The organism is Thermotoga neapolitana DSM 4359 (assembly GCF_000018945.1).
GTDB lineage: Bacteria > Thermotogota > Thermotogae > Thermotogales > Thermotogaceae > Thermotoga > Thermotoga neapolitana.
Window position 1 is genome coordinate 115,344 of the sequence record NC_011978.1, and the last position, 115,343, is coordinate 230,686.

The 115,343-nt window shown below is 48.3% G+C and carries 107 protein-coding genes, 9 tRNA genes, 1 other RNA gene and 5 pseudogenes (2 of these 122 cut by a window edge); 66 read left to right on the forward strand and 56 right to left on the reverse strand.

What is annotated here, in order from left to right; genetic code table 11:
• The 5 genes in view from CTN_RS00570 to CTN_RS00590 are tightly spaced (at most 11 nt apart) and all read left to right on the forward strand, a layout consistent with a single transcriptional unit that may run on beyond the window.
• On the forward strand, positions 1 to 277 hold the 3' portion of the coding sequence (locus CTN_RS00570; protein ID WP_012645007.1) for an aspartate kinase. 1,895 nt of this gene lie to the left of the window's left edge; 277 of the gene's 2,172 nt are visible here — the last part of the coding sequence; its start codon lies off the left edge, out of view; the stop codon is at positions 275 to 277.
• Between the two features lie 5 nt (positions 278 to 282).
• Complete coding sequence (thrC, locus tag CTN_RS00575; RefSeq protein WP_038066304.1) at positions 283 to 1,323, forward strand: threonine synthase; 1,041 nt, start codon at positions 283 to 285, stop codon at positions 1,321 to 1,323.
• Complete coding sequence (locus tag CTN_RS00580) at positions 1,320 to 2,165, forward strand: homoserine kinase (protein ID WP_012645009.1); 846 nt, start codon at positions 1,320 to 1,322, stop codon at positions 2,163 to 2,165. Before thrC ends, CTN_RS00580 begins: the two co-directional genes overlap by 4 nt.
• 11 nt (positions 2,166 to 2,176) lie before the next feature.
• A complete protein-coding gene (locus CTN_RS00585; protein WP_012645010.1) occupies positions 2,177 to 2,911 on the forward strand; it encodes an ABC transporter ATP-binding protein in 735 nt (244 codons plus the stop codon).
• Entirely contained in the window at positions 2,893 to 4,119 is a 1,227-nt protein-coding gene (locus CTN_RS00590) for an ABC transporter permease (RefSeq protein ID WP_012645011.1), read from the forward strand. Before CTN_RS00585 ends, CTN_RS00590 begins: the two co-directional genes overlap by 19 nt.
• Here the strand turns inward: CTN_RS00590 and CTN_RS00595 are convergent.
• The 3 genes from CTN_RS00595 to CTN_RS00605 are packed head-to-tail and all read right to left on the reverse strand — an operon-like array spanning position 4,111 to position 6,548.
• On the reverse strand, positions 4,111 to 5,241 hold the full coding sequence (locus CTN_RS00595) for an NAD(P)-dependent malic enzyme (protein WP_038066307.1): 1,131 nt from the start codon (positions 5,239 to 5,241) through the stop codon (positions 4,111 to 4,113). The genes CTN_RS00590 and CTN_RS00595 overlap by 9 nt on opposite strands.
• Before the next feature lie 4 nt (positions 5,242 to 5,245).
• Positions 5,246 to 5,740 carry a FumA C-terminus/TtdB family hydratase beta subunit gene (locus CTN_RS00600; RefSeq protein WP_012645013.1) on the reverse strand — a complete coding sequence of 165 codons (495 nt, stop codon included), beginning with the start codon at positions 5,738 to 5,740 and terminating at the stop codon, positions 5,246 to 5,248.
• Positions 5,730 to 6,548 carry a fumarate hydratase gene (locus tag CTN_RS00605; protein ID WP_012645015.1) on the reverse strand — a complete coding sequence of 273 codons (819 nt, stop codon included), beginning with the start codon at positions 6,546 to 6,548 and terminating at the stop codon, positions 5,730 to 5,732. Before CTN_RS00605 ends, CTN_RS00600 begins: the two co-directional genes overlap by 11 nt.
• A gap of 45 nt (positions 6,549 to 6,593) precedes the next feature.
• Here CTN_RS00605 and CTN_RS00610 point away from each other — a divergent pair.
• From CTN_RS00610 to CTN_RS00625, 4 genes and pseudogenes are all read left to right on the forward strand, one after another.
• Positions 6,594 to 6,965, forward strand: a pseudogene (locus CTN_RS00610) (TrpB-like pyridoxal phosphate-dependent enzyme); the annotation flags it as partial.
• Positions 6,966 to 7,040: 75 nt separating this feature from the next.
• Positions 7,041 to 8,276: an RNA-guided endonuclease InsQ/TnpB family protein gene (locus tag CTN_RS00615; RefSeq protein WP_041437377.1), complete on the forward strand. Its 1,236-nt coding sequence runs from the start codon at positions 7,041 to 7,043 to the stop codon at positions 8,274 to 8,276.
• Between the two features lie 28 nt (positions 8,277 to 8,304).
• Positions 8,305 to 8,962 (forward strand): annotated as a pseudogene (locus CTN_RS00620) (TrpB-like pyridoxal phosphate-dependent enzyme); the annotation flags it as partial.
• Between the two features lie 13 nt (positions 8,963 to 8,975).
• Complete coding sequence (locus CTN_RS00625) at positions 8,976 to 9,830, forward strand: cation diffusion facilitator family transporter (protein ID WP_012645018.1); 855 nt, start codon at positions 8,976 to 8,978, stop codon at positions 9,828 to 9,830.
• Here the strand turns inward: CTN_RS00625 and CTN_RS00630 are convergent.
• The 18 genes from CTN_RS00630 to hslV all read right to left on the reverse strand — a co-directional run bounded on the left by CTN_RS00630 (position 9,827) and on the right by hslV (position 26,764).
• Positions 9,827 to 12,103: an ATP-binding protein gene (locus CTN_RS00630; RefSeq protein ID WP_012645019.1), complete on the reverse strand. Its 2,277-nt coding sequence runs from the start codon at positions 12,101 to 12,103 to the stop codon at positions 9,827 to 9,829. The genes CTN_RS00625 and CTN_RS00630 overlap by 4 nt on opposite strands.
• Positions 12,100 to 12,687 carry a hypothetical protein gene (locus CTN_RS00635; RefSeq protein ID WP_012645020.1) on the reverse strand — a complete coding sequence of 196 codons (588 nt, stop codon included), beginning with the start codon at positions 12,685 to 12,687 and terminating at the stop codon, positions 12,100 to 12,102. Before CTN_RS00635 ends, CTN_RS00630 begins: the two co-directional genes overlap by 4 nt.
• 179 nt (positions 12,688 to 12,866) lie before the next feature.
• Positions 12,867 to 13,484 carry a hypothetical protein gene (locus CTN_RS00640; protein ID WP_012645021.1) on the reverse strand — a complete coding sequence of 206 codons (618 nt, stop codon included), beginning with the start codon at positions 13,482 to 13,484 and terminating at the stop codon, positions 12,867 to 12,869.
• 4 nt (positions 13,485 to 13,488) lie between these two features.
• Positions 13,489 to 14,070 (reverse strand): sigma-70 family RNA polymerase sigma factor, encoded by a 582-nt coding sequence (locus CTN_RS00645; protein WP_012645022.1) that lies wholly within the window; start codon positions 14,068 to 14,070, stop codon positions 13,489 to 13,491.
• Between the two features lies 1 nt (position 14,071).
• The gene (locus tag CTN_RS00650) at positions 14,072 to 15,625 is read right to left on the reverse strand and encodes an ABC transporter permease (protein ID WP_012645023.1); all 1,554 of its coding nucleotides are present in this window, start codon (positions 15,623 to 15,625) and stop codon (positions 14,072 to 14,074) included.
• 13 nt (positions 15,626 to 15,638) lie between these two features.
• Positions 15,639 to 16,604 (reverse strand): ABC transporter permease, encoded by a 966-nt coding sequence (locus CTN_RS00655; protein WP_012645024.1) that lies wholly within the window; start codon positions 16,602 to 16,604, stop codon positions 15,639 to 15,641.
• A gap of 62 nt (positions 16,605 to 16,666) precedes the next feature.
• Entirely contained in the window at positions 16,667 to 18,406 is a 1,740-nt protein-coding gene (locus tag CTN_RS00660) for an ABC transporter substrate-binding protein (RefSeq protein WP_012645025.1), read from the reverse strand.
• A gap of 15 nt (positions 18,407 to 18,421) precedes the next feature.
• Positions 18,422 to 19,591, reverse strand: a complete 1,170-nt coding sequence (locus CTN_RS00665; RefSeq protein ID WP_038066327.1) for an ABC transporter ATP-binding protein — start codon at positions 19,589 to 19,591, stop codon at positions 18,422 to 18,424.
• Positions 19,592 to 19,607: 16 nt separating this feature from the next.
• Positions 19,608 to 19,820, reverse strand: coding sequence for a heavy-metal-associated domain-containing protein (locus CTN_RS00670; protein ID WP_012645027.1), 213 nt, complete (start codon positions 19,818 to 19,820; stop codon positions 19,608 to 19,610).
• Positions 19,817 to 20,758 (reverse strand): methionyl-tRNA formyltransferase, encoded by a 942-nt coding sequence (gene fmt, locus CTN_RS00675; protein ID WP_012645028.1) that lies wholly within the window; start codon positions 20,756 to 20,758, stop codon positions 19,817 to 19,819. Before fmt ends, CTN_RS00670 begins: the two co-directional genes overlap by 4 nt.
• Complete coding sequence (gene hflX, locus CTN_RS00680; RefSeq protein ID WP_144399151.1) at positions 20,755 to 21,975, reverse strand: GTPase HflX; 1,221 nt, start codon at positions 21,973 to 21,975, stop codon at positions 20,755 to 20,757. The genes fmt and hflX overlap by 4 nt, the downstream gene beginning before the upstream one ends.
• Before the next feature lie 13 nt (positions 21,976 to 21,988).
• A complete protein-coding gene (gene hfq / locus CTN_RS00685) occupies positions 21,989 to 22,261 on the reverse strand; it encodes an RNA chaperone Hfq (RefSeq protein WP_012310528.1) in 273 nt (90 codons plus the stop codon).
• Positions 22,262 to 22,298: 37 nt separating this feature from the next.
• Positions 22,299 to 23,216 (reverse strand): tRNA (adenosine(37)-N6)-dimethylallyltransferase MiaA, encoded by a 918-nt coding sequence (gene miaA / locus CTN_RS00690; RefSeq protein ID WP_012645031.1) that lies wholly within the window; start codon positions 23,214 to 23,216, stop codon positions 22,299 to 22,301.
• Complete coding sequence (locus CTN_RS00695; RefSeq protein ID WP_038066330.1) at positions 23,213 to 23,977, reverse strand: class I SAM-dependent methyltransferase; 765 nt, start codon at positions 23,975 to 23,977, stop codon at positions 23,213 to 23,215. The genes miaA and CTN_RS00695 overlap by 4 nt, the downstream gene beginning before the upstream one ends.
• A complete protein-coding gene (locus tag CTN_RS00700; RefSeq protein ID WP_012645033.1) occupies positions 23,904 to 24,161 on the reverse strand; it encodes a hypothetical protein in 258 nt (85 codons plus the stop codon). The genes CTN_RS00695 and CTN_RS00700 overlap by 74 nt, the downstream gene beginning before the upstream one ends.
• Positions 24,162 to 24,189: 28 nt before the next feature.
• Complete coding sequence (locus tag CTN_RS00705) at positions 24,190 to 24,819, reverse strand: hypothetical protein (RefSeq protein WP_038066337.1); 630 nt, start codon at positions 24,817 to 24,819, stop codon at positions 24,190 to 24,192.
• Between the two features lie 11 nt (positions 24,820 to 24,830).
• Entirely contained in the window at positions 24,831 to 26,222 is a 1,392-nt protein-coding gene (hslU, locus tag CTN_RS00710) for an ATP-dependent protease ATPase subunit HslU (protein ID WP_012645035.1), read from the reverse strand.
• An 11-nt stretch (positions 26,223 to 26,233) separates the two neighbouring features.
• Complete coding sequence (gene hslV, locus CTN_RS00715; protein WP_038066339.1) at positions 26,234 to 26,764, reverse strand: ATP-dependent protease subunit HslV; 531 nt, start codon at positions 26,762 to 26,764, stop codon at positions 26,234 to 26,236.
• Between the two features lie 80 nt (positions 26,765 to 26,844).
• Here hslV and mnmA point away from each other — a divergent pair, with 80 nt between their 5' ends.
• Positions 26,845 to 27,921: a tRNA 2-thiouridine(34) synthase MnmA gene (mnmA, locus tag CTN_RS00720; RefSeq protein ID WP_012645037.1), complete on the forward strand. Its 1,077-nt coding sequence runs from the start codon at positions 26,845 to 26,847 to the stop codon at positions 27,919 to 27,921.
• Positions 27,918 to 28,847 carry a GAF domain-containing protein gene (locus CTN_RS00725; RefSeq protein WP_012645038.1) on the forward strand — a complete coding sequence of 310 codons (930 nt, stop codon included), beginning with the start codon at positions 27,918 to 27,920 and terminating at the stop codon, positions 28,845 to 28,847. The genes mnmA and CTN_RS00725 overlap by 4 nt, the downstream gene beginning before the upstream one ends.
• 8 nt (positions 28,848 to 28,855) lie before the next feature.
• On the opposite strand, the gene CTN_RS00730 is transcribed toward CTN_RS00725, so the two are convergent.
• The 4 genes from CTN_RS00730 to mnmL are packed head-to-tail and all read right to left on the reverse strand — an operon-like array spanning position 28,856 to position 31,605.
• Positions 28,856 to 29,050 (reverse strand): DUF6485 family protein, encoded by a 195-nt coding sequence (locus tag CTN_RS00730; RefSeq protein ID WP_012645039.1) that lies wholly within the window; start codon positions 29,048 to 29,050, stop codon positions 28,856 to 28,858.
• Positions 29,047 to 29,652 (reverse strand): DUF4234 domain-containing protein, encoded by a 606-nt coding sequence (locus CTN_RS00735; RefSeq protein ID WP_231555953.1) that lies wholly within the window; start codon positions 29,650 to 29,652, stop codon positions 29,047 to 29,049. The genes CTN_RS00730 and CTN_RS00735 overlap by 4 nt, the downstream gene beginning before the upstream one ends.
• A gap of 5 nt (positions 29,653 to 29,657) precedes the next feature.
• Positions 29,658 to 30,635, reverse strand: a complete 978-nt coding sequence (locus CTN_RS00740; RefSeq protein WP_012645041.1) for a clostripain-related cysteine peptidase — start codon at positions 30,633 to 30,635, stop codon at positions 29,658 to 29,660.
• A 58-nt stretch (positions 30,636 to 30,693) separates the two neighbouring features.
• The gene (gene mnmL / locus CTN_RS00745) at positions 30,694 to 31,605 is read right to left on the reverse strand and encodes a tRNA modification radical SAM protein MnmL/YtqA (RefSeq protein WP_038066341.1); all 912 of its coding nucleotides are present in this window, start codon (positions 31,603 to 31,605) and stop codon (positions 30,694 to 30,696) included.
• A 70-nt stretch (positions 31,606 to 31,675) separates the two neighbouring features.
• Between mnmL and CTN_RS00750 the strand changes: the two genes are divergently transcribed.
• Positions 31,676 to 33,409 (forward strand): proline--tRNA ligase, encoded by a 1,734-nt coding sequence (locus tag CTN_RS00750; protein ID WP_012645043.1) that lies wholly within the window; start codon positions 31,676 to 31,678, stop codon positions 33,407 to 33,409.
• The gene (locus tag CTN_RS00755) at positions 33,406 to 34,911 is read left to right on the forward strand and encodes a YifB family Mg chelatase-like AAA ATPase (protein WP_012645044.1); all 1,506 of its coding nucleotides are present in this window, start codon (positions 33,406 to 33,408) and stop codon (positions 34,909 to 34,911) included. Before CTN_RS00750 ends, CTN_RS00755 begins: the two co-directional genes overlap by 4 nt.
• Here CTN_RS00755 and fliJ read toward each other — a convergent pair.
• Positions 34,908 to 35,339 (reverse strand): flagellar export protein FliJ, encoded by a 432-nt coding sequence (gene fliJ / locus CTN_RS00760; RefSeq protein WP_038066343.1) that lies wholly within the window; start codon positions 35,337 to 35,339, stop codon positions 34,908 to 34,910. The genes CTN_RS00755 and fliJ overlap by 4 nt on opposite strands.
• A gap of 110 nt (positions 35,340 to 35,449) precedes the next feature.
• Between fliJ and tmung the strand changes: the two genes are divergently transcribed.
• Genes tmung through CTN_RS00780 form a run of 4 tightly spaced genes read left to right on the forward strand, consistent with a single transcriptional unit; the run spans position 35,450 to position 39,244 of the window.
• Entirely contained in the window at positions 35,450 to 36,025 is a 576-nt protein-coding gene (gene tmung, locus CTN_RS00765) for a type-4 uracil-DNA glycosylase (protein ID WP_038066346.1), read from the forward strand.
• 4 nt (positions 36,026 to 36,029) lie between these two features.
• Positions 36,030 to 36,542: a metal-dependent transcriptional regulator gene (locus CTN_RS00770; RefSeq protein ID WP_012645047.1), complete on the forward strand. Its 513-nt coding sequence runs from the start codon at positions 36,030 to 36,032 to the stop codon at positions 36,540 to 36,542.
• A gap of 1 nt (position 36,543) precedes the next feature.
• Entirely contained in the window at positions 36,544 to 37,473 is a 930-nt protein-coding gene (locus CTN_RS00775; protein WP_012645048.1) for an SDR family oxidoreductase, read from the forward strand.
• Positions 37,466 to 39,244, forward strand: coding sequence for an AAA family ATPase (locus tag CTN_RS00780; protein ID WP_244857359.1), 1,779 nt, complete (start codon positions 37,466 to 37,468; stop codon positions 39,242 to 39,244). The genes CTN_RS00775 and CTN_RS00780 overlap by 8 nt, the downstream gene beginning before the upstream one ends.
• Positions 39,245 to 39,420: 176 nt before the next feature.
• Here the strand turns inward: CTN_RS00780 and groL are convergent.
• The 3 genes and pseudogenes from groL to ssrA all read right to left on the reverse strand — a co-directional run bounded on the left by groL (position 39,421) and on the right by ssrA (position 41,888).
• Positions 39,421 to 41,039: pseudogene (gene groL, locus CTN_RS00785) on the reverse strand (chaperonin GroEL).
• Between the two features lie 12 nt (positions 41,040 to 41,051).
• Positions 41,052 to 41,328: pseudogene (gene groES / locus CTN_RS00790) on the reverse strand (co-chaperone GroES).
• Between the two features lie 203 nt (positions 41,329 to 41,531).
• Positions 41,532 to 41,888, reverse strand: a transfer-messenger RNA (tmRNA) gene (ssrA, locus tag CTN_RS09680).
• Between the two features lie 116 nt (positions 41,889 to 42,004).
• Between ssrA and CTN_RS00795 the strand changes: the two genes are divergently transcribed.
• The 9 genes from CTN_RS00795 to CTN_RS00835 are packed head-to-tail and all read left to right on the forward strand — an operon-like array spanning position 42,005 to position 50,329.
• Positions 42,005 to 43,042 carry an ABC transporter permease gene (locus tag CTN_RS00795; protein WP_038066356.1) on the forward strand — a complete coding sequence of 346 codons (1,038 nt, stop codon included), beginning with the start codon at positions 42,005 to 42,007 and terminating at the stop codon, positions 43,040 to 43,042.
• Positions 43,043 to 43,055: 13 nt separating this feature from the next.
• On the forward strand, positions 43,056 to 43,997 hold the full coding sequence (locus CTN_RS00800) for an ABC transporter permease (protein WP_012645054.1): 942 nt from the start codon (positions 43,056 to 43,058) through the stop codon (positions 43,995 to 43,997).
• A 12-nt stretch (positions 43,998 to 44,009) separates the two neighbouring features.
• Positions 44,010 to 45,011 (forward strand): ABC transporter ATP-binding protein, encoded by a 1,002-nt coding sequence (locus tag CTN_RS00805; protein WP_012645055.1) that lies wholly within the window; start codon positions 44,010 to 44,012, stop codon positions 45,009 to 45,011.
• 3 nt (positions 45,012 to 45,014) lie between these two features.
• On the forward strand, positions 45,015 to 46,169 hold the full coding sequence (locus CTN_RS00810) for an ABC transporter ATP-binding protein (protein WP_012645056.1): 1,155 nt from the start codon (positions 45,015 to 45,017) through the stop codon (positions 46,167 to 46,169).
• A complete protein-coding gene (locus CTN_RS00815; RefSeq protein ID WP_012645058.1) occupies positions 46,166 to 46,657 on the forward strand; it encodes a hypothetical protein in 492 nt (163 codons plus the stop codon). Before CTN_RS00810 ends, CTN_RS00815 begins: the two co-directional genes overlap by 4 nt.
• 12 nt (positions 46,658 to 46,669) lie before the next feature.
• On the forward strand, positions 46,670 to 47,662 hold the full coding sequence (locus tag CTN_RS00820) for an ABC transporter ATP-binding protein (RefSeq protein WP_038066359.1): 993 nt from the start codon (positions 46,670 to 46,672) through the stop codon (positions 47,660 to 47,662).
• Positions 47,646 to 48,494 carry a VIT1/CCC1 transporter family protein gene (locus CTN_RS00825; RefSeq protein WP_012645060.1) on the forward strand — a complete coding sequence of 283 codons (849 nt, stop codon included), beginning with the start codon at positions 47,646 to 47,648 and terminating at the stop codon, positions 48,492 to 48,494. The genes CTN_RS00820 and CTN_RS00825 overlap by 17 nt, the downstream gene beginning before the upstream one ends.
• Before the next feature lie 13 nt (positions 48,495 to 48,507).
• Entirely contained in the window at positions 48,508 to 49,068 is a 561-nt protein-coding gene (locus CTN_RS00830; protein ID WP_012645061.1) for a 3'-5' exonuclease, read from the forward strand.
• 4 nt (positions 49,069 to 49,072) lie between these two features.
• On the forward strand, positions 49,073 to 50,329 hold the full coding sequence (locus tag CTN_RS00835; RefSeq protein WP_012645062.1) for a PhoH family protein: 1,257 nt from the start codon (positions 49,073 to 49,075) through the stop codon (positions 50,327 to 50,329).
• On the opposite strand, the gene scpB is transcribed toward CTN_RS00835, so the two are convergent.
• The 3 genes from scpB to trpS are packed head-to-tail and all read right to left on the reverse strand — an operon-like array spanning position 50,294 to position 52,460.
• On the reverse strand, positions 50,294 to 50,797 hold the full coding sequence (gene scpB, locus CTN_RS00840) for an SMC-Scp complex subunit ScpB (protein WP_012645063.1): 504 nt from the start codon (positions 50,795 to 50,797) through the stop codon (positions 50,294 to 50,296). The genes CTN_RS00835 and scpB overlap by 36 nt on opposite strands.
• Positions 50,787 to 51,464: a segregation and condensation protein A gene (locus CTN_RS00845; protein ID WP_012645064.1), complete on the reverse strand. Its 678-nt coding sequence runs from the start codon at positions 51,462 to 51,464 to the stop codon at positions 50,787 to 50,789. Before CTN_RS00845 ends, scpB begins: the two co-directional genes overlap by 11 nt.
• A 9-nt stretch (positions 51,465 to 51,473) precedes the next feature.
• Entirely contained in the window at positions 51,474 to 52,460 is a 987-nt protein-coding gene (gene trpS, locus CTN_RS00850) for a tryptophan--tRNA ligase (RefSeq protein ID WP_012645065.1), read from the reverse strand.
• 60 nt (positions 52,461 to 52,520) lie between these two features.
• On the opposite strand from trpS, the gene CTN_RS00855 reads away from it, so the two are divergent.
• From CTN_RS00855 to CTN_RS00865, 3 genes are read left to right on the forward strand one after another with little or no spacing between them, the layout of a single operon-like run.
• Positions 52,521 to 53,126 carry a DUF4897 domain-containing protein gene (locus CTN_RS00855; RefSeq protein WP_012895899.1) on the forward strand — a complete coding sequence of 202 codons (606 nt, stop codon included), beginning with the start codon at positions 52,521 to 52,523 and terminating at the stop codon, positions 53,124 to 53,126.
• Positions 53,098 to 53,832 (forward strand): NAD-dependent protein deacylase, encoded by a 735-nt coding sequence (locus tag CTN_RS00860; RefSeq protein WP_012645067.1) that lies wholly within the window; start codon positions 53,098 to 53,100, stop codon positions 53,830 to 53,832. Before CTN_RS00855 ends, CTN_RS00860 begins: the two co-directional genes overlap by 29 nt.
• Positions 53,829 to 54,326, forward strand: a complete 498-nt coding sequence (locus tag CTN_RS00865; RefSeq protein ID WP_012645068.1) for a DUF6115 domain-containing protein — start codon at positions 53,829 to 53,831, stop codon at positions 54,324 to 54,326. Before CTN_RS00860 ends, CTN_RS00865 begins: the two co-directional genes overlap by 4 nt.
• On the opposite strand, the gene prmC is transcribed toward CTN_RS00865, so the two are convergent.
• Entirely contained in the window at positions 54,307 to 55,155 is an 849-nt protein-coding gene (gene prmC / locus CTN_RS00870; RefSeq protein ID WP_038066362.1) for a peptide chain release factor N(5)-glutamine methyltransferase, read from the reverse strand. The genes CTN_RS00865 and prmC overlap by 20 nt on opposite strands.
• Positions 55,104 to 55,412, reverse strand: coding sequence for a metal-sulfur cluster assembly factor (locus tag CTN_RS00875; RefSeq protein ID WP_012895895.1), 309 nt, complete (start codon positions 55,410 to 55,412; stop codon positions 55,104 to 55,106). The genes prmC and CTN_RS00875 overlap by 52 nt, the downstream gene beginning before the upstream one ends.
• Before the next feature lie 70 nt (positions 55,413 to 55,482).
• Between CTN_RS00875 and CTN_RS00880 the strand changes: the two genes are divergently transcribed.
• From CTN_RS00880 to CTN_RS00895, 4 genes are read left to right on the forward strand one after another with little or no spacing between them, the layout of a single operon-like run.
• Positions 55,483 to 55,767, forward strand: a complete 285-nt coding sequence (locus CTN_RS00880) for a thiamine-binding protein (protein ID WP_012645071.1) — start codon at positions 55,483 to 55,485, stop codon at positions 55,765 to 55,767.
• Positions 55,739 to 56,491, forward strand: a complete 753-nt coding sequence (locus CTN_RS00885) for an ABC transporter permease (RefSeq protein WP_012645072.1) — start codon at positions 55,739 to 55,741, stop codon at positions 56,489 to 56,491. Before CTN_RS00880 ends, CTN_RS00885 begins: the two co-directional genes overlap by 29 nt.
• Positions 56,488 to 57,432: an ABC transporter substrate-binding protein gene (locus CTN_RS00890; protein WP_012645073.1), complete on the forward strand. Its 945-nt coding sequence runs from the start codon at positions 56,488 to 56,490 to the stop codon at positions 57,430 to 57,432. The genes CTN_RS00885 and CTN_RS00890 overlap by 4 nt, the downstream gene beginning before the upstream one ends.
• Positions 57,433 to 57,437: 5 nt before the next feature.
• Positions 57,438 to 58,136: an ABC transporter ATP-binding protein gene (locus tag CTN_RS00895; RefSeq protein WP_244857361.1), complete on the forward strand. Its 699-nt coding sequence runs from the start codon at positions 57,438 to 57,440 to the stop codon at positions 58,134 to 58,136.
• Here the strand turns inward: CTN_RS00895 and CTN_RS00900 are convergent.
• Positions 58,120 to 62,367, reverse strand: a complete 4,248-nt coding sequence (locus CTN_RS00900; RefSeq protein ID WP_038066458.1) for an acyl-CoA dehydratase activase — start codon at positions 62,365 to 62,367, stop codon at positions 58,120 to 58,122. The two genes, CTN_RS00895 and CTN_RS00900, sit on opposite strands and share 17 nt — an antisense overlap.
• Positions 62,368 to 62,467: 100 nt before the next feature.
• Here CTN_RS00900 and CTN_RS00905 point away from each other — a divergent pair.
• The 26 genes and pseudogenes from CTN_RS00905 to CTN_RS01025 all read left to right on the forward strand — a co-directional run bounded on the left by CTN_RS00905 (position 62,468) and on the right by CTN_RS01025 (position 86,152).
• Positions 62,468 to 62,543, forward strand: a tRNA-Lys gene (locus CTN_RS00905).
• Between the two features lie 5 nt (positions 62,544 to 62,548).
• Positions 62,549 to 62,635, forward strand: a tRNA-Leu gene (locus CTN_RS00910).
• An 11-nt stretch (positions 62,636 to 62,646) separates the two neighbouring features.
• A tRNA-Gly gene (locus CTN_RS00915) sits at positions 62,647 to 62,721 on the forward strand.
• Between the two features lie 49 nt (positions 62,722 to 62,770).
• Positions 62,771 to 63,925: a TIGR00529 family membrane protein gene (locus tag CTN_RS00920; protein ID WP_012645076.1), complete on the forward strand. Its 1,155-nt coding sequence runs from the start codon at positions 62,771 to 62,773 to the stop codon at positions 63,923 to 63,925.
• Entirely contained in the window at positions 63,922 to 66,672 is a 2,751-nt protein-coding gene (uvrA, locus tag CTN_RS00925) for an excinuclease ABC subunit UvrA (protein ID WP_012645077.1), read from the forward strand. The genes CTN_RS00920 and uvrA overlap by 4 nt, the downstream gene beginning before the upstream one ends.
• A gap of 20 nt (positions 66,673 to 66,692) precedes the next feature.
• A complete protein-coding gene (gene secG, locus CTN_RS00930; RefSeq protein WP_038066371.1) occupies positions 66,693 to 66,923 on the forward strand; it encodes a preprotein translocase subunit SecG in 231 nt (76 codons plus the stop codon).
• Positions 66,924 to 66,927: 4 nt separating this feature from the next.
• Positions 66,928 to 68,134: pseudogene (gene tyrS, locus CTN_RS00935) on the forward strand (tyrosine--tRNA ligase).
• 81 nt (positions 68,135 to 68,215) lie between these two features.
• Positions 68,216 to 69,418 carry an outer membrane anchor protein OmpA1 gene (gene ompA1, locus CTN_RS00940; RefSeq protein ID WP_038066374.1) on the forward strand — a complete coding sequence of 401 codons (1,203 nt, stop codon included), beginning with the start codon at positions 68,216 to 68,218 and terminating at the stop codon, positions 69,416 to 69,418.
• 34 nt (positions 69,419 to 69,452) lie between these two features.
• A complete protein-coding gene (gene ompB / locus CTN_RS00945) occupies positions 69,453 to 70,688 on the forward strand; it encodes an outer membrane porin OmpB (RefSeq protein WP_012645082.1) in 1,236 nt (411 codons plus the stop codon).
• 66 nt (positions 70,689 to 70,754) lie between these two features.
• Positions 70,755 to 70,843, forward strand: a tRNA-Ser gene (locus CTN_RS00950).
• A 38-nt stretch (positions 70,844 to 70,881) separates the two neighbouring features.
• On the forward strand, positions 70,882 to 71,406 hold the full coding sequence (locus tag CTN_RS00955; protein WP_012645084.1) for a cysteine hydrolase family protein: 525 nt from the start codon (positions 70,882 to 70,884) through the stop codon (positions 71,404 to 71,406).
• 10 nt (positions 71,407 to 71,416) lie between these two features.
• Positions 71,417 to 72,712 (forward strand): nicotinate phosphoribosyltransferase, encoded by a 1,296-nt coding sequence (locus CTN_RS00960; RefSeq protein WP_038066378.1) that lies wholly within the window; start codon positions 71,417 to 71,419, stop codon positions 72,710 to 72,712.
• 13 nt (positions 72,713 to 72,725) lie between these two features.
• Positions 72,726 to 73,607 (forward strand): pyridoxal 5'-phosphate synthase lyase subunit PdxS, encoded by an 882-nt coding sequence (gene pdxS / locus CTN_RS00965; RefSeq protein ID WP_038066381.1) that lies wholly within the window; start codon positions 72,726 to 72,728, stop codon positions 73,605 to 73,607.
• Positions 73,608 to 73,610: 3 nt separating this feature from the next.
• On the forward strand, positions 73,611 to 74,177 hold the full coding sequence (pdxT, locus tag CTN_RS00970; protein WP_012645087.1) for a pyridoxal 5'-phosphate synthase glutaminase subunit PdxT: 567 nt from the start codon (positions 73,611 to 73,613) through the stop codon (positions 74,175 to 74,177).
• A 1-nt stretch (position 74,178) separates the two neighbouring features.
• Complete coding sequence (locus CTN_RS00975) at positions 74,179 to 74,808, forward strand: diguanylate cyclase (RefSeq protein ID WP_012645088.1); 630 nt, start codon at positions 74,179 to 74,181, stop codon at positions 74,806 to 74,808.
• A complete protein-coding gene (locus CTN_RS00980) occupies positions 74,805 to 75,839 on the forward strand; it encodes a lysylphosphatidylglycerol synthase transmembrane domain-containing protein (protein ID WP_012645089.1) in 1,035 nt (344 codons plus the stop codon). The genes CTN_RS00975 and CTN_RS00980 overlap by 4 nt, the downstream gene beginning before the upstream one ends.
• Complete coding sequence (locus CTN_RS00985) at positions 75,836 to 76,453, forward strand: TIGR03936 family radical SAM-associated protein (protein WP_012645090.1); 618 nt, start codon at positions 75,836 to 75,838, stop codon at positions 76,451 to 76,453. The genes CTN_RS00980 and CTN_RS00985 overlap by 4 nt, the downstream gene beginning before the upstream one ends.
• A complete protein-coding gene (locus CTN_RS00990; RefSeq protein ID WP_012645091.1) occupies positions 76,428 to 76,796 on the forward strand; it encodes a response regulator in 369 nt (122 codons plus the stop codon). Before CTN_RS00985 ends, CTN_RS00990 begins: the two co-directional genes overlap by 26 nt.
• Positions 76,789 to 78,120: a PP2C family protein-serine/threonine phosphatase gene (locus CTN_RS00995; protein ID WP_012645092.1), complete on the forward strand. Its 1,332-nt coding sequence runs from the start codon at positions 76,789 to 76,791 to the stop codon at positions 78,118 to 78,120. The genes CTN_RS00990 and CTN_RS00995 overlap by 8 nt, the downstream gene beginning before the upstream one ends.
• Positions 78,120 to 78,881 (forward strand): YebC/PmpR family DNA-binding transcriptional regulator, encoded by a 762-nt coding sequence (locus CTN_RS01000; RefSeq protein ID WP_038066387.1) that lies wholly within the window; start codon positions 78,120 to 78,122, stop codon positions 78,879 to 78,881. Before CTN_RS00995 ends, CTN_RS01000 begins: the two co-directional genes overlap by 1 nt.
• A 56-nt stretch (positions 78,882 to 78,937) precedes the next feature.
• Positions 78,938 to 79,600, forward strand: coding sequence for a hypothetical protein (locus CTN_RS01005; protein ID WP_012645094.1), 663 nt, complete (start codon positions 78,938 to 78,940; stop codon positions 79,598 to 79,600).
• On the forward strand, positions 79,542 to 80,390 hold the full coding sequence (locus CTN_RS01010; RefSeq protein WP_038066393.1) for a CheR family methyltransferase: 849 nt from the start codon (positions 79,542 to 79,544) through the stop codon (positions 80,388 to 80,390). Before CTN_RS01005 ends, CTN_RS01010 begins: the two co-directional genes overlap by 59 nt.
• Entirely contained in the window at positions 80,391 to 80,951 is a 561-nt protein-coding gene (lspA, locus tag CTN_RS10020; protein ID WP_012645096.1) for a signal peptidase II, read from the forward strand.
• On the forward strand, positions 80,863 to 81,744 hold the full coding sequence (locus CTN_RS01015; RefSeq protein WP_231555955.1) for an RluA family pseudouridine synthase: 882 nt from the start codon (positions 80,863 to 80,865) through the stop codon (positions 81,742 to 81,744). The genes lspA and CTN_RS01015 overlap by 89 nt, the downstream gene beginning before the upstream one ends.
• Positions 81,741 to 84,236, forward strand: a complete 2,496-nt coding sequence (locus CTN_RS01020; protein ID WP_012645098.1) for a helix-hairpin-helix domain-containing protein — start codon at positions 81,741 to 81,743, stop codon at positions 84,234 to 84,236. Before CTN_RS01015 ends, CTN_RS01020 begins: the two co-directional genes overlap by 4 nt.
• Positions 84,237 to 84,307: 71 nt before the next feature.
• On the forward strand, positions 84,308 to 86,152 hold the full coding sequence (locus tag CTN_RS01025; RefSeq protein WP_041437400.1) for an ABC transporter substrate-binding protein: 1,845 nt from the start codon (positions 84,308 to 84,310) through the stop codon (positions 86,150 to 86,152).
• A gap of 48 nt (positions 86,153 to 86,200) precedes the next feature.
• Here CTN_RS01025 and rpoC read toward each other — a convergent pair whose 3' ends face one another.
• The 14 genes from rpoC to CTN_RS01090 all read right to left on the reverse strand — a co-directional run bounded on the left by rpoC (position 86,201) and on the right by CTN_RS01090 (position 99,578).
• The gene (rpoC, locus tag CTN_RS01030; protein ID WP_012645100.1) at positions 86,201 to 91,273 is read right to left on the reverse strand and encodes a DNA-directed RNA polymerase subunit beta'; all 5,073 of its coding nucleotides are present in this window, start codon (positions 91,271 to 91,273) and stop codon (positions 86,201 to 86,203) included.
• 16 nt (positions 91,274 to 91,289) lie between these two features.
• Positions 91,290 to 95,078 carry a DNA-directed RNA polymerase subunit beta gene (gene rpoB / locus CTN_RS01035; protein ID WP_041437851.1) on the reverse strand — a complete coding sequence of 1,263 codons (3,789 nt, stop codon included), beginning with the start codon at positions 95,076 to 95,078 and terminating at the stop codon, positions 91,290 to 91,292.
• 192 nt (positions 95,079 to 95,270) lie between these two features.
• Entirely contained in the window at positions 95,271 to 95,654 is a 384-nt protein-coding gene (gene rplL / locus CTN_RS01040; RefSeq protein ID WP_012645102.1) for a 50S ribosomal protein L7/L12, read from the reverse strand.
• A gap of 16 nt (positions 95,655 to 95,670) precedes the next feature.
• On the reverse strand, positions 95,671 to 96,210 hold the full coding sequence (gene rplJ / locus CTN_RS01045) for a 50S ribosomal protein L10 (RefSeq protein WP_012645103.1): 540 nt from the start codon (positions 96,208 to 96,210) through the stop codon (positions 95,671 to 95,673).
• Between the two features lie 148 nt (positions 96,211 to 96,358).
• A complete protein-coding gene (gene rplA, locus CTN_RS01050; protein WP_012645104.1) occupies positions 96,359 to 97,060 on the reverse strand; it encodes a 50S ribosomal protein L1 in 702 nt (233 codons plus the stop codon).
• Between the two features lie 23 nt (positions 97,061 to 97,083).
• Positions 97,084 to 97,509, reverse strand: a complete 426-nt coding sequence (rplK, locus tag CTN_RS01055; protein ID WP_012645105.1) for a 50S ribosomal protein L11 — start codon at positions 97,507 to 97,509, stop codon at positions 97,084 to 97,086.
• A gap of 51 nt (positions 97,510 to 97,560) precedes the next feature.
• On the reverse strand, positions 97,561 to 98,622 hold the full coding sequence (gene nusG / locus CTN_RS01060) for a transcription termination/antitermination protein NusG (protein WP_012645106.1): 1,062 nt from the start codon (positions 98,620 to 98,622) through the stop codon (positions 97,561 to 97,563).
• A gap of 11 nt (positions 98,623 to 98,633) precedes the next feature.
• On the reverse strand, positions 98,634 to 98,831 hold the full coding sequence (gene secE, locus CTN_RS01065; RefSeq protein WP_012645107.1) for a preprotein translocase subunit SecE: 198 nt from the start codon (positions 98,829 to 98,831) through the stop codon (positions 98,634 to 98,636).
• Between the two features lie 26 nt (positions 98,832 to 98,857).
• Positions 98,858 to 98,933, reverse strand: a tRNA-Trp gene (locus CTN_RS01070).
• 4 nt (positions 98,934 to 98,937) lie between these two features.
• A complete protein-coding gene (gene rpmG / locus CTN_RS09690; protein ID WP_081434630.1) occupies positions 98,938 to 99,087 on the reverse strand; it encodes a 50S ribosomal protein L33 in 150 nt (49 codons plus the stop codon).
• A gap of 27 nt (positions 99,088 to 99,114) precedes the next feature.
• A tRNA-Tyr gene (locus tag CTN_RS01075) sits at positions 99,115 to 99,201 on the reverse strand.
• A 14-nt stretch (positions 99,202 to 99,215) separates the two neighbouring features.
• Positions 99,216 to 99,291 (reverse strand) — tRNA-Thr (locus CTN_RS01080).
• Positions 99,292 to 99,313: 22 nt separating this feature from the next.
• Positions 99,314 to 99,386 (reverse strand) — tRNA-Met (locus CTN_RS01085).
• A gap of 116 nt (positions 99,387 to 99,502) precedes the next feature.
• A tRNA-Met gene (locus CTN_RS01090) sits at positions 99,503 to 99,578 on the reverse strand.
• A 55-nt stretch (positions 99,579 to 99,633) separates the two neighbouring features.
• Between CTN_RS01090 and CTN_RS09950 the strand changes: the two genes are divergently transcribed.
• The 7 genes from CTN_RS09950 to CTN_RS01120 all read left to right on the forward strand — a co-directional run bounded on the left by CTN_RS09950 (position 99,634) and on the right by CTN_RS01120 (position 107,012).
• Positions 99,634 to 99,786: a hypothetical protein gene (locus CTN_RS09950; RefSeq protein WP_015918734.1), complete on the forward strand. Its 153-nt coding sequence runs from the start codon at positions 99,634 to 99,636 to the stop codon at positions 99,784 to 99,786.
• Positions 99,787 to 99,849: 63 nt separating this feature from the next.
• Entirely contained in the window at positions 99,850 to 100,500 is a 651-nt protein-coding gene (gene thyX / locus CTN_RS01095) for an FAD-dependent thymidylate synthase (protein WP_015918735.1), read from the forward strand.
• Entirely contained in the window at positions 100,497 to 102,644 is a 2,148-nt protein-coding gene (locus tag CTN_RS01100; RefSeq protein ID WP_015918736.1) for a BamA/OMP85 family outer membrane protein, read from the forward strand. Before thyX ends, CTN_RS01100 begins: the two co-directional genes overlap by 4 nt.
• Before the next feature lie 12 nt (positions 102,645 to 102,656).
• Positions 102,657 to 103,799, forward strand: coding sequence for a 5-(carboxyamino)imidazole ribonucleotide synthase (gene purK / locus CTN_RS01105; RefSeq protein ID WP_015918737.1), 1,143 nt, complete (start codon positions 102,657 to 102,659; stop codon positions 103,797 to 103,799).
• Entirely contained in the window at positions 103,787 to 104,302 is a 516-nt protein-coding gene (gene purE, locus CTN_RS01110; RefSeq protein ID WP_015918738.1) for a 5-(carboxyamino)imidazole ribonucleotide mutase, read from the forward strand. Before purK ends, purE begins: the two co-directional genes overlap by 13 nt.
• 122 nt (positions 104,303 to 104,424) lie before the next feature.
• Positions 104,425 to 105,639: a [FeFe] hydrogenase H-cluster maturation GTPase HydF gene (hydF, locus tag CTN_RS01115; RefSeq protein ID WP_038066406.1), complete on the forward strand. Its 1,215-nt coding sequence runs from the start codon at positions 104,425 to 104,427 to the stop codon at positions 105,637 to 105,639.
• Positions 105,636 to 107,012: an aspartate ammonia-lyase gene (locus CTN_RS01120; RefSeq protein ID WP_015918740.1), complete on the forward strand. Its 1,377-nt coding sequence runs from the start codon at positions 105,636 to 105,638 to the stop codon at positions 107,010 to 107,012. The genes hydF and CTN_RS01120 overlap by 4 nt, the downstream gene beginning before the upstream one ends.
• Here CTN_RS01120 and CTN_RS01125 read toward each other — a convergent pair.
• The 7 genes from CTN_RS01125 to CTN_RS01155 all read right to left on the reverse strand — a co-directional run.
• The gene (locus CTN_RS01125; RefSeq protein WP_015918741.1) at positions 107,000 to 108,430 is read right to left on the reverse strand and encodes a gluconokinase; all 1,431 of its coding nucleotides are present in this window, start codon (positions 108,428 to 108,430) and stop codon (positions 107,000 to 107,002) included. The two genes, CTN_RS01120 and CTN_RS01125, sit on opposite strands and share 13 nt — an antisense overlap.
• Positions 108,427 to 109,710: a lactate racemase domain-containing protein gene (locus CTN_RS01130; RefSeq protein WP_015918742.1), complete on the reverse strand. Its 1,284-nt coding sequence runs from the start codon at positions 109,708 to 109,710 to the stop codon at positions 108,427 to 108,429. The genes CTN_RS01125 and CTN_RS01130 overlap by 4 nt, the downstream gene beginning before the upstream one ends.
• 12 nt (positions 109,711 to 109,722) lie before the next feature.
• A complete protein-coding gene (locus CTN_RS01135) occupies positions 109,723 to 110,481 on the reverse strand; it encodes an SDR family oxidoreductase (protein ID WP_004081525.1) in 759 nt (252 codons plus the stop codon).
• Between the two features lie 5 nt (positions 110,482 to 110,486).
• Positions 110,487 to 111,932 carry a D-tagaturonate epimerase UxaE gene (gene uxaE, locus CTN_RS01140; RefSeq protein ID WP_015918744.1) on the reverse strand — a complete coding sequence of 482 codons (1,446 nt, stop codon included), beginning with the start codon at positions 111,930 to 111,932 and terminating at the stop codon, positions 110,487 to 110,489.
• 6 nt (positions 111,933 to 111,938) lie between these two features.
• On the reverse strand, positions 111,939 to 112,583 hold the full coding sequence (locus tag CTN_RS01145) for a GntR family transcriptional regulator (protein ID WP_012310576.1): 645 nt from the start codon (positions 112,581 to 112,583) through the stop codon (positions 111,939 to 111,941).
• On the reverse strand, positions 112,580 to 113,989 hold the full coding sequence (gene gndA / locus CTN_RS01150) for an NADP-dependent phosphogluconate dehydrogenase (protein WP_038066411.1): 1,410 nt from the start codon (positions 113,987 to 113,989) through the stop codon (positions 112,580 to 112,582). The genes CTN_RS01145 and gndA overlap by 4 nt, the downstream gene beginning before the upstream one ends.
• Positions 113,990 to 114,052: 63 nt before the next feature.
• A protein-coding gene (locus CTN_RS01155) for a TRAP transporter large permease (protein ID WP_244261584.1) crosses the window boundary here: on the reverse strand, positions 114,053 to 115,343 show its 3' portion. Its footprint extends 77 nt past the window's final position; the window shows 1,291 of its 1,368 coding nt (coding positions 78-1,368); its start codon lies off the right edge, out of view; the stop codon is at positions 114,053 to 114,055.

Below are 115,343 nucleotides of genomic sequence, written 5' to 3' on the forward strand. Positions count from 1 at the left end.
CCAACTTGAGAAACTGGACCTTGACCTTCTGAAAACAAGAAGCGACGCCAGAGAGGTTATAATCGAAAAGGGCCTTGCGAAGGTTTCCATAGTCGGTGTGAATCTCACCTCTTCACCGGAGATCTCCGCAACCCTCTTTGAAACACTCGCCAACGAGGGCATCAACATCGACATGATCAGCGCTTCAAGCAGCAGGATCTCTGTGATCATAGACAGCAAATACGTGGAAGACGCCGTCAAGGCGATCCACAGTAGATTCGAACTGGACAGGGAGTGAGGAACTTGGGCATACTCGAAAGGTACAGAAAGTTTCTTCCGGTGACAGAAAAAACCCCCATGATATCACTCAACGAGGGGAACACTCCGCTCATTCCTCTTGTTAACATGAGCAGGGAACTTGGGATAAAGGTCTATGTGAAGTACGAAGGGGCGAATCCAACGGGATCCTTCAAAGACAGGGGAATGGTCGTTGCCGTTGCCAAAGCCCTTGAAGAAGGTGCCAGAGCCATCATGTGTGCCTCGACGGGAAACACTTCTGCTTCTGCCGCCGCTTACGCTGCAAGAACGGGGTTGAAGGCCATCGTTCTGATACCTGAGGGGAAGATCGCTCTGGGAAAACTCGCCCAGGCGATGATATACGGTGCCGTTGTGCTGCAGGTGAAGGGAAACTTCGACAAATGTCTGGAACTGGTGAAGGAGATCACTTCCAAATATCCCATCACACTCGTGAACAGCATCAACCCTTACAGACTCGAGGGACAGAAGACTGCCGCCTTCGAAATCGTCGATGAACTCGGTGATGCTCCGGATTATCACTTCATTCCCGTGGGAAACGCCGGAAACATCTCTGCCTACTGGATGGGTTACAAGGAGTACTACCAGCATGGCCTTTCTTCTAAGCTTCCCAGGATGATGGGATTTCAGGCAGAGGGGGCAGCCCCGATCGTTCGAGGGCATCCCATCGAAAATCCAGAAACGGTTGCCACAGCCATAAGGATAGGAAATCCTGCCAACTGGGAAAAGGCGATTCGAGCCCGTGATGAGTCGGGTGGAGAGATCGACATGGTGAGTGACGAGGAAATCCTCAAAGCCCAGAGACTTCTGGCTCAAAAGGAAGGAATCTTCTGCGAGCCTGCATCCGCTGCATCGATAGCGGGACTTTTGAAGAAACACCGTCAGGGACTCTTCAAAGGTGGAGAGACGGTGGTGTGCACCCTCACCGGAAACGGCCTCAAGGATCCAAACGTGGTCATTTCACAGTTGGAGCCACCGAGGACGATAGAGGGAAAGATAGATGAGATCCTGGAGGTACTGGATCTATGAGAATAATGGTTCCGGCAACGACCACCAATCTCGGTGCGGGTTTCGATGTGTTCGGTCTTGCCCTCGATCTCTTCAACGAGGTGTTTTTTTCTTTTGACACCGATAGAACCATCATTGAGAGCACAGGAAAGTACGCACCGGATCTTGAAAATCACGATCTGTTCTTTGAGGTCTTCGAGTTCTTCGAGAAAAAAACAGGTTACAGAGTGCCTCCCGTGAGGATAAGCCAGGTGTGCAACATACCGATCTCCAGTGGGCTCGGGTCCAGTGCTGCTGTGATCGTTTCTGCTCTTCACATAGCAAACGTGGGAACAAAGGCGAACCTTTCTCAGTGGGACCTCATGAAACTTGCCGCAGAGATCGAAGGACATCCTGACAACGTTGTTCCGGCTTTTGTGGGGGGACTGGTTGTCTGCTATCAGGATGGGGAAAACTTTGATTTTGAAAAGTTCGAACTGGATTTTGAGCTCACCTTCCTCGTGCCCAGCTTTTCTCTTTGCACAAACACCATGAGAAAGGTCCTCCCCAGGCAGGTTCTGTTTGAAGACGCCGTTTTCAACATCAAGAACTCCTGTCAATTCCTGGCAAAGATCGCCTCAGGTAAACTGAACGAGGCTTTCAAATACGTGGGAGACCGTCTTCATCAGAACTACAGGATAAACGGAAACGAAAAGATGAAGGAATTCGTTGAAGCCATTCTTTCGAAAAAACCGGGATACTGGTTTGTGAGTGGTTCGGGACCCTCTGTATGTACCGACCTGGAAGATTTCGAGGGAATACCTTATCTGAAGGAAGTTCTGAAGTTGAAGGTGAACAACAGGGGGTTGATAATCTCAGAATAGGGGGTGTTCTCATGGGGGTTGTGATCGTCGAGGACCTGAAGAAAAGCATCGGAAGAAGAGAAATCCTCAAGGGGATTTCGTTTGAGATCAAAGAGGGAGAAATCTTCGGTCTCATAGGTCCCAACGGAGCGGGAAAAACCACCACTCTCAGAATCCTCTCCACCCTCATAAAACCCTCCTCCGGGAAAGTTTCCATCTTCGGAAAGGATGTGACCAGAGAGCCACACGAGGTGAGAAAACTGATCAGTTATCTCCCGGAAGAGGCAGGAGCGTACAGAAACATGAGGGGAATCGAATATCTGAGATTCGTGGCGGGTTTCTACACGAAAAATTCCAGGGAAATGGAAGCCATGGTCGAGAAAGCCGTTGAAATCTCCGGACTCGGAGACAGAGTGAAGGACAGGATCTCCACCTACAGCAAGGGAATGGTGAGGAAACTCCTCATAGCAAGATCTCTGATGGTGAACCCACGTCTTGCCATACTGGATGAGCCCACCTCCGGACTCGACGTTCTCAACGCAAGAGAGGTGAGAAAGATTCTGAAACAGGCGGTTCGGGAAGGTCTCACCATACTGCTTTCATCCCACAACATGCTGGAAGTGGAATACCTCTGCGACCGGATCGCCCTGATCCACGACGGCAGGATCGTTGAATCCGGTACTGTGGAAGAACTCAAGGAAAGGTACGGTGCACAGAACGTAGAAGAGGTCTTCGAGGAGGTGGTAAAATGTTCGGAAAACTCCTGAAGAAAGAGATAAAAGAACTTCTCAATCTTGGGGCCATCGTTTCTGTGATTGTGATCGCCGTTCTGTACGGTTCTCTGGGGAGTGTCTTCGAAAGCACGATAGAAAAGTCCACACAGAAACCGAAGATAGCGGTGGTGATGGAAGACACCGGAGCGTTCTCTGAACTGATAAAACAGGAACTCGGCAACATGTCGGATCTCATCTACGTGGGAAACGATTTGAAGGAAGCAGAGAAAGCGGTGATGGAAAAGAAGGCCTCTGCGATTGTTCTGATACCGGATAGTTTCTCCAGAGATCTGACATCAGGAAAGAAAACTCACGTGGAGGTCATCTGGTATCTGAAGGGAACGGGTATATCCGACAGCATCTCCACAGGGATGGTTCTTTCCCTTCTTGAGCCGATCAGGGTGAAGATCGCTTCCCTGATACTCGGTGATCCGGAAAGGGCACAGTTTCTGTTTGATCCGTTCACGATCGTTCAGCACACGTACCTGAAAGGAAAGTTTTACGAAAACCGCTCGCCAGATGCGATCATGAACATCTTCTATTCCCAAAACATAATGATTCCCATACTGATCATGATGCTCATCATCATGTCGGGATCGTCTCTCATATCCTCCCTTGCCCTGGAGAAAGAAAACAAAACTCTGGAGACACTCCTCACGATGCCTGTGAAAAGGGAACACATAGTACTCGCAAAGATCCTGGGAAGCACGATCGTTGGCCTGATTCTTGCAGGAATATACATGGTGGGGTTTTACAACTACCTGAGATCGCTAACTCAGAACACGCAGGGAATAGGTATGAGTTTTAGTGCAACGGATCTTCTACTGATAGGAACCAGTCTGTTCCTTTCCATCCTTGCCGGCCTTTCACTCTGCATGTTCCTTGGCATGATGGCAAAGGATAACAGAAGCGCACAGATTCTCACCTTTCCCATATCGATCCTTGCTTTGATACCCATGATAGCGAACATGATCGTGGATTTTTCGAACCTTCCGGGTGCTCTTAAGGTGGTAATCTTTGCCATTCCGTTCTCTCATCCCATCATGGCTCCAAAACTGGTCTTTTATGGAGATTACCATCTCATCGTCTCGGGAATAATCTACCTTGCTGTTTTCTCCATCATCGTCATAAGTGCTGCCTTCAGGATGTTCAACTCGGACTATGTCGTTCTTGGATGGCAAATAAAAAGACGCTCACGATGAGTTTTTGACAGCGAAATAAACGCTTTGGTGCACTCTCATGTCGAACGCCTCGGGGATGATTCTGTCAGGATGGGGCTTGCACGAGTTTGCGATCGCATCCACAGCGGAAAAGAGCATGTTCTTTGTGATCTTTGATCTCTTTTCTACGGCCCCTTTCATGATGCCGGGAAAGGCAAGGAGGTTGTTCACCTGGTTTGGATAGTCCGACCTTCCCGTTGCAACGATGAATGCTCCCGCCTCTTTTGCAAGACGTGGATCTATTTCGGGAGTTGGATTTGCCAGTGCGAAGATAACGGGCTTTCTGTTCATCTTCCCTATCCACTCTGGTTTTACGATGTTTCCCTTCGAAACACCTATGAAGAAGTCCGCGCCTTCGAGTGCGGTTTCGAGACCACCTGAGAGTCCTTCTGGGTTGGTGATGCGGGCGATTTCGAGGTGGTACTCGTTCAGACAGGTTTCCGGGTGTTTCTCGTTGAGGATGCCGTTTCTATCCACCGCCACAACGTTCTTCACCCCAAGGTCAAGGAGGAATTTCACGATGTTGTATCCTGCAGCCCCTATCCCGTTCACCACCACTTTCACTTCTTCTATCTTTTTCCCCACAAGTTTCAGTGCGTTGAGAAAGGCTGCAGACACAACAACGGCCGTTCCTTGCTGATCGTCGTGGAAGACGGGGATGTTCATCTCCTCAGAAAGACGTTGAAGGATTCTGAAGCACTTCGGTGCCGCTATGTCTTCGAGGTTTATCCCCCCAAAGCTCGGCTCGAGACTCTTCACGATTTCAATGATCTTCTCCTCATCATCTTCAGAAAGGCAGATGGGAAAGGCATCAAGATCCGCGAAGGCCTTGAAAAGAAACGCCTTTCCCTCCATCACAGGAAGCGCTCCGTAAGGCCCTATGTTTCCAAGACCAAGTACGGCGCTTCCATCCGAAACGACGGCGATCGTGTTCCATCTGGACGTGTAGGTGTAGGTATTTTCTGGATTTTCGGCACAAACCCTGGCAACTTCAGCAACACCGGGGGTGTAGAGAAGAGAAAGGATCTCTTTGTCCACCCTCTCAACGGGGAGAGAGATCCTTATCTTTCCCTTCAGAAATCTATGAATCTTCAGAGGATCCATTCTCTCACTCCTTGAAGATTGTGTTTCCTTCACTGTCTATCGCCACAATGAGGGGGAACTCTTCCACCTCTATTTCGTATATGGCCTCAGGCCCTAGGTCTTCGAACGCGAGCACCCGGGCGCTCTTCACCCTTTTTGAAAGGGCAGCAGCCGTTCCACTTGGTGTTATGAAGTAGACCCTCTTCCACCTCTTACAGGCGTCGATCGCCTTTTTTGATCTTTTTCCCTTTCCCACCGTTGCGACGACACCCAGTCTGAAGAGCATCTCCAGATAATCATCCATCCTGGCACTCGTGGTGGGACCTATGGCACCTATCACTTTCCCCTGAGGCGTTCTGGCGGGCCCTGCGTAGAACACTATCTGCCCCTCAAGGTTCACGGGCAGCCTTTCTTCCTTTTCTAAAAGTTCTTTCAGTCTCTTCTGTGCCTGATCTCTCATGACGATGAGTTTCCCGGAGTAGCGTACCTCCTGGCCGGCTTTCAGTTCTTCAACCTTCAACGATCACTTTCCCCTTTCTGCAAAGATAGCAGTCCACCGAGATGGCAACGGGCAGGGTGGCGATGTGGGTTGGAAAATGCTCCACATGAACTGAATAAACGGTTTTTCCCCTTCCAAGCCCCTGAAATCCTATTCCAAGGAGGTTCAGTTCACTTTCAAGTTCTCTTTCGAGTTCGGCGTACCTTGGGTCTTCGTTTCTTTCTTTGAAGTCTCTTGTCAGAGCGAGTTTGGAAAGAAGAACTGCTTTGTCAGCCGTACCACCTATTCCGATACCCACATGAAGAGGAGGACAGGCCTTCGCTCCGTTTTCTCTGATGTGCTCAACGACGAACTCTTTGATTCTGTCCACCCCGGAGGTTGGATTCATCATGCGAAGAACTGAGAGGTTTTCGCTTCCACCACCCTTCACAAGAAATCTGATCTCAAGCCTCTTTCCCTCAACTTGAAAGAGATGAACAACGGCGGGGGTGTTGGTTTCCGTGTTGATTCTGTCGAATAGAGGATCGGAAACAACGGAGAACCTGAAAGGATATTCCCTGTAGACCTCTTCAACCGCTCTGTTCAGTGTCTGTTCGATGGGTTCTTCCAGTTCGATAGTGTGACCAAGAAAAACAAAGAACTCCACCATTCCCGTGTCCTGGCAGAGAGGAAGGTTTTCCTCTTTGGAAATACGATAGTTTTCCTTTATTATATCAGAAAAGGGGCCTTCGTATTCTTCGATGATCTCTCTGACTTCTTCGTTTATTCTTACGTTGGCCTCTACAATGGCTTTCTTCACTTTTTCAAGAACGGTGTGTGCTCTGATCAACTCTTTTCACCTCAATGGAGATTATATCATCGAAGGAGGGGGATTATGAGAGTTGTTGTGAATCTGAAACCTGAGGAAATTCCAAGGTACTGGTACAACGTTCTCGCAGATCTTCCCTTCAAACTCGATCCACCTCTTGACCCAGAAACAAAAAAACCGGTCTCACCAGAAAAGCTCTCTGTGATATTTCCGATGAGTCTGATCGAACAGGAAGTTTCGGAGGAGCGATTCATCGAGATACCAGAACCCGTCCTGAGGGAGTACGCAGTCTACAGACCTACCCCACTCATCAGAGCCACCTTCTTGGAAGAGTATCTTCAGACACCTGCAAGGATCTACTACAAGTACGAAGGAGTTAGCCCTACCGGCAGCCACAAGCCAAACACGGCCATCGCACAGGCCTATTACAGAAAACTTGCCAGAAAGCACAACCCATTTATGAGATCGTGATGAACGGCAAGAAGTGTTAATATAACACTAGAGGTGCTGAACATGGCAAAACACATGAAAACATACAAATTCCCTGCACCACCTGAGTACCACACAAAATGCAAAGAACTATCAAAACTTGCTGGACGAGTATACAGCAAGACAGTTTCTCTTGTCAGAAAAATCCACAAGAAAAAAGGCTTCTGGCTTTCTATGAACACGGTACAAAAGTACATCCTTCGATGGGCACAAAACATTCCCCTTCACTCTCAGACCAAACAAGCCCTGGTGCAAAGATACTTTGAAGCCCTCAAATCCTACTTCAAGGCAAGTAAAACAAACCAAGGCCTCAAACCACCCTTTAGAACACCAAAGTACACAAACGTTGTCTGGAAAAACCAGGCAGTAAAACTTCTTGAAGATGGAACCCTAAGACTTGCGATGGGAAATGGAAACGATCCTCTCTACATACCAACAACCCTCCCAAAGGAAGTGGACATAAGACGTGTCGAACTTGTCTACGACAAAAGACAAGACAAATACTTCTTCCATGTGACAGTTTCATTCGAAAGCCAGACGAACATTTCTGGTAGTAAAGTAGTCGGCGTCGACCTTGGCGTTGTGCACCCAATCGTTGCCTCAACAGAGGACAAGGCAGTTATCTACAACGGCGGAGTGCTCAACTCAAAGCTTCGCTACCGAAACAAAAAGCTCGCTGAGCTCCAAAAGAAGCTGGCAAAGAAGAAACCTGGCTCAAGACGCTACAGGAAACTTGTTCGGGCAAAAAGAAGGCTTCTTGCAAAGCTCTATAACCAGATCAAAGACATTCTCCACAAGTACACAACACACTTTGTCGGGTGGTGCCTGACAGAAGGAGTAGGCACCATCGCAATCGGAGACCTTCGAGGTATACGAGACAGGGTCGACTACAACTCTACTGCCAACCAGAAGATCCATCAGTGGCTGTTCAGAAAAATTTCTGATCTCATCAAGACCAAAGCAGAAGCACTCGGTATTGAAGTGGTCTTCGTTGACGAGTCCTACACATCACAGACGTGTCCTGTCTGTGGTGCAAAACACAAAACATCGACGAGGAACTTCAGGTGCTTGGGTTGTGGTTTTGAATGGCACAGGGATGCGGTAGGGGCATTGAACATCAGGAAAAAGTATACAGGCGAGAGCCTGGTAGTAGGGGCTTTGGCGTCCCCCGTGGGTGTGATGTACAACTCACACCTTCGTTGCCCGGTGGCCATGTGGTCACCGTGGAAGCCCACCTTCGAGTGGGTAAAAACCTCCTGATTTCCTTAGGGGATCGGGAGGACGTCAACAGCAAAAGCCTATGAGAAAGCACATGATGAATCTGTTCGGAGGAAAGGTAACTCCAAGCCCCAGTGAAGAAACGAACTTCGGAAAGAAGATCCTGAGTGAAGATCCAGACAATCCAGGTAGTCTTGGCATCGCCATCAGTGAGGCACTGGAAGTGGCCGTGTCTGATCCGAACACGAAGTACTCCCTCGGAAGCGTATTGAACCATGTTCTGCTCCACCAGACGGTTATAGGCCTCGAGATCAAGAAACAGCTCGAACTCATAGGTGAAAAACCAGACATCTTACTGGGATGTCACGGAGGAGGCTCGAATTTTGGAGGAACGATCCTTCCCTTCATACCGGAAAAACTTTCTGGAGAGAACATCAGATTCGTTGCCTGCGAACCGACCGCCTGTCCTTCACTGACCAGAGGAAAGTACGACTACGACTTCGGAGACACGGCCGGCCTCACACCCCTTCTCAAGATGTACACGCTCGGAAAAGACTTCATTCCACCGAAGATACACGCGGGTGGGCTCAGATACCATGGTTCTGCACCAATAATAGCAAGACTCGTGAAAGAGGGAAGCAAAGAAAGCGAAAGAAGAAGGAAAAGAACGTGTGATAGTATTCACTCTGAGCGGCCACGGTCTGCTCGATCTCACAGCGTACGTGTGAGGAGGTAAAACACGTGAAGAAGAAACTGCTGTTCTCCATATGGTTGAACGCCATCATAACGCTTTCTGAAGTGGCCGGCGGCTTGATATCTGGGAGTCTCGCCCTTCTGGGCGACTCCCTTCATAATTTTTCCGATACCATGAGTCTTCTTGGAAGTTTCATCGCGATGAAGATCAGCGAGAAACCGAAGAACAAAAAGTACACCTTCGGTTACAGAAGAAGCGAAATCATTGTGGCTTTCTTGAACTCCGTATCCATCTTCGTTGTTTCAACACTCGTTGTCATCGAAGCGGTGAAAAGATTGGGGAACCCCGCCACCGTTCACACGTCGGTGCTTCTCCTCGTCTCCTCGATAGGTCTCGCTGCCAACTTCTTTTCCGTCATCCTTCTTCACACCCACAGCAAAGAAAGTATGAACGTTCGATCCGCGTACCTGCATCTCATCGCGGACACCCTGTCCTCGATCCTTGTGGTTCTTGGGGCTGTTTTCATGAGGGTCTGGAAAATATACTGGCTCGACCCTGTTCTCGCCTTCGTTATAGCCTTATACATGTTCAAAGAGGCTTATGAAATAGTGAAAGAGTCCTTTGAGATCCTCATGGAAGCTTCACCGAACCTGGACTTTGAGAAAATAAAGGAGGAAATTGAAAAAATAGAAGGTGTGAGGAACGCCCACCATTTTCACGCCTGGAGGGTGGGAGAGAAAGAGATCCATTTCGAGTGCCATGTGGAAGTGGAGAACATGGAACTGAAAGACGCACAGAAGATCCTCGATGAAATTGAATCCAGACTGAAAAGGTTCGGTGTCACCCACGTGACCGTTCAGCTGGAATGCAACCGCTGCCACGGAGAGATGATCTGCAGTTAGAGGGTGAAGATGGGTTCTTCTCTGAGGAGCCTTCGATCACTTGTGAACAGTATCACCTGTCTTGTCCGGGCTGTCTCTTTCAGTTTTGACCAGAGAAGATCTATTTTGCCGTCGTCCAGGTCCACAAATGTGTTGTCTATCACAAGTGGGAGATCGATTTCGAGGACACGCGATACAAAATCCTTCGCATGAAGCGCCAGAACTTTCAGAGCGGACGTATTCAGGACTCTCATCACCGATTTTTCCTGAGGAACGTTGACGGCAACTGCCAGATGGGGAGAGACGTTGAAGACCATCGACTCACCGAAAAATTCCCTGTAAACCCTGCTCAGTTCTTTTGAAAACTCCTCGGTATAGCCCATCACAAATTCACTGTACTTTCTCTTTACCCTGTCTTTGAAGGCAGGAATGTTTTCGATGATTTTTTCCGTCAGAGCGAATTCCAGTCTCTTTTTTGTGAGCTGTTCCATCAAACCGTACGGTTCTTCGAGGGGTGGAATTTCCAGGGCTTCCAGTTCCCTTCCGATGCTGTTCACTCTTTCTTCGAGTTCTTTTATTCTCTGGCTCGATTTCATCGATTCAACGTTTTCTTTTTCTTCGAGGAGCTTCTTCATGGTATTTTGAAGATCTTTCTTTTCTCTCTCGAGTCTCAGGAGTTGTTCTTTCAGCTCCAGCTGTTTCAAGAGCTCTTCAACACTCTCTAAACCGACCTTTTCCAGCGCTTTTCTGAACTCTTCTTCCTGCTCTCTCATGTATTCTGTGAGCTCTTCCAGATTCTTCCTCTTTTCTGTAAGGGAAGAGGCCAGAGAGTCTTTCATCATGAGAAGCTCTCTTATCTGGTTTTCCACGTTTTCGAGGGCCTTCCTTGGATCACTCCCGTATTTTGCGAGAAATGGTGCGATTTCAAACATCCTTGAGTTCAACTGTTTTTCCAGCACGGTCTCGAACCCATCGATATCCTCAACACCCACCGCCTCCTTCAACCGTTTCAACACCTGATTCTTTTCCTCCATCAGTTCCCTCTTTTGAGAAGAGATAGTGACGAATTCGCTGTCCAGATTTTGGAGCTCTTCTTTCACTCTGAAGTAGTTCCATATGGAAAGCAGAGCCCCACCGGCACCAGCGAACGTCAGATAGATGAACGGATTCTTCGATGCCAGAAAGATGAAAACAGCGGATACCACAGAAAACGTCAGAAACACGCTGACAAGGACTTTGAACACAGAGAGTGTTCTGTCTGCTTTTTTCATTCTGTCTCCTATCTTTTCCAAACGTTCGTTTATGGTGTTCATCTGTCTTTCTATCTCTTCCAGAGGTCTTTTCAAACGACTCGAAATTTCGTTCATCCTTGCTCTGTGCTCGTTTTCGACAAGATTCATCTGAAGCCTCAGGTTTTCCAGTCTCAACTTCAACTCTTCAAAACTTCTGCAGGAAAAATCCTTAAGGATGTCTTCCATCTTTTCCCTTGTCTCGTTGTATTTTTTCTCCAGTTCCTTTATCTCCATTTCAAGCTGGCTTTGCCTTTCTTTCAGATAATTCAACTTCTGAAACAGCCCGTAGGCTTCCTCCAGGTCGTTCTTTGATGAGACGATCTGGCTTTCAAGTTCCTTCAACTCGGCTTCGACATCCAGGAGTTTCTTCTTGACCTCTTCGAGATGAAAATCAATCGACTGAAGTTGTCGTTTCTTTTCCTCTTCCAGTCGTCCTCTCTCTTCATCGAGAAGCCTTCTGCTTTTCAGTAACTCTTCCTCGAGGTTTTTCTTTTTTTTCATCAAAAGGAGCACCTTTTTTCTCTTTCCCTTCCACTCGTTGATCTTCATCTCAAGGTTTGATATCTCGTTTCTCAGCATCTTTTCCTTTTCCATCAGACTGGAAAAGTCTTCGTTCATCACACGTTCCATCTCTCTTGCAGGGAAAAGATTTCTGTAACTCTCCGAAACGAGGGAAGAGATCTTTTGAGATCCTTCGAGGGTATCATCCACATGCTCCGGTAAAAAAGAGGTGAAGAGGAAGACCTCAGGATCAACCGCTCCCGAACCAAAGAGCACTGTCCCTTCATCGGTTTCGAGATGACCACCGAACTTTTTCGAATACCAGGGTCTGTAGTCTTCAAGTTTCGCTAAATTTCCCGTGAGACAGTATCTGATGAAGTTTGCAAGGGTGGTTTTACCCGCTGCGTTTCCACCGAAGACGATGTTCAGTCCATCCTTAAGATTCAGAGAGAAATCTTCGAACTTTCCAAATCCTTCGATGTAAACTTGCCTGATCTTCATATCTCTTCCCTCACCCCTGCTTCTTCAAGAAGGAGAGAATCCAACTTCGACCAGTTTCGCCTGTTCAGCACCTTTCCTACAAATCTAACGTTCCTTCTGTTCTTTATCCCCTCGTACTCATGGTCCCACAGGATACCGCTCAAAACAATCAGAGAATCTTCAGGAAGAAAGGGCAGGTCCTCGTAAACTTCTACTTTCAGAAACTTCACTTTGAAACGTGAAAGATCGAAGCGCTCAAAATTTTCGCCATTGTACAGAAGACATTCACATTTTTCGCTGAGAGGTGAGGAGGAAAAATCGGGAAAAGAAACAGAAAAATCCCGTTTCACAGGCACATTCAGGTACTCCACTATTTCATCGAGCACGATGGACTCCGGTGGAATGAACTCCTTTATGAATTTCTCCGCCAGGAAGGGATCCACGCTGTCGCCGAACAGATTTATGAAAACGAACCTTTTCCCCCTGAAGAGTCTGGTCACATAGTTCAGGAGTTCCATCCTGGCTTTATCCAGCTCTTCCCTGAAAAAAATCGTTTCACTTGGGTAATCAAAAAATCTCAAATCTTTGATCAAAACGTGTTCCATATTCTTCCCCCTTCAAGGGTTTTTCAAGAAGATTTAAGAAGTTCTTCCATGGTGATTCAATTCAGTGTTACAGGGGTAAGTTAAATTTTGAATTGCGTGTCCCTCATCCCCCCGATCCCCCCTGGACCCGATTAAGACAAAAAGAAGCATGGGAGGGACGATCGTCCCTCCTTTGTTTTTTACCTCGGTATGTAGAGGTTCAGATCTCTCGCTATGTTCTCAAGGCGCGTTTGAGTGACCTGAACGATCTTCGTGGGATGATGAGAAGTTCCTACACCGAATACAAGCAAAAAGACCCTGTTTGGAACACCGACGATCAACGTTGCGTTTCTGGGGATCACGATATCGTAATCTGTAGCGATCTTTGGCTCCTTGTAATAGAAGAACCTGTAAGGAGAAAGTCCTGGCTTTATGTCCCTTGAGAAGATGATCTTTTCTCCATTCTTGATGGTGATCCACACAGGGTCGTTCCCCACAACGAAGATGCGTATATAGCCGGTGGTTGGGTCGTCCTCTATCTCGGAAAAGATCTTCTCAAAATCTATCCTGGATTTCTCAAAGTACTCGTAGGCGGTGATGTAACGACTGACGATGGAGTTCGGTTTCAACAACTCTTCAAGCGTTTTCAGGCGGTCTTCGTAACCGTTCAATTTCGATTGAAGCGTTCTTTCCAGTTCTGAGACTCTTGCATCGAGCTTTTTGAGAAAAAAGAAGTTGAAGACCGAAAGAACGAAGAAGAGCAAAATGGCCACCACTATCAGTGAAGCAAAAAAAGAAACAAGAAAATCTCTCTTCATCGTATCACCCTAATTCGGAAATCATTCTCTTTACCTTCTGAACCGTGTTGTCCACCTTCTTTGAAGACACACGAAACTCCTCCGCTATCTCTTTGTACGAGTATCCATCCAGCCATCTGAGGAATATATTCTTTTCCAGTTCATTCAAATTCTCCAGAACCTTCTCTAGAATTATATCAGAAAGAGCGCTCTGGGCGATGTCTCGGCTGGCATCCGGCATCTCGAAAGGTGAATCGTCCTCTTCTTTTTCCATCGACTCCACCTTCACGGCATCGGAGAGCATCCTGTTCTTTTTCCTGTTCATGTAGGTGAGAAAGGATTTTATTTCAGATTCCACACTTCTCCAGGCAAAAGATGTGAAGGAGCTCTTGGAACTGTCGTAATAGAAAATGGCCTTTATGAGTCCCACCAGTCCGTTCTGTATCACATCCTCCTGCTCCGCCCAGCTGGCAAAATAGCGGGAGGAAATTTTCACAACCATGGGATAGTACTTTTCGATGATGAGATCTATCGCTTCCTTGAAACCTGCCTGTGCGTATTCCACCAGCTCCTCCACCCTTTTTCCCCTCAACCTGTACTTCAGCATCCTATCCGAGAGACCTCGGGTCCAGAGCGTCTCTCAAGGCGTCTCCAACGAAGTTGAACGAGAGCACCGTGATGAAGATGAACAGCCCCGGTATGAGAAGCCATGGATACTTTGTCATGTAGGCTACGTTCTGTGCCTGAGCGAGCATCAATCCCCAGCTCGCATCGGGTTCTCTTATACCGAGTCCCAGAAAACTGAGACTCGCTTCTCCCAGGATGTATCCGGGTATTGCAAGAGTGGCGGCAACTATCAGATAGCTCGTTGTGTTTGGAAGAACATGGCGAAAGAGGATCTTCGTGTCTGGAAAGCCAAGCGCCTTTGCTGCCTCCACGAACTCCCGTTGCTTTATGGAAAGCACCATTCCCCTTATCACCCTGGCTCTGCCCGCCCATCCGATGAAAGAGAGTATGAAGACAAGCAAGATGTACACCTGTGTGGATGGAATGTCCAGGGGAAGCAACGACCTCAAAAGGATCAGAAGGTAGAATCCCGGAAGCGACATGATGATCTCAGAGAACCTCATCATGAACTCGTCCACAAGCCCACCGTAGTATCCGGAGATTCCGCCAAAGATCAGAGAAAGCGCAAAAGTGATGAACATTCCTATGAAACCAATGGAAAGGGAGATCCTCGAAGCAAACACGAGCCTGCTCCAGATGTCTCTACCGTACTGATCCGCACCCATTATGTAGAATCTCACGTATTCGTTGTTGTCATAATTGTCCACACCGAAGAGGTGGTACCTGAAGGGTATGAGCCAAAAAAGATAACCGAGTCTGTGCTTTCTGTCACCACCCCAAGATTTGATGAACCATTTTACCGGATACGTTTTGTAATCGTAATCGACCACCTTTCCTGTGATCATCTCGATGTCCTCACCTTTTTTCACCAGGATCATGTTGAGTTTCTCCTTCAGGATTACCTTTTTGATATCATCGGGAGAGTTGAGCCCCAGTCTGAAACCGTACTTTCCAAAGTACGTATCCTTTGCAACGGGCGAAGTGGTTTCTATCTCCGCTTCACCCTTCGCCAGGACGTCGTCGTCGTATCCGAACAGGAAGTAGTCCACCACCCTGGTGGTGGAGCCGGCGTACTTTCTGGTGCCGTCCTTCAGAACAAGGTAGTACTCTTCGTCCACCATGAAGGAAAAACCGGTGACCCCTTCTTTTCCTATCTCGTAACTGATCTGTGATCCAAAGACATCCAGAACGAGTCTTTTTGGAAAGAGCATCTCGTAGAATTTTCTCTCAAAAGTGGCTTTGTCCACGTAACTCACAGTTGGAAGAACATACGCTCCAACGCGTTTTCCCTTGTATTCTCTGTGCACTCTGGTCGGTGGGGCGAAGGAATGTTTCAGTGACTGTTCGTAGGGATGGTAAGGCGAGAGAAAATCGGCAAAAAGAGCCATGAGATAGAGAACTATGAGGACATAGAGCCCAAACATACCGAGCCTGTTTCTTCTGAAAGCCCTCCAGATGAGCTCTCTTCTGGAGAGAACCTTTTCCTTGAACTCTATCTCACCGTTCTCAACGTGGATCGCTTTTTCCTCAGCCATGACGACTCCTCCTTCACTCGAATCTCACTCTTGGATCCACAGCGGCAAGGAGTATATCAGCGATGAGGTTACCCACCACCAGCATGATAGCACTGATCACAGCAGACGCCATGACTATGTAGATATCCTGCTGAAGGAGAGCCTGATAGATGAGTCTGCCCATACCGGGCCATGCGAAGATGTTCTCTATGATAACCGCACCACCGAGAACGTTGGAAATACTGAACCCAAGGAAGGTGATCATTGGATTGATGGCATTCCTCAAGGCGTGCTTGTATATGACCACACGTTCTGGCATTCCTTTCGCACGGGCAAATTCCACGTAATCTTCATTAAGAACATCGAGAAGACTACCCCTCATGTACCTCATCAGGGACGCAAAACCACCAAAACCGAGGGCGATCGTGGGTAGTACCAGGTGCGATGCGATGTCTTTGAATCTTTCCCACGTTGTCATGTCGTTGTGGTTCACCGAGACCATACCGGCGATCGGGAACCAGCCTGTTTTCGCAGCCACAAACAGAAGGAGTATGGCCAGGAAAAATCCTGGAAGCGCAATACCACTGAAGGCAACAACCGTGAGGATCTTGTCCCAGATGGAGTACTTTTTCAAAGCAGAGAAAACCCCCACTATTATCCCCAACACCCACTGAAAAGCAAGTGAAGAAACAGATAGAATCACCGTGGCGAATACCCTCTCCCATATGAGAGTGGAAACGGGTCTTCTGTAGTAGAAAGAGTATCCGAAGTCACCCTTTAAAACGTTCTTCAACCATATCCCGTACTGAACGATCCAGGGCCTGTCCAGGCCAAGTTCTTTTTCCATCTTCTCAAGAAACTGCTGCGATACAGAAGGATCCAGGCGATACATATCCAGGAAATTTCCCGGTGCCGCCTGCATGATGATAAAGACGAGGAAGGATATGATCAGAAGCTCCGGTATCATGATGACCAGTCTGCGGGCGATGTACTTGAGCAAACAGGATCACCTCTTCATCAGAAGTTTGGAAAGGAGGGGGGAAGTTCCCCCTCCGAAACACTTCACTGCTCTTTCCAGACACAATCCTGATTCCAGCCCCACATTCCACCGAACGCGGTGGGTTCGAGGTTGTGGAGTTTGTTGCTGTACGCGTACAGGTAAAGCTGCTGGGTGGTGTAGATGAGTGGCAGGTGTTCAGAGACCAGTCTCTGGAACTCTCTGAACATGTCCACCACTTTTTGCTGATCGAGGATCTTCACGTTCTCTTCGAAGATTCTATCGATCTCTTTTTCCCAGTCAGGCAAGTAATAGTCGTTCGGATCAACGAAGTCTTTGACCTCAGGATGATAATTCCAGAAGTGGAGAGCACCTTTTATTCTCCACACGTTCGCTCCACCCTGTGGTTCGTCGGATCCCGTGAGCCCTATTATGACAGCCTCCCAATCACCGTTCACGACGAGTTTCTGAACGAGTGTGTTGAAGTCTATAGGAGCAAACGTCACGTCCATTCCGAGCTTTTTGAGCGACTCCGTTATGATGTTACCCATTCCTTCGCGGATCTCGTTTCCGGCGTTAGTCATGATGATGAACTTCACCGGGTTTCCTTCGCTGTCGAGGAGCTGGCCGTTTTCATCCCATTTGAAACCACCGAGCTTGAGCATCGTTCTGGCAAGATCGAGGTTGTACGGGTATTTTCTGAGAACGGATTCATCGTAATAAACGGTCGCAGCCTGACTGATGGGGCCCCACTGTTCAACCGCGAGGCCGTTGTAGAGTGTATCGATCATCGACTGCTTGTCGATGGCGTACGCCACTGCCCTTCTGAAGAAATCGTTCCTGAACCACTTCCGCTTCACAGGATCGGGAGCGTTCCAGTTGAAACTGATGAAAGTGGTTCCAAAGTTCGGGCCTCCGATACCCACAACCCAGCCTTTTTCTCTTGCCATGGCTTTGAGTTCTGCGTACTCTGTTCCGCGAGGTCCGTACACATCGACTTCTCCGTTTTCAAACGCGAGCCTCTGGGCGTCCTGTGTCGGAATGATCTTGAAGATGATACCGTCGAGATAAGGAAGCTGCTTTCCTTCTTTGTCGTACTTCCAGTAGTAGGGGTTCTTCACGAATCTCACGTACTGATCGGGAACGTATTCGACGGGGATGAACGGACCGAGTCCAACGATCTCTCCCTTGTTTATGGAATCAACCGTCCAGAACTCTTTGAATTTTCCTTCCTTCACATACGGTTCCGCGAGGTGTTTTGGGAAGATGGGAATACCTCCAATGTACCTTACCGCAAGTCTGTACGTTTCTTTGAGGGTTGTCTTCACCGTGTAATCGTCGAGCTTTTCGGCTACTGGCCAGTTGTCTGCAAAGAGATCCTGCATATCGTTCGGTATGTCAGGGTTGAAATAGACATCGTTAATTGTGAAGACCACATCGTCTGCTGTGAACGGTGTTCCGTCACTCCATTTGACACCCTTCCTCAGGTGCCAAACGATTTCCATGCTTCCGTCCTCGTTTTGGATGAGTTCCCAGCTTTCTGCGAGAGCGGGATGGATCCTTGCGTAATTGTCGAGCTCGATCATGGAAGCCATGAACCTCGCTATAACATCTCTAGAGCTCGTCTCCTGAGCCACGACATTGTTACACGTTCTGGGACCAGAAAGCGTCGGTACTACGAGCACTCCCCCGTACTGTCCTGTGAACTCTGCTCCGATGTACGTTTCGAACTGAGCGAACGGTGAAAGTTCTGCGAAAAGTGCAACGGCTGCAATCATAAGGAAAATACCAAGAAACCTACGCATAACATCACACCTCCTCTATGACGAATGTAAATGACACGCCACCCAGTGACCTGGGGAAATTTCCTTCATCACCGGATACTCTTTCTCACACACGGGCATCTTGTAAGGACACCTCGGATGGAAGAAGCAGCCAGTCGGCCTGTTGATCGGGCTTGGAACCCCACCCCTGAGAATGATACGCTTTCTTGTGCGCTCAACCTTCGGATCCGGCACGGGAACAGCAGAAAGCAGGGCTTGGGTGTACGGATGAAGGGGATTGTCGAATATCTCATCGGTGTTTCCCATCTCCACGATCCTGCCGAGGTACATGATGCCGACCTCGTGGCTTATAAATCTCACAAGTCCAAGGTCGTGCGAGATGAAGAGATACGTAAAACCTTTCTCTTCCTGCAGTTTGAGAAACAGGTTTATAACCTGTGCCTGAACGGAAACGTCCAGTGAAGCCGTGGGTTCGTCGAGGATCACTATTTCCGGGTTTATGGAGATGGCCCTCGCGATGGCAATCCTCTGTCTCTGCCCTCCACTGAACTGGTGAGGATACCTCTCCAGGTGGTAATCCTTGAGCCCAACGCTACGAAGGAGTTCCCTTGCCATGTCGATGGCCTCTTCACGGGTTTTTGCAAGTCCATGAAAGAGGATGGGCTCCGTCAATATGTCTCCAACAGTCATTCTTGGATTCAGAGAGCTCATCGGATCCTGAAAGACGATCTGTATCTTCCTTCTGAATTTCATTCTCTTCTCTTCTATGTTTTCAAGCAGAGTTCGATAGAATCTTTCCTCGTTTTCTTCTACCTTTTTGAAAAAGACCTCCGCGTACTTTTTGTCGACACCATCCAGGGTGTTTATTATCTCATCGGGTGAGAGGGAGGTCTTCATCTTGCGGAATATATCCACGTAGGTCGTCTTCAGGTAAGAAATAGCCTCCTTCGTTTTCATGAAATAGTAAGTGGTATCGTCACCATCGACGATGACACGACCGGCAGTCGGATTTGTGAGACGGAGCACCGTCTTTGCGGTGGTTGTCTTTCCACAGCCAGACTCACCAACGAGAGCGAAGGTCTTTCCTTTCTCCACGGCAAAAGAGATATCGTCAACCGCTTTCACATAATCGACGATCTTTTTCACAAGGAAACCCTTTCTGATTGGAAAGTACTTCTTCAGGCTCAACACTTCCAGTGTTTTCACCTTGAACAACTCCTTTTCATACGATGAGTGTGTAACCCAGACTGTCAACCACCGCTTTTATCTGCTCTTTGGAAATCGTTTCATCGTCGTAGTCCACACCAACAACTTCGGCTGCCATTTCGTAATCCACCTTGAACACACCATCGAGTTTCTCGATTGCGCTCTTCACCTTTTTGTAGTCTTCCTCGGTCTTTGCTCCTTTCAGCATGAAGTAGTTCAACCTTCTCAACTCTCATACCTCCCTTCCAGCTTCATTCCTTCTTCTATCAGTCTTCCGTTCCTGAGTTCCCAGAAAGTGAGTTTCTTTTTCCCGGGAAGTTGCAGGTATTTCACCTTCACCATTCCTTTACCGGTTCCTATCCAGGCACCCTCTCTATCTATATAGTGTATCAAACCTGGTTCATCGTTCGAACTATCTACAGCCATTGCTCCGAACAATTTTACCTCTTTCCCGTTCAAAAAAGCCCTTGCACCGGGCCTTGAGTCGTACGCCCTGATCTTGTTCTTCACCGTCTCCGCGCCCTTCGAAAAATCAACGAACAGGTCTTCTTTCTTTATGAGAGGAGCATAAGTTGCCCGGGTATGATCCTGCTCTCTCAGATGTATTTCACCATTTTCCAACTTCTCAAGAAACTCAATCACCATTTCCTTCGAAAGCTCTATCAACCTTTTCTCCAGCTGATCGAACGTTTCGAAAGGGTCTATGTTCACTTCTCTCTGAAGGGCAATGGGACCTGCGTCGAGTTCTTTCACCATTCTGTAGATGGTAACCCCCGTTTTCTTCTCCCCATTTTCAAGGGCCCTCTGTATAGGAGAAGCACCTCTGTACTTCGGAAGAAGAGAAGGATGGATGTTGTAACAACCATGCTTTGGAAGTGAAAGCACCTTTTCACCCAGTATCTTACCGTAGGAAGCAACTATCAGAACATCCGGATTCACCGAATGCAAAAACTCCAGAGCCTCTTTCCTGTTTATCGATTCCGGTTGAATACAGGGAAGGCCTTTTTCCTCTGCAACGACCTTAACAGGAGTGGGGAGCGTTTTCCTACCACGGCCTTTCGGTTTGTCCGGTTGTGTCACAACACCGACGATGTTGATTCCTTTTTTCACCATGTAGCGCAGAATCTCTGCTGCAAACTCAGGAGTTCCGACAAAGACCACTCTCAAGATGCCACCTTCCCCTTCAACAGCTCTACGGTATCTTTATCAGCCTTCACTGTGACAAGAACATAACTGTCTCGATACTCCTCGTTCAGTATCTCCAACCTGTCCTTCATTGCGTAAACCAGCCCTATCTTCTCTATGGGAACTTCAATGGTTTCTTGAACATCCCTTTGGCTCAGGACCTCTTCCAGTTTTTCCAGAAGGCGATCGAGTCCTATCTTCTTTTCTGCCGAAATGAACAGAGCCTCAGGATACTTCCATTTCAACGCCTCTATTCTGTCCTCAGGACAAAGGTCGATCTTGTTGAAGACAAGGATCCTCGGGATTCTGTCTGCTCCGATCTCTTCCAGCACCTTCTCCGAAGCCCTCATCTTTTCTTCAGCATACGGATCGGATGCATCCACAAGATGTATCAAAACATCCGAATACTTCACCTCTTCCAGGGTTGCTTTGAATGCACTCACGATCGTGTGGGGAAGTTTTCTTATGAATCCAACGGTGTCACTCACCAGGATGATTTTCCCGCTTTTCAGTTTCAAGCGTCTTGTCACCGGTTCAAGCGTGGCAAAGAGCTTGTCTGCAATATAAACATCACTCTCTGTGAGTGATTTGAGAAGAGTGGACTTTCCTGCGTTGGTGTAACCCACAATGGACACATGGGGTATCTTCTTTTCCAGTCTCTGCTTTCTCTGAACTTCTCTTTCTTTCTCTATCTCCTTCAGCCTTTTTCTGAGCTGTGAAATGCGGTTTTTGATATGTCTTCTCAAAACCTCAAGCAGGGGTTCACCGGGACCCCTCGTTCCAATACCACCACCGAGTCTTGAGAGCTCCTCTCCCCTTCCAACCAACCTCGGCAATTCGTAAAGGAGACTCGCCATTTCCACCTGGAGTTTTCCTTCTTCGCTGGTTGCATGGCGTGCAAAGATTTCAAGGATCACCTGAGTCCTATCCAGCACTTCCGTTTCCAGGTACTCTCTCATGTTTTTCGACTGAACCGGGGTGATCTCATCGTCCACCACGACAAGGTCTGCTTCACAGAATTCCACTATTTCTTTGAGTTTCTGAAGTTTTCCTCTCCCAAGGTAGGTAGCAGGATCGGGTTTTGATCTTTTCTGCCAGAGCCATTCAACAACATCAACGCCCAGGGTTTTGCACAACCCCTTCATTTCTTCAAGGGACTCTTTTATCTTCTCTTCATCCTTTCCAACGGCAACAACGATCGCCTTTTTCCCTTCAAGATCCCTGGTCTTCAGGAGTTTCATCCTCCTTTTCTGGCTCCTGTTTTCTGGGCATCAACATAACGTACGAAGAGGGTATGATGGTGCTGATGGCATGTTTGTAGATGAGACTTTGCTGATTTCCACTCTCCAGAAGGACGGTGTAACTGTCGAAAGATCTGATGAACCCCTTAGTTTGAAAACCGTTCACCAGGTACACTTTCACCTCGATCTTGTTGACCCTGAGGTGGTTCAGAAATCTGTCCTGAAGGTTGAACTTTTCTGCCAAGGTGAACTCCCCCCTCAACGTGAGATTCAAATATAGATTATACCGAAAAATTCTTCACTATGAGTTCCTTCAAAGTCTTCTTCAACTCCTCTTTGCTCACGAAAGTTAAATTGTACCATATGGCGTTCTCGTACCTCTTGAACCATATGATCTGTCTTCTTGCAAAGTGCCTTGTGTTTCTCTTTATGAGATGAACCATCTTTTCGAAGTCGTACTTTCCTTCCAGGTATTCGATCACTTCTTTGTATCCTATCGTCTTCATTGAGTTCAGGTCTTTTGAATATCCCATACTCAAAAGTCTCTTTACCTCGTCCACAAGACCCATCTCTACCATCCTGTCGACCCTTCTGTTTATCCTGTCGTAGAGATCGTACCTTTCCCTCGTCAGCACTATTATGAAGAACCTGTCGTCTCCTTTTGTTTCCTTCTGAAGTTCTGATATCCTCCTTCCCGTCTTCATATAAACTTCGAGTGCTCTGATGGTTCTTTTAAGGTCGTTCGGATGAATACGTGTTGCCGCCTCTGGATCGAATTCTTCGAGCATTTTCCTCAGGATCCCTGGTTCCCTTCTTTCGAGTTCTCTCAATTCCTTTCTTATGTTCTCATCTGCGGGCACTCCCTCGAATATACCCCTCACAAGAGCATCCGCATAGAGCCCCGTTCCACCCACGTATACGGGTATCTTCCCACGCTTGAGAATGTCCTCCACTGCCTTCAGTGAATCTTTCCTGTAAAGAAAGGCGTTGTAATATTCGTCAGGATCCAGTATGTCGATCATGTGGTGAGGTACCCTTTTTCTCTGCTCCGGTGTTGGTTTGGCCGTTCCTATATCCATGTAGCGATAGATCTGTCTTGAGTCCATCGATACGATCTCTGCGTTTATCTCCTCACATACTTCCACCATGAGGTCTGTTTTCCCAACGGCGGTGGGACCCCCAACTATGGCCATCTTCATCGCTTGTAGATCACCCCGTACATCACCCCGCTTTTTCTGGAACCCTTCAGCTCATCCACTCTGATCCTTTTGAAGAGTGAGTCCTTGATGTGGCTTTTCAGTATGACCTTCTTTCTGGCGATTCTGAGCATCTCCTTCACGTCGTCCTCGTTCACCGTGTCGTACACCGCAAAGGGTCTTAACGGGTTCATGGCGGAAGACTCGTACACCGGATTTTCGAACATAGGATCGCAGTAGACCACATCGAAGGAGTTATCGGGTTGCTTTCTGATGTATTCTTTGAAATCCGCGTGATAGAGTTCGATCCTTTTCAAGGCCTCTTTCAGCCATTTTATATCCGTTTCGAAATTCTCCATACCGTGTTTCACCACGGTGTATATATGAATCGACCCCTCAAGGCCAATTACCTTTCCCTCGGGAAGGAAGGCTGCCATGAGAATGGCCTCACTTCCAAGTCCGAAGGTCGTGTCCAGAACCACTTCGTTCCCCTCTGGCTGGAGGGTCTCTATCAGATAGTCTCTTTGTCCACTCCTTATGTTCCTCATGCGAAGAATGGCAGAAGAAGGATGAAAGAAGAACTCCCCACCAGGCCATTTTATCGAAATCTTGTTCTTTTCCACCACATAATAGAAGTCCACCTCTACTTCCTTCAAACGTTTTCTTGGAACGTAGATCGTTCCGAGTTTTTCAGCGAGTTCCCTGGCCTTCATCACCTGTTCTCTGTCCGGTTTGTGGGACGTTGTAACCACGAATCGCTTCACTCTCTATCACCTCTAAGAGTCTTTCGTTCAGCCTTTTCTGCTCTTCGATCTTCTCTTTCAGCGCATCGTACTCCTTCAGAAGCTGGTTGTGCCGTGCTTCCGCCATCTGGTAGTTGTGATAGCTCACAAAGAAGACAAACAGCATGAAAAACAAAAGTGTTAAAAGTCCCACGTTCAACTTCAAAACTCTCTTTCTTCTTCGAGGCCTTATCTTAGAACGTGACCTCGTACTCGTCCCTCCCCTCCTCTAAGGTGAGAGAGGTTGACATATCGTCGAAAGAAACGTCCACATCGTATCTTTCGAACGGTCTTGGCAGGTAGAAGAGAAACTCTCCGTTGTAGACAGGAACCTTCATCTCGTAGCCCTCGAAGCTTAAAGTCACAACGCTTCCTTCTTGACTGATTCCTCCAGACACCCTCACAGGCTCTTCGACGGCAAAGACCCTTTCCTTTTCAAGATCAAGAAGAAGATAGGCGTTGTCATCAAGGATCGTAGATGTTTCAAATCCAGTGATGTCGTGAAACAGCACAACTGGCCTTGCACTGAAAGACGCCGTCACCGTCTGCTCTTCTGTCACAATCGTTGCGTTCACGGTGAGTAGAAGATCTGTCGTGTCAAAAGGTATGTCCACGGTGGTCAGATAGAATCCCTTCTCCCTCAGAACGTATTCGAGACTGTGTTCTTCTCCGTTCACCGACAGAGAACTTTCTTTCAGATCAACGGTGGCATCATCAAGAACACCGATGTTGAACAGATAAACGTACAGATCCGCCCTGTCTGGACCTGTCAGCGTACAGGCTGCAGCAAGAAGAAAAAGGAATGAGAGAAAAAACACCCTCATAACGGCACTCCTCACAGTATGTATGCACTCAGGTCTTCGTCCTGGACGATTCTTTCGAGTCTTTTTCTCACGTACTCTGCGTCTATCACCACTTTCTTTTCTGGAATATCCGGTGCTTCGAAGGAGATCTCCTCAAGGACCTTCTCTGCCACCGTGTAGAGTCTTCTTGCACCGATATTTTCCAGTCTCTGATTGAGCTGGTAGGCAATGCGCGCCATCTCTCTGATACCGTCTTCGGTGAAGACGAGTTCTACACCTTCCGTTGAAAGCAGCGCCTGGTACTGTTTTATGATAGCGTTTTCGGGTTCTTTCAGTATTCTCACGAAATCTTCTTCGGTCAGTGGTGAAAGCTCCACACGTATCGGGAAGCGTCCTTGAAGTTCTGGAATGAGATCGGATGGCCTTGAAACGTGAAAGGCCCCTGCCGCTATGAAGAGTATGTAGTCCGTCCTCACGGGTCCGTACTTCGTCATGATCGTGGTGCCTTCCACGATCGGAAGCAGATCTCTCTGAACACCCTGCCTGGAAACGTCTGGACCCGAAGCGCTTTCCTTCCCTGCTATCTTGTCTATTTCGTCTATGAATATGATACCCCTGTTCTGAGCTCTGTCGAGGGCCTCCTGTATCACCTTATCCATGTCAATGAGTTTTTCTGCTTCCATGGGAAGGAGAACCTTTCTCGCCTCTGAAACCTTCATTTTTCTCTTCTTTTTTCTCTTTGGAAGCATTCCGCTGAACATGTTCGATATCTCTATTCCCAGATCCTCCATGCCCGGTCCGAATATCCCCATGAAGGGAGAAGCCGTTTCTTCGATTTCCACTTCTATCTCTTCGTCTTCCAGTTCTCCCCTTCTGAGTCTTTCTCGCATCTCTTCTCTTTTCGCCCTGAACCTTCGCCTGTCCTCCGGTGTGTACTGTTGCTGCTGGCCTCCCGTGATCAGGTTTATGAAAGGATTCGTGATCGCTGGAACGGCCCTGGATTCCGGGACGAGGGCATCGAGAATCCTTTCTTCCACCAGTTCTTTCGCCCGTTCTTCTACTTCTTTCATCTTCTCCTGTTTCACCATGTTGACACTGATCTCAACGAGGTCTCTTATCATGGAATCCACGTTTTTTCCCACGTACCCAACTTCTGTGAATCTCGTTGCTTCAACCTTCAAGAATGGAGAACCTGAGAGTTGAGCCAGTCTTCGAGCGATCTCCGTTTTTCCCACACCGGTGGGCCCGATCATCAGAATGTTCTTTGGAAGGACTTCTTTTCTCCATTCTTCAGGGAGTTTCTGCCTTCTTATTCTGTTTCGAACAGCAATCGCAACCGCTTTCTTTGCTTCCGTCTGGCCAACGATGTATTTATCGAGTTCCCGAACGATTTCTTTCGGTGTCATCTCATCAAAACTCTTCATAAGAACACCTCCTAGACTTCTTCTATCACGAGGTTCTGGTTCGTGTAGATACATATTTCCCCGGCTATCATCATGGCCTTCTCCACGATCTCCCTTGCGGAAAGATCGGTGTTTCTGAGCAGAGCCTTTGCGGCGGCAAGAGCGTAAGGACCCCCTGAACCGATGGCGGCTGCGTCGTCGTCGGGCTGAATGACCTCACCGTTTCCGGAGATGATGAAGATGTTCTCTCTATCGGCCACCAGAAGCAGAGCCTCCAGTCTCCTCAAGATCCTGTCCGTTCTCCAGTCCTTTGCGAGTTCAACCGCTGCTTTTGTGAGGTTTCCTCCCCATTCCCTCAGCTTTGCCTCGAATCTATCGAAGAGCGTCATAGCGTCCGCCACAGATCCCGCAAATCCGGCAAGCACCCTTCCCTCGCCGAGTTTTCTCACCTTCCTTGCGTTTCCTTTCAACACGGTGGAACCGAAAGTGACCTGTCCGTCCCCACCCATCACGGTTTTCCCATCTCTTCTCACCACGAGAATCGTCGTGCCGTGGAATTTCATGTTCTGCACCTCCTCAAGTTATTTTAACTCAATTTCTCGAATAAAGGAAATGGTATCATCTTAAATGAGGAGGTGCGAACTTGAAAGTAGGTGTGGCTCTGAGTGGCGGCGTGGACAGTGCTGTTGCCCTGTATCTTCTTCTCAAAGAAGGACACGAGGTGAAGGCATTCCACATGAAAACAAAAGAAGACGAGTTCTTCCTGAAAAAAGAGATAAAAAAGAAGGTCTGTTGCAGTCCCTCTGACACAGCCGATGCGATAAGGATCGCTCGCTCTCTGGGCGTGGAAATAGAGATCGTCGATGTGAGAGAAGTCTTCAGAGAAAAGGTCATAGAACCTTTCAAGAGGGATCTGCTCAGAGGACTCACTCCCAATCCCTGCGTCCATTGCAACAGGTATGTGAAGTTTGGATACTTCATGGACTACGTACTTTCGCAAGGATTCGACGCTTTCGCAAGCGGGCATTATGCGCGTGTTGAGTTCAGTGGCAAATACGGAAAAAAGGTAATAAAGAAGGGCGTGGACGGAAAAAAAGATCAATCGTATTTCCTTGCCAGGATAGAACCCTGGAGGATAGAGAAACTTCTCTTTCCAAACGGCATCTACACGAAGGAAGAGATCAGGAGAATCGCAGAAGAGGCCGGTATACACGTGGCAAAGAAACAGGAAAGCCAGGACGTGTGTTTCATACCGGATGGAAGCATCGAAAACTTTCTGAAAGATGAAGGAATAACCCTTTCAGAAGGAAAGGTGATCACAGAAAAAGGCGAAGTCGTCGGACACCACAGAGGTTATCCACTCTACACGGTCGGCCAGAGGAAAGGACTGAAGATAGAAAAGTTCGGTGAAAGACTTTACGTGAGAGAGAAGATACCAGAAAGCAACGTCGTTGTGGTCTCTGGTCTGGAAGGTGTTTTCTTCTCTGGACTGATCGCCGTCGATCCCGTATGGCACGTCGATCTTCCGGAAGAGTTCAGATGTGTCTGCAGGGTGAGAAAGAAAGCAGAGGAGGCACCGGCGATCGTCAGGGTGAAAAATTCTGAAGTGGAAGTTCGATTTGAAAAGAAGATATTTGCAGTGACACCAGGTCAGATCGCTGCCTTCTACGACGAAGACACACTCCTTGGAGGAGCGATCATAAAGGAGGGAATCCCATGAGGAGCATCGTGCAGAACAAAACTGAAGAGTGCCTTGAAATTCTGAGATGGGACAAAACAAAGTGGATAGACTTCTGGAAAGAACTCAGAAAGAAGTTCGGTCCGATAATACCGAACTACGAGAAAAAACTCGAACTGGACGAGGAAAAGATAAAGGAGATCCTCTGGAACACGGAAAGAAGAGAACTCGACCGGTTCAAATGGGAATGGCTGGACATCTCAAGAAACAAGAAGGTGGAGTGTGCTGAAGCACTTTCTGAAAGAGAAGAGTTTCTTGATTTGAAAAGAGAAGACTTCTCCGTGTTTCTCATGTCACTTCTTGGTATCTCAGACTGGGTCGTCGTGGACGGTGAGAGAGAAAAGATCGTGATCGTGGACGTTTTCTCCCTCTGGAGGAAGGGCCTTCTCAAAGAACTTTCACTCGCCACCCTTCAGGCGGTGATAGAGTTTCGAAAAGGCAAAGAGAAAGGAAATTACCCGCGAAAGAAAGAGTACTTCGATTCACTGATGAAGGAGATCGAGAAAATCCTGGAAAGAGGAAAAGACGCCCTTGGAGATCTCTGTGGATTTTTGAGAAACCACGTTTCTTACTACGACTGGGTTGGTTTTTACTTCGTCGAAGACGGAAAACTGAAACTCGGTCCTTTTGTGGGAGAGCCCACAGAACACGTTGAGATACCCTTCGGTGTTGGAATCTGTGGCCAGGCCGCCGAAAGAGAAAAGACCTTCGTTGTCCAGGATGTCAGCAAAGAGACGAACTACCTCTCCTGCAGCCCGAAAACGAAGGCAGAAATCGTCGTTCCCATATTCAAAGACGGAAGGATCATCGGAGAACTCGATATAGATTCACACAGCTTTTCTCCGTTTTCCGAGGAAGACAGGAGGTTCCTTGAAAAGGTGTGTGAACTTGTTTCAAAGGTGGTGTGAGGAAAACCTCACACCACCTTTTTGAAATGCTCGATGGACCTGTCCCAGGTTCTTTCCGCGTCGTTCGGGAAATAGCACGCCGGAAGTTCTCCGTGCTGTCTGTGGTAGTGCATACACTCACAGCAGATACCCTTCCTCGGACAGCCAGGATATGAACAGTTGCAGTAGGAGAGGTTCCTTTCCTTGTTCGGACAGGCCTTCACGGTTTCACCTCCAGATTCTTCATGGTTCTCTCGTCGGCATCGAGAAATTCGTTGATTTCCTTTGAAAGTTCAACGATCAGATACAGCCAGTACACGCCGAATGTGATCAAAGTGAGCAGAAGAACAGTTAGAACGTTTCTTTCCTTTATGATGGGCCGAAACTCTACATCGAACAGCACACGGTAAAGACGTACTTTTTCCTCCTGAAGGTGCCTGGCTGCTTCGAAAAGAAAGTGCAGAAAGGTTACAAAGAACACCACCTGAAGAAGCGAAAACAGCCACACCTCCGGAAAAAGAAAGGAAAGAAACCAGAAAAGAACGAAGGTGAAATACGTCCAGTTTGGAACCAGCAGTACTCCTTTCAGATCAAAACCGTGGCTTTCCGCCAGCCTTTGCGTTTTCAAAGCGTTTTCGTTCAGCAAGACCGTCCACTGCCTGTAGACAACAAAAAGAGAAAGAGAAGAAATCATCGAGAGAAAAAGTGCCGTGAGACCGAAGACGTGAACTTGCCTTCCGGCGAGGATTTCCCCGTAATATTTTACCAGCAGCACGGTGCTTGCGATCGAAAAGATCACACCTATCCAGGCAAGGTTCGTGCTCACCCTCTTCAATCTCTATCCCTCCAGTACGAAATGAGATCGTCCCAAAAACTGTCTGTTATGAAGTCACTCAGTGCGGAAAAATCATCCCAGTACTCAGGGTTTTTCATGTTCTCCGGCAGATAGATGAGAAGATCTCTGTAGCCTTCCGGTGTTCCGTAGATTCTGGCAGAAACGATGGCACCATGAAGCTTTTCCCCATAATATCTGAGGGTATCGTCTGAAGACCCGTAGAGTGCTTCTGCAAAACTTCCAAGTTCTATGAGTTCGGTGAAAACACCTTCTGCTTTTCTTCTTTCAACGGTGAAACTCCACGGCGAGATCTCCTTTTCCATCATGTACTGAGAAACTCTGTTCAGCCAGTACATGATTTCATCCAGCCTCGAGGTGTCCCAGACGCTCAAAGAAAAATCTTCCCCGTAACCCTCGTAATATTTTTGAACGACTCTGGAAAGAAGCGAAGGAAGATCTGTTACCCCCCTCAATGCGGTGTAGTCCCAGCCCTCTTCTGGAATCTCCTTGGAGGAGGTCACAATGTACTCTGCACAGTCTTTGAATTCCCACAGGATCTCGAAAGTTCCCATCAGACAGGCATCAAAGCCAAGTATCGTGACAGGAGAGTTTTTTAAAACGTTCTTTATCTCTTTCACCGAGAGAAAATCTGAGTTTTTTACATCGTAAGCCACACCCTTCGTCTTCACCTGGGCTTCACCACGCCACCAGTCACCGTGATTCCAGATCACAAGGAAGGAAAGATCGTTTCCCCGGTACTCTTTCAGAAAGGAAGAAAGAGCCTCTGGATCACCGGAATCTATCTCGTTGAACGTTTCCAGAGGTACCAGATCACTTTCCACACGGTACAGGGTATCAGAAGCGGACGCATAATCGACCATAGCGAAAACTTCTATCCAAGATGGGTTTTCTTTCATCTCCTCCAGGTCCTGAGATACGTATTTTTCCAGATCGTTGTCTGCGGCTATCCACACGAGGAAAGAGAGTGTGTGCCTTGGAACAAAAAAGCAGCCGGAGAGCAGAAGAAACAGACTACCTGTTAAGATAATCGAACCTTTTGCCTTGATAAGTATCTCTCCTTTCGAGTTCCTTTTCTATCATGTTGATGATCTCTATCTTGCTCTTTCCCCAGTTTGCAAATATCGTGCCTTCTTTCGGTGGATCGGCGACCAGTCTGTGAACGACCACCTTCGGTGACAGGTACTCCAAGAAGGTGATCACCCTTTCTATGTACTCTTCGAGACTGCAGATCTCTATCTCTCCCTTCCGGTACATCTCAGCGAGTTTGGTTCCCTCTACCACGTAAAGGGAGTGAAGTTTCACACCGTCAACATCGAGAGCCGAAAGAAGTTTCGCCGTTTCCACCACATCTTCCATGTCGTCCCACGGCAGGTTCAGTATCACGTGGACCACAAGTTCCATTCCCCTTCTCTTCACCCTGACAGCAGCATCCACGAACTCTGCGAGTGTGTGTCCCCTGTTGATCTTTCTGAGGGTCCTGTAATTTGCCGTCTGAAGGCCCAGTTCAACGGAAACGTCCACTTTCCTTTTGAACTCCTCCAGAAGATCCAGCACTTCTTCGGGAACAAGATCGGGCCTTGTGGAGACGGAGAGCTGAACTATGCTGTCATCCACCAGGGCTTCCTCGTACTTTTTTCTGAGTTCATCGATGGAAGCGTACGTGTTGCTGAACGCCTGAAAGTAAGCGATGAACTTTCTGATTCCCCTCTTTTCATACCTTTCCTTCATTCTGAGCACCTGTTCTCTGATGGGTAGTTTCATGAGTGTGGTGAAACCGCTTCCCGTGGCATCACAGTAGATACACCCTCCCGTTCCCTTCGTTCCATCCCTGTTGGGGCAGGAAAATCCCCCGAAGATGACTATTCTCTGAACCCTCTCGCCATACCTTTCCTTCAGATGATCGCTGAGTTTTCTGTAGCGCACCATATTCCCTCCTTCAGTCCTTATGATACAATAGTTTCAAAAGAACTCGTAATCGAGGAGGAGATCGGCCTTGCGAATGAAACAGCTGTACGCCCCAACGCTCAAGGAAACTCCTTCTGACGTGGAAACGGTGAGCCATGAGTACCTTCTGCGCGGTGGATTCATAAGAAAGGTGGCCGCCGGGATATACACCTACCTGCCACTGGGAAGAAGGGTTCTTCTCAAGATAGAGAACATCGTACGCGAAGAAATGAACAGAATAGGTGCACAGGAGATCCTCATGCCCATTCTCCAGCCCGCCGAGTTATGGAAGAGGTCCGGCAGATGGGACGACTACGGTCCTGAGATGATGAAACTCAAGGACAGACACGAAAGAGACTTCACACTCGGACCCACACACGAAGAGATCGTGACAGACCTTGTGAAGAACGAACTTCGCTCCTACAGACAGCTTCCCCTCGTTGTCTATCAAGTAGCGAACAAGTACAGGGATGAGATCAGGCCCAGGTTTGGCCTTCTCAGAGCAAGAGAGTTCATAATGAAAGACGCCTACAGTTTCCACTCCAGCTGGGAATCGCTGGACGAGACCTACGAATTGTTCAAAGAGGCTTACTCGAGGATAATGGAAAGACTCGGTGTGAAGTACATGGTCATAGAGGCAGAAACGGGTGCCATCGGCGGAAACGCTTCTCATGAGTTCGTCGTTCCCGCAAAGATCGGAGAGACGAACGTGCTCTACTGCGAAAAATGTGGTTACCAGGCAAGCGATGAAAAAGCCGAGTACAGGGGAGAATACCCCGTCGAGGAAGAGGAAGAAAAACCCCTGGAAAAGGTTCCTACCCCCGGAGTGAGGACGATAGAAGAAGTTTCACAGTTCCTTGGAGTTCCTCCATCGAAGATAGTGAAGTCCCTTCTGTTCGTGGGAAGAGATGGGTACGTGATGGCTCTCATAAGAGGTGATCTGGAGCTGAACGAGGCAAAGCTCAAATCCCACCTGAAAGACCAGTCTTTGAGGCTTGCCACTCCTGAGGAGGTCCTGAAAGACTTCGGTGTTCCCATCGGATTCATCGGCCCCATCGGCACGAACGTGAAGAAGGTGGCAGATCACAGCATCAAAGGTCTGAAGAACTTCGTCGTGGGTGGTATGGAAAAAGACACACACTACGTCAATGCAAACCACCCGAGGGACTTCAAAGTTGATGAGTGGTGCGATCTGAGAACCGTTGTGGAGGGTGATCCCTGCCCCGTGTGCGGTGAACCCCTCAGAGCCACAAAAGGAATAGAACTCGGCCACATCTTCAAACTTGGAACGAAATACTCTGAAGCGATGGAAGCCTACTTCATGGACGAAAACGGTGAGATGAAACCCTTCATCATGGGATGCTACGGCTGGGGTGTTTCCAGAACGATGGCGGCGGTTGTGGAACACTTCCACGACGAAAACGGTATGATCTGGCCCCTGTCCATAGCACCGTACACGGTCATCGTCGATATCCTGAACATGAACGATCCAGATCAAAAGCGTGTCGGAGAGGAGATCTACAGGGCTCTTCTGGAAAAGGGTGAAGAGGTTGTCCTCGACGACCGCGAGGTTTCACCGGGATTCAAATTCAAGGACGCGGATCTCATCGGTTTTCCCATAAGGATAAACGTGGGAAGATCCCTGAAAGACGGTGTGATCGAGTTGAAGAAGCGCTACTCAAAAGAGCTCGTAAAAGTGAGCATTCAAAATGGTCTTGGCTCGCTTTTTGAGGCTCTGAACAGAATGAAGGCAGAATACGATCCTAGGGAGGCTATCGAGTGAATTACTCTCGACTCTCTTCTGCCACTCTTCAAGGCATAGAAGCGATGAAGATAGACGTGGAAGTTGATTTCGACAACAGGAGCGTTTTCAACGATATAGATGTGGTGGGGCTCGGAGACACCGCCGTGAAGGAAAGCAGGAAAAGGGTGAAGAGTGCTATTCTGAACAGCGGGTTTTCTCTTCCCCATGGAAAGTTCGTGGTGAACCTTGCACCGGGAGATGTGAAAAAAGAAGGCTCCATGCTCGACCTTCCGATAGCCCTGTGTATCCTTGCTTCAACGGGCATTGTTCAGGTGAGCGAAAACATCCTCGCCGTTGGAGAACTTTCGCTGAACGGTGAAGTGAAAAGGGTAAGTGGCATTCTACCCGTTCTTCTGGCCCTTTCTGGGAACTTCAGAGGAACCGTCATAATTCCAAAAGAAAACGAAGAAGAGGCAACGTGTGTGAAGGACCTTCACGTCTACACGGTGGAATCCCTCAGAGAGTGCGTGGAGTTTCTGAGGGGAGACAGGGTGTTGGAAGAAGTTGAATACGTTGGGATAAAAGAAGCTGTGCTGGATCGATCCGTTGACTTTTCGGACGTTCGGGACCACGAGATGGTGAAAAGGGCCGTCGAGATAGCGGTAGCGGGGTTTCACAACATTCTCATGGTGGGAAATCCAGGCTCTGGAAAGACGATGATAGCAAAGAGAATCCCCACCATCTTCCCTCCGATGACGGAAGAGGAGATCATCGAAACGAGCAAGGTGTACAGTGCAGCGGGTTATCCCGGTCTTGTCCGAATCAGACCGTTTCGCTCACCGCACCATACAGCCTCCACCGTTTCCATCATCGGCGGTGGCACAACACCGAAACCCGGAGAGATTTCCCTTGCACACAACGGTGTGCTCTTTCTCGACGAACTACCAGAGTTCAAGAGGGACGTGCTCGAGGCTCTGAGGCAGCCCCTTGAGGAACATTGCGTCACCGTTTCAAGGGCAAAGTTCACCGTCACTTACCCTGCCCGTTTCATGTTGGTTGGTGCGATGAATCCCTGTCCCTGTGGAAACTTCGGAGATCCAAAACAACCCTGTGTCTGCTCTCCAAGGGACATTCTGAGATACAGGAAGAAGATATCGGGTCCACTTCTGGACAGAATAGACATCGTCGTGAACGTGCCGAAGCTTTCTTTCGAGGAGATGATGAGAAAACCCGAAGGAGAAAAGAGTGCATCCATAAGGGATCGAATCATGAAAGCAAGAGAAATCCAAAAACGACGTTTTCAAGACACATCCATCTCCTACAACTCTCAGATGACACACAGGATGTTGAGAGAACACGTAAAACTCGACGATAAAAGCGAGAACCTGCTCAAAAGGTACGTGGAAAGGTACGGGCTTTCCGGCAGGAGAATCGATAAGGTGTTGAGGCTCTCAAGAACGATAGCCGATCTCGATGGCAGAGAAAGGGTGGAAATGAAGCATCTGGCGGAGGCGTTGCAGTACAGATTCAGGGATGACTAGCTCCACCAGAATTTCCTTTCTGCAACTTCGTCCATTCTCTTTCTCTCTTTCAGGTTTTCCTCTGCCTGGTACTCTTTGAGTTTTCTTTCTCTCAGTTTCTCAAGCATCTTTCTTTCTTTCATCTTCTCCAGAAGACTTTTTCTGATACTTTCCTGCTCTTTCAGCAATTCCTGTAGCTCTTTCTGATACTTCTCTATCTCCATTTCATAAAAGCGTATCCCACGTTCGAGTTCGAGTAGATCTTTCTTCGAAAGCAGACCTTTCCGAAGAAAGTTGTTTTCTATTTTTTTCTTTTCGATGGTCAATTGTTGTATAATGCTTCTGAGATTTTCGATCTTTTCAGAGATCTTTGAGAGATCATTTTTCAAAGTTTCTTCTTCCTTTCTTCGAACCGCGTATATTCTCTGGAGTCTAAACTTAAAAGCCACAGCAATCACCCCGGTCAGGGAATTTGCGAAAACCGTATGCAAGGTGATAGAATTATGTAAGGTTCCATTAATTTCTGATAATATTTTACCTGATTCTGGAGGAGAAAGTGTTGTTCACCAGAGAGGAATTGATGGAGACAGTGAAAGAAAGAGTAGAAAGGTGCACTGCGTGTCCACTGCATCTCACAAGGACGAACGTTGTCGTGGGTGAAGGAAACTTGGACACGAAGATCGTCTTCGTTGGTGAAGGTCCAGGAGAAGAAGAAGACAAAACGGGAAGACCTTTTGTTGGAAGGGCGGGAATGCTTCTGACAGAACTTTTGAACGAGGTGGGAATCAAGCGAGAGGATGTCTACATCTGCAACGTTGTGAAGTGCAGACCCCCTAACAATCGCACTCCAACCACAGAAGAGATGTTCGCGTGTGGGCATTTCCTGCTTGCACAGATCGAAATAATAAATCCGAGTGTTGTGGTCGCTCTGGGAGCCACTGCCCTGTCCTTCTTCATGGATGGAAAGAAGGTCTCCATAACCAAGGTACGGGGAAATCCAATGGATTGGCTGGGCGGAAAGAAGATCGTTCCAACGTTTCATCCAAGTTATCTTCTGAGAAACAGAAGCAAGGAACTGAGAAAAATCGTTCTGGAGGATTTAGAAAAAGCAAAAAGTTTCATAAAGGAGGGTTGATAAGATGCCTAGAGGAAGAAAGAAAACGCTGACACCTGCACTCGAAGATTACCTTTCTGTGATTCAGGAGATACTTCAGAGCCAACCCGCAGCGAGGGTGAGTGTTATAGCGAGAAAGATGGGTGTCAGTCTTCCCAGTGTAACAAACGCCATGAAAAGGCTCGCGGAACTCGGATATGTGGAGTACGAAAAGTACGGTTACATCACCCTCACCGAAAAGGGCAAGAGAAAGGCAAGATCCCTCAGAGGATCGCAGAACAGACTGAGGAACTTTTTCTTCTACGTTATGGGAATCCCCTCTCCAACGGCCGAAAAACTGGCGCGACACTTTTCCCACTTCCTGGATGCACGCACAAGAAGCAGGTTCAAAAAGTTCTACGACATCATGGTGAACTTCGACGAGAGCAGAGTGCAGGAACTGAAAGAATTTCTCGAAGAAAGCAAGAGGATCGTGAACGTCCAGGAAATACCGGAGGAAGCGAAGAAGATCGAGGAGGACGAAGAGGAGGAAGCATAGTATGAACGTTCTGGTAACTGGTGGTGCAGGATTCATCGGTTCACATGTGGTGGACAGGCTGATAGAGAAAGGTTACGGTGTCATCGTGATAGACAACCTGTCATCCGGGAAAGTCCAAAATCTCAACAAGAACGCTCTCTTTTATGAGCAGAGCATAGAAGATGAAGAGATGATGGAACGCATCTTCTCCCTGCATAAACCCGAATACGTGTTTCACCTTGCAGCCCAGGCGAGCGTGTCTATTTCCGTGAAAGAGCCAGCAAGAGACGCAAAAACGAACATCCTTGGTTCTCTCGTGCTCCTTGAGAAATCCGTAAAGTACGGGGTGAAGAAGTTCATATTCTCCTCCACCGGTGGGGCGATCTACGGCGAAAACGTGAAAGTTTTCCCTACACCGGAGACAGAAATCCCCCATCCCATATCACCCTACGGCATAGCAAAGTACAGCGTGGAGATGTACCTGGATTTCTTCGCCAGGGAGTACGGATTGAAATACACCGTCCTCAGGTACGCCAACGTTTACGGTCCAAGGCAGGATCCCCACGGAGAAGCCGGGGTCGTAGCCATTTTCACCGAAAGAATGCTAAAGGGAGAGGAAGTTTACATATTCGGAGATGGGGAATACGTGAGGGACTACGTTTACGTCGATGATGTGGTCGAGTCGAATCTTCTTGCCATGGAGAGAGGAGACAACGACGTGTTCAACATCGGAACGGGAAGAGGAACCACTGTGAACGAACTCTTCCACATGCTGAAGGAAATCACCGGTTACAACAGAGAACCCGTCTACAAACCTCCAAGAAAGGGCGATGTGAGAAAGAGTATCCTCGACTGGACAAAGGCGAAAGAAAAACTCGGATGGGAACCGAAGGTTCCCCTTGAGGAGGGGTTGAGACTCACCGTTGAGTACTTCAGAAAAGCCGTTGACTGAACTGCTCAGACCGGAAGATTTCGATGACTTTTCTGGACAGGATCATCTGTTCGGTGAAGACGGGATCCTGAGGAGGACTCTGAAAACGGGTAACATGTTTTCTGCCATACTGTATGGACCACCGGGGTCTGGAAAGACCTCGGTTTTTTCGTTGCTGAAAAGGTATTTCAACGGAGAGGTCGTTTATCTGAGTTCCACCGTCCACGGTGTATCTGAGATAAAAAGCGTGCTCAAAAGGGGAGAACAGATGAAAAGATACGGAAAAAAGCTTCTACTGTTCCTCGATGAAATACACAGGCTGAACAAAAACCAGCAGGCAGTTCTGGTCACACATGTGGAAAGGGGAGACATCATCCTCGTTGCAACCACGACGGAAAACCCAAGTTTTGCCGTTATCCCTGCCCTCCTTTCAAGGTGCAAGATACTCTACTTCAAACCACTCTCAGAAAACGATCTTCTTGAAATCGTTGAAAAGGCCGTGAAGAAACTCAATATGAAACTGGACGACGACGTGAAAAAGGCACTTGTGAGAAACGCTGAAGGGGACGCAAGAAGATTGCTGAACACCCTCGAGATCGTCTACCAGGTGTTCAAAGACAAAGAGGTGACCATAGAAGATCTGAAAACCCTGTTCGGAAAGAGTGTGAGTTACTCAAAGGAAGAGCATTACGATTTCACATCCGCTTTCATAAAGAGCATGAGAGGAAGCGATCCGAACGCGGCGATCTACTACCTCGTGAAGATGATAGAAATGGGAGAAGACCCAAGGTTCATTGCCCGAAGGATGATCATATTTGCGAGTGAAGATATAGGACTGGCAGATCCAAATGCACTGATCCTGGCCGTCTCCACCGCTTTTGCCGTTGAACATGTGGGTCTGCCAGAGTGTTTGATGAACCTGGTGGAGTGTGCTGCTTATCTTTCTCTTGCTCCAAAGAGCAACTCGGTCTATCTCGCTATGAAAAAGGCACAGGAGCTTCCAGTGGAAGAAGTGCCACTCTTTTTGAGGAACCCTGTAACGAAAGAAATGAAAGAGAGAGGTTACGGAAGAGGATACCTCTATCCGCACGATTTTGGAGGATTCGTCAGGGTCGACTACCTTCCAGAGAGGCTGAAAAACGAGGTGATATTTTCCCCGAAAGGAACCGGATTTGAGAAGGAATTGCTTGAAAGGCTAAAACACCTCTGGCCTGAAAAGTACGGGGGTGATGGTATGTCTGAGATCAGAAAAGAGCAACAGTACAGAGGCAGAAAGATACTGGTCGTGAAAGGTGACATCACAAAAGAGGAAGTAGATGCAATAGTGAACGCCGCCAACGAATATCTGAAGCACGGCGGTGGGGTTGCAGGTGCGATCGTAAGAGCAGGTGGAAGTGTGATACAGGAAGAAAGCGACAGGATAGTGAGAGAACGCGGTAGAGTTCCCACAGGAGAGGCCGTGGTGACAGGAGCGGGAAATCTCAAGGCCAAGTACGTGATCCACGCGGTGGGACCCGTCTGGAGAGGTGGAAACTACGGAGAAGATGAACTTCTGTACAGAGCGGTTTACAACGCTCTTCTCAGAGCCCACGAGCTCAAACTGAGGAGCGTTTCAATGCCCGCCATCAGCACTGGTATCTTCGGATTTCCGAAGGAAAGGGCGGTAAAGATCTTCGCCAGAGCGATCAGAGATTTCATCGACCATCATCCGGACACGTCCCTAAAAGAGATAAGAATATGTAACATCGATGGAGAAACGACCAGAGTGTTTGAAGAGAATCTGAAGATCTGAAAAAGGGGCCATTGGGCCCCTTTTTTAAAGACCTCGGAGGAAGTATTGAACCAACTCAAACGATTTCTTGGATCTGATACCGGCAAGATCGCCATACCTGAAAGGAGATATTGACGTTTTTATTGTATCACAACCAGATAAAAAAACAAGGGGGCGTCCGCCCCCAATACGTGTCATCAGTATTCCTCAGGCAGAGACGGTGTTTCTTTCTTTTCCTCAGGTTTTTCGACCACCAGCACTTCCGTTGTCAGGAGCATTCCCGCGATGGATGCTGCGTTCTGGAGAGCGCTCCTTGTGACCTTTGCAGGATCTATGATTCCTTTCTCAAACATGTTTCCAAATTCGCCCCTCAGAGCGTCGAAACCGTAAGCCGGATCGTCGCTGGCAAGGATCTTCTCTATGATCACGGCTCCATCGTATCCAGCGTTCTCTGCAATCTGTCTGATCGGTGCAGAGAGGGCTTTGTAGACGATCTGTGCTCCTATCTTCTCGTCACCATCGAGCTCTTCGAGAAGCTTTTCTACGGCTTTTCTGGATCTCAGGAGAGTGACTCCTCCACCGGGAACGATTCCCTCTTCTACGGCAGCCCTAGTTGCGCTCAGAGCGTCTTCGATTCTGTGCTTCTTTTCCTTGAGCTCTGTTTCGGTGGCGGCTCCGACCTTTATGACGGCGACTCCACCGGCGAGTTTGGCCATTCTCTCCTGGAGAGTTTCTTTTTCGTACTCAGATGTGGTCTCTTCTATCTGAGCCTTGATCTGTGCGATTCTCTTCTTGATCGCTTCGGGATCTCCTTTTCCTCCGATGATGATGGTCTCGTCTTTCTTGACCCTCACAAGGTCGGCCCTTCCAAGGTCCTCGAGTGTGAGGTCTTCGAGGTTGATTCCGAGTTCTTCACTTGCAACCTGTCCGCCGGTGAGGATGGCTATATCCTGGAGCATGGCCTTTCTTCTTTCACCAAATCCAGGTGCTTTTACTGCACAGGACTGAAGCGTTCCCTTGAGTTTGTTGAGAACGAGTGTGGTCAGAGCTTCACCTTCGACGTCCTCGGCAATGACAAGGAGTGGCTTCCCTGTTTGAGCAACTTTCTCAAGAATCGGTATCAGAGGCTTCACAGCACTGAGTTTCCTGTCGGTAATGAGGATGAAAGGTTCCTTCAAAACGACTTCCATCTTCTCTGCATCCGTCACAAAGTACGGTGAGATGTATCCCCTGTCGAACTGCATTCCTTCGGTGAATTCAACGTAGGTCTCGAGTGTCTTGGAGTCCTCAACCGTGATGACACCGTCTTCTCCAACTTTGTCCATGGCCTCGGCGATAAGTTCTCCTATTTCAGGGCTGTTGGCGGAAATCGCCGCAACATGAGCGATGTCTTCCCTTCCAGAGAGTTTCTTGGAGAGCTTTTTGATTTCCTCAACGGCCCTTTCAACGGCCTTGTCTATTCCTCTTTTGAGCAGGATCGGGTTCGCACCGGCTGCAACGTTCTTGAGACCTTCTTTGATCATCGCCTGCGCAAGAACCGTTGCCGTTGTCGTACCGTCTCCGGCGACATCGTTCGTCTTAGAGGCAACCTCCTTCACGAGCTGAGCACCGAGGTTTTCGAATTTATCCTCGAGCTCAATTTCCTTTGCAATAGAAACACCGTCGTTCGTTATGGTTGGAGATCCCCAGGATTTCTCAATGACAACGTTTCTTCCCTTCGGTCCAAGGGTTATCTTCACAGCGTTTGCGACCTTGTCCCACCTCTTTCGAGAGCCCTTCTTGCTTCCTCGTTGAACTTCAAAAGCTTTCGGCATATCTCACACCTCCCTCACTCTTCGATTTTCGCAAGTATATCGTTCACATCGATGATGATGTAATCTTCATCATCGATCTTTATCTCCGTACCGGCATACTTGGAAAAGATCACCTTGTCTCCCACCTTGATGTCGAACTTCTCTTCATCTTCTATCTTTCCCACCGCAACGACTTCGGCTTTCATGGGTTTTTTCTTTTGCTGAATCTGGAAGCACTATTCCTCCTTCGGTCTTCTTCTCCTCCTTGATGGGTTTGATCAGCAACCTTTCACCGAGAGGTATCACCTTCATGCTTCATCCCTCCTTCGGAAATTTTTTAGCACTCTCGACTCATGACTGCTAATATAAATATACAACTTTTTCCATGCGACTTCAAGCGCTATGATTTAAGGAAAAATAACAGAAAAATTACGATATAATTAAACAAAAGATAAAAAATGTCTAAAACCACGTTTCAAAATATAAGGGGGTGCTTTCGGCACCCCCTTCCTTTCTGGTGGAGGCGGGGGGATTCGAACCCCCGTCCGAAGATGGAGGCCCCTGGGCTTCTCCGAGCGCAGCCCGTGTTTCGTGTCTCGGGAAGGACCCCCCACGGGCAGGGTGTCGCTTCCCACAGCCTTCCTGAACCTTCCCGATCCGGGCCGGAAGGCGGAGCCCAGATCGGTAGGCTGGATCCCTCACGCCCTCTTCCGGAGCCCAGCCAACTCCGGAGAGGACGGCCGCCTATCTATTAGGCGGCAACAGCAACAGGTTCGTTGGCACTTATTCGTGTTCCCACCTTTTTTACGAGGAGGTGGGGACCTCGGCTCGCTTCCCAGGGGACTCCATCCCCGTCGAACCCGTTCGCCCCCTGGTTTCAGCCATGATTATTATACCACACCTCCTTGACTTCATCTTCTTCAGAAAGGTTCAGATTATTGTATAATCATATGAAGGCATCAGGAAAATCGACCAGGAGGTGTACCCTGTGACAGCGTACGTTATACGAAGGTTGCTTCTGCTTCCCCTGATACTCCTTGGTGTAACGTTCATCGTGTTTTCCATGATCCAGTCACTTGGACCTGACAAACTGCTGGCTGCTTATGTGAATCCGAACATGCTCGACAAACTGACGCCAGAACAGATGGACGCATTGAAGGAAAAGTACGGACTGAACGACTTCTTCGTGATCCGGTACGGCAAATGGCTTCTCAACACCCTGAAAGGAGACCTTGGATGGTCTCTTGTGGGAAAAGAACCCGTGAAAGACGCCCTTTTGAAGAGGTTGCCGTACACGATTGAACTCGCACTTTACGCCATTTTCCCGGTTATATTCGTTGGAATCTGGCTGGGTGTGAAAGCCGCTGTACACAGAGGAAAATTCCTGGACCATTTCATAAGGATATTCGCAGTTGTGGGATGGTCCTTTCCGGATTTTGTTTTTGGACTGCTTGTTTTGATGATCTTCTACAGCATTCTGAACTGGCTCCCTCCGGGAAATCTCAGCTTATGGGCTGAGGAGGTGATCAGATCTCCTGAATTTCGTCGCTACACAAAACTCATCACAGTCGATGCCCTGCTGAACGGAAGACTCGACGTTTTCTGGGACGGCCTGAAACACCTCATAGGTCCCATCATAACACTCTCCTGGCTCTGGTGGGCGTATCTTTTGAGAATCACAAGATCCAGTATGCTGGAGGTTTTGAACAAAGAATACGTGAGAACGGCCAGAGCGAAGGGCCTTCCAGAAGACGTGGTCATAAACAAGCACGCCAAGAGAAACGCACTCATTCCAGTCACCACGGTGGCCGGAGGCATGGTGATAGGGTTGTTCTCTGGAACGGTGATCGTGGAGACCGTTTTCAACAGAACGGGTGTGGGAAGCTTCACGGCACAGGCAGCACTCCAACTCGATTACGCGTCCGTCATGGCTTCTGCTCTGTTCTTCTCCACGATCCTGGTGGTAGGGAATCTCATTATAGACATCCTGTACGCCCTCATAGATCCCAGAATAAGACTCGGATGAGAGGTGAAATGGCGTGAATCAGGAGCTGAAGAGAATTCTGAAGAGATTTTTCAAAGATCCATCCGCTGTGCTCGGACTTTCTCTGGTTCTTTTTTTCACGGTGGTGGCCATTCTGGCGCCCGTTATCGCACCACCCGTTCATCCTCTCACGAGGATGAAACTCCCAGATCCCTATTTGATGCCCGTTGTGAGCTGGGATCAGAGTCCTCAGCCACCGACTACGAAAGAGGACGCCATAGCGAAAAATCCTAACAGAGAACCGATACGTGGTGTGGATTATCATCCATTTGGTGTCATAGGTGGAAGGGACATATTCTACGGAGTTGTCTGGGGAACGAGGACGGCTTTCAAAATAGGGATAATAGTCACCCTGGCCAGACTTCTGATAGGAATCCTGATAGGTTCCATCTCCGGATACTTTGGAGGATGGATAGATGAACTTCTCATGAGGATCACCGACGTATTCCTTTCAATTCCGTTTCTCATAGCCGCCGTTGTTCTTACGACGGTGCTTGGAACGGGCCTGGACAAGGTCATGATTGCGATGATCGTATTCGGCTGGATGGGTGCCGCAAGGCTCATAAGAGGGAACATACTGCAGGTGAGAGAAGAACAGTACGTTCTCGCAGCGAAGGCGATCGGTGTGCCGGACTTTCTCATCATACTAAAACACGTGCTTCCAAACTCCATTTTCCCTGTTCTGATCTGGGCATCCATGAACATGGGATCCCTTGTGATAACGGCCGCTGTGCTCAGTTTCCTTGGTCTTGGAGCACCTCAGGGATACGCGGACTGGGGGTCTATCCTCAGTTACTCCAGAGACTGGATGATGGAGATCGGAAAACACTGGTATGCTCTCGTCTATCCGGGAACCGCCATGGTGCTGTTCGTGCTCGGATGGAACCTGCTGGGAGATGCACTGAGAGATGCATTCGATCCAAGGCTCAAATTCTAAGGAGGGATCAAGTTGAAAGAACCCTTGCTTCGAGTGGAAAATCTCAAGACCTACTTCTATACAGAAGATGGTGTTGTTAAGGCCGTTGATGGAGTCTCTTTCGATGTGTTCGAAGGAGAGACCCTTGGTATCGTTGGAGAGTCAGGAAGTGGAAAGAGCGTAACTTCTCTTTCCATAATGAGACTTCTCGATCAAAACGGAAGGATAGAGGATGGGAAGATCGTTTTCAAAGGGAAAAACCTTCTTGAACTTTCAGAGAGTGAGATGAGGAAGATACGAGGAAAAGAAATCGCCATGATCTTTCAGGAACCCATGGTGGCCTTGAATCCCGTCTTCACCATAGGAGATCAGATAATGGAAGCGATCATGCTTCATCAGAACGTCTCGGAGAAAGAGGCACGGAAGATGGCGATAGACATGCTGAGAAAAGTGGGAATCCCCGAACCCGAGAAGAGGGTCGACGAGTACCCTCATCAACTGTCCGGTGGTATGAGACAACGTGCGATGATCGCCATGGCTCTTTCCTGCAGACCAAGCCTTTTGATAGCGGACGAGCCCACGACCGCACTGGACGTCACCATCCAGGCTCAGATCCTCGAACTCATGAAGGAACTTCAGAGAGAGTACGGAATGGCGATCATTCTGATCACCCACGACATGGGTGTCGTTGCGGAGATGTCCGACAAGGTTGCAGTTATGTACGCTGGAAAGGTGGTTGAATACGGTGATGTGAAGACCATCTTCAACGAACCGAAACACCCGTACACCTATGCACTCCTCGAATCCACTCCAAGAATCGATATAGATCAGGAAAGGTTGAAGAGTATTCCAGGAAACGTTCCGGATCCTCTCAACTTCCCCACAGGGTGTAAGTTCCATCCAAGGTGTGAGTTCTTCGTGAAAGGAAAGTGTGATGTTGAGGAACCCGAACTGGAAGACATCGGAAACCACAGGGTCAGATGTTTCTTCTGGCAGAAACTCGATGAGATCAGACGCGCAAAAAGCGAGGTGTGAGACGTGAGCAAGGAAATCGTGAGAGTAGAAAACCTCGTGAAATACTTTCCCATAAGGGCTGGTGTTTTCAAAAGGATCGTCGGATGGGTCAAAGCGGTGGACGGTGTGAGTTTCAGTATAAACGAGGGTGAAACTTTTGGCCTGGTGGGAGAGTCGGGATGTGGTAAAACGACCGTTGGAATGACCCTTTTGAGATTGTACGAACCAACATCGGGACGAATAATCGTTGATGGAGAAGACACGACCTACTACTTCATGAGCCGCTCCAGGGCAAAGGACTACATAAGAAAGACTTATGTGGAAAGGTTCAGAAAGATGAAGAAAGATGACATAGAAAAGCTCAATGGAGTGGACAGAAAGTACGCCCACCTTTTCTTCGAAGAGGCAAAGGCTTCACCGAAGAAGTTCATGGCTCTCCTTCTTGATGATCTGAAGGAGAAAAGGAGAAAGTTCAGAAGAGAAATGCAGATAGTCTTCCAGGATCCGTACAGCTCTCTGAATCCGAGACTGAGAGTGAGAAGCATTGTGAGAGAAGGAATTGTCACACACAGACTCGCACGCGGTAAAGAAGTTGAAGAAAGGGTCAAAGAGATCCTCGAAGACGTCGGCATTCCCTCTGCTTACATCTACAGGTTCCCCCATGAGTTCTCCGGTGGTCAAAGGCAGAGAATAGGCATTGCAAGGGCTCTTGCACTGGAGCCAAAGCTTGTCGTGGCAGACGAAGCAGTGGCAGCCCTCGACGTCTCCATAAGGAGCCAGATCATAAACCTCATGGAGGATCTTCAGAGGGAACACAAGTTAACCTACATCTTCATCTCTCACGATCTTGCCGTCGTGAAGCACATCAGCGATCGGATCGGTGTGATGTACCTCGGAAAGATAGTGGAACTCGCTCCAAAAAAGGCCCTGTTTGAGAATCCTCTGCACCCCTACACCGTGGCCTTGATGTCGGCGATACCGATACCCGATCCAAACAAAAAGAGAAAGAGAATTATACTGAAAGGAGATGTACCGAGTCCGATAAATCCTCCTTCTGGATGCCGGTTCCATCCAAGATGCCCTATTGCAAAGGACGTTTGTGCCAGGGAAGAACCACCCCTTCGGGAAATCGAAGGAGGGCACTTCGTCGCCTGTCATTTTCCGGGTGAGTTGCGATGAAAAGACACTGGTTCATCCTGTTTTCAATAGCGATCGTTATATTGCTTTTCAGGGTTAAGTGGGATGTGAAGAAGATCTACGTGAAAGATAACGGGATTAAAGAAATGGTGGAAAAGATCCTGATAGAAAAACACTACAGGTTCTCTTTTGTGGACAACGAAGAAAACGCTCTGGTGATAGAGAAAGACAGAATGATCCTGCCACCAAACGACATAGTCCTGCATCTGGACTGGAGCGAAGAAAAGAAGGAAAAGGCAAAAAGACTGGCTGAATCTCTGTTTCAGGAAGGGGTTGTCCTTTCGGCCACCGAAACAAAAATCGCCACAGAAGATGTGATACTGGAAAGGGCACTGGACAGTTTTTTCAGAGGAGATAGTTCTTTCTTCGAGAACGGATATTACTGTGGAGACATCTATCTGTTTCTCAAAGATGAGTGTGTTGCAAGGTACGATCCAAAAACAGAGGAACTTGTCCTTTTTGGTCCTTAGGAGGTGAAGACTTTGGCAGCGCTTCTTGAGGTGAAGAACCTGAGCACGTGGTTCTACATGGAAGAGGGTATAGTCAAGGCCGTGAACGATGTGAGTTTTTCTCTGAACTCCAACGAAGTGCTTGGAATCGTGGGAGAAACTGGCTCTGGAAAGAGCGTGACGGTAAAATCCATTATGCGTCTCATAAAACCCCCGGGAAAGATCGTGAGTGGTCAGGTCCTGTACAGAGGACAGGACATTCTGAAGATCCCCGAAAAAGATATGCACAGAATCCGTGGAAAGGAAATCGCTATGATCTTCCAGGATCCAATGATGTCTTTGAATCCCCTGTACACGATAGGTGACCAGCTCATGGAAACGATCAGGTATCATCTGGGATACGACAAAAGAAGGGCCTATCTCAGGGCCGTTGAAATGCTGGAACTCGTTGGGATACCCGAGCCAGAAAAGAGAATGAACAACTATCCCTTCGAGTTTTCTGGCGGTATGAGACAGAGGGTGGTCATAGCGATCGCTCTGTCCTGCAACCCCAGCGTGCTCATAGCGGACGAGCCTACAACCGCGCTGGACGTCACCATTCAGGCTCAGATCCTCGAACTCATGAAAGAACTACAGAAAGAGTTCAAAACGGGTCTTCTGTTCATTACGCACGATCTGGGTGTGATCGCGTCCATGGCAGACAGGATCATGGTGATGTACGGTGGAAGACAGATGGAGATAGGAACGTCCGATCAGATCTTCTACTCTCCGCGTCATCCGTACACGAAGATGCTCTTGAGAAGTATCCCGAGAGTTGACAAGAGGCTGGAAAAACTCGAGTCTATACCCGGTCAACCTCCCAGAATGGTGGACATACCGCCTGTGTGTCCCTTCTTGCCTCGATGTCCAAGGAGGGTCGACAGGTGCCTGGCCGAGCTGCCAGAACTCATTGAGATAGAGGAAAATCACTTCGTGAGGTGTTTCAATCCCGTCGAGGAGGAAGTGAGCGTTGAAGGAAATACTTGAGTTCCAAAGAAAAGAGATCACAGAGTATCACGTTTACAGAAAGCTGGCAAAAAAGGTCTCTGGAAAGAACGCAGAGATCCTTCTCTCCATAGCCGAAGATGAAAAAAGACACTACGAGATGTTCAGAAAGATCACAGGGAAAGAGACAAAGCCATCGATGCTTCTGGTCTTCTGGTACATACTACTTGCCACTCTGTTTGGTCTCACCTTTGCCCTGAAACTCATGGAGAGGAACGAGAAAAAGGCCGAAAAAGCCTACGAGAAGATAGACATTCCCGAAGTGGTCAGGATCATGAAAGACGAAGAAAGACACGAAGAAGAAATCCTGAACATGCTCGACGAGGAGCGCTTGAACTACGTCAGTTCCATGGTTCTTGGCCTCAACGATGCCCTGGTTGAGTTGACAGGAGCACTCGCGGGGCTCACCTTTGCCTTTCAGAACACCAAGATAGTGGGACTTTCTGGCCTGATAACGGGCATAGCAGCCGCCTTTTCCATGGCCGCCTCTGAGTATCTCTCCCAGAGAGCAGAAGAACAAACCGAAAAAACCAGTCCTCTGAAGGCTGCACTGTACACGGGTATTGCCTACATTGTCACCGTAGCGATACTGGTGGCTCCTTTTCTCATTCTGGAGAACCCCTTTGTGGCTCTGGTTTTCACACTGATCGGTGCCACTCTTGTTGTCCTTTTTTTCACTTTCTTTGTCTCCGTAGTCAAGGAAAAGAGGTTCGGCAGTTACTTTCTGGAGATGTTCCTTCTCAGTTTTGGTGTTGCCGCTTTCTCTTTCCTGGTTGGGGTGATTGCCCGAAGGATCTTTGGAATCGAAATATGAGGAGTGTTAGGCAATGATATGGAACGACATCATTTTCTGCGTCGTGGACACGGAGACCACCGGAACAGATCCTTTTGGTGGAGACCGGATCATCGAAATAGCCGCTGTTCCTGTGTTCAAAGGAAAGATCTTTTCGAACAGGGCGTTTCACTCTCTGGTGAATCCCCACGTTAGAATACCCGCCCTGATACAGAAAGTACACGGAATCAGCAACGAAGAAGTGGAAGAGGCCCCCGATATGGGAACGGTTTATGAACGCTTCAGGGACTATGTGAAAGGGACCGTTCTTGTCTTCCACAACGCCAACTTCGATCTCACGTTTCTAGATATGATGGCAAAAGAAACCAGAAACTTTCCACTGACGAACGCCTACATAGACACACTGGACATCTCCCAGGAGGTCTTCGGAAGACCGCATTCACTGAAATGGCTCTGCGAAAAACTGGGAATAAGAGATAAGATAGAACACCGGGCGCTCTCCGATGCCCTGGTGACGGCAAAGGTTTTCGTTCGGCTCGTGAAACTGCTTGGCGAACACAAGGTGGACGATTTCATACGAAAGAAATGGGGGTAAGACCATGGTGAAAAACTACGTCCTCGACACGAACGTTCTGATCCACGATCCGGATTCCATATTCTCCTTTGAAGACAACAACGTCATCGTTCCTCTTCCGGTCCTGGAAGAACTGGACAAACTGAAGAGAGAACACGGCAGCGTGGGTAAGAACGCCCGTGAGGTGATAAGACGTCTGGATGAACTCAGAAGGAAGGGAAACCTCAGAAAGGGTGTTCCTCTGGAGAACGGAGGAGTGTTGCGTGTCCATGTGCTGGAAAGGGAAGTGGAGGGAGCGCCCCGCTTTCTCCATGAAAGATACATGGACAACATCATTCTCTCGTACGTGCTGGACCTCATCAACAGGGAGAAAATTCCCACCATTCTCGTCAGCAAAGACATAAACCTCCGTGTGAAAGCGGACTCCCTTGGCATACCCGCTCAGGACTATCTCACTGACAGATCGGAACTGGAAACCATGCCGAAAGGCTACATGGAGTTTCACGATGAAGACCTCAAAAGAGCGCTGAAAACCAAAGAAGTGGTCGAAAAAAATCTGGATCTTCTCGACAACTTCTACATCGATCTGGGGGAACTTTACGGAAAGTACAGGAAAGGAAAAATCTTTCGCGTTAAACCCTTCGAGATAATGGGAATATCTCCCAGAAACAGAGAGCAGATCTTTTCCATGGACGCACTCCTGGACGATGAGATTCCCCTCGTGTTCCTTGTGGGGATAGCGGGAACGGGAAAGACCCTCCTGGCCCTCGCAGTCGGTCTTTACAAGGTTCTGGTGGAAAAACGGTATAGAAAGCTGATCGTAACTCGCCCCACGGTTCCCATGGGACGGGATGTGGGCTACCTTCCTGGAGAACTGGAAAAGAAGATGAAACCCTGGCTGCAACCGATTATGGACAACCTGGAATTGATCTCGTCCCTTTCTGGACTGAAGATCAAAGAACTGGAAAAACAGGATCTTCTGGAGATAGAAGCCCTTTCCTTTATCAGGGGAAGGACGATTCCGAAGCAGTTCATCATCATAGACGAGGCGCAGAACCTCACCCCGCACGAGGTGAAAACGATTCTCACACGCGTTGGAGAGGACACAAAGATCGTTCTGGTCGGTGATCCGTACCAGATAGACACACCTTACCTGGACAAGGATACGAACGGACTGGTCTACGCAGCTTTGAGGCTTCTCGAATCGGATCTTTCCGCCGTTATAAAGCTGGAGAAAGGAGAAAGATCAAGGCTGGCCACCGTCGCCGCCGAGCTTCTGTGAAACTTCCTTCAGCATTTCGTCCAGCATGGCACTCTCAACGAAAGAGGGAGAAAGCTGGTACAGAAAGCCTCTTCCGTGTCGTTTTTTGCGGACCACTCCCATCTTCTGAAGGGAAGACAGAACATTTGATGAATCCTTTCCCCTGAACGCGTCTATCTCGCTCTTTGGCAGCGGTCCGGAAAGAAGAAGCAGCGCCACAATCTCCATCTGTGATTCGGTGAGGTTTCTGTACTTTCGTCTGGACATTCTGGAAACAAGATCCGCGTACTCGGGTTTCGTGTAAAACCGGTACTTGCCCCCAACCTCTCTCAGGACAACTCCGTGTTCTGGCTTTTCGTACTCTTTGACCAGCTCTTCGAGTATCTCCTTCACCTTTTCTTCGCTTGTTTCGAGAACCTTCGCCAGTTTCTCCGGTGATACACCGCTTGACGCAAACAGCAGGGCCTCGATGGCGGCTTTAAGATGCATGGGCGAACCTCCTGATCTTCATGTCCTCGAGAAGTATGAGTTTTCCGATCTTCACAAGCTCCAGGATGGCAAGCAACCTCACTATGAGTTCATAAACGTTCTTTGCTCGGGAGAGCAAAGAAGGAATTTCCTCTTCCCCATCGACCTCTTCTAAAATTTTTTCCATCATGTCCTCCACAGAGAAAACCTCACTCTTCACACGATGGACGGACTCACGGAGGGCCTCTTCCTTCCAGATACGCTCCAGGATCTCTCTGAACTTCTCCAGTCTTTCGACCTTTTCAAAGAAGGGTGTTTTTAACCGAACAGGTTTTCTTTTCAAAAGGGACGGCTCTTCCCTCATCCTCTGAACGATCTCCTTCACTTTCGAATACTCTTCCAGTCTTCTGTAGAGTTCCTCACGTTTTCTTTCCACTTCTTCTTTTTCTTCTTCCCTCACCCTTGGAATGAGAAGTTTGGATTTCAGTTCCATCAGCGTGGACGCCATCTCGAGAAAATCCGATGTGATCTTCATGTCCAGCCTCTTCATGTGTTCCAGATATTCGACGAATTCGTCTGCGAGTTGGGATATGGGAACCTGCCTGATGTCCACCTTCTTTTTCCTCACAAGATAGAGTAGAAGATCAAGGGGACCCTCGAAGACGGGGAGCTTGAAAACAAGTTCCATATTTTCACCTCAGAACATGAGATTCATTGCTTTCCTCACTTCCTCCATGGTTTGCCTGGCCACTTCCCTGGCCCTTTTCGTTCCTTCGAAAATCACATCGTCCACATAGTGTGGATCTTCGTCTATTCTGGAAAAATTCTCCCAGATCGGCATCAGTTTCTTCTTCATGTTCTTCAAAAGAAGCTTTTTGCAGTCAACACATCCTATCCTGGCCGTTGTACAGCCCTCCCAGACCCATTTGCTCTCCTCTTCGCTGATGTCGAACGCCTGGTGGTATTTCCAAACAGGGCAGTTCTCAGGATTTCCCGGGTCTGTTCTTCTCACCCTGGCAGGATCTGTCATCATTCTCAGAATGGTTCTTTCCAGTTCAACCTCTGAGATTTCAAGGTTTATGATGTTTCCGTAACTTTTGCTCATCTTCCTTCCGTCTGTTCCCGGAAGTTTTGGTACCCTGGAGAGGATGGCATCCGGTTCGGGAAAGACCTCTGCGTACAGGTGGTTGAACCTTCTTGCGATCTCCCTTGTGAGCTCTATGTGGTAAACCTGGTCCTCACCGACAGGTACTCCTTCGGCCTTGTATATCAGTATGTCCGCAGCCTGAAGAACAGGGTATATGAGAAATCCTGCGGTGGAAAGGTCCTTGTAATTGAGTTCTTTCTTTATTTCCTTGTAGGTTGGAACTCTTTCAAGGCGCGATACGGAGACGATCATACTGAACAGAAGTGCAAGTTCTGCATGCTCTTTCACACCGGACTGGACGAACACCACGGACTTTTCAGGATCTATTCCACAGGCGAGAAACCCCCTCACCAGATCCCGTGTGTACTCTTTCAGCCGGGAAACATCGTCGTAGTGTGTTGTCAGGGCGTGCCAGTCGGCCACGAAATAGAAACACTCGTTCCCCTCTTCCTGAAGTTTCACCCAGTTTTCAAGAGCCCCCACCAGGTGACCTATGTGAAGTTTTCCCGTTGGTCTCATACCGCTCAGGATTCTCAACTTTTATCCCTCCGCTTTCTGTGGTAACATTTATTAAAAAAGAGAAGGAGTGTGAAAACGTTGAGTTCAAAAACCATCTACATTTTGCTCGTGATCATGGTGGTCTTCATGCTCGTGGAGTTTCTTTTTTTCTTCCTGGGAGGACGAGCTCCCTTTGAAATAGTATACTACAAGAGCACGATGGAGTACGATTATTCTGGAAATGCGACGTTTACCACGAACGCGAAGCTGTATTTCAAAGACGAAAAGAAAAAGGAAGAGTACAAGGCAAACTACGCCTCCGCCTCCAAAGAGGGACTGAATGAGTATTTCTCTCAGGTCAGCAAAGAGGTCGGAAGAGAGATAATCCCGCTGGACTACGAGGTGAGTGTTAGCGACTCTGGAGGCATGCTTGAGGTCACAGAGACCACTCTTCTGAAGGGCGCTGCACAGTTGAACGGTGATGTTCTGGACACGAGCATGGGAAGTCTCACACTGAACGTGCCAGGAGAGACAGAGATCGTTATGAAGCTGCCGGAAGACGCCACGGTGATATCGATCTTCCCCACTCCAACCGAGAGGGAAAACAACGTTCTGATATGGAGACCGAAGGAACCAATGAGATTTCCAAGCGTCATCTTCAAGAGGGTGACGGAGAATGAAGGAGTTTCTGAAACTGCTGAATGAATCCAGACTCACAGTTGTGCTCACAGGAGCCGGAATAAGTACCCCAAGTGGTATTCCCGACTTCAGAGGGCCACAGGGTATATACAGAAAGTACCCGCAGAACGTCTTCGATATAGACTTCTTCTACTCTCACCCTGAAAAATTCTATGAGTTCGCAAAAGAGGGTATCTTCCCCATGCTGGAAGCAAAACCAAACCCTGCACACGTTCTGCTGGCAAAACTGGAAGAGCGGGGACTCATAGAGGCCGTTATCACACAGAACATAGACAGACTCCATCAGAAAGCAGGAAGCAAAAAGGTCATAGAACTTCATGGAAACGTCGAAGAGTACTACTGCACAAGATGTGGAAAGGAATACACGGTGAAAGACGTTATGGAAAAACTCGAAAAAGACAGCGTTCCAAGGTGCGACGATTGTTCAGGCCTGATCAGACCAAACATCGTGTTCTTTGGAGAGGCATTACCTCAGAACGCCCTGAACGAGGCAATCCGCCTTTCATCGAAAGCCAATCTGATGATCGTGATGGGATCCTCTCTGGTCGTGTATCCGGCTGCCGAACTTCCCCTCATAACCGTTCGCGGTGGAGGAAAACTGGTCATCGTGAACATGGGAGAAACTCCGCTTGATGATCTGGCCACTCTGAAGTACAATATGGATGTTGTCGAGTTCGCCAACAATGTAATGAAAGAGGGAGGAATTTCATGAGTTTTCTCGATTACCTTGTAGTCCTATCGACACTGGGTACGGTGGTTTTTTCATGGACTTACCTTCTTCTTGGAAGGGAAAACGGTCAGAGAGAGCTGGACAGAGAGGAAATCGAAGAAAGAATAATGGAACTCATGGGAAAGTTTCGTTACATGTCTGCAAACAGGCTGGAACTACTTGAGAGAAAAACCCAGGAGATCAGAAGACTCATAGCAGAGGCGAACACCGCCATGTCGAAGTTGATGGTGAAAATGTCGGAGATGGAACGGCTGGAACTTTCCAAGGTGGAAATCACCGAAGAGAAAACCGTGAGAGAAGAACAAAAAACACAGAAAGAACCTGAAGACGACACAGAGAAGGATGCCGGTATAGAGAAAAAGATCGTCTCCATGTACGACAGAGGATTTTCTGAGATAGACATCGCCAAAAAACTCGGTGTCACGGTGGGGGAGGTCAGGCTGATCCTGCAGCTTTTCAAGAGGAACGTCGGTTGATATGAAGAAAACGATACCTGCCCGATGTGTCTTTGAGGAAGGCTGCCCCCGGTACGATCTTTTTTAACTCTTCCACCTGGTCTTCTCCTATCTCCATGAGAACGATCTTTCCTTCCGTACTGTACCTTCTGAAGAACTCTCTGTAGAAGTCAAGTCCGTCCTCGCCGGCAAAGAGGGCTTCTGAAGGCTCGAAAAGAACGTCCTGTGGAAGTCTGGCACTCATTTTTACATAAGGAGGATTGGAAAGGATCATCTCCATTTTCTCGTAATCTTTTTCGAACGGCTCCAGAAATCTTCCCCGCTTCACCACGAATCGATCCAGAACGCCGTGTCTTTTCGCGTTTTTCAGAGAAACTTCCACCGCCTTTTCGGAGATATCCGTTGCAAAAACGATTGCCCCAGAAAATTTCGCAATGCTCACTCCAATCGCACCACTTCCAGTTCCCACGTCGGCAACCACCCTTAAGCCGTATCTTTTGATCAGATCGAGTGCCATCTCAACGAGTTCTTCCGTTTCCGGCCTTGGAATGAACACACCCTCTTCCACGAAAAAAGAAAGTCCCATGAACTCCTTTTCTCCAAGGATGTAATGGAGAGGGTATCCATTTGCTCTTTTTTCCACCAGTTCTTTGATGATACTCTTTTCTTTTTCAGAAACGATGATGTCTTTTGTGACAACGTCTTCTTTTCTCACTCCAAGAACCTTTGCCGCTATCAGAATAGCCTCCAGAACTGGATTTTCTGCCACGTTCTTTAACTCAGAAGAAAGTTCTCTGATCAGATCCCAAACTTTTCTCTCAACTCCGGTGACATTCTCTCTGGCGTCCATGGCGGATCGAAGGTGAGCTCCACCTCCACGTTTCCAACGCCCTCTATCTTTTTTATGGCCTCTTCCGCGTCGGAGAGGATCATACCTGCCAGAGGGCACATGGGAGTCGTCATCGTCATGAGCACCTTCACGTTGTTCTGGTCATCGATCTGGATATCGTACACCAGGCCCAGACTCACCACGTCCAGTCCCAGTTCAAAATCTATCACGTTTTTCAGAGCGTTCAGAACGTCTTCTTTTGTCACCTTTTTTGGCATACACATCCCTCCCGGTTCCATTATACTATGATACAATTAAAATTAGAAGAACCAAATTGGGGGTGGCAGTGTGCCGAAGGTTACAGTTTCCATAAAAGTAGTACCTGCCGTGGAAGATGGAAGACTCCACGAGGTGATCGACAGAGCCATAGAAAAAATAGCATCGTGGGGCATGAAGTACGAAGTGGGACCATCCAGCACAACGGTGGAGGGAGATTTCGACGAGATCATGGATCGAGTGAAAGAACTCGCAAGATACCTTGAAAATTTTACAAAGAGGTTCGTTCTCCAGCTCGACGTGGACTACAGATCTGGAGGTATCACCATTGAGGAGAAAGTATCGAAGTACCGCTAAGTGGATCTTTCTGGTTGCCACTCTGGTCGTGTGGGAGTTCTCGAATGTACCGCAGTATCTTCTCCCAAAGCCGTCCTCCATCGTCTCCCAGATGATCTCACAGTGGAGAATACTGCTCGTTCACAGTCTGTACACCATAGCTGAGTCCCTCTCTGGTCTTGCAATCGGTCTTGTGATCGGTGTGGGACTCGCTGTGCTAATGGACACTTTCCAGTTCATCAGAGAGATACTCTATCCCGTGTTGATCGTTTCACAGGCAATTCCCATAGTCGCCGTGGCACCGCTTGTGGTCATCTGGTTCGGACTTGGAATCGGAACGAAGGTGGGTGTTGTGGCTTTCGTGACACTCTTTCCCGTGGCTCTCAACACCCTGGAAGGATTCAGAACGATAGATCCGGACGCACTGGACCTTTTCAGGGTGATGAAGGCAACCAGAACACAGATCTACAGATACCTGATAATACCCCACACGCTTCCTTACGTTTTCTCCGGGCTCAAGATATCCGCCACCTACGCCGTGGTCTCCGCCGTCATAGGTGAGTGGCTTGGTGCAGAGAAGGGACTTGGAATCTACATGATCAGAGCCATGAACACGTTCAGAGCAGACAGACTCTTTGTTTCCATCGTGATAGTGGTGATCCTGAGTGTGGCCGTGTTCAAGATGGTGGATCTACTTTCAAGAAGATTCACGCCGTGGTTTGAGGAAAGGAGGATGGTAACATGAAGAAGATACTGGTGCTTCTCTTTCTGATTCCCCTCGTCCTTTTCGCAGAGGAAGTAACGGTTGTTCTGGACTGGTATCCAAACACGAATCACACGGGACTCTACGTTGCCAAAGACCTTGGATACTACGAAGAAGAAGGTCTGAACGTGGAGATCGTACAACCCTCCAGGCTTACGGCGGAACAAATCGTGGCCAGCGGAAAAGCAGAATTCGGTGTCAGTTACCAGGAGGCGGTCACTCTCGCCCGGGGAGAGGGGCTTCCCATCGTCTCAATAGCCGCAGTAATACAGCATAACACATCGGGATTTGCATGGCTGAAGAGTGAAGGCATAAAGAGCGTGAAAGACTGGGAAGGAAAAAAATACGGAACGTGGGGATCTCCCATAGAAAGAGCAACGATAGAGTACATCATGAAAAAATACGGTGCTGATCCTTCGAAGGTGATCTTCGTGAACGTTGGACAGATGGACTTCTTCGCCGGGACCCTGAACGACGTGTTCGATTTCGCCTGGATCTTCTACGGGTGGGACGGTGTTGCAAGCAAGGTGAAAGGAATAGAGATAGAATTCCTCCCGCTTCGGGAGATAGACGAGGTCTTCGACTACTACACACCCGTTCTCATAACGAGTGAATCCCTGATAGAGAAGAATCCGGACCTTGTGAGAAGATTTCTGAGAGCGACGGCAAGGGGCTACGAATACGCCATTCAGCATCCTGTCGAGGCTGCAAAGATTCTGCTCAAATACGCTCCGGAACTCGATGAAAAGATAGTTGTCGAATCTCAAAAGTACCTCGCCGGCCAGTACAGGGCAGACGCCGAAAAGTGGGGATACCAGAAAGAAGAGGTGTGGAGGAGATACGCGGAATGGCTTCATTCGACGGGCTTTTTGAAGGAAATGATAGACGTGACGAAGGCCTTCACGAACGAATTTCTCCCGTGATCTCGGTGAGGAACCTGAAAGTTCGATACGGTGATCTTCAGGTGGTGGAGGATCTCTCCCTGGATCTTTTCGAGGGAGAGATCCTCTCTCTTGTTGGACCTTCTGGTTGTGGTAAGACTACCATCGTGAAGGCCATTCTCGGTCTCATCCCGTATGAAGGAAACGTGTTGATCTCCACATCCAGTGTGGGATACTGCCCTCAAAAAGACGTACTCTTCGACTGGATGACGGTTTACGAAAACGCCGCCCTTCCGCTCATTCTGAGGGGCAAAAAAGCTACAGAGAACGTGAAAGAACTGATCGAAAGGTTCGGCCTTTCGGGCTTCGAAGACAAACGTCCTTATCAGCTGAGTGGAGGTATGAGACAGAGACTTTCGGTCCTCAGGGCCGTGCTTTCGGGGAAAGACCTCCTGGTACTGGACGAGCCCTTCTCATCGGTCGACGCGTACACGAGAAAGAAACTTCAGATATGGCTTTCAGAAGAGATACACAGAATGAAAAGCTCTGCCATACTGATCACACACGACGTGGAGGAAGCCGTGTTTCTCTCCGACAGGATACTGGTCCTTTCCCCACGACCCACGAAGGTATTGAGGGAGATCCTGGTACCATTTCCAAAACCGAGAACGCTCGAAGTGCTCTCGGATCCACTCTTTTCTGAGTTAGAAAAGAAGATTCTGGAGATCCTCATGAATCAACTCTGATCTTCTCCGAAGCACTCTCTGAAAATTCCTCCACAACACCCAGGCCGTCGATCACACCGTTGAGGTAGTTTCTCAGGCGTCTCACCTGGAACATGAAGGCTTCTAACTTACTCTGAACGGTAGGAGTGAATGGGTTTCCGTCGGACTCTATGTGTATCACCGGAAGGTCTCCAAACTCTTCCAGCACTTTCTTAATCTTCCCCTTTGCCTTGTGTTTCAACTCTTCCAATCCTCTCTTCACAATTGCTTCTGCTATTCTGCTCGGCATACAGCCGAACGGTCCGATGGAGATGATACCATCGTAATGTTCCACTATTTCGTGGAGAATCGTGCCGATCGTGAGGATCGCTTCACCCGTGAGCCTTGGGTTCAGGTAGTCCCTGGCGGATCTGACGATTTCCCTTATGTTCACCATGTGACCTCTGTAAAAGCCCGTTTTTTCCATGATCCTTTTCACTCGCTTCTCTATGTACCTTTTCACCAGCACCTCTATGCGTTTTTTCAGTCTGTCCATTCCTGTGGAGTCCGGCGAGATCAACCTGTTCAGGAAGAGATAATCCGTGTAGTAGATCCATTCGTGAACGGGGGAGATGTGCATGACGATGCCGTTCTTTTCCATGAGTTCTTCCAGGTTCTTCCTGGAAAATTCATCCCTTCTGACGTATATTTCACCTGTCAGAAGCACCCTGGGAGCGTGTTCGTAGTCCACTCTCTTTTCAACACCCGAGAGTATCTCTGCAACTTTCTCGAGCGTTTTGAAGAACTTTCGAAGAGGATCGTTCGCCAGACTGAGCAGTATCTTTTCTTTGCAGCCCTCCACAACCTTCCTTGCTTCTTCTCTATCCTTTGCAAGCGTCATAACACCCCGTTCCACATCGAAGAAGACGTCCGATACAACCACCGCAAGCCAGGCCCTTATCCTGAAGGCGGTCCCCAGACCAGCGTAAGCGTTCTCCGAGTTGAGTCCAAAGAGCGTTACGTTCTCCACGTTGTTTCTGTCCAGCCACAGGTTCATGAATACGCTGTATTGTCCAAATCTGCATGGCCCCATCGTCTCTGGCATGAAGTAGAGAACGATTTCGTCCCGATTCGCCTTCTCTTTCACGTACTTTATGAGACTTCCAAGGGTGAGCTGAAGAGGCAGACACTCCTTCGACAGAGAGTTCCCCCTTCCGAGCTTGAACTCCTCCACATCCGGTGGTGGACATACATCGGATCTGACACCATAGTATCTGAACGCTGCAGAAAGACACTGAGAACCGAACTGTCCCATCGAAGGAAAGACGACCTTCACACGCTCGTCGTCGAGCGTTTTTCTCTTTCCATCCGGCGTGATGATGTAGAGTCTGTCCTTTTCCAGAACGGTGTAGGGTCTTTTCACCGGACTTTTTCCTTCTTCTTTTTTCTTCAGTTTGAGGTAACTTCTCACTATATCGATGAACGCCTCCACTCTTGTCTCCACACCCGCATCCGCCGTGTGACTGTCGAGTTCCAGCACCAGGGAAGGCTTCTTCCCCATGATGTCTCTGAAGTAGGAGATGATGAAAGAATCTGGTCCACAGCTGAAGTTGGTGATGTAGACACCGAAGAGTTTTGGGTGCTTTTCGACGAATCGGGCTGCCTTCAGTATCATCTCTCCCCAGGACCAGTACATGTTCCTGTAACCATCTTCTTTTTCGAAGGGAAGAGAGTCGAAGTTTATGATGGGTATTCCGCGGGTGGCGAACTTTTCTGGAATTCCCATGTTTGCATCGGAAGAAAACGCGTTGTAGGACCTTCCAAAGAGAACGACTCCAAACTCTGAACTCTCAAGGACTTTCAAAAAATCGTTCCACTGCTTTTTTATCGACTCGAACCTTTCACGAAAGACCGCCTGGGCTTTTTCGAAGGCTCTTTCCCCTTCTTCTCTCGATTTTCCTAGCTTTTCTGCCAGTTTGAGGAACTGTTCTCTCTCATCTCCACGTGAAAAGTCAAAATACTCCGTCACGAGCTTTTCTTTCAAAGACGGAAAGGCCGATGAAAGCCAGTCCGCTTCACTCTGAACGAAGGGACAGAAAACGTTGTAGTTCTCGGAATTTTCCACCTTTATCCCACGTATTCTGGGAACGAAGATCAAATCCGGATTTTTCGAAAGAAGGTCGTACATGTATCCATGGGAGAGTTCCACCGGGAAACAGAACTCGGAGTTCTTCATTTCCCAGCCACGTCTGTCGGATTTTTCAGGAACGATCACCTCGAATCCCAGTTCCTCCAAAAATGTGTAGAACAGAGGAAAGAGGTTGTTCATCGCAAGAGATCTGCTCAGACCGATCGTCTTCGATGAACCTTTTACGTGTTCGAAATCGAAGATGTACCTTTCTCTTTTTTTCACGAAATTGTACTTCGTGCTGTCGACGTTCAGGTGTCTCACCACGTTTTCGTACCTGTTGCAGGCACCACCGAAGGGGAACCTCTTTCCATCGATCTCTATGATCCTGATTTCACACTTTCTGTCACACTTTTCTTTTCCACCAGGGCAGATGAACGTTCCTCTGTATTTGACCTCTCTGGATATCAACTCTTTCAGATCGAATTCTTTCTCCTTCAAAAATCCAAGTTCCAGATTCTCTTTGGTGAGGAGTGCTACGCCGTAGGCACCCATCAGGCCGGGATGAGGGGGAACCACGATCTTTTTTCCGACGAGGGCGGCCATGGCAACGGGAACGGCTCTGTTGTAGCAGACTCCGCCTTGCATGAAGATCTTCTTCCCAACGGGTCTGTTTCCTTTTACCCTGTTCAGATAGTTCATGCACACAGAGTACACAAGCCCTGCGCAGATGTCCTCTTTGGAGATACCTTCGTTCACAGCAGTTTTGACATCGCTTCCTATGAAAGCAGCACACTGGTCGCTGAAGTTCGGTGGGTTTTCACCCTTCATGGCGAGGTCCCCGATCTCCGTGTAATGAACCCTCAAAGATTCCCCTGCAGCTTCCTCGAGGAAGGATCCCGTTCCGGCAGAGCACGCCTCGTTCATGGCATAATCGGTGGGCACACCGTTCACCAGATAAGTGTATTTCGCATCCTGACCGCCTATTTCGAAGATGGTGTCCACTTCCGGATCGAAGTGGGCCGCCGCCCTGGCATGGGCCATGATCTCGTTGTAGACGGCATCGGTCTGTGAGTAAAGTCCCACGATCTTTCTTCCAGAACCTGTAACACCCAGACCGATTATCCTCACCCTGGTTCCGTTCAACTGTTCGAGGATCGAGGTGTAACACTGTCGTGCCGCCCTTATGGGATCACCGAGGGTTCTCAGATACACACCGGCGAGAATGGCGTTGTCCTTGTACCTCATCAGAACTGCCTTCGTGGTGGTCGATCCAACGTCTATTCCCAGAATACACACATCACCATCTTTTGCTTCCTGAAAGGGCATCTCCTTGAACTCCACCAGATGAGCGTACTTTCTCAGGGGCTCATGCGTGGGAAAGCTGGATCTTTTTTCTTCCTTTATCACGAAAGTGCGCTTTGTTTCGATCCTGTTTGCGATTCCCCAGAGATACGCCCCGAACGCTTCGAAGAACAGGGCTTCCTCGGGAACAACAACGTCGAGAAATCTTCTCAGGTGCTTCAGCATGAGTCTGTTCCTGGTCGTACCCCCAACAAGCAGGATCTTTTTCACGTTCGCCTTGTGTGCAAGTTCGACGATTTTGTCGGCCATCACCTTTCCAAGACCGTTCAGAACCAATTCTTTTGGCACTCCCTTGTTCAGAGCGTGTGTGCAGTCGCTTTTGCAGAAGACCGTACATCTGGAGGAGAGTTCGTAATACTCTTCCACGTTCACCCTGTTTGCTTCCTCGAGGGAGATCCCCATTCTCTGAAGTTGTTGCAGGAAAAACTCACCCGTGCCCGAGGCACACTTGCTACCCGTGTATATACCCGTTATGATTCCCTTCTCGTTCACCCTGTAGAGTACGGTGTTTTCCCCTCCCGCACTGACTATGGCCTCCACCCGACCGTATTTCTCCATAAGGTGTCTGTAGGCGACCTCCGTTGCTTCAGCCTCAGAAATCTGAGGAAGATCTATCACTTCTCTTGTTTTGCGCCCGGTGAGGACAACGGGACCTTTTTCGAGGAAGGTGGGTATCATGGAAGAAAGGAGTGCAAGCGGGTCTCCGTTGTGGGGAAGATTGCCCTTCCCGCTTTTGCTGTAGAAAGATACGCTCGAGGATCCAACGCACACACCGGTCATTGGCATCACCTCTTTGTTGGATATTTTAACACCAAAAGATTTCATCCTCAACTTTTCCCCCTTGAAATCCTCTGCAGTCTGTGATATCATTTGTACCGGCGACCCGGTAGCTCAGCAGGCAGAGCACCTGACTTTTAATCAGGGGGTCGTGGGTTCGAATCCCACCCGGGTCACCAGTGGTGCGAGAGTGGCGGAACTGGCAGACGCGCTGGACTTAGAATCCAGTGGGCTGAAGCCCGTGTGGGTTCAAGTCCCACCTCTCGCACCAGGATAGAGCAGGCGGGTGTAGCTCAGTGGTAGAGCACCAGCTTGCCAAGCTGGGGGTCGCGGGTTCGAATCCCGTCGCCCGCTCCAGAGAAGAGAAGGGGGATATCCCCTTCTTCTTTTTCTTTGATGGAGGTCGATGCAGTTGTACACCTTCTCCGTGGTGACCTCTCTGATAACGATCGTTATCACTCAGAGAATCCTGAAAAAACTCTCCCTTTCCCTCCTGTCCGGAGTGGTCGTCCTGTTTCTCATACTGAGAATTTCCAGCGTGGTTGAAATTGCACTGCGTGTTCTGACATCTTCTTCGTTCTGGTCTCTTCTGTCGACTGTGTTTCTGATCTATCTTCTTTCTGGTATGATGGAATCATCCGGTGATTACAGGAAATTCTCTAAAGAGATGAGAAACATCTTCTCCAAAAACGTGGATTCGTTCGTTCCTGCTCTCATCGGACTCATGCCGATGCCAGGTGGTGCACTTTTCACCGCCCCAATGGTGAAAAACTCCCTTCCAGATGAAAGTCCCCTGAGACTTGCCGTCAAAAACTACTGGTTCAGACACACGATAGAATTCTTCTGGCCCATATACCCTGCAGTGGTACTCGTGTCAGAACTTTCCGGTGTTCATGTGAACAGTGTTTCTTTAAAACTGTTTCCTGTTTTTGCACTCGCCTTCACAACAGGCTGGTTGTTCTTCAACGGAAAGCAGGTGCCATATCTGTCGAAGCCACGCTCCATTTCCAACCTTGTTGTGCTTTTTCCCATCACCGGAACTGGCCTTATGATTCTGGCGTTCCGGGTACCGGGCTGGCTCGCCCTCCTTTTGAACACAGCAGGATACACCGTCTTCAGAAGAAAGTTCTTTCTGAGTGCTCTGAAAAGCACCCTCAGAAAATGGGATGTTTTCGTTGTGCTCTTTCTTGTTTACTGTTACAAGGTTGCGATCGACACCATGAACGTGGGAGAAAAAATCGCCCATGAGTTTCTGGAATGGCACATCTCTCCGTTTCTTCTTCTCTTTTTTCTTCCCTTCGTATCCGGTGTCTCCACAGGAATAACACAGGCGGCGGTCGGTATTTCTCTTCCCGTTGTTCTCAGTATGTTTAGCAAGGAGTACGCTATATACACCTACATGTTCGCTGTGGGTGGTGTTATACTGTCTCCGGTTCATCTCTGTGTGGTTCTTTCCGCGAAGTTCTTCAGAGTCGATGTGTTTGAAATTCTCAGAAGGGTCTTTTTCCCACTGGCGCTCACTCTGGTCTTTGGTGCCCTCATCCTGGGGGTGATCACGTGAACGAGATCGTCGTGAGAGGGGCAAGGGTGCACAACCTGAAGAACATAACGGTGAGGATACCGAAGAACAAACTCGTCGTCATAACGGGACTTTCGGGTTCGGGGAAGTCATCTCTTGCGATGGACACCATATACGCAGAGGGACAGAGAAGGTACCTGGAGTCCCTTTCCACGTACGCAAGACAGTTCCTCGGCGAACTCAAAAGACCGGATGTGGACGAAATAGAAGGACTCTCCCCCGCCATCGCCATAGATCAGAAGACGGTCTCGCACAACCCCAGATCCACGGTGGGAACGGTGACGGAGATCTACGATTACCTGAGAGTTCTCTATGCCAGAATAGGAAAAGCGCACTGTCCTGAGTGCGGCAGGCCGCTCGAGAAGAAAAGTGTCGACGAAATCCTTCAGGATCTGTTCAACTCGTTCAGAGAGGGAAGTCGAATCTACATCCTCGCTCCCATCGCAACGGAGAAGAAGGGAACCTTCAAGAAGGAAATCGAGGAGTTCGCCTCGAAGGGTTTCACAAGAGTTGAGATAGACGGGGAAATGTACAGACTCGAAGAGGTGCCCGAACTTGACAAAAACAGAAGGCACACGGTGAAACTGGTGGTCGATAGATTGACTCTGGAAAGCAAGAATGAGCACAGAATACTGGACAGTCTGGAACTTGCGATGAGAGAAGGAAAGGGCTTTGTGGAAGTCAGAAACGTGGACTCTGGAGAGAGCAGAACCTTCAGCGAAAACCTCATGTGCCCCGTGTGTGGAATCGGCTTTCCTGAGATCACGCCGAAACTGTTTTCGTTCAACAGCCCGTACGGAGCGTGTCCCAACTGCCATGGACTCGGTTTCACGTTCGAGGTGGACCCGTCACTTGTGGTGGATGAAGAAAGAAGCGTGCTGGATGGTGCGATCATCCCCTACAGATGGGACAGGAGACTCTCGAGGTGGGTGGCAAGGGAGCTGGAAAGAAGAGGTTTTTCCGCAGAGGTTCCCTTCAAAAACCTCCCCGAAGAGGCGAAGAAGTTTGTGTTGTACGGCGATGATCACTTCGAAGGAGTGGTACCGAAGGTTGAAAGATGGCACAGGGAAACCGAGTCTTCCGAAATGAAAGAGTGGCTGGAGAAAAACTTCGTCGTTCAGAGAACGTGTTCTCTCTGTGGTGGAAAGAGACTGAACAGAGAGGCCCTCTCTGTGAGAATAAATGGCCTGAACATACACGAGTTCACCGAGCTTTCCATCGAAGAGGAACTGGCGTTTCTGAAAAATCTGAAACTCACAGAAAGAGAGCAAAAGATCGCTGGAGAACTTTTAAACGAGATCGAAAAGAGACTTGAGTTCCTCATGGACGTTGGCCTTGGGTATCTGAACCTCTCAAGATCCGCCACCACTCTTTCGGGTGGAGAATCCCAGAGAATAAGACTTGCAACGCAGATAGGATCCGGTCTTACGGGGGTCATATACGTCCTCGACGAACCCACGATCGGCCTCCACCCGAGAGATACAGAGAGGCTGGTGAGGACCCTGAAGAAACTCAGAGACCTCGGAAACACGGTTATCGTGGTAGAACACGACGAAGAGGTGATCAAGAGCGCCGATTACATAGTGGATATTGGACCGGGTGGGGGTGCAAACGGGGGACGTGTGGTGTTTCAGGGCAGCGTGGAGGAACTGATCAAAAACTCAAACGGTTCTTTGACCGGAGAGTACCTCTCCGGGAAGAAAAAAATCCCTCACAGAGGAGTAAGACGACGTCCCTACGGATTTCTCAAACTGAGAGGTGTTCGTCACAACAACCTGAAGAACATAGACGTTGAGATTCCCCTTGGAGTCTTTGTCTGTGTGACCGGAGTTTCTGGATCGGGAAAGTCTTCTCTTGTCATGGAAACGCTTTATCCTGCCCTCATGAACGTTCTTCACGGAGCAAAGCTCCCGGTCGGCGAGTTCGACTCCCTGGAGGGCGTTGAGAACATAGACAAAGTGATCGCGATAGATCAATCACCGATCGGAAGGACTCCAAGGAGCAATCCTGCGACCTACACGAAGGTGTTCGATGAGATACGCACCCTCTTTGCAATGACGCCCGCAGCAAAAGCTCGTGGCTACACGAAGAGCAGGTTCAGTTTCAACCTGAAGGGAGGAAGATGCGAGGCCTGTCAAGGCCAGGGTTACGTGAAGATAGAGATGCTCTTTCTTCCAGACGTTTACGTGGAGTGCGATGTTTGCAAAGGAAAAAGATACAACAAAGAAACCCTTGAGGTGACGTACAGGGGAAAGAACATTTCTGATATACTCGATATGACGGTGGATGAAGCACTGGAATTTTTCAAGAATGTTCCTCCTATAAGGAGGACTCTTCAGGTTCTTCACGATGTGGGGCTCGGTTACATAAAACTCGGCCAGCCCGCAACAACGCTATCAGGCGGGGAGGCACAGAGGATAAAACTCGCGTCTGAGTTGAGAAAGAAAGACACGGGAAGAACGCTCTACATACTCGACGAGCCAACGGTAGGACTCCATTTTGAAGACGTGAGAAAACTCGTGGAAGTCCTTCACAGACTCGTTGACAGGGGTAACACGGTTGTGGTCATAGAACACAACCTCGATGTAATAAAGAACGCAGACCACATCATAGATCTCGGACCTGAGGGAGGAAAAGAAGGAGGGCGCATCGTGGCGACCGGTACTCCCGAAGAGGTGGCAGAAAATCCCTCTTCCCACACCGGAAGATTCCTGAAAGCTGTGTTATAATGCCTGGGGAGGTGCTGTGGATGAAGACGTTTTTCCTCATCGTTCACACCATCATAAGTGTAGCCCTCATCTACATGGTCCAGGTGCAGATGTCGAAGTTCTCAGAACTCGGTGGGGCCTTTGGAAGCGGTGGGCTTCACACCGTTTTTGGAAGAAAGAGAGGCCTCGACACCGGAGGAAAGATCACACTCGTTCTCTCTGTACTCTTTTTCATCTCCTGCGTGATAACAGCGTTCGTTCTGACGAGGTGATGGGATGACTCCGGAGGAACAGGTGAAGATCCTTAAAAGGAACGTGGTCGATCTCGTCAGTGAGGAAGAACTCCTCGACAGAATAAGAAGAAAAGGAAAACTCCGTGTGAAACTCGGTGTTGATCCCTCGCGGCCAGATCTTCACCTTGGCCACGCCGTTGTGCTCAGAAAACTGAGGGAATTTCAGGATCTGGGGCACACGGTCGTTCTCATCATAGGAGACTTCACGGCCAGAATCGGAGATCCGTCGGGAAGAAACGAAACACGGCCCATGCTGACGAAGGAAGAAGTGCTCGAGAACGCAAAGACTTACCAGGAACAGGCTTTCAAGATACTCGATCCTGAAAGAACAGAACTTCGTTTCAACGGCGAATGGCTCGATCGGATGACTTTCGCCGACGTGATCGTTCTCGCCTCCAAGTACACGGTGGCGAGGATGCTCGAAAGAGACGACTTCGCCAGAAGGTTCAGGGAAGGCATCCCCATCACCATATCGGAGTTTCTGTACCCCCTGGCGCAGGCCTACGACTCCGTTGCGATCCAGGCAGACGTGGAACTGGGAGGTACCGATCAGCTCTTCAACCTCCTGGTCGGAAGGAAGATCCAGGAAGAGTACGGACAGGAGCCACAGATTGTCATGACGATGCCGATCATCGAAGGAACGGATGGAAAACTCAAGATGAGCAAAAGTTATGGAAACTACATCGCGTTCAACGACACACCAGAAGACATGTACGGAAAACTCATGTCCATACCCGATGAACTCATCATAAAGTACATGAGGCTCCTCACGGACATTCCAGAAGAGCAGATTGAAGAATACGAAAGAAAGATGAAAGAGGGAAAGATCAATCCAAGGGATGTGAAGATGGTTCTTGCCTACGAGATCACGCGTTTCTTCCATGGTGAAGAGAACGCAAAAAAGGCTCAAGAACACTTCGTGAAGGTCTTTCAGAGGAAAGAGCTCCCGGATGAAATGCCCGTTGTTGAACTTTCCCAGGAGATGAACATCGTTGATCTTCTGGTGAAGATAGGAGCGGTCTCCAGCAGAAGTGAGGCGAAAAGGCTCATCTCACAGGGCGGCGTTTACCTGGACGGCGAGAGGGTGGAGGACATAAAATTCATCGTAAAGCCCGACGGCGAGAGGGTTTTGAGGGTTGGAAAGAAAAAATTCTACAGGATTTCCTGAAACGGAGACAAAAAAACTTTAGAAAACCCTTGAATTTGCTTTGGTCATGATGGTATAATCACCACAGGATTTAACGTAATCAATGTGAAGGGAGGTTTGTCCCATGAAGAGAGTTCTTCTTGCCATCACCGTGATTTCGGTTTTCTTCTCAGCGGCTTTTGCATTCTTCCCTGATGTTCCAAAGGATCACTGGGCCTACGAGTACGTCTGGAAACTCTGGCAGAGGGGTATCTTCATAGGCTATCCCGATGGTGAATTCAAAGGGGACAGGTACATCACCAGGTACGAAGCCGCCACGGCCGTGAGCAGGCTCCTCGATTTCATCGAACAGAAGATGCTCTCAGGAGTCTCTGGAAACCTAACCCAGGTCGTTGGAAACCTTTCGGACAAGTACATGGCTCTCGAAGAAAGAGTGAACAGCCTGGAAAGTGTCCTTGACACCCTGGCAGCCCAGATAGGCACCACCCAGGTCAACGTCAAAGAAACAGAAAGAGAAATCCTCGCCAAGATCGACTCTGCGAAGGAAGAACTCGAGGCAAAGTTCGAAGAAGAGATCTCTCTGAACAGGGAAGTTGTGAACAACGTGGGTCTCAGACTCGGAAACCTCGCAAGAGACTATGAGAGGTACAAGGAAAGCGTTGACACAAAGATAGCCGAAGTGAACGACAAACTCGCCGCCCTCGAGAAAGACCTTGGAAACAAACTCGCCGATCTCAAGGCCATGGTTGATCTCCACGAGAAAGACATCATAAACATCTACAACAAGATCTCCTCCGTGAACGAGGAACTCAACAAGAAGATTTCCGCAACGGAAGAGAAACTCTCCAGAAGAGACGAAGAGATCTCTGCAATGGTGGAACTTCACGAAAAGGACATCATAAACATCTACAACAAGATCTCCACACTCAACGAAGATCTAAACAAAAAAATACTTGACACGAAGGCCGAACTTTCTGCTAAAATAGAGTCACAGGAAAAGACACTGAACATGGTCTATACAAAACTCCTCGACGTGGAAAACAAACTCAGCGGTGAGATCGAATCTCTCAAAGAAAAGGACGCAGAGATTCAGAAGACGGTAGATCTTCACGAACAGGACATCATCAACCTGTATGGCAAAACATCTTCTCTTGAAGAAGACCTCAACATGAAGTACAACGAGACCAATGAAAGGATCGATCAGGTGAAGGCAGAACTCGAAAGCAAGATCGAAAGTGTGAAGGCCTACAACAGAAATCTCAGCATACTCACAGGTGCGTTCTTTGGAATTCTCGGTCTCATTCTGCTTGCAATCAGTGGTAAATAACTCAAAATTTCATTCTGAGGGGAGGTAAGATGTTATGAAGAAGTTGCTCGCTCTTTTCCTGGTACTGGGTCTTTTAGTCACAGCAGCGTTTGCCTACGAGGACGTTGTGAAAGTTAACGTCTCCGGTACTGGCTACTTCAAAGCGATCCTGGACGAAGAAGGTATCGACCTTGAAGGTGGAATCAGTGATCTCTCCGTGTCTCTTTCTCCAAGCTCTGGAAGCGTGACGGCACCTGCCACCATCACAGCAGAGTTTTCCATTGATATCCTTGGTAAAACCGCTTCTCTCAGCAAAATCTCCGTCACAACGGACTTGTTTGACTTGACCTACTACAACTCTGATATCTACGGGGACGGTTACGTGTTCTACTACGTGGGAGACAGAACCCTTGAATTCACGCCAAACCTTGGTCTTGAAGGAATCTCTCTGACTGTCTACTTCGCAGACATCGTTTCTGAAACAGACACTGACAACGCTACAAACGACACCAACAACTACTTTGACGACGCTGTTGCTCTGAAAGTAGGAGTCACAAACCTTGACCTTCTTGATGCAACACTCTTTGGAGCATTTTATGACACTGATACAGACGTTGCTACAAGCGCTTACGGCTACGCAGCTCACCTGAATCTCACCGGAAAAGACATTCTTGAAGGCCTCAGTGTGAACCTTGCCTACGCTTACGAAGCAACGGCTTCTTACCTGGTTGAGGCAGCCTACAGCAAGTCCTTTGAAATGGATCCTGTCACTCTGACCGTGTCCCCATACTTTGTCTACTCTGAAGGTGCTCCCACATACTACGACGATGATTCTGTTGATGGCGATGGCTGGACAGCACCCTGGGGTTCCAAACTTGCGAAAGCAGACCTCAAGGCAGAGGCTGGTGTCACAGATGAAGTCACGTTCAGTGCGGAACTCACCCCGACGTACGATCTTGCTGCCAACTCCTTCAGTCTGCCTGTCACTCTTACACTTGCCTACGCTTCCGACATCGCAAGTGCGAACGTGAAGGCTTCCTGGAGCGACGCGGTGGCAGCTGCCACTGACGTTACCATCGATGCCGACCTGACGGTCACCGCTGTTGAGAACCTCACAGTCAAAGCAGCGGCAAGATACCTGGTTGCCACCAACGAGCTTGGTTACAACGTTGATACCAGCTACGTCTACGGTCCTCTCACAACAGGATTCTTCTTCGGAACACTGTTCGACGATACAATCCACGACTACTTCACGTGGTACCTCTACCTGAAAGCAGAAGTTGAATTCTAATCCCACCACCACGAATCAGCCCCCGGCGCTTGCCGGGGGTTTTGTTTTGTTGTATAATTTAGAACTGGAGGCGTGTCCGAACTGGCTAAGGAGCCGGTCTTGAAAACCGGTGGGCCGGAAGGCCCGTGTGGGTTCGAGTCCCACCGCCTCCGCCAGCCCCACACGGGGCTTTTCTTTTTAAGGGGGTGAAAACGTGAGGGCGCTCCTTGTGATAGATCTTCAGAGAGACTTCGTCGACAGAGGCGGTGCCCTCTACTTTGAAGGTGCAGAGAAGGTGATCGATCCCATCCTCAGGTGGGTTGAGGACTTCAAGAAGGAAAACCTTCCCATCATCACCACCCAGGACTGGCACGATCCGAACGACAAAGAATTTGACATCTGGCCAAAGCATTGTGTCGCAGACACAGACGGTGCAAGACTCACAGAAAAACTGGAGAAGGCCCTGAAAGATTATCCCCACCATTTCTCCGTGAGGAAGAACCGCTACAGCGCTTTTCACAACACAGATCTGGAGAAGATAATAAAGGAAAAACACATAAACGAAATGTACGTGTGTGGTGTTGTAACCCACATATGCGTTCTCTTCACAGTGGAAGAGTTGAGGAACCGGGACATCCCTGTTAAAATAATCACTGAAGGTGTGGCGTCATACGACGAGGAACTGCATCGGTTCGCCCTGAGGGAAATGAAAGAGATCCTGGGAGCAGAACTCATCTGAGGTGATCGCTGTGAAAAGACTCAGTCCAGAGGTCTTCAAGGTTCCTATCGATCGAATCAGAAACGGATATTACTCGGACATATACTTCATGAACTACGTGAAGGTTCTGAAAAGAGACAACCGTCATCCACGGGTGTACTATCAGTTCTTTCCAAGAAAAGACGCCGTCGTCTGCGGTATAGACGAGGCGCTTGCCATACTGAAGTTCTGCACCGGATACTACAGAGACGAAGAAAAGGCAAGAAAGCTCTTCGAAGAGATACTGAGTATAGACAGAGAAATGCAGGCCGCCTCGGTAGAGATGGACGTTCAGAGGATCGTTGAACTCACCAGAAAGAAGTGGGATCTCAGGCTAAAACTGAACGATCTGTGGGTGGACAAATGGGACGAAATAGAGGTGCACGCCCTCTACGACGGTGAAGAGGCAAAAGAAGGAGAACCGATCATGACGATAGAGGGAGATCCAACCTACTTTGGATACCTTGAGACGGTTCTTCTCGGTGTGATCGCAAGGGCAACCAGCACGGCAACGGCCGTCAGGAAAGTTGTGAAAGCAGCGAGGGGAAAACCCGTTCTTTTCTTCAGCGCCCGCTTTGATCACTACTGGGTTCAGGCAACAGATGGCTATGCAGCACTCAAGGCAGGGGCTTTTGGTGTTTCAACGGACGCGAACGCAGACTACTGGGGTGTCAAGTCCATGGGAACGATGCCTCACGCACTGATCGCATGTTACAACGGGAAAACAGAAGATGCCGCCATCGCCTTCGACAAACACATGGAGGAAGACGTGAACAGAATCATACTCGTGGACTGGGACAACGATGTGATAGGAACCACCTTCCGTGTGATAAAGGCTTTCTATGAGTACGTCATGAAAAAGCCATTCAAACTGGGAGTAACGGACCCATCACCTATCATAGGTCCCGGAAAGAACAGAATCTGGGGAGTGAGGTTCGACACGGCGGGTAATCTGAGAGACAAATCGGTGATCCCGAAGGATGAGTCTTCCTTCGGGGTGTGCCCGGAACTCGTCTGGAGGGCAAGACAGGAGTTCGATAAAGTGGGACTCAAAGACCTGAAGATCGTCGTCTCAGGTGGTTTCGATGAGAAGAAGATAGATCTATTCGAAAGATTGGGGGTACCGGCAGACGCGTACGGTGTTGGTTCTCGCCTGCTGAGGGAGAAGGTGGATATCACGGCAGACATCGTTGAAGTCAATGGAAGACACTGCGCAAAGGTGGGAAGATACAAGATAGAAAATCCCAGATTGAAAAAAGTGGGGAAACGCTACTGGGAGGAAGAGTGAGGAGGTGAATGGAATGGAAATCAAAAAGGGTACCTGGATCATAAAGAAGGGTTTTGCGGAGATGTTCAAAGGCGGTGTCATCATGGACGTCACCACCGCTGAACAGGCGAAGATAGCAGAGGAAGCGGGAGCGGTCGCTGTCATGGCGCTCGAGAGGGTACCTGCGGACATCAGAAAAGAGGGCGGAGTTGCAAGGATGGCCAGCATAGCAAAGATCAGGGAGATCATGGAAGCAGTTTCCATACCCGTCATGGCGAAGGTGAGGATCGGCCACATCGCAGAAGCGAAGATCCTCGAGGAACTCGGAGTGGATTTCATCGACGAGTCCGAAGTACTCACACCTGCCGATGACAGGTTCCACATAAACAAACACGAGTTCAAAGTGCCCTTTGTCTGCGGTGCAAGAGACCTGGGAGAGGCATTGAGAAGGATAGCAGAGGGTGCTGCGATGATCAGAACCAAGGGTGAGGCAGGAACGGGAAATGTCGTTGAAGCGGTGAAGCACATGAGAAGGATGATGGAACAGATAAAGCAGGTGACGAAGATGGAAGACGAAGAACTCGTTGCGTACGGAAAAGAGATAGGTGCTCCGGTGGAGCTTCTGAGAGAGGTGAAGAGACTCGGAAGGCTCCCCGTTGTGAACTTTGCAGCGGGAGGCGTGGCAACACCGGCGGACGCTGCCCTCATGATGATGCTCGGAGCAGACGGGGTCTTCGTGGGTTCTGGTATCTTCAAGTCGAAGGACCCCAGGAAGATGGCGAAGGCAATGGTTCTTGCCGTGACCTACTGGGACAACCCGAAGATACTCCTCAAGATCTCTGAAGACATAGGAGAGCCCATGAGAGGACTCGATGTGGAAGAACTCGAAGTGAGAATGCAGGAGAGAGGGTGGTAAGGAATGAAAATCGGTGTTCTTGGGGTTCAGGGAGATGTCAGAGAACACGTGGAGGCGCTCCACAAACTCGGTGTTGAAACGCTGATTGTGAAACTCCCGGAGCACCTTGACATGGTCGATGGGTTGATACTCCCCGGTGGAGAATCCACCACCATGATTCGCATCCTCAAAGAGATGAACATGGATGAAAAACTGGTGGAGAAGATAAACGACGGCCTTCCTGTCTTTGCAACGTGCGCTGGCGTCATACTCCTTGCAAAGCGCATCAACAACTACAAACAGGAAAAACTGGGTGTTCTGGATGTCACCGTGGAAAGAAACGCCTATGGAAGACAGGTGGAAAGTTTCGAGACCTTCATCGAAATACCAGCAATAGGAAAAGATCCGTTCAGGGCGATCTTCATAAGAGCCCCGAGAATCGTGGAAACCGGCCGGAGTGTGGAAATCCTCGCTTACCACGAAGGTGATCCTGTTCTTGTAAAAGAGGGAAAGATTCTGGCGAGCACATTTCATCCTGAACTCACTGACGACCTGAGGCTCCACAGATACTTCCTGGAGATGGTGAAGTGATATGAAGGTGAGGATCGATCTGGAAGACGAAACGCTCAGGGAAAGACTGGAAAAAATCGTCCAGGAAGCGGGATTTCTGATAAACGAAACGGCCGATCTGATCATCACCGACAGGCCAGAAGACGGCGGAAAACAGAAGGTGCTGATCGCCAGATCCCTTCCGGAAGATATCCCGGAGGATGTTCTGGATGTGATCGATCCAGGTCTTCCAGATTTTCTCCTGAGAAGAAGATTTGAGATGATAAAGACGTACCTGAAGTTTCCACGGGGCATCCTCAGTTATCTCGAAGAAGAGTTCGAAAAGGCCAGAAGGTACGATTTCCCTCTTTCAGTCATATACCTGTTCTTTGAAGACGAAAAAACGGCAGAGCGTGTTTATGAGAGTATCCGGGAGGTTCTTAGATCGTCCGACAGGATCGATTTTGTGAGAAAGAACGAACTGATGATCGTTCTTCCAGGAACCACAAAAGAAGGGGTAGAAAGGCTCCTCAAAAGGCTGAAGCGAAAGCTTCTCAGGCTCGACTGGACAAAACAAACCTTCTTCGAGTACGGAACGGCACAGGTTGAAGACTGGATGGAAACCGTCGAGGATCTACTCGCATCCCTGGAGATTTCCATGAGGAGGTTGTGAGGGATCTGAGTAAAAAAGAGTGGATAAACATCATCCTTGCGCTGGTATTCGGTTTTGTTGCGGTTTTTTTCATATTCAGAGGAATCGATCCCAGAGAATTCTTTGAATACTTCCGCCCACAGTCACTGCTTCACATTCTTCTTCTGTGTGGGATATTTCTTTTTTCAATACTGATAGACTCTGCGAGGATGAAGTGGCTGTTTTCTTTTGTATGGGAGAAACACCTTTCGCTCTACGATGCATTTTTCAACAACTACATGAGTTTTCTTTTCAGTATGCTCACTCCCTTTTACTTCGGTGGGCAGGTCTTTCAAACATACCATCTTTCAAGGCTCGGCTTTGAATCTGAACACAACGTAAATGTGATCCTTTCAAGGTTCGTAGAGTACCTCATTTCCATCGCTATTCTTTCTACAATAGGACTTTTGAGATACAGGGATCTGTTCCTGTCGGGAACGCTGATGGCACCGAAGTTGATCTTCCTTGCCTATCTTGTGAGTGTGTCTTTCATCGGAGTTGTGATACTTTCACTCGTTCATCCTCCCCTCATCGCTCACCTGTTCGGGTTGTTGAAAAAAGCAAGATGGATGGATTCCATGATAAAAAGGTTCACAAAGAAAGAAGACTGGGACAGCCGCTTTCTGGAATGGACCCACGATCTGAAAGAGAGCGTTAAAATCCTGTGGAAGAGTGGCTTCATGCTCCTTGACTTTCCTCTCACACTGTTTTCCCTTCTTGTTCAGAGTTTTGCCCTCTATCTGGCAATTCGATTCAATTCCGGAAACATCGGCTTTTTTGACGCAACGGGACTTCTTTTCTTTCTCAGCATGGTTGTGTTCTACGTACCAACACCGGGGGCAAGCGGTGGTGTGGAGACCGTCTATCAGATCGTATTCAGCAAGATACTCGGATCTCCCGGTAAGACACTCGCATCGGTGCTGACCTGGAGGTTGTCCACCTACTATCTTCCCATCTTCATAGGTCTTGTCTTTCTGATGTTCTACAGATACCCGAAGGAAGTGAAAAAGTGAAGGTCGTTCTCAGATTCAAAAAGAGGGGAATGAAGAGATTTCTGTCCACCCTCGAATCCATAAAACTTGTGGAACGCTCACTCAGACGTGCCGATCTTCCTCTAGTGTTCACCGAGGGATTTCATCCAAAACCGAAGATGAGCCTTCTCGATGCCATGCCGGTTGGAGTGGTGAACCTTGCGTTCTACGTGGAAGTTCACCTGAAAGATTTTTCAGGAAAACATCTGAAAGATCTCGAAAGCACTCTTCCAGAAGATTTCCCCCTTTCAGGTGCGTGGATATGTGAAGAAAGCATAAACAAACTCGTCGCGTTCTATCGCTTCAAACTCATCACACCGTATTTTATAGATTTTCAGAACAAAAGAGTTGAAAAGAAGGGAAAGGAGATCCAGTTCAGAGAGAGTGTGGTTGATTTTGAGATTCTCAAAGCAAAAGATTATTACATTTTCAGGTATACTCAAAAGAGGGAAAATCTTTTGAACCCCCTGTTTCTTGTTGAGAAAGATTCGTTTTTCGTCGCAATATGCGAAGAAGCACTCACTGGGGAGGGGGAAGAACTTTCCTCTTTTCTTGAGAGGAGGGGAACACGTGTCAAAGAAGGTTCTCCTGGTTGATGATTCTGCCGTTTTAAGAAAGATCGTGTCCTTCAACCTGAAAAAAGCAGGTTGTGAAGTAATAGAGGCAGAAAACGGTCAGATAGCCCTTGAAAAGCTCTCCGAGTTCACACCGGACCTGATAGTGCTCGACATCATGATGCCCGTCATGGACGGTTTCACCGTCCTGAAGAAGCTTCAGGAGAAAGAAGAGTGGAAAAAGATTCCGGTCATCGTTCTCACGGCAAAAGGTGGCGAAGACGACGAAACGATCGCCCTCTCTCTTGGAGCGAAGAAGGTCATGAGAAAGCCCTTCAGCCCCTCCCAGTTCATTGAGGAGGTGAAGCGCCTATTAAATGAATGAAAGGGACATCTGCAGAAGGATCTCGGAGATACTCGGCATCGATTATGACTGCACAAGGGGTATCGACGAACTTTTGAAGATCCTGGAGTACGAAATAAACGAGTACAAGAAGAGCCTGGAAGAGCAGACCATTTTCATGGAGGCCCAACTAGAGGAACTCTCGCGCTCTTATGAAGAGATCTCGACGCTCCTTGAGATATCCGAGATATTCGGTGGGTTTGAGTTTCCAATGAACCTTCGTGAGAAACTGGAGAAGGTTATACCACTTCTCAAGAAGGTGGTGAAGTTCAAAGACTACATCGTCAGGGTTGAGGATCTGAGCATAGGGAACATGAGTCACGAGGAAGTGGAGCGGGAGATAGAGGAAAGAGAGAAAACCGTCCTGATAGAACCCGGTGAATCAAAGAAGTTTTCGAACCTTCTGTTTGTTCCCATTATCGGCAACAGATACTACGGGTACATGTGCTTCTCCGGAAAAGAAGAGGGAATCGTGTTCACCGCGAGCGACAGGAGGATAACGGAGGTCACATCGAGATACATAGCAAACGCACTGGACAGAATAGATTTTCTGCAGAAAGAGATCGAACGTCAAAGACTGGAAGAACAGATGGAAATCGCAAGACGGATACAGTCCGAACTTCTCCCACGGGAACTTCCCAGAACAGGATTCATCGATATAACAGCCTGTTCTAGACCGGCAGTTCAGGTGGGTGGTGACTACTACGATGTCTTCGCCAGTGATGGAAAGGTTCTTGCCGTCATGGGAGATGTAGCTGGAAAAAGTGTTCCGGCTGCTCTTCTCATGAGTGCCGTGAGGAGTTACCTGAAAGTTTTAAGCACCTCGCATTCCGATCTGGAAGATCTGGTGAACCACCTGAACAGTATACTCTGTGAAGATCTTTCGAACGATCGTTTCGTGACGATGGTTTTCCTTGAAATCTTTCAGAACGGAACGTTGAATCTGGTGAATGCAGGTCACAACCCCGTTTATTTTCTTCACGATGGAGAGATAGTGAAACTCGAAGCCTCGGCGATACCGATCGGTATAGCAGAGTGGAACTACAGAAGGCATACCATTCAACTGAAACCGAACACCTTCATAGTGGTCTATACGGATGGAATAACCGAAGCGAGGAACACCCTCGGAGAAGAGTACGGTTACGAGAGGCTTGAAGAAACGCTCAGAGAGTACAACGGAGACAGTGCCGAAGATCTTCTTTCCAAACTTAAAAAGAGTGTGGAAGAGTTTTCGAAGGATGTGCCCCAGCACGATGACATGACGATTATGGTGTTAAAATATAAAGGACAGCAGGAGGTGGAATGATGTCGGGTCACAACAAGTGGGCCAACATAAAGCACAGGAAGATGGCCCAGGATGCGAAGAAATCGAAGATCTTCACAAAACTGATCAGAGAGATCATAGTTGCAGCAAGGGAAGGAGGAGGAAACCCGGAAACGAACCCGAGGTTGAGGGCGGCAATCGAAAGGGCAAGAGCCGAAAACATGCCCAAAGAGAACATCGAAAAAGCCATAAAAAGAGGTACAGGAGAACTTGAAGGTGTGGATTACCAGGAAGTGGTCTATGAAGGTTACGCTCCAGGAGGTGTGGCCGTCTACATCAGGGCACTCACGGATAACAAGAACAGAACAGCACAGGAGCTGAGGCATCTGTTCAGCAAGCACGGCGGAAGTCTTGCAGAGAGTGGCTCTGTCAGCTGGATCTTCGAAAGGAAAGGAGTCATAGAGATCGCAAAAGACAAAGTGAAGGATCTGGAAGAACTCATGATGCTGGCCATCGATGCCGGTGCAGAGGATATAAAAGACACCGAAGACCCCATTCAGATAATCACGGCTCCAGAGGATCTTTCCGAGGTGAAAAGACAACTGGAAGAGGCCGGCTACGAAGTGGATGCCAAAGTCACTTTCATACCGAAGAACACGGTGAGAGTCACAGGAAAAGACGCTGAAAAGGTGCTGGAACTTCTCAACGCACTGGAAGACATGGACGATGTACAGGAAGTGTACTCGAACTTCGAAATGGACGACAAGGAAATGGAGGAGATACTTTCCAGGCTGGAAGGCTGACGATTCTTTTTCTCTTATTACCTGTTATTCTCTTTTCTGGATTCTTCGAAATCGGAGTGGGCTACAGTGAAACGCCCACGGTGGGTTTTGTACTGTCACCAGAGTTAAAGACGGATTTCTTCGAAGGAATATTCCGGTTCGACTTTTTTGTCAGTCTCCAGGAAGGAGAGCCATCGCTTCTCCTTCCTGTTTTTGACAATCCCGTGTACTTTAAATTTGGTGTGGAAGATTTTTCTTTCGAGTACTATACCCCGGTGTTTTTGAGAGCGAGTTTCGTTCATTTCAAAAAGACATGGAACGCACAACTTGGGTTTGTGGGTGCAATGTGGAATGGAGAGGAAATCTTTGCCTACACAGAAACACCACTGGACTTTGCCGTATCAACCGGGGGTAACTACTACCTCGGAGTGAAGATGAACCTTTTCGATCTGAACGTGGAGCCGTTCATCGAAAATGGAAAACCGGGTGTCTGGATTGGCTCTGACAGTTTAAGCGTGGGTGTTTCGGACTGGATCGGTTTGATCTTCAGGCGCGGAAGAACGATCTTTCGTGCCATCTACAGTGAGGATCTGAAACTGGGATTTGCCTTCATCGGTGAAAGTGGCTGGATCTTCATCGATGAAAACCATGCGGAAGGTTGCTGGAAGGTGGGAAAGGTACATGTCGGAGGAAAGGTCGGAAAGGAAGATTGGACCATTCAGGTTACCATCGAATTTTGAGTGGAAGGAATTTCCTCAGAAAGAGTTCGAGTGGTTTGTAAAAGAGGTGGAAAGGAGGTTCGGGCTGAACCTCTCTTCTTACAAACCACAGAGGGTGAAGCGCCGAACAGAGCTTCTCCTGAGAAAGTACAATGTGGACTACAGAAAATATCTGGAAATGCTCGTTCAGAATAGAAAGTATCTGGACGAATTTCTTGACAAGATGACGATAAACGTGACGGAGTTTTTCAGAAATCCAGAGAAGTGGTGGGAACTCAGAGATGACGTGATTCCATTGATTTCTCAGAACACCCTGAGAATGAGATTCTGGAGCGCAGGATGTTCCTCCGGGGAAGAGCCTTACTCTCTTGCCATACTCGTTCACGAATTGAAACTTTCCCACAAAACCTGGATACTGGCAACGGATATAGACATCGGTGTTTTGAGAAAAGCCCAGGAGGGTATCTACGAAGAAAGGTCGCTTGTAAACACTCCACAGGAGTATGTGGAGAAATACTTCGAAAAACTTCCGGATGGAAGGTACAGAATCAAAGATTTTGTGAAGAAGACGGTGGAGTTCAGAAGACACGATCTTCTGAAAGATCCCTTTGAGAAGAACCTGGATCTCATAGTGTGTAGAAACGTGGTCATATACTTCGAACCAGAAGCAAAGAATGAACTCTACAGAAAATTCGCCGAGTCACTCAAAGTGGGTGGATTTCTGTTCGTTGGAAACACCGAAAGAATCTTCAACTACAAAGAGCTGGGATTTGAAATCTACAGGCCATTCATCTACAGAAAGGTGAAGTAGATGAGCTTTGTGATCGTTTTGACGCTTGTTCTCGATCAGCTCACAAAAAAGATAGCAAGCGCCGTTCATGGAACGTTCTACCTTGTTCCAGGTTTTTTGAAGTTTGTCAAAGCCACAAACAGAGGAATCGCTCTGGGGCTGTTCAGCAACCTTTCAGAGCAGGTTCTATGGATTGTCCTCTTTGTGGTGGTGGTTCTTTCTCTTTTTCCGTACATGTTCAGATTCAGCAGACTCGAAAGGGTCGCCATGGGATTCATTCTGGGAGGCGCCCTCGGAAATCTTCTCGATCGAATTAGATTCGGTTATGTCCTCGACTTTCTGAACCTGGTCTTTCTCCCGACGATCTTCAACCTCGCAGACGTGTTCATCATAGTGGGCGGTGGACTGATGATCCTCGGTGCCTTCAGAGGTGTGAGCGATGAGAAGTTGGAGAGTGGAGAAAAGGGAAGAAGGCTGGAGACTCGATCAGTTTCTGAAAGAGAAGACTCCATCGTGGATATCCAGGTCGATGATACAGAAGGCGATAAAGGAAGGAAAGGTGAAGGTCAACGGCCAGATTAAAAAGCCAAGTTACAAACTCAAAGAAGGAGAAATCGTGGAGGTGGAACTTCCAGAGGAGCCAAAAGAACCGACCGTCCAGCCTGAAAAGATAGATCTGAAGATACTGTACGAGGACAGGGACATCATCGTGATAGACAAACCCGGTGATATGATCGTACATCCTGTTCCTTCCAAACTCAGCGGAACACTTGTCAACGCAATCCTCTACCATTGTTCCGATCTTCAGGGAGTTGGAGGAAAACTGAGACCTGGGATTGTTCATCGACTCGACAAGGAAACATCGGGTGTTATCGTGGTTGCCAAAAACGACCTTGCCCACCAGAGCCTCTCCAGGCAATTCAAGGATCGCAAGGTGAAGAAAACTTACATCCTTCTTGCAAGAGGACGTATCAAAGAAGACGAGGGAACCGTGGAACTTCCACTCGCAAGGCATCCCGTTTTGAGAGTGAAGATGACCGTGAGTGAAAACGGAAAAGAAGCGATCACACACTACAGGGTTCTTAAAAGGTTCGACGACGTGGCCACTCTCGTTCTCGCCTTTCCTCAGACAGGAAGAACACACCAGATCAGAGTTCACATGAAGAGCCTAGGACATCCCATAATGGGTGATAAGATATACGGAAAGTACAAGGAAGACGAGATGTTCGGGATAAAAAGACAGATGCTTCATGCTCTGAAACTTGGATTCTTTCACCCCCGAACGGGTGAGTGGATGGAGTTTGTTTCACCGATCCCGGAAGATTTCAAAGAGGCCATCAGAAAGATAGCAGCGTACGTGAGGGAAAGAACATGATACCCTGGATCATATCGCCCTATTCGTTCGACGGCTCCGTGGTCAGATTCGAAAAACTGGTTTCCGTGCTGAAAAAAAGAGGCCTGAAATCTGCCCTTCTCGCCGACAGGAATTTCCATGCCGCTGTGAAATTCAACACCATCATGAGAGAGCACGGGTTGATACCCGTCCACGGTCTGTGGTGGAAGGACAGGGTCTTCATCGCACGAAACAGAAGAGAGTACGATCTTCTGGTGAGGTTCTACAACGGAGAAAAGGTCAATGTAGATGAACTTCCGAGTTTCAAAACGGAAGAATTGGTCCCTGTAAGATACCTCGAAGCCGAAGAGAAAGCGGCCAGCCTCTTCATGAGAAAGATCTTCGGTCTTGATGAAGATATCCGCGGTTTTCCAGAAAAGTGTGAAGATGTATCGGAGATCGTGAAGGCCGAACCCTACGACCTCAGGGTTGAACAGAAGTTCCCCGATCCTCCAGAAAACTGGTATAGAAATCTCAGAGAAAGAGCTTCGAGAATGGGAGAAAAATACCTGGAGCGTCTGGAAAGGGAACTCGAAACGATAGAGAAAAAGGGATTTTCTTCCTACATTTACCTGGTAGAGGAGATCGTAAAAACAGCAAGAAAACTCGGTATAAAAGTGGGCCCTGGAAGGGGAAGTGCTGTTGGTTCTCTGGTCGTTTTTCTCTGTGGGATAACGGAGATCGATCCCCTGAAGCACGACCTTCTGTTTGAGAGGTTCATAAACGAAGAGAGAATCGAACCTCCCGACATCGACGTGGACGTGGAGGACAGAAGAAGAAAGGAACTGCTCAAAGAGCTTTCGAAGAGATTTTACGTCTATCAGGTTTCCACCTTCGGAAACCTGGCTGAGAGGTCTCTGAAAAACCTCATCGGTTCAACTTCTCGGAGAATGTATGAGATTCTCTACGGCCTTCCACACCACCCAAGCGTTCACGCAGCAGGTGTTGTGATCTCTGAACGTCCTCTTCCGATCCCCTTCAGGCTGGAAGAAGAGATTCCCGTAACAGACTACGACATGTACGACCTGGACAGGATAGGAGTTGTGAAGATAGACATCCTGGGATTGAAAACCCTGTCTTTCGTGAAAGATTTCAATAGGAAGACCTTTGATTACTCGGACGAAAAAACGTACCACATCATATCGAAGGGAAAAACGCTGGGGGTTTTCCAGCTGGAAGGCCTTCAGGCAAGAAGACTCTGCAGGAAGATTTCCCCTGGCAACCTTGAAGAACTCTCCGTACTCCTCGCACTCAACAGACCAGGTCCCTTGAAATCCGGTATCGACAGCATGTACGTATCTTCAAAGAGCGTACCTGAGTCTTTGAAAAAACTATTCCCGGAAACACGAGGAGTTGTGATCTACCAGGAGCAGATCATGAACCTTGCCATGCTTGCAGGTCTTTCCGGCGCAGAAGCGGACGTTCTGAGAAGAGCGATCGCAAAGAAAGAAAAAGAGAAGATGGAACCTCTCCTGGAAAGATTGAAAGAAGGACTTGTTGAAAAGGGTGTGGAGGATGTGGATCTCATTCTGAAGATTCTGCTGAACTTTTCGTCATATGCCTTCAACAAATCCCACAGTGTTGCCTACGCACATCTTTCGTTTCAGACAGCCTATCTGAAGGTTCATTTCTTCGAAGAATTCTTCAAAAGGTATTTCGAGTACAACATTGGAGATTCAGAGAAGGTGTTTCTTGCAGTTCAGGAACTTCGAAGTGAAGGATACGAGGTGTTCCCTCCAAATGTGAACGTTTCCGGAAAATATCCTGTCTTCCGTGAAAACAAAGTTTACCTGCCCCTCACGGCTGTGAAAGGTGTGGGAGAATCGATGGTTGAAGAGATAGAGAAAAATCGTCCCATAGACAGTGTCCGAAGGCTTCAGGAGGTGAGAGGAATACCAAGAAACGTGCTGGAAAACATGATATCGGCTGGTGCCTTCGATGAACTGTACGAAAGCAGGGCTCAGGCATTCGAAGAGCTGAACAGGAAGGTGGACAGTGATATACTGAAGATTCGAGAACTGTTCGGTGAGAAGATAGAACAAAAATCAGGGGTGAAACCGGCTGATTTGTGTGAACTCGAAGAAAAGAGTCTGGGATTTCCTCTGACACCTCAAAAGGATGTTCCAACAGGACTCTTTGGTAACATAGCGGATGTTTTCACCTACGGTAGAGTCCTTCCGGTTCTGGTAAAGAAGATCTCAGAGAATGTGATAACAGATGGTGTTTCTGCCTGTCGTGTGAAGGAGAAGATTCCGGAAGGGCTGCACCTTGCTCTTCTTTCTCCTCTTCATCGTGTCCTGAGGGTGTGGCCATTCGATGAAAACACAAGGTTCGTCTACAGGGTGAACCATCCTGTAAAACTCGAAAAGGCTGGAAAATACGAGATCACAGAGATTCTGAAAAACGGTCAGTTGAAAAGATACGAAGGTTATCGACCTTCTGGTGATGAATATCGATACAGGATTTTGAGGTGAACACACTCTTTCAGTATGCTATAATTCAAATACAGTAAGGATAACCACATTTTAGGAAAGGGGGTTTGTGTATGCGAAGATTACTCGTGGTCCTTTTAGCGGTGGTTGCAGTTATGGCATGGGCTGCAGTGAAGAATCCCGACACCATTATTGACGTCACCATCGGAGAGCCTGACACTCTCGATCCACACTACGCGTACGACACAGCCAGCGGCGAGGTCATCTACAACGTCTACGAGAACCTGATCGCCTACAAAGGTGAAAGCCTCACCGAGTTTGAACCGCGCCTTGCGGAAAAGTGGGAGATACTGGACGATGGGAAGACCTACAAGTTCTACATCAGAAAAGGTGTGAAGTTCCATGAAGGTGGAGATCTCACACCCGAAGACGTGGAGTACAGCTTTGAAAGAGGTCTCATCTTCGATCCAACGGCCGGTCCTATGTGGATGCTCTGGGAAGCACTCTTTGGAGTTGACTCCCTTGAGACTTTCGTCGAGGAAAAGATCGGGAAGCCCTACAGTGAACTCTTCGACGAAAACGGGGAGCCACTTCCAGAGTACAGAGACGCCCTAGTAAAGATCTACACGGATTACATCGACCCCGCCATCGAAGTTGAAGGTGACGCCGTTGTGTTCCATCTTGTGAGGCCCTTTGCACCCTTCATGTACATACTCGCCCAGAGCGCCAGCTGGAGTGCCGTACTCGACAAAGAATGGTGTATAGAGATAGGATGCTGGGGTGGAAGAGCAGACGACTGGTGGAAGTACCACGATATCAGAAAAGAAGACTCACCACTCTATGCAAGGATGAACGGAACAGGACCCTTCAAATTCGTTGAATGGGACAGAACACAGCAGAAAGTCATCCTCGAAAGAAACGACAACTACTGGAGAGAACCCGCAAAGATCAAAAGAGTCATCATCTGGGGAATCGATGAGTGGAGCACGAGAAGAGAGATGCTCCTTCAGGGAGACGCCGATATCTGTGTCGTTCCAACACAGTATCTTGAACAGGTTGAAGGAAAACCCGGTATCACTGTGATAAAAGGCCTTCCTGAACTTGCCGTCACTTCCCTTCATTTCGCATGGAATGTGCCCGAAAATAGCAAATACATAGGCTCTGGAAAACTCGATGGAAACGGAATTCCACCCGATTTCTTCAGCGACGTGAACGTGAGAAAAGCCTTCATCTACGCCTTCGACTACGACACCTTCATAAACGAGGTTCTGAAAGGTCTTGGCAGAAGGATACCAACAGATCTTCCTGAGGGACTTCTTGGATTCAACGAAGAACTCCTCAACGATCCGAACGCTCCTCGCTTCGACATCGTGAAGGCAACGGAGTACTTCAAGAAGGCATGGAACGGTGAGGTCTGGAAGAAAGGGTTTAAGCTCACAATACTCTACAACACAGGTAACGAAGTGCGAAGAGTAGCCGCAGAAATGCTGAAATCCTACATAGAAACGATCAACCCGAAATTCAAAGTCGAGGTGAGAGGTGTTCAGTGGCCAACGTATCTCGACGCGACCAAGAGAGGAGAAGTTCCAGTCTTCATCATAGGATGGCTTGCAGACTATCCAGATCCTCACAACTTCATATTCACTTACTACCACAGTGCCGGTGTGTACTCCGGAAGACAGGGTGAAAACTTCAGAAAATTCGTCTCCACACCGCATCCTGATCTCGGTGGAAGAAGCCTCGACGAACTCATAGAAGAAGCCATCGCAAAGACAGATCCCGCTGAAAGACAGGCCCTCTATGAACAGATTCAGAGATTTGCCATGAAGTACGCCCTTGGTATGCCTCTCTATCAACCGCTCGGTGTGAGGGTTCAGAGAAGCTGGGTCAAGGGATGGTACCACAATCCGATGAGGCCAGGAGACGACTACTATGTGCTCTGGAAATCAGAAGAATAAATAAAAAGGGGCTCCGTTCGGAGCCCCTTCTTTTTTTCTTCACTTTTTTCATGCGAGTTTCTCTTCCGCTGCCGCTCTTGGTGTTTCCTCCACCTGAATACCCGCAAACACGTCCAGACCTGTTCCAGCGGGTATGAGTTGTCCGACGATCACGTTCTCTTTCAAACCGATGAGAGGATCCACCTTTCCTTCTATTGCCGCTGCAGTCAGAACCCAGGCGGTTTCTTCGAACGCTGCCGCACTGAGCCATCCCGGATAGTTCAGGGCAGCCTTCTTGAGTGAAAGGAGTCTTCTCTTGTATTTTATTGGCTCTTTTGGAAGGATCTGGTACGTTACCACTCTGTCTTTTTCGACGACGTCGATTTCCTTTATACCCGCCTCTATGAACTTCTTCAGAAGTTCTTCTGTTACCTCTTCACCTTTCTGTGCAAGTTCCACGAGTTCACCATCGTCCGTTTCGGTGATAACTCTTTTTGCGAGCATTTTTCCGATGACCCACTTTCTGTTCTCTTCAACTCTGGCGTTACCTTCCAGTATCTCTCTGTTCGTTCTCTTTATGTCTACAAGTGGTACCAGCTGATCCGGTAGATAATCGCTGTCACCTGGATCGATAACGAGGGCCATACTGAGCATCTGCCTGAAGATGATCTCGAAGTGTTTATCGTGTATGCTGACACCCTGCTGCACGTAGGCGTTCTTTATGATCTTCAAGAGGTTCATGGCCGTAAGGACACCCTTTTCCGACTCGAGTTCGAGCAGTTTCCACCACACGATGGCACCGGTTGTCAACGTGTCGCCCCTCAGAACCTTCTGACCTTTTTTGACCTTCACCTTCGCTCTCTTGGGTATCCTGTAAGCGTGGATTCCACCAGCGTAGTCTTCTATGTAGATAACTGTTCTTCCTGTTTCGTCGGTTGCGATGTCCTTTACGAATCCGTCCACTTCACACAGAACAGCCTCGGATCCATAGTACTTTCTGATCTCCTTCTTGCCACCGCTTTTTTCTTCTCTCAGGAAGGCGTAAGGCTCAAAGGTCTTTTCCACCGTCGTGAGACCACTCACTATGTCGCTGGCACCCATGACTCCTCCGACGTGGAACGTTCTCATGGTGAGCTGTGTTCCCGGCTCTCCTATGGACTGTGCCGCAACGATTCCCACCGCCTCACCGACGTTCACTATCTTGTGATTGGAAAGATCCATTCCGTAACATGCGGCACACACTCCGTACTCGGATTCACACGTGAGAGGAGATCTCACAATGATATCGGGCCTCACCAGAACCTTCTCAACACCGTTTTCTTCGAGAAGTTTTGCCACTACTTCGTTTATGACTTCCTGGTAGACGAGAAGTTCTCTTTCTCCTTTCTTGTCGTAAAGGGGCTGTTCGTTGGCGTAGACCGTTCCAACAACCGGATACATCTTCACCTTTATTCTGTACTTTCCTTCGTTCCTGGCGGCTTTCACCACATCCCAGGTGAGCTCGGTTCCCTCTTTGTACTCTCCAACAGGTTCTGCGATCTCCGCGTACATGTTCGGAAGTGAAAGTTCGGTTATGTCTATTTCATCATATTTCACAACGTCAACCATCTTCTTGTAAGAGGCAAGGAAGTTGGCATCGTCGTCTGTGAGCATCGTGTTTCTCGTGTATTCTTTTCCCGTTTCGGGGTTCTTCAGAACTTCCTTCGTCTCTGGATCGAGTACATCGCTTGCAAGCACTCTTCCGAAGAGGAATTCGTTCATCTTCTCTACAACCGTACCATCCTTTATCAGATCCATGGCTCTGATTCCTTCGTGTGTGCCACAATCGGGTTCTGTCACTGTGACGCTCTGTGCCACGTCCACCAGTCGCCTTGTCAGGTACCCGGCAAAGGAGGTGTTCATTGCAGTGTCGACCTGACCCTTTCTTGCACCGTAGGTGGATATGAAGAACTGGAGGATGTCAACTCCTTCCCTGAGGTTCTTGTCAACCGGGTAATCGAAGGTGAGTGCTTCGTGTATCGCCTGACCTTTGAAGATTTTCGATTTTATCTCCCTCGACCTTGGGTCGTACGCCTTGATCATCAATCCTCTGATACCTGCAAGCTGCTTCACCTGATCGATGTTACCTCTCGCACCGGAGTTCACCATCATGTAGATGGGGTTGAACGGATCTTCCGCGAGGGTCTTCGAAGTGAGTTCTGTGATTTCTTCTGTGACGTTCATCCAGAGCCTTATGATCTCGCTCTTTCTCTGTTCTTCCGTCAGGAAACCTCTTTCGTAGTTTTCCTCGATGATTCTTACTTTTTCCCAGGTCCTTTTCAGGATCTCGTCACGTTCTGGTGGTATCTTCAAATCCTTGAGTGAAAGCGTGAGGCCAGAGACGGTCGCATAGTGGAAGCCAAGGTCCTTTACATCGTCGAGAAGATCCGCCGCCCTGTCTATACCGTATCTCTTGAAGGTTTCATAAACGAGGGCGTTTATCTGTTTCTTGTCGAATATTCTGTTGTAGTCTCTCAAATCTTCTGGGAGAATACTGTTGAAGATAACCCTTCCAAGAGTTGTCTTTATTCTCTTTTCTTCTCCTTTTATGCTGACCTTTATGAGAATCGGTGTGTGGAGTTTTATGTATCCGAGGTGATACGCCAGCATTGCCTCTTCAGGTGAGGAAAATCTCCACCTGATATCTTCTTCCTTCAAAGAGTCGAAGTCTTTTCCGACCGTCGTGAGGTAGTAAGACCCGATGATGATATCCTGTGTCGGGAGAGAAATTGGTTTTCCGTGTGCCGGTGAGATTATGTTGTACCTTGAGAGCATGAGGAACCTTGCCTCAGCCTGTGCAGCGGCTGAAAGTGGTACATGAACGGCCATCTGGTCGCCGTCGAAGTCCGCGTTGAACGGTGGACAGACCACCGGATGAAGCTGTATGGCGTTTCCTTCCACCAGTTTTGGTTCGAACGCCTGTATGGACATTCTGTGAAGCGTGGGAGCCCTGTTGAGAAGAACCACGCTGCCCTTTATCACCTCTTCGAGAACTTCCCATGCCTCGGGCATTTCTTTCTCTATAATCGCCTTTTTGACCTTCCTCATCGTTTTGCTGGTGCTTCCTTCTCCCAGAAGCTTTGCCAGAACAAACGGCTTGAAGAGCTCCATCGCCATCTTCTTTGGTATACCACACTGATGGATCTTCAGGTGTGGACCAACAACGATGACCGCCCTTCCAGAATAATCCACCCTTTTTCCAAGAAGATTCCTTCTGAACCTTCCTTTCTTTCCTTTCAGAAGATCGGTGAGAGATTTCAGTGGTCTTCCATTTCTGTCTTTCAGAACCGCTCTTCTGCTTCTTTTACCCTCAGAATCGGATCCGTTGTGTATGAGGGCATCGACTGCCTCCTGAAGCATTCTCTTTTCGTTCCTCAGAATGATCTCAGGTGCACCGAGTTCCAGCAACTTCCTGAGCCTGTTGTTTCTGTTGATCAGCCTTCTGTAAAGTTCGTTGAGGTCAGTTGTGGCGAACCTTCCTCCTTCGATCTGGATCATGGGCCTGAGGTCTGGAGGAATCACAGGTACAACCTCAAGCACCATCCATTCGGGTTTGTTGCCCGATTTGATGAAGTCCTTTACCATCTTCAGTCTTCTTCTCAGTTTCATCGCCTTCGAACTGGAAGCGGGCAATTTCTTGAGTTCAGCCTCAAGTTCTGCTCTCAACTCTTCCAGATCCAGGTTCTGAAGCAGTTTCTTTATCGCCTGGGCACCGGCATCCGCCACTATTTTCTCTGGATAGATCTGAAGGTACGCTTCGTATTCGTTCTCGGTGATGATATCTCCCATCTTCAGACCCGTCTCTTTCGAGACCTCGGGATCTATATCCGTTATGACCACAATTGGCCTGTCGTTTTCCGTTCTCTCTTCTACATCAAACATGGTTGGATAGTGCGATTCAAATATCTTGTATTCTGTGGAGGAGAGGTATTCTTCCTCGAAAAGGAACCTGTCGGCCAGGTGATCTCCTTTCTTCACCTGGTCACCGTTGTTCACGTAAACAAGGGCTCCTTCGAAAACGGGGTACTTCCTTTCTTCTATCACCTGTTCGATGTACACGTTGCCAGACGAGAGAACTTCAAAATTTCCATCTTCCAGTGCCCTCACGTTGAGGTTGGAACCGAACTTCACTCTTCCAGATATACTCGCCTTGACCGCCGGGAGGGTGGTGGAAGTTGTGAGCTGATCACCCTTTTTCACCTTCTGACCGTTTGAGACGAGCACCCTTGCTCCGTACGGTACGGTGAACACAACGGGTTGATCCTTACTCGTTGTGAGGGGTTTTACCGTGATTGTGTTCGAAATCTCATCGATTTCCACGTGTCCATCGAATGGAGCATACAGGGGATCGACGTTCATCTCTCTGGTCAGATCCTGTCCCTTTTCCACTTCCTGTCCATCTTTCACCGTGATTATCATGCCTGGAAGGACCGTGTGTTCTGCTCTGTTCACATTTCTCACTATGATCCATGTGATTTCCCTTCCGGTGACGGTTTTTTCTGTTCTCAGAATTACCTCGCCGTCTATGTCTGAAAGAACAGGAGATCTGGGATTTTTCACAATGAACGCCTGCTCGACTTCAAAGTCCCACTTCTTTCTGTAGATCCTGTATTCGGTTTCATAGATGATATCACCCTGTGCAAAGGGTGTATCCTTCGGATCGGTGACGATGAACGCCCTCTCTATCACACGGCGGCTTCCATAGTAGATGATGTTCTCGAGGTCAGAGACGTTCATGTTCAGGAGAGTTCCAAGGACACTTGGGATGCTCTCCAGATACCAGATATGCACTGCGGGGGCTGCCAGTTCTATGTGACCCATTCTCTTTCTTCTGGCCTCTCTGGATTCAACTCTGACACCACACCTTTCACAGACGGTTCCTTCGTACTTCTTTCCCTTGTACTTTCCACAAGCACACTCGTAATCCTTCACAGGGCCGAAGATTCTCTCGCAGAAGAGTCCATCGCGCTCGGGCTTGAACGTTCTGTAGTTTATAGTTTCCGGCTTCTTCACCTCTCCACCGGACCAGCTTCTTATCACATCCGGGGAGGCTATCTTTATCTGTATTGCCTTTATTTTCCTCTTGAAAGAAGACATGGGCATCCTATCACCCTCCCGATCAGTACTTATCGATATCTATCTCGTTACCATTCTCATCGTAGAGCCTCACATCAAGGGCAAGCCCTCTGAGCTCTTTGATGAGAACCCTGAAACTTTCAGGAACACCCGGTTCTGGTATGTTCATGTTTTTGAGTATGGCCTTGTAGGTTTCGTTTCTGCCCTTGATATCATCGGACTTTATTGTCAGCATCTCCGCAAGGGTGTGTGCTGCTCCGTACGCCTCCAGAGCCCAGACCTCCATCTCTCCAAGTCTTTGACCACCGAAGTGGGATTTTCCTCCGAGGGGTTGCTGGTGAATCAGAGAGTAGGGTCCTGTGGATCTTGCGTGTATCTTCTCTTTGGCTATGTGAACGAGCTTCAACATGTACATGTAACCGACCACCACGGGATTGTCGAAGGGCTCTCCCGTTCTTCCGTCCCTGAGAATCACCTTTCCAGTCGGGTTGTTTTCGTCGTCTCCAAGGTGGAGTCCTCTCTTCTTCCTTTCTTCGTACAGTGGTTTCAGAATTTCATCTTCTTTTGCACCTTCGAAAACGGGTGTTGCGAACCACTTGCCCGTCAATTTTGCGAGCCATCCAAGGTGTGTTTCGAGGATCTGACCAACGTTCATACGGGATGGAATACCAAGCGGATTCAGAACCATCTGAACCGGTGTTCCATCGGGCAGGAACGGCATGTCTTCCTTTGGAAGAATGTTGGAAACAACTCCCTTGTTTCCGTGACGTCCCGCCAGTTTGTCTCCTATGTCCAGTGTTTTCCTGGTTGCCACGTAAACCCTGACCAGTTTCAAAACACCGGATCCCAGGTCCGCTATATCGTTCTGATCGTACACATCCACCCTTATGACTCTTCCTTCAACACCGTGCGGAAGCCTCAGGGAAGTATCTTTGACGTCTCGACCTCTCTCTCCGAAGACCGATCTGATGATCTTCTCCTCCGGGGTGGTGTCTCCTTCTCCCTTGGGAGTTACCTTCCCAACGAGAATGGCCTGAGAACCCACTCCGTAGTCACTCACAACGTAAGCTCCCACCCTTATGATTCCGTTCTCGTCGAGATTCTTGAGGAGTTCTTTGCTCACGTTCGGAATGTCCGCGGTGATCTCCTCAGGTCCCAACCTCGTTTCTCTGGCCTGTGTTTCGTAGACCTCTATGTGAACGGATGTGAAGACATCCTCTTCGAGGAGTTCCTGACTGACCAGAATGGCGTCCTCGTAGTTGTAGCCTTCCCATGGCATGAACGCAACGAGTATGTTCCTTCCAAGAGCAAGTTCACCCATGTCCGTTGCAGGACCATCGGCTATTGGATCACCCTCTTTGACGAAGTCTCCCTCGTTCACAATGGGCTTCTGGTTTATGGTTGTATCCTGGTTGGACCTCACAAACTTCAGCAACCTGTACTCGTCCAGAACGGGATTTCCATTTTCATCGTACATGGGATTCCCGTTTTCGTCGGTTCGATGAATGACGATTTTGGACGCATCCACTTCTTTTACGATCCCGTTGTGCCGTGCCAGAACAACATAACCAGAGTTCTTCGCCGCTTCCCATTCCATACCCGTTCCAACGAGTGGGGCTTCCGTTTTCAAAAGAGGAACGGCCTGCCTCTGCATGTTGGAACCCATGAGAGCCCTGCTGGCATCATCGTGTTCGAGGAAGGGTATGAGAGAAGCGGAAACGCTGAACGGTTGCTTCGTGGAAACGTCCATAAGGTCCACTTCTTCTCTGGGAACGAGTCTGATGTCTTCACCCATACGCGCCACAACTCTTTCAGGAATGATGTTACCTTCTTCATCCACAGGGGTTGTAGCGGGAACGATCTTGTACTCTTCCTCCTCGTTCGCTCTCAGATAGACGATCTCGTCTGTCACCTTACCGTTGACCACTTTTCTGTAAGGTGTCATCAAGAAACCGTATTCGTCCACTTTGGCATATATCGCAAGTGATGTGATGAATCCTATGTTCGCACCTTCAGGGGTTTCAATGGGACACAACCTTCCATACTGTGAGTAGTGAACGTTTCTTGCTTCGAAGACTTTCGATTCTCTTCTCAGACCACCCGGACCGACCGCTGATACCCTTCTCTTGTGGGTGAGTTCTGAGAGTGGGTTCACCTGGTCCATGAACTGGGAGAGCTGATTCATGGCGAAAAACTGGTTAACCGTTGAAATGATGGACTTGATGTTTATCAAACTCTGTATGGAGACCTTACTCAGAGAACTTATCAGAGTGAGTCGTTCCTGTATGGCCTTTTGCGCTCGAGCAAAGAGTCTTTCAAACTCCCTCTGTACAAGTTCTCCCACCGATCTGACTCGCTTGTTTCCGAGATGATCCTTCGTGTCGAAGGGGATCGATGGAAGTTCCTTGTTTATGTTGGAAACGTATCTAATGGCCGCAAAAACACCTATGTCTGAGGTGACATCGTAGTTTCTTCTGAATGTGGTGATGAGCTTTCTCAGATCGTACGGCGCAGTTTTCCTTTTTGAAAGATATTCCTCTTTGAATATCCTTATCAGACTCTTCAACTCGTAGGAATCTATTTCAAAGTCGTTTATGTATCTTCTTTCGAAGTAATCGAAGAGTATTCTTGAGGCAAGAACAATGTCGAGAGGCTTCAGAATGGTGGCTGTTTCGCTGTAGGTTTTCTTCCTGGCTTCTTCTGGATCTTCACCTTCGACTTCTATCAGGTACCTTATGTAAGCGTTCTTCAGCCTTTCGTTCACTTTGTACCTTCCCACTTCCGAAAGATCGTACCTTTCCGAATTGAAAAACAGGTCGTGCAAATATCTCTTCGCAGCGTTGATCCTTGGGAGTTCTTCTGGCCTCAGTCTTCTGAAGATCTCAAGGTAGGCATCCACAACCGTTACCTCATTCAAGCCGTAAACCTTAGTTCTTTCCTCCTCGGTTTCACTTTCCTCGCCGGTGGAAAGAATCTCAAGCATTTTCTCGAAAGTGTTCTGAGCGATTGGATGAACAATCTTGATCTGCTCTATGTTGGACGACATCAGAATTCTTTCTGCCAGATCTTTGGTGAGGATATCCCACTTTTCCGCTATTTTTCTGTCACCGTCGTAGATGTCTTCGAGGATGATAGAACCAACGTGTAAAAGGAGACTATCCTCATCGTCTGCATCCAGGAATGTGGGATAGAGTGAGAGAATATCCTCGTCTTTTTCGTATCCTATGGTCTTCAGAAACAGAAAGAGATTGACCTTTTTCCCATCCAAACCAGCGTAGAGAACACCATCGTACGGATCGAGGATAACCTCGAGCCATGCTCCTCGGGAGGGGAGGAAGTATCCACCGTACTCTTCTCTGTCTATGTATTCAGAGGAGAAGTACAGACCTGGAGAGACCACTATTTGATTGACAACGACCCTTTCAGCACCGTTTATTATGAAGGTACCTCTTTCCGTCATGTAGGGAATGTACCCCAGGAACACTTCTTCTTCCTTCATTTCACCGCTTTTCAGGTCTGTGAGCCGTGCGGTTGCGTACACGGGAACACTGTAGGTCAAACCCTTGGCCTTGCACTCCAGGGGATCAACGGTAGGATCTCCCACTCTTGTGGAGACGAATTCGAGGGCGAATCCTTTGTCGGATCTTTTCAAATCTGAACGGGTCGATTGTGAGTAAATGGGGGAAAACTTTTTGAGGACTTCGAGAAGGCCTTTTTCAAGAAACTTCTGGTAGGAGCTTTTCTGAATTTCCACAAGGTCAGGTACTGGTAGGGGTTCATGAGTTTTGCCGAAGGAAACCCTCGTTCTCCTACCACAGGAAATCTCTTTCATTTTCTCACCTCTCATTGTGGAGTGAAAAACCCCCAGGATGTATTTTCTCCTGGGTTTCAGTTGCTGGAGAAGAGAGAAGCGAGTCGGGCGAGAAGAGATACTCGTACCGCACTCTTTTTATTAAAACACAAAAACCCTGTACCGGCAAGACCCGGTACAGGGTTGCAACATACTTTTTTCACAAACGAAAATTTACTTCAATTCCACCTCGGCACCAGCTTCTTCGAGCTTCTTCTTGATCTCTTCGGCCTCTTCCTTGGAAACGCCGCTCTTGATGACGGCATCCGGCGTTCCTGCCTTTTCGACGAGATCCTTTGCCTCTTTCAAACCAAGACCCGTGATCTCTCTCACAACTTTGATCACCTGAACTTTGTTCTGGCCGAAGCTCTTCAGGATCACATCGAATTCCGTCTTCTCTTCCTGAGCAGCTCCAGCAGCACCTGCCACAGGCGCAGCAGCAACCGCCACGGGAGCAGCAGCCGTCACACCGAATTTGTCCTCCAGCTTTTTAACGAGTTCTGCCAGCTCTGAAACCGTCAGTTTCTCGATAGCTTCAACGATTTCATCAATCGTCATCTCTACACACCTCCACTCATTCAGATTTTTTCTCTTTAACGGCATTGAGCACAAGCACAAGGTTCCTCAGAATTCCACTCAACACGAAGACAAGACCAGATATCGGTGCCTTCACGCGACCAACGAGCATAGCGTAGAGTTCTTCTTTGGATGGAAGTTTCGCTATCTTTTCCACTTCTTCCGAAGAGAACTTCCTTCCCTCAAGGAATCCACCTTTGAGTTTTGAGAGATCTGCGTTCTTTTCCTTGTAGAAGTTGTAGATGATCTTCACCGCCTCAACTGGATCACCGTCGGTGACGTAGAGAACAGCGGTAGGACCTTTGAGAAATTCTTCATATCCTTCGTAGCCTGCATCCTTCAGTGAAAGGGTGAGGAGTGTGTTCTTCACAACTTTGAATCTGGCACCGCCGTTGTACTTTTCTCTCAGCCTGGAACGGAGTTCTGTGAGATCGGCTACGGTGAACCCTGTAAAATCTGCGAACAGTGCCAGGGATGATCTCTTGAATATCTCGGTCATCTCTTTCACTATTGCTTCTTTTTGTTGTCTGGTCAGCAACGAATTCACCTCCCAAAAAAATTTTGTGGACCCCGGAGGGTCCACAAAAAGGCCTTAGTGCCCTTTTGGGACGCCTCCGGCAGGATGTTTAACCCGGAAAGGGACCTGCCATCTACGGCGTCGCTCGGCTATTTGTTTTTACTATCACTTACTCATTCAAAATGCTCTGGAGATTCAATTTTATCCCTGGTCCCATTGTAGAAGCGAGAACCGCCTTCTTTATAAACTGTCCCTTCACTCCCGCCGGTTTCATCTGCATAATCTGCTTGATGGCGGATATGACGTTTTCTTTGATTTTTTCATTATCAAAGCTCTTCTTTCCTACAGGTATATGAATGTTTCCCGTTTTGTCTGTTCTGACCTCTATCCTTCCCTTTTTGAACTCTTTAACAGCCTCCGCTACCTCGTTCGTGACGGTCCCGGATTTCGGCGAGGGCATCAGTCCCCTGGGTCCGAGTATCTTTCCGAGTCTTCCTATCACCCTCATCATGTCTGGAGTTGCTATCGCGACATCAAAATCAAGGAAACCTTCTTTTTCTATCTTCTCCACAAGATCCTCCGCTCCCACGTAATCTGCTCCTGCTTCCTGTGCTTCTTTGGCCTTTTCTCCCCTTGCAAACACGAGGACTTTGACCTCTTTTCCTGTTCCATGAGGAAGAACGATGGTTCCTCTTATGTGCTGGTCAGGCTTTCTGTAATCTATTCCCGTCTGGATGTGAAGCTCTATAGTTTCATCGAACTTCGCGGTGGCCGTTTTCTTGACGAGCTCCACCGCTTCGTCCAGATCATAGTACTTTGTACGATCCACCAGCTTTTTTGCTTCCAGATATCTTTTGGAGTGCTTCGGCATTACGCCTCCTCCTTTCCGTTACATCAGTCTACCACTTCTATTCCCATGCTTCTGGCCGTTCCCTCTATGATCCTCATGGCTGCCTCAAGGTCGTTGGCGTTCAGGTCCGGCATCTTTATTTTTGCGATCTCTTCGATCTGTTTTCTGGTGACCTTACCAACGATTTTTCTCTTCGGTTCAGAAGAACCACTCTCTATGCCCGCGGCTTTCTTCAAGAGAAAAGACGCAGGGGGTGTTTTGATGATGAAGGTGAACGATTTGTCTTCGTACACAGTGATAACGACAGGAAGAATCATTCCTGCCTTGTCCGCTGTTTCTGCGTTGAATCTCTTACAGAACTCCATGATGTTCACACCATGCTGTCCCAGAGCGGGTCCAACCGGTGGCGCAGGCGTAGCCTTTCCCGCCGGTAACTGCAACTTGATCTGAGCCGCTACCTTCTTCGCCATGTTTCCGAACCTCCTTATGCGTGGTACGGAACTCTCCTCCCACGTTTTCTCTCACTCGATCTTCTCCACTTCGGAGACGTGGAGCACAACGGGCGTTTCTCTTCCAAAGATGGTAACGTTGACCTTCAGTTCCTGTCTTTCCGGATCTATCTCTTTGATGACACCAGCGAAATCTTCGAATGGACCACTTATGATTTTCACCGTATCTCCCACTTTGAAACCCATTTCCACCTTGACAGGCTTCTTCTTCTCTTCGTACTCCTCAAGACCAGCAAGTCTCAGAATAGGTCTTATCTCTTTATCCTTGACGGGAATGGGTTGTCCACCGGAACTCACAAATCCCATGACGTAAGGCACAGAACGGACAAAGTTGTACGCTTCATCGTTCATGATCATCTCTATGAAGACGTATCCCGGAAAGAGTTTCCTCTTCTTTGTTTTGTAGATCCTGATCTCTTTTCTCGTTGGATAATCGACGACTTCGACCCTTCCAGAAACCTTTGCAAAGAATTTTCTAGCTTCTGCGAGCATTTCTCCTTGTTTCACTTCTTTTCCTTTTTTTATTCTTGTCCTGTCAAAGACATCCTTTGGAATGTAGTAAACATCCTGTTCTCCCTCTGGTGTCTGAACGACCACCTTCTTCATGCGCTCTATCTCAACGATCCTACCATCGAGTTCACAGATGTACTCTTCGTTCTTTGAGAGAGGCAGTCCCTGTTTGACTTTTGTGCCAACTTTCAAACCTGTTTCGATACCGGCCGACTCGGGTATGTAGTAGGTTTTTGTGTACTTTTTGTCGATGGTTTCTATCACTATCCTCCTCACGTTTTTCACTTCGACGATTACACCGTTTCGTCTCGCGTAGATGGGAGGTTCTTCGGCTATGAGATCTCCCTTGTTCACATCCTTGCCGTTGTTAACATGCAACTTGGCTTTGGGGGAGAGAATGATCCTCTCAGAAGGACTGGTAGCATCCAAGACCACTTCCTCAGGAATCACTATCCGACCAACAAGATTCCTGATACCTGTGGCTTCTATTTTTCTTTCGATGTTTTCTTTAACCTTTTCCTCGTAGCCTGACATGGTGACTATTATGTACCAGTTCTTTTTCATCGCTCATCACCTTATCCTATGCCGAGTGCTTTGAAAATAGCACTAACCACGCCAGAGAATATGAAATCCAGCACAAAAAAATAAAGCCCCGTGACTATCAGAATTACGAGAACAACACTGAAGGAAGTCAGGAGCTCCTTTCGGGAGGGCCAGGAGATTTTCTTTGCCTCGGCGATCACTTCTCTGAAAAATCTTCGAAGTTTTTCCACCTTTCATGCCCCCTCAGATCACAAAATGGCAGGGCCGGCAGGACTCGAACCCGCAACCACCGGTTTTGGAGACCGGCGCTCTACCAGTTGAGCTACGGCCCTGCGATTATGCCTTTGTTTCGGTATGAACAGTGTGAGAATTGCACTTTGGACAGTATTTTCTCAACTCAAGTTTTGCTCTCTTGTCTTTGTTCTTCGTAGTATAGTAATTCTTGTTTCCACACTTGGAACATTTCAGAGCTACCAGCACTCGCATGTTGTTTCACCCTTTCCTGAAAAAATCTGGTGGTGGGGGGAGGATTTGAACCTCCGAAGGCATTCTGCCAGCGGATTTACAGTCCGCCCCCTTTGGCCACTCGGGCACCCCACCACTGAGAATCCCGTTGGAGCCAGCGGTGGGACTCGAACCCACAACCTACTGATTACAAATCAGTCGCTCTACCGGTTGAGCTACGCTGGCCCTATTTTTTCGAAGACCTTTATGGCGGCGGTGGGACTCGAACCCACGACACGGTGATTATGAATCACCCGCTCTCGCCGCTGAGCTACGCCGCCCAGGACCGTTTGATAATTTTACTATCACACTTCTTTCTTGTCAACCTGGTTCACACTTGAGAATTTTGAAAAGTGTGTTAAAATAATAAGGAGAGCGACGCTCTCCTTTCTAAATCTGGTGGGCTCGGGAGGATTCGAACCCCCGACCACCCGGTTATGAGCCGGGCGCTCTGCCAGCTGAGCTACGAGCCCATACCGCACTAGATTATATTCTAACACATCCCTCTTGTCAAGGAGTGTGATCAGTATGAAGAAAGATCCTGTCAAGGAAATGCTCGGAAAATACCCGAGGATCCTTGTGATAAAGGCCGCTTTGAAGATCCTGAAAGACGGCAACAAGATTGACAGGGAGCGGATCGAAAAGACCATTGTCAAAATCATGACGAAAAAAGAGGGCTGAGGAAACTCAGCCCTTTTATGATAGTATTTATCAGAGGAACCCTTCAACCGAGGAGGATCAGTCATGAAAATACCCGTTCTCGACAAGGGATTCGTCGAACTGGTAGACGTCATGGGAAACGATCTTTCGGCAGTCCGAGCCGCCAGAGTTTCTTTCAACATGGAACTGAAAGACGAAGAAAAAGACAGACGCCTTGTTGAATACCTCATGAGACACGGCCACGAGTCTCCTTTCGAACACATCGTGTTCACCTTCCACGTGAAGGCACCTATATTCGTTGCAAGACAGTGGTTCAGGCACAGAATCGCTTCCTACAACGAATTGAGTGGGAGATACTCGAAACTCACCTACGAGTTCTACATTCCTCCTCTACAGCGTTTTGGGCAGACCAGGATCGTCCCCGAAAAGGTCATCGAGAAAATATCGCACGTGGTGAACGAGTCTTATCAGACTTACATGGAATTGCTCGAAGCTGGAGTTCCCAGGGAAGTCGCCAGGATAGTGCTCCCTCTCAACCTCTACACGCGATTTTACTGGACCGTGAACGCAAGAAGTCTCATGAACTTTCTGAATCTGAGGGCAGATTCACATGCACAGTGGGAAATTCAGCAGTACGCCGTTGCCATAGCAAAGATCTTCAGAGAGAAATGCCCCTGGACGTACGAAGCCTTCATCAAATACGCCTACAAAGGAGATCTCCTGAGGGAGGTATGAGCATGAAAAGAAAAACCCTGGTAGTACTGGTTATAGCGTTTCTTGCCGTTTCTTCCATGGCAGTCTACATATCCGACGTGAAATTCGAAGGGCTGAACGTCATCACCCCGGACTTCATCACCCAAAAAGTCGGGAAACTCTTTGGTGAAGTGACATCAGATGAAATACAGGATTATCTGAAGAAGATCTTTGATCTTGGTTACTTTTCCTCACTCACCCCATCTCTGGAACCATCGGATGTGGGATACAGGCTTGTTGTAACGTTGAAAGAAAATCCCACGGTCAGTGACTGGAGGATTGAGGTGGAAGGACCTGGCCTTGTTGATCGAAAAGAAATCGAAAAACTCGTGAAGATAGAAAAGGGCAAGCCGTTGAACACGAATTCCCTGAAGGAGACCTTCGAAGCGATCAGAAACAGGTACCAGGAAGCAGGGTACTTCCTTGTGGAGATAAACGGAAGTTTCGAGAACGGGACTTACAGAATAGTTGTAAAAGAGTACGCTCTCTGGGACATCGTGTTCAACGGTGAAACGGATGGACTGGACATCGTGTCCATCCTGTCGAAAGCAAAGATAAAGACCCTGAGAGATTACTACGCTTCCTCTCCTCTTGTCAGATTCTTCACGATGAGTAAAAAGGACTTCTATCCTACCCTTTCAGAGGTGAACAAACTCATCTCCGTTTTGAACTCCTATCCCTTCTTCTCCCGGGAAACATCCGTGGACTTCAAGAAGACGACGGTGAAGGATATCGAAGAGAAAAACGTCGTCATCATGGTCATCAACGTGGTGCAGAGAAGAATATTCGAAGGAGAGAAAAAATTCAAAGAGATCCTCTTCCATGGAAACACGATCTTCACAGATCAGGAACTGCTCCGCGCGTCCGGTCTCTCTACGGATGAGACCTACACGAATTCTCAGATTCTTCTTGCCATGAACAGGCTGGTGGATTTCTATGAAAGAAACAACTATCCGTACGTCTGGGTAGAAGCCAGGGTGGAAGATGACAGGCTCGTGTTCAATGTCTATGAGAAGTACGTCCGATCGGTCAAAATAGAAGGGCTGAAGAGAACCAGACCGTACGTGGTGGAAAACCTGATCACCATAAAGGAAGGAGAACCTCTCAACAAAGAGGAGATCATGCTCACGTATTCCTACCTTCAGAACAGCAGGTACTTTGACTCGGTGAACATCTATCCACAACTCTCTCAGAACGCAACTCAAGTCGACGTTGTTGTAGATCTGAAGGAAGCGGAAAAGACGAGAAACTTCATCGGTGGGCTCGGCTGGACCATGCCAAAAGAGGGTGAGTGGTGGCAGGGATTCTCCGGAACCGTTCAACTCTCTGCTGTGAACTCCTTCGGATACGGAGAGTCGTTCTCGATTGACTTAAACCTTGGATTCATCGAAAGAAGCGTTGAGGGAACGGTCAAACTTCCCATCAAACTCGATGTTCCTATGAATCTCGAACTTGGAGCAGGATACACAAATTATGCTACCTCTAGCGGAACAGACACGGTCAGCCTGAAAGGGATTGTTTCCACCCTTCCGTACAAGGGACACTCCTTTGGAGTCGGTGCGCTCTACGAAAAGGAACTGGTTGAAGACAGCAAAGGAACACTGGCAGCACTCTTCAAATACAGGTACAACACGAAAAACTCGGCCATTCTTCCAACGGAAGGGTATTATCTTTCTTTCGATCTGACGCGGGCAGGTCTCTTCGGACTGAATGACCAGAAATACTGGAAAGGGATTCTGACCAGTGAGGCGTACTACCCGATCTTTGAAAGCCTGTACTGGAGTTTCAAAGGAACAGGTGGTATGGTCTACAACGAGATTGGAACGGAACTTCTCGAGGTGTCCGGACCTTACACGGTCCGTGGCTACGACTACTTCGAAACTGAAAAGATGTTCAAACTCTCTGTTGATCTGAACTGGATTCTTCAGAGAGAGAACGTTCCGGTTGTGACCGGTGTGTTCTTCGACTACGGTGGTATAGAGGAAGATGGAAACATGAAACTTCTCTCCTCCGCCGGTGTGAAACTCGATCTTGTGATTCCTCTTCTTGGAAGTGTAGAAGTCGGAGGTGCCTACAGATTCAACGAAAAGAACTGGCAAATCTACTTCTTCATGGGTGGCTGGTGAGGAGGGAAGTCGGTGAAAAAGATCGGCATCATTGGCGGTGGCCAACTCGGAAAGATGATGACCCTGGAAGCAAAGAAGATGGGGTTTTATGTGACCGTGCTCGATCCCACTCCGGGGAGCCCCGCTGGACAGGTTGCGGACGAGCAGATAGCCGCAGGATTTTTCGACTCAGAGAAGATAGAAGAACTGGTGAAAAATTCGGACGTCACCACCTACGATCTTGAACACATAGACGTTCAAACATTGAAAAGACTCTACGATGAAGGCTACAGGATACACCCTTCTCCACACATTCTGGAGATCATCCAGGACAAACTCATCCAGAAGGAGTTTCTGAGGAAAAAAGGTATTCCCGTTCCCAGATACAAACTGGTGAGGGATTTAGAAAACGACGTTAGGGACTTTGGTTTTCCTGTTGTTCAAAAGGCGAGAAAAGGAGGATACGACGGCAGAGGTGTGTTCATCATAAAAAACGAAAAAGATCTCGAAAACGCCCTGAGTGGTGAGACCTACCTCGAGGAATTCGTTGAGATAGAAAAGGAACTCGCTGTCATGGTGGCAAGAAACGAAAAGGGAGAGATTGCGTGCTATCCTGTGGTGGAGATGTACTTCGATGAAGATGCGAACATATGCGATGTGGTGATAGCACCCGCCAGAATAGAAGAGAAAGAGACAAAGATCGCAAGAGATATCGCTGTGAGTGTCGTGGAAGTCCTTGAAGGTGTTGGAATCTTTGGCATCGAGATGTTCCTCACAAAACAGGGTGAGATCCTCGTCAACGAGATCGCACCACGCCCGCACAACTCCGGCCATTACACCATAGAAGCGTGTGTAACAAGCCAGTTCGAGCAGCACATAAGGGCCATCATGAACCTGCCGCTTGGCTCGACAAAACTTCTCATCCCCGCCGTGATGGTGAACCTGCTCGGTGAAGAAGGACATTACGGAAAACCTGCTCTTGTGGGTCTGGAAGAGGCTCTGGCCATAGAAGGTCTTTCGCTTCATTTCTATGGAAAAAAAGAAACCAGACCGTACAGAAAAATGGGACATTTCACGGTGGTGGACAGAGACGTTGAAAGAGCGCTCGAAAAAGCGCTCAGAGCGAAGAAAATACTGAAAGTCGTCTCGGAGGAGGGAGCGATGTGCCAAGGGTAGGAATCATCATGGGAAGTGACTCCGATCTTCCTGTAATGAAGCAGGCAGCTGAAATTTTGGAAGAATTCGGAATAGATTACGAGATTACGATCGTTTCTGCCCACAGAACACCGGATCGCATGTTCGAGTACGCAAAGAGTGCCGAAGAGCGGGGTATAGAGGTCATCATCGCAGGAGCAGGGGGAGCAGCGCACCTTCCCGGAATGGTGGCAAGTATCACACATCTTCCCGTTATCGGTGTTCCTGTGAAGACCTCCACACTGAACGGTCTTGACTCTCTTTTATCCATCGTTCAAATGCCGGGGGGAGTTCCCGTTGCCACCGTCGCCATAAACAACGCAAAGAACGCGGGAATACTCGCAGCGTCCATTCTGGGGATCAAGTATCCGGAGATCGCAAAGAAGGTGAAAGAGTACAAGGAGAAAATGAAACAGGAAGTTCTGGAAAAGGCAAAAAAACTTGAAGAGATGGGATACAGGGAGTATCTGGAACAGAAGGGTTAATTTGTGATAAAATTAACTTGGAAAGCCCAATCCCACCTGAGGTGGAGGGTATCCGACACCGAGGGGGGGGAGAACACCCCTTCGGTTGTGCGAAGGGGATTTTTCTTTATAGAGGTGATAGTGTGAGACTGCCGGACGCCGGTTTCAGAAGATACATCGTTGTTGCGGGAAGAAGGAACGTTGGAAAATCCTCTTTCATGAACGCCTTAGTTGGTCAGAACGTGTCCATCGTGAGCGATTATGCGGGAACAACGACCGATCCCGTCTACAAATCCATGGAACTTCATCCTATCGGTCCCGTCACCCTCGTGGACACCCCTGGACTCGACGACGTGGGAGAACTTGGAAGACTGAGGGTAGAGAAGGCAAGGAGGGTGTTCTACAGGGCAGATTGTGGAATTCTCGTGACAGACAGCGCACCAACTCCCTACGAAGACGACGTTGTCAATCTTTTCAAAGAGATGGAAATTCCCTTCGTAGTTGTCGTAAACAAAATCGACGTTCTTGGAGAAAAGGCCGAAGAGCTGAAGGGACTCTACGAAAGCCGTTACGAAGCGAAAGTACTCCTTGTCTCGGCTTTGCAGAAAAAGGGATTCGACGATATCGGGAAGACCATCTCCGAAATTCTTCCGGGTGATGAAGAGATTCCTTACCTCGGTGATCTGATAGATGGCGGCGATCTTGTGATCCTCGTGGTCCCTATAGATCTCGGTGCTCCAAAGGGGAGGCTCATCATGCCTCAGGTCCACGCGATCAGGGAAGCCCTCGACAGAGAAGCCATCGCCCTCGTGGTGAAGGAAAGAGAGCTCAGGTACGTGATGGAAAACATAGGGATGAAACCAAAACTCGTCATCACAGACTCTCAGGTGGTAATGAAAGTAGCGTCTGATGTCCCGGAAGACGTGGAACTCACCACCTTTTCCATTGTGGAGTCACGATATCGAGGCGATCTGGCCTACTTTGTGGAAAGCGTGAGAAAGATAGAAGAGCTGGAAGACGGAGACACTGTTGTCATCATGGAAGGCTGCACCCACAGACCTCTCACCGAAGACATCGGAAGGGTGAAGATCCCAAGGTGGCTCGTGAACCACACGGGAGCGCAGCTCAACTTCAAGGTCATAGCCGGAAAAGATTTTCCTGATCTTGAGGAAATAGAAAACGCAAAACTTATCATCCACTGCGGTGGATGTATTCTGAACCGTTCAGCGATGATGAGAAGGGTGAGGATGGCAAAAAGGCTCGGTATACCGATGACGAACTACGGTGTGACCATCTCTTACCTTCACGGTGTGCTAGAGCGGGCGATTCGTCCATTCAGGGAGGAAGTGAGGGTTTGAGAAAAGAAAGAGACTATCTCGGAGAACTGGAGATAGAAGACGACGCTTACTATGGAATACACACCAGGCGAGCCCTGATGAACTTTCCACCAACTGGCGAAAGGCTCGACGAAACGTTCATCTGGGCGTACTTCATGGTGAAAAAAGCCTGCGCTCTTCTCAACACCGAACTCGGATACCTGGACGAGCAAATAGGAAACGCCATTGTAAAGGCATGCGATGAATGGGAAACGTTGAAAGAACACGTTCTGATGGATCCCCTCTCGGGTGGAGCTGGAACGTCGATAAACATGAACATAAACGAAGTGATAGCAAACAGGGCAACAGAGATACTCGGTGGAAAGAAAGGAGAATACCTCGTCGATCCCATAGATCACGTGAACTTGCACCAGTCAACGAACGACACCTTTCCAACGAGTGCGAAGATCGCCACCATCGTGAAACTGAGAAAACTCATAGAAGCGGTGATAAATCTTCAGGAGAAGATCCAGGAGAAAGAGAAGGAGTTCTACTCCATCAGAAAACCGGGAAGAACCCAGCTCATGGATGGTCCACCGATCATGCTTGGACAGGAGTTCGGTGCCTTCGCCGATGCCCTCGCAAGGGACAGATGGAGGCTCCACAAGGTCGAAGAGAGAATAAGAAGCGTGAACATTGGGGGAACAGCGATCGGAACTGGAGTTGGGGCACCGAAAGATTACATCTTGAAGATCGTGGAAAAAGTAAGAGAAGTAACGAAGGTGAAGATCGCCAAGGCGGAAAACCTCATAGACGCAACCCAAAACTGGGATGTCTTTGCGGAGGTTCACGGTCTTTTAAAATCCCTTGCGGTGAATCTCTACAAGATCTCAAACGATATCAGACTCCTTGGAAGTGGGCCAAACACGGCGATAGGTGAACTCATTTTGCCGGCGGTTCAGGCGGGAAGTTCCATCATGCCGGGAAAGGTGAATCCGGTTGTTCCAGAGTATGTGATGCAGCTCTGCCACATGGTCTTCGGTCACGACACGATACTGAACCACACATGTGCACTCGGAAACCTCGAACTCAACCAGTTCGCCCCACTCATAGTTCATCTCACACTCAAGTCCCTCACACTTCTCACAAACGCCTGTCGCTCCCTGACGGAATACGTGGTGAACATAAAGGCAAACGAAAAGCGGTGTGAGGAACATCTCTCACGTTCTGTGTCGAACCTCACACCGCTGATAAAGATGTTCGGTTACGAGGCCGTCTCAGAAGCGGTGAAGAGGGCAAACTGGGATATCGGAAAGACTCTGGAAATTCTCTCTCGGGAAAAGAACGTTCCGATCGACGAAATAGCAAAAAAACTGGATCTGAAGAAGATGACCGGTCTTGGTTACTCCCTGTAGAAATAGTCCACCAGTTTTTCGTAGAGAAATCTGTAATCATCGTAGAGTTGTTCGTATTTTTCGTTTCTTTCAGGATCGCAGCGAAAAACCTGCTCCACATGGACTTCCTTTTCAAGGAATTCTTCTACGCTCTCTCCTAGAGATTTCAGGGCCATCACGTAGGCACCGAAGGCGGAAGGATTCTCCACGTTTGTGACCGTGATATCTTTTCCCAGAACATCCGCAAGGAGCTGAACCCAGTAAGGCGAACTGGTGAAGCCTCCCGTTGCAACGATCCGAACAGGATCCACATTCCCCACTTTTTTTACCGCGTTGTATATGTCTTTTATTCTGAAACAGATTCCTTCAAGCGCCGCCCTGGCGATATCGCTTCTTCTGTGAGATGAAGCAAGTCCCACCAGAACACCCCTGTACCTTTCTCTCCAGTGAGGTGCCCTTTCACCGTTTAGGAAGGGAAGGAAAACAAGACCGTTTGCCCCGATTGAAGACTTCTTTGCCTCCTCTATGATCTCGTCGTAACTGTCGAACTTCATAACATCTTTCAGCCACATCAGCACGATTCCACCGTTGTTTATCGCACCACCAAGAACGTAGTTTTTCTCATCGATCAGATAGCACCATGTGGAGATACCTTCCCGATCTATCACGGGTCTGTCCAGAACCACACGAAACGCACCACTTGTTCCGATCGTTACGGTGGCAGAATTCGGATCCATAGCGTTCAGTCCAACGTTTGTCATCACCCCGTCTCCACCGCCGAGGACCAGATAGACCTCTCTGAAACCAAGTTCTTTCGCTACTTCTTCTTTCGCTTTCAACTGAGCGTAAGGTGACTTGAGTTCTGGCAGGTTTTCTTTCTTCACTCCCACGATCCCGAGGATCTCATCGTCCCACTCAAGGGAATGTATGTTCATCATACCGGTTCCAGATGCAAGGGAAAGCTCCTCTACGAACTCTCCTGTCAGTTTGTTGACTATGAAGGCTTTTATCGAACAGAACTTCTTTGAATCTGAGTTCTTCTTCATCCAGAGAATCTTCGAAGGCCAGTACATCGGATGAAGCGGGCAGGCCGTTCTTTCGTAGAAGAACCTGGTTCCGTATTTCTTTTCGAGTTCTTCCTTTTCACGATAGGACCTTCTGTCCACCCAGTTGAGAAGGGGTGTTACCGGATTGAAATCTTCATCGAGCCCAACCACACTGTGAAAAACAGAACTCATTCCAACGTAGAGAACGTCTCCTTCCTTTGGAATCTGCTTCAAGAGGTAGTAAACGGCCGACAAGATCTCTTCTGGGTCCTGCTCCACTGCCTCTGGAGATGGGAAAAAGATCCTGTAGGACTTCTTCAGAACCTTCCACTCACCGTTACTTTTGAACATGAGACGAGCGCTTTCTGTTCCAATGTCTATGGCCGCTATCATCTTCTCCTCTCCCTCAGATCGTAGAGATACTTTCCTCCCGGCACTATCCAGAGGGAATCCTCGTCCATGAAATCTTCCTTTCTTATCTTCGAGGGGTCCATGTAGCCCAGGTTCACCGCTCTGCACTCGTCTTCAGGAATGGAGGTAGCGAGAATCACATCGAATTCGAACTCCTCTTTACCCGTTTCTGGATCGAACGTTCCAGCTCCCCTCACGTTGATCACATGCGCTGCAACGTTTTTGTTGAAGTCGGGATGCTTTTTCAGATACCACTTCACGTAGTCTTTGCAGTGATATCCTATCTCCCTGATCCATCTGTCCATTTGAGGATTGGAGTGAAATCTCTTTATATGAGGTGCGTAGATGATGATCTGTCCACCTTTTACCATCACACCGGGCCTTTGGAGTTTGTAAGAACCCTTTCCGGCGGTCCAGACCTCGTCGTATTCTTCTCCAATCACCTGGACAGCTCTTTTGAGGGGGCGGTCTATGTACTTAACATGGAGTTGAGAACTGAGTTCACACGCCTTTTCGTACGCTTTCAGAAAGCCCTCGAATCCTTCGTCTATGTAGAGAGCCCTTGGAATCACCTCTTCCTCTTCCTCGTACACCATGTTCAGGGTGAAGGATCTTGCTTTGATCTTTCGAAAGATCATCTCCGATGCTCTGTTTATGATCTTCCGCGCAGGATTGTCCACCGTGCCTATGAGCTTTGGAATGCCCATGAGTACGGCGGCCCAGTGGAAGGTATCCACCACCTCCGTGCTGGCAACACCAGGAATGACGATCTTCAACCCACCCGAAAAGCCCGTTGATTCATGAGGAACGGTACCGTTTATGAAAAAGATCGCATCGAAGTCTCCAAAGAGCAGTTTATTCACCTTTATCGGTATCTCCTCTTCCAGATCCCCTTCTGTCATTTCGGAGACAAAATCAGAAGGAAGCGTTCCAACAAGCGTTAAGGCCTCTGGATTGAAGAACTCGTGGTTGTGGAAGAACACTCCTTTTTCGTCCCTTGAGATACCGAGTTTTCTTTCGAACTCTTCCACCTTCATCGCCCTGTGCGTGCCACTCGCGTTGAGCGTGTGAAACTCCTCCATACCTTTTTCCAGAAGCAGTCTGTAGAGATTTTTTGCGATCAGGTGGGTGAAATCCACACGGGTATAATCCGTGTGAACAACCAGGACCTTTTTCACCCTTTCAAGGTCGCTCACAAGCTTTGCAAGTCCTTCCTTTATCTTTTCCTCGGTGAGTGGATTTCCTTCCAGATACACCGTCATGCTCTCACTCCTTCAATTTGCGGTCCATCCACCGTCCACGAAGATGATCTGTCCAGTCACGTACTTCGCCTCTTCGGAAGCAAGGAAGACTGCCACACCCTTCAAATCCTCTGGTACACCCGTTCTGCCAAGGGGTATCCTCTTGAGCATGTAGTCCAGTTTTTCTGGATCGCTGAATACAGCCTCTGTCATCTTGGTTCTGTACCAGCCCGGCGCTATCACATTCACCCTTATGCCGTACCTTCCCCACTCCTTCGCCAGAGCTTTTGTGAGAGAAGCTACGCCCCCTTTCGAAGCAGCGTACGCGGATATGTTGGGCATGGTGACTTCTTCAACGGTGAGAGATCCTATGTTTATGATAGAGGGGTTATCGGATTCTCTCAGGAGTGAAAAGGCCTCCCTACACACGTAGTAAGTTCCAAAAAGGTTCACCTCTATCACCTGTCTGAACTCATCGAGAGGAAATTCTTCCGCTGGATGTCTTCTGTTTATCCCCGCAGCGTTGACCACCGTATCGAGCTTTCCAAATTTCTCTTTCACTGCTTCCAAAAGTTTTTTCACTTCCTCATAGTTTGAAACATCGCATCGGAAAGCCATCGTTTCAACACCGTATTTTTCTGTCAACTTTTGAGCCGCTTCTGATGCTTCCTCCAGATTTCTGCTTGCAACGACCACTGAACATCCGGCCTCTGCCAGCCCCTGAGCGATTCCAAAACCCAGCCCACGAGAGCCACCGGTTACGAGGGCAACCCTCCCCCTGAGATCGAACACACAAATCACCCCTTCAACAGGTCTACGTGCCTTTTTATATGTTTTGCCACGGTCTCGTAGAAGAGTTCCTCATTTTGTTCAAGCGTCTTAAACAGCCGTTCTTTCAAAGATGCATCTTTCAGAACAGAGCCATAGGTGACATGGATCAACTGTCTCACGTTGATGTCTTCAAAAAGACCTGGAAGATCTTCATCTTTCACTTTCTCTACTTCCGGAACTTTCGACAGATCCGCAGATATGTGATAGGACTTTCTGTCTTCCTCAAAGTGATCGAGAGCACACCTGTAGATCTCCCGGAAGAGCTCCGGGTTGACCATGGATATGACCTTCACCGCCTCAAGATAACTCGTTCCGGCTGTCTTCACGTGGAAAAGGCCTCCTGTCGCGGAAGCAAAAGCAGGATACACGGAAAATTTGTCGCTTCCAGAGTGGAGTGATATTTTGTATCCTTCGAACATCCTTGCGATTTCTGCGTGCATTTTGATTTCTCTCTCGAACTGTGCAAGATCCCCCTTGTAATCTATTCCCTTTTCCCATTCGCCGATGAATCTCAGGGCAAGATTGGTGAACTCCACACCTCTTCGTCTGAGTTCTTCCACAACGAAAATGTGGAAGAGAGGACTCGTGGGAGTTTCTGTTTCGTCAACTGACACTTCGAAGTCGAAATCCGGGGTTTCGTCTTTCAAAATTTGATACATCATATCCACGTGGGCGATCGCATCATAGTACACCAGAGCAGCATCCCTCAAATTTTTCTCGTCGAACTCCAGTCTTTCACCGAGGACGGTGTATTTTTTCCCAAGATAGATCCTGTCGATTCGCTCTTTTTTCAGTATTTCCTCGAACATCTCGTTCTTTTCTCTTTCACTGAGTTTTGAAAGATTCCTCACATGATCCGAAGGATCGATTGTGAACATGGTGAAACCTTCCCTTGCAGCCGAAACAAGATCCTCCGGCCGCTTCACGTGATCGGCGTCTGCTCCGAATCCCTCACTGTATCCCTCCTGGAAAACTCCCCATGTGGCATCGTCCAGCACATCTCTCCAGGTCCTTCCCGTTCTCTCGTTCTCCCTCACCGACTGCTGCGCAAAGATGGGAAAAAGCCCTGAATCCTTCAACGCCCTCACGTGAGCCGGTGTGGTGATACCGAGTCTGTCACCTGTTCCAAAAGACGCTCTCAATCCCGCTCGAACTGGTTTGAGATCTGGAAAGTATTTTCTGAGAACTTCCAAGTTCTCATGATTTCTCTCACAGAAAAAGAACGAAACACCCTCCACCCGCTGTTTTTTGAAAAACGACAGACCCTCAGGTGCCTTTTCTCCAGCCACTACCAGAATTTTTCCTTCCTCTCCCTTTGTCAAGAAGAAAGAGAGAGAATCCTTTTCTCTATAAGACTTTTCGTAAACTTCGTATCCCCTTCCAAAGTGATCTTTGAACACTTTCAAGACCATAACTTCTCAACTCCTTTCATATGTGTACAGGTTCTTTATGGTCTCCGCCTCCACATTTTTCAAGTGTTCTTTCAACTTTTCTATAGCGCCTTCTTTATCGCCGCTGATGATTCTCTCTATGAGTTCTTTGTGTTCTCTGTTCGAAACGACGTATCTTTCGTTCAGATGCCTTACGAGGTCTATACGATCCCATATCTTTTCATACAAAGATATGATGAGATCATTCCCTGAGGCTCTGATAAAGAGTTTGTGCAGTCTTTCATCGGAATCGTCGAAAATCTCTCTCTTTGCACTTTTCTCCACATCATCGATTTCTCCCTTTATCTCTAAAAGTTCTTCGGAACCAGCAATTTTATCGAAGTAATTTTCAAGACAGAAGACTTCCATCATGATTCTCGTTTCTATGGTTTCTCTTATGAATTTCTCATCGACGTCGGTTACAAAAAAACCAACCCTTGGAACCACCTTCACAAGACCCTCAGTTGCAAGCTGGAGAAGGGCATCCCGCACAGGAGTAAAGCTGATACCAAGTTTTTCGGAGAGTTCTCTCACGTTTAGTTTCTCTCCAAGCTTCAATTCGTGGTTCAGTATCATTTCTTTGAGAAGATTGTAGACCTTCGTTCTCACGAGGTCCACTTCGATTTTTTTCATCCTATCTCTCCTTCCTCCCAGTTGATGTGGAACACACCTTCTTTATCCACTCTCTCGAACGTGTGTGCTCCGAAGAAGTCCCTTTGAGCCTGGATGAGGTTTGCGGGGAGCCTTTCTTCTGTCAGACTCATGAAGTAGTTGTAAGCAGAACTCAAAACAGGAACGGGGATCTCGTTTTCTATGGACACCTTCAAAACATTCTTCAAAGAACCAATTCGTTCTTTCAAAAGAGAAATCACTTCTTCACTCTCCAGCAAATGCGCATTTTCATCCGATATGTATCTTCTCAGCGTGTCTATCAACTTTGCTCTTATGATACATCCTCCCTTCCAGATTCTGAGCACCTCGAAAAGATCCACGTTGTAGCTGAACTCCTTTGACGCTTCTGAGATCAACCACATACCCTGAGAAAAGGCCATGAACATGGCAAAAAAGAGTGAATCTTTTAGATCTTTCAAGAACTCCTCACTCTTCTGGAGAGCGCTTCTTCTCTTATTATACAGTTTCGAAAGTTTTGTTCTTTCCTCTTTGAAGTGGGAGATTATCCTTTCAACCACGGCCAGGTTTATGGAGGGAGTGGGAATTCCAAGATCCAGGGCTGCCTGAGAAGTCCACTTTCCGGTTCCTTTCTGTTCTGCTCTGTCCAGTATCACGTCAACCATCGGCTTTCCCGTCTCTTCGTCTTTTCTTTTCAGGATCTTGTAGGTGATCTCCACGAGGAAGGAATTGAGTTCCCCAGAGTTCCACTCCTTGAAGATATCAGACATCTCATCGGTAGGAAGGTCCAGAACATCTCTCATGATGTGATAAATTTCCGCTATCGATTGCATGATGGCGTATTCTATTCCGTTGTGAACCATTTTCACAAAGTGCCCGGCGGATCTTTCCCCAACGTAGGTGCAGCAGGGGCCATCTTCCGTTTTTGCAGCGATCTTCAGGAGGATATCTTCGACCAGGCTGTACGCTTTTTTGCTTCCACCAGGCATGAGAGAGGGTCCATGGAGGGCTCCATACTCACCACCCGAAACTCCCATTCCAAGAAAGAGAAACCCTTTCTCTGTGAGATCTTTAAAGCGTCTTTCTGTGTCCAGATAATGAGAATTCCCGCCGTCTATGATCAAATCCCCCGGTTCGAGATAGGGAAGAAGCTGGGAAATAGTATCGTCAACAGGTTTTCCTGCTTTCACCATCAGAATGATCTTTCTTGGTCTCTCAAGGGATTCTACAAAATCTTTTATATCGTAGTGAGGTTCTATTTCCTCGCCCTTCACCCGATTTTTCACGAACTCTTCTGTTTTCTGGGCCGTTCGGTTGAAAACAGAGACTTTATAACCTTTTCTTGCGATGTTTAATGCAAGATTCTGTCCCATCACCGCAAGACCTATGAGACCTATGCTGGATTTCACAGGTATCACCTCCTAGAACGTGTGATAATTCCCAGTGACTGGTTGCTAGATTTTCACGATTTTTCAGCCACCGAATTTGCTACCCAGGAACATAGTAAACCATGGGACGTAGGTTACAAGTAGCAGTACAACTATCATAGCTATATAAAACGGCCAGATTGCTTTCATAACTTTTTCTATGGTTGTTTTCCCCACGGCGCATCCTACAAATAGTGTATTACCCACTGGTGGTGTACATAGGCCAATTGAAAGATTCAATAGCAAGATAATACCGAATTGTATGGGTGACCATCCCAATTGTGTGACTATTGGCAGCAAAACAGGAGTGACTATAAGAATCAAAGGAGCCATGTCCATAATCATTCCCAAAACCAAGAGCACACCATTAATTAATAACATTAGAAGATATTTATTGTCGGTTATTTGGAGAAGTCCATGCGCAACGGTGTACGGTATTCTTAAATACGCCATAATGTAACTGAAAGCGGAAGCATTGGCTATTAAAAACAACACTTGTGCAATTGTTAGAGTAGCGTTTTTGAAAACGGTCACCAAACTTTTGAGATTCAAACTCCTATAAACAAATAGAGTTATCACCATGGCATAAACCACAGCAACTACTGATGCCTCCGTGGCAGTGAATATACCAGCAACGATTCCTACTATGATGATGATAGCTACCAAGAGACCAAGAATCGAGTTTCTGGCAATTCGAAGAGCTTCTTTCAGGGGTACTTTCTCTGCCCTAGGATAATTTTTCTTTCTGGCGATTATGTAAGCCACGATCATCTGAGCAATACCGACCATTACGCCCGGAATGTATCCTGCCATAAACAGAGCTCCTATGGAGACACCTCCAGCTGCCAGAGAATAGATTATCATGTTATGACTGGGAGGAATTATGATGCCCTGTGTAGACGAAGTGACAGTGACCGCTACGGAGAACTCTCTATCGTATCCTTCCTTTTCCATGGCAGGTATCAATATGGCACCTATTGAAGAGGTATCAGCAACTGATGATCCAGAGACACCACCGAAGAACATACTCGCAATAATATTAACCATTGCAAGTCCTCCGCGCACGCGCCCAACTATTAATTTTGAAAATTCGACTATCTGACTTGCTATACCTCCTTCCGACATTATTTGCCCCGCTAGTATGAAGAAAGGGATAGCGGTCAAAGAAAAGGCATTGATGCCAGCGCTTATCTTTTGGAATACAATCATAGCTGGTATCTTGAGGTAAAAAGCTGTGAGAAGAGCGGAAAAGCCCAGAGATAAAGAAATTGGAAGTCCTATCATCAAAGTGAGGAAAAAGTTTGAAAGAAGCAAAATAGTTCCTGCCGTATCGCGC

Bases quoted from the DNA above. Each gene is read 5' to 3' on its own strand.
- hslU (WP_012645035.1), bottom strand. From the start codon at position 26,222: ATGAAGAGTTTTGATGAGATGACACCGAAAGAAATCGTTCGGGAACTC.
- pdxT (WP_012645087.1), top strand. From the start codon at position 73,611: ATGAAAATCGGTGTTCTTGGGGTTCAGGGAGATGTCAGAGAACACGTG.
- pdxS (WP_038066381.1), top strand. From the start codon at position 72,726: ATGGAAATCAAAAAGGGTACCTGGATCATAAAGAAGGGTTTTGCGGAG.
- CTN_RS00635 (WP_012645020.1), bottom strand. From the start codon at position 12,687: ATGGAACACGTTTTGATCAAAGATTTGAGATTTTTTGATTACCCAAGT.
- rplK (WP_012645105.1), bottom strand. From the start codon at position 97,509: ATGGCGAAGAAGGTAGCGGCTCAGATCAAGTTGCAGTTACCGGCGGGA.
- prmC (WP_038066362.1), bottom strand. From the start codon at position 55,155: ATGGACGCCAGAGAGAATGTCACCGGAGTTGAGAGAAAAGTTTGGGAT.
- rplA (WP_012645104.1), bottom strand. From the start codon at position 97,060: ATGCCGAAGCACTCCAAAAGATATCTGGAAGCAAAAAAGCTGGTGGAT.
- CTN_RS00975 (WP_012645088.1), top strand. From the start codon at position 74,179: ATGAAGGTGAGGATCGATCTGGAAGACGAAACGCTCAGGGAAAGACTG.
- hslV (WP_038066339.1), bottom strand. From the start codon at position 26,764: ATGAAATTCCACGGCACGACGATTCTCGTGGTGAGAAGAGATGGGAAA.
- CTN_RS00660 (WP_012645025.1), bottom strand. From the start codon at position 18,406: ATGCGTAGGTTTCTTGGTATTTTCCTTATGATTGCAGCCGTTGCACTT.
- CTN_RS00725 (WP_012645038.1), top strand. From the start codon at position 27,918: ATGAGGAGCATCGTGCAGAACAAAACTGAAGAGTGCCTTGAAATTCTG.
- CTN_RS00865 (WP_012645068.1), top strand. From the start codon at position 53,829: ATGAGTTTTCTCGATTACCTTGTAGTCCTATCGACACTGGGTACGGTG.
- rplL (WP_012645102.1), bottom strand. From the start codon at position 95,654: ATGACGATTGATGAAATCGTTGAAGCTATCGAGAAACTGACGGTTTCA.
- CTN_RS00590 (WP_012645011.1), top strand. From the start codon at position 2,893: ATGTTCGGAAAACTCCTGAAGAAAGAGATAAAAGAACTTCTCAATCTT.
- ompB (WP_012645082.1), top strand. From the start codon at position 69,453: ATGAAGAAGTTGCTCGCTCTTTTCCTGGTACTGGGTCTTTTAGTCACA.
- lspA (WP_012645096.1), top strand. From the start codon at position 80,391: ATGAGCTTTGTGATCGTTTTGACGCTTGTTCTCGATCAGCTCACAAAA.
- CTN_RS01010 (WP_038066393.1), top strand. From the start codon at position 79,542: ATGTCGGAGGAAAGGTCGGAAAGGAAGATTGGACCATTCAGGTTACCA.
- CTN_RS00580 (WP_012645009.1), top strand. From the start codon at position 1,320: ATGAGAATAATGGTTCCGGCAACGACCACCAATCTCGGTGCGGGTTTC.
- nusG (WP_012645106.1), bottom strand. From the start codon at position 98,622: ATGAAAAAGAACTGGTACATAATAGTCACCATGTCAGGCTACGAGGAA.
- CTN_RS00705 (WP_038066337.1), bottom strand. From the start codon at position 24,819: ATGAGGGTGTTTTTTCTCTCATTCCTTTTTCTTCTTGCTGCAGCCTGT.
- CTN_RS01020 (WP_012645098.1), top strand. From the start codon at position 81,741: ATGATACCCTGGATCATATCGCCCTATTCGTTCGACGGCTCCGTGGTC.
- CTN_RS01145 (WP_012310576.1), bottom strand. From the start codon at position 112,583: ATGAAAAAAATCGAAGTGGACCTCGTGAGAACGAAGGTCTACAATCTT.
- CTN_RS01130 (WP_015918742.1), bottom strand. From the start codon at position 109,710: ATGACGGTGTATCTGGAAGGAAATCCACTCACCGAGGAAAAGATAAAG.
- uxaE (WP_015918744.1), bottom strand. From the start codon at position 111,932: ATGGTCTTGAAAGTGTTCAAAGATCACTTTGGAAGGGGATACGAAGTT.
- rpmG (WP_081434630.1), bottom strand. From the start codon at position 99,087: ATGCGAGTGCTGGTAGCTCTGAAATGTTCCAAGTGTGGAAACAAGAAT.
- CTN_RS00770 (WP_012645047.1), top strand. From the start codon at position 36,030: ATGCCTAGAGGAAGAAAGAAAACGCTGACACCTGCACTCGAAGATTAC.
- CTN_RS00875 (WP_012895895.1), bottom strand. From the start codon at position 55,412: ATGCCAAAAAAGGTGACAAAAGAAGACGTTCTGAACGCTCTGAAAAAC.
- CTN_RS00595 (WP_038066307.1), bottom strand. From the start codon at position 5,241: ATGGATCCTCTGAAGATTCATAGATTTCTGAAGGGAAAGATAAGGATC.
- rpoC (WP_012645100.1), bottom strand. From the start codon at position 91,273: ATGCCCATGTCTTCTTTCAAGAGGAAAATAAAGGCAATACAGATAAAG.
- CTN_RS00630 (WP_012645019.1), bottom strand. From the start codon at position 12,103: ATGAAGATCAGGCAAGTTTACATCGAAGGATTTGGAAAGTTCGAAGAT.
- CTN_RS01125 (WP_015918741.1), bottom strand. From the start codon at position 108,430: ATGATAGCGGCCATAGACATTGGAACAGAAAGCGCTCGTCTCATGTTC.
- CTN_RS00890 (WP_012645073.1), top strand. From the start codon at position 56,488: ATGAAGAAGATACTGGTGCTTCTCTTTCTGATTCCCCTCGTCCTTTTC.
- rpoB (WP_041437851.1), bottom strand. From the start codon at position 95,078: ATGAAAGAGATTTCCTGTGGTAGGAGAACGAGGGTTTCCTTCGGCAAA.
- scpB (WP_012645063.1), bottom strand. From the start codon at position 50,797: ATGCATCTTAAAGCCGCCATCGAGGCCCTGCTGTTTGCGTCAAGCGGT.
- CTN_RS00645 (WP_012645022.1), bottom strand. From the start codon at position 14,070: ATGCTGAAGTACAGGTTGAGGGGAAAAAGGGTGGAGGAGCTGGTGGAA.
- miaA (WP_012645031.1), bottom strand. From the start codon at position 23,216: ATGAAGATGGCCATAGTTGGGGGTCCCACCGCCGTTGGGAAAACAGAC.
- CTN_RS00815 (WP_012645058.1), top strand. From the start codon at position 46,166: ATGAAAAGACACTGGTTCATCCTGTTTTCAATAGCGATCGTTATATTG.
- CTN_RS00860 (WP_012645067.1), top strand. From the start codon at position 53,098: ATGAAGGAGTTTCTGAAACTGCTGAATGAATCCAGACTCACAGTTGTG.
- CTN_RS00775 (WP_012645048.1), top strand. From the start codon at position 36,544: ATGAACGTTCTGGTAACTGGTGGTGCAGGATTCATCGGTTCACATGTG.
- ompA1 (WP_038066374.1), top strand. From the start codon at position 68,216: ATGAAGAGAGTTCTTCTTGCCATCACCGTGATTTCGGTTTTCTTCTCA.
- CTN_RS00615 (WP_041437377.1), top strand. From the start codon at position 7,041: ATGGCAAAACACATGAAAACATACAAATTCCCTGCACCACCTGAGTAC.
- CTN_RS00650 (WP_012645023.1), bottom strand. From the start codon at position 15,625: ATGGCTGAGGAAAAAGCGATCCACGTTGAGAACGGTGAGATAGAGTTC.
- CTN_RS00995 (WP_012645092.1), top strand. From the start codon at position 76,789: ATGAATGAAAGGGACATCTGCAGAAGGATCTCGGAGATACTCGGCATC.
- secG (WP_038066371.1), top strand. From the start codon at position 66,693: ATGAAGACGTTTTTCCTCATCGTTCACACCATCATAAGTGTAGCCCTC.
- CTN_RS00835 (WP_012645062.1), top strand. From the start codon at position 49,073: ATGGTGAAAAACTACGTCCTCGACACGAACGTTCTGATCCACGATCCG.
- CTN_RS00900 (WP_038066458.1), bottom strand. From the start codon at position 62,367: ATGACCGGTGTGTGCGTTGGATCCTCGAGCGTATCTTTCTACAGCAAA.
- CTN_RS09950 (WP_015918734.1), top strand. From the start codon at position 99,634: ATGAAGAAAGATCCTGTCAAGGAAATGCTCGGAAAATACCCGAGGATC.
- CTN_RS00585 (WP_012645010.1), top strand. From the start codon at position 2,177: ATGGGGGTTGTGATCGTCGAGGACCTGAAGAAAAGCATCGGAAGAAGA.
- CTN_RS01000 (WP_038066387.1), top strand. From the start codon at position 78,120: ATGTCGGGTCACAACAAGTGGGCCAACATAAAGCACAGGAAGATGGCC.
- CTN_RS00845 (WP_012645064.1), bottom strand. From the start codon at position 51,464: ATGGAACTTGTTTTCAAGCTCCCCGTCTTCGAGGGTCCCCTTGATCTT.
- CTN_RS00830 (WP_012645061.1), top strand. From the start codon at position 48,508: ATGATATGGAACGACATCATTTTCTGCGTCGTGGACACGGAGACCACC.
- CTN_RS00920 (WP_012645076.1), top strand. From the start codon at position 62,771: ATGCAGTTGTACACCTTCTCCGTGGTGACCTCTCTGATAACGATCGTT.
- CTN_RS01100 (WP_015918736.1), top strand. From the start codon at position 100,497: ATGAGCATGAAAAGAAAAACCCTGGTAGTACTGGTTATAGCGTTTCTT.
- CTN_RS00640 (WP_012645021.1), bottom strand. From the start codon at position 13,484: ATGAAGAGAGATTTTCTTGTTTCTTTTTTTGCTTCACTGATAGTGGTG.
- CTN_RS01025 (WP_041437400.1), top strand. From the start codon at position 84,308: ATGCGAAGATTACTCGTGGTCCTTTTAGCGGTGGTTGCAGTTATGGCA.
- thyX (WP_015918735.1), top strand. From the start codon at position 99,850: ATGAAAATACCCGTTCTCGACAAGGGATTCGTCGAACTGGTAGACGTC.